The 115343-nt window shown below is 54.1% G+C and carries 69 protein-coding genes and 1 tRNA gene (1 of these 70 cut by a window edge); 42 read left to right on the forward strand and 28 right to left on the reverse strand.

From position 1 onward, the window contains the following. Positions 1-104 precede the first annotated feature (104 nt). The 8 genes from J2I46_RS16060 to J2I46_RS16095 all read right to left on the reverse strand — a co-directional run bounded on the left by J2I46_RS16060 (position 105) and on the right by J2I46_RS16095 (position 16156). Positions 105-1400 carry a metallophosphoesterase gene (locus tag J2I46_RS16060; protein WP_207330051.1) on the reverse strand — a complete coding sequence of 432 codons (1296 nt, stop codon included), beginning with the start codon at positions 1398-1400 and terminating at the stop codon, positions 105-107. 588 nt (positions 1401-1988) lie between these two features. After that, the gene (gene pbpC / locus J2I46_RS16065; RefSeq protein WP_310589044.1) at positions 1989-4379 is read right to left on the reverse strand and encodes a penicillin-binding protein 1C; all 2391 of its coding nucleotides are present in this window, start codon (positions 4377-4379) and stop codon (positions 1989-1991) included. Between the two features lie 33 nt (positions 4380-4412). Beyond that, positions 4413-9758, reverse strand: a complete 5346-nt coding sequence (locus tag J2I46_RS16070; RefSeq protein WP_207330053.1) for a non-ribosomal peptide synthetase — start codon at positions 9756-9758, stop codon at positions 4413-4415. 151 nt (positions 9759-9909) lie between these two features. Continuing rightward, positions 9910-12099 (reverse strand): GumC family protein, encoded by a 2190-nt coding sequence (locus J2I46_RS16075; RefSeq protein WP_207330054.1) that lies wholly within the window; start codon positions 12097-12099, stop codon positions 9910-9912. A 9-nt stretch (positions 12100-12108) separates the two neighbouring features. Beyond that, a complete protein-coding gene (locus J2I46_RS16080; RefSeq protein WP_229379788.1) occupies positions 12109-12858 on the reverse strand; it encodes a TolC family protein in 750 nt (249 codons plus the stop codon). 248 nt (positions 12859-13106) lie between these two features. Further along, a complete protein-coding gene (locus J2I46_RS16085) occupies positions 13107-14375 on the reverse strand; it encodes a glycosyltransferase family 2 protein (protein ID WP_207330055.1) in 1269 nt (422 codons plus the stop codon). A gap of 1 nt (position 14376) precedes the next feature. Beyond that, complete coding sequence (locus J2I46_RS16090; RefSeq protein WP_229379789.1) at positions 14377-15576, reverse strand: sugar transferase; 1200 nt, start codon at positions 15574-15576, stop codon at positions 14377-14379. 109 nt (positions 15577-15685) lie between these two features. Continuing rightward, a complete protein-coding gene (locus J2I46_RS16095) occupies positions 15686-16156 on the reverse strand; it encodes a response regulator (RefSeq protein WP_207330056.1) in 471 nt (156 codons plus the stop codon). An 851-nt stretch (positions 16157-17007) separates the two neighbouring features. On the opposite strand from J2I46_RS16095, the gene J2I46_RS16100 reads away from it, so the two are divergent. Next, positions 17008-23802 (forward strand): polyketide synthase, encoded by a 6795-nt coding sequence (locus tag J2I46_RS16100; RefSeq protein WP_207330057.1) that lies wholly within the window; start codon positions 17008-17010, stop codon positions 23800-23802. Positions 23803-23911: 109 nt separating this feature from the next. After that, positions 23912-26749 carry a M16 family metallopeptidase gene (locus tag J2I46_RS16105; RefSeq protein WP_207330058.1) on the forward strand — a complete coding sequence of 946 codons (2838 nt, stop codon included), beginning with the start codon at positions 23912-23914 and terminating at the stop codon, positions 26747-26749. 64 nt (positions 26750-26813) lie between these two features. On the opposite strand, the gene J2I46_RS16110 is transcribed toward J2I46_RS16105, so the two are convergent. Next, a complete protein-coding gene (locus J2I46_RS16110; RefSeq protein WP_207330059.1) occupies positions 26814-38855 on the reverse strand; it encodes a hypothetical protein in 12042 nt (4013 codons plus the stop codon). Between the two features lie 447 nt (positions 38856-39302). Between J2I46_RS16110 and J2I46_RS16115 the strand changes: the two genes are divergently transcribed. The 6 genes from J2I46_RS16115 to J2I46_RS16140 all read left to right on the forward strand — a co-directional run bounded on the left by J2I46_RS16115 (position 39303) and on the right by J2I46_RS16140 (position 47047). Beyond that, positions 39303-42497: a SusC/RagA family TonB-linked outer membrane protein gene (locus J2I46_RS16115; RefSeq protein ID WP_207330060.1), complete on the forward strand. Its 3195-nt coding sequence runs from the start codon at positions 39303-39305 to the stop codon at positions 42495-42497. A gap of 55 nt (positions 42498-42552) precedes the next feature. Next, positions 42553-43869 (forward strand): RagB/SusD family nutrient uptake outer membrane protein, encoded by a 1317-nt coding sequence (locus tag J2I46_RS16120; protein WP_207330061.1) that lies wholly within the window; start codon positions 42553-42555, stop codon positions 43867-43869. 222 nt (positions 43870-44091) lie between these two features. Further along, positions 44092-44730 carry an RNA polymerase sigma factor gene (locus tag J2I46_RS16125; protein WP_207330062.1) on the forward strand — a complete coding sequence of 213 codons (639 nt, stop codon included), beginning with the start codon at positions 44092-44094 and terminating at the stop codon, positions 44728-44730. Next, positions 44727-45302, forward strand: a complete 576-nt coding sequence (locus J2I46_RS16130; RefSeq protein WP_207330063.1) for a hypothetical protein — start codon at positions 44727-44729, stop codon at positions 45300-45302. Before J2I46_RS16125 ends, J2I46_RS16130 begins: the two co-directional genes overlap by 4 nt. 99 nt (positions 45303-45401) lie before the next feature. After that, entirely contained in the window at positions 45402-45854 is a 453-nt protein-coding gene (locus J2I46_RS16135; protein ID WP_207330064.1) for a hypothetical protein, read from the forward strand. Then, entirely contained in the window at positions 45854-47047 is a 1194-nt protein-coding gene (locus J2I46_RS16140) for a hypothetical protein (RefSeq protein WP_207330065.1), read from the forward strand. The genes J2I46_RS16135 and J2I46_RS16140 overlap by 1 nt, the downstream gene beginning before the upstream one ends. Positions 47048-47053: 6 nt before the next feature. Here J2I46_RS16140 and J2I46_RS16145 read toward each other — a convergent pair whose 3' ends face one another. Beyond that, positions 47054-49198 (reverse strand): caspase family protein, encoded by a 2145-nt coding sequence (locus J2I46_RS16145; RefSeq protein WP_207330066.1) that lies wholly within the window; start codon positions 49196-49198, stop codon positions 47054-47056. After that, the gene (locus J2I46_RS16150; protein WP_207330067.1) at positions 49195-50514 is read right to left on the reverse strand and encodes a hypothetical protein; all 1320 of its coding nucleotides are present in this window, start codon (positions 50512-50514) and stop codon (positions 49195-49197) included. The genes J2I46_RS16145 and J2I46_RS16150 overlap by 4 nt, the downstream gene beginning before the upstream one ends. 260 nt (positions 50515-50774) lie before the next feature. On the opposite strand from J2I46_RS16150, the gene rpiB reads away from it, so the two are divergent. The 3 genes from rpiB (at position 50775) to J2I46_RS16165 (ending at position 53809) form a co-directional block, all read left to right on the forward strand. Beyond that, positions 50775-51203 (forward strand): ribose 5-phosphate isomerase B, encoded by a 429-nt coding sequence (gene rpiB / locus J2I46_RS16155; protein WP_207330068.1) that lies wholly within the window; start codon positions 50775-50777, stop codon positions 51201-51203. Between the two features lie 102 nt (positions 51204-51305). Next, positions 51306-53087: an acyl-CoA dehydrogenase gene (locus J2I46_RS16160; RefSeq protein ID WP_207330069.1), complete on the forward strand. Its 1782-nt coding sequence runs from the start codon at positions 51306-51308 to the stop codon at positions 53085-53087. 119 nt (positions 53088-53206) lie between these two features. Next, on the forward strand, positions 53207-53809 hold the full coding sequence (locus tag J2I46_RS16165; protein WP_207330070.1) for a DedA family protein: 603 nt from the start codon (positions 53207-53209) through the stop codon (positions 53807-53809). A 114-nt stretch (positions 53810-53923) separates the two neighbouring features. On the opposite strand, the gene J2I46_RS16170 is transcribed toward J2I46_RS16165, so the two are convergent. Together J2I46_RS16170 and J2I46_RS16175 are read right to left on the reverse strand one after the other, a co-directional pair. Beyond that, complete coding sequence (locus J2I46_RS16170; protein WP_207330071.1) at positions 53924-55240, reverse strand: gluconate:H+ symporter; 1317 nt, start codon at positions 55238-55240, stop codon at positions 53924-53926. Between the two features lie 51 nt (positions 55241-55291). Then, positions 55292-56320 carry a helix-turn-helix transcriptional regulator gene (locus tag J2I46_RS16175; RefSeq protein WP_207330072.1) on the reverse strand — a complete coding sequence of 343 codons (1029 nt, stop codon included), beginning with the start codon at positions 56318-56320 and terminating at the stop codon, positions 55292-55294. Between the two features lie 96 nt (positions 56321-56416). Here J2I46_RS16175 and J2I46_RS16180 point away from each other — a divergent pair, with 96 nt between their 5' ends. From J2I46_RS16180 to J2I46_RS16200, 5 genes are all read left to right on the forward strand, one after another. Next, the gene (locus J2I46_RS16180) at positions 56417-58843 is read left to right on the forward strand and encodes a TonB-dependent receptor (RefSeq protein ID WP_207330073.1); all 2427 of its coding nucleotides are present in this window, start codon (positions 56417-56419) and stop codon (positions 58841-58843) included. A gap of 257 nt (positions 58844-59100) precedes the next feature. After that, a complete protein-coding gene (locus J2I46_RS16185; RefSeq protein WP_207330074.1) occupies positions 59101-60666 on the forward strand; it encodes an ankyrin repeat domain-containing protein in 1566 nt (521 codons plus the stop codon). A gap of 1 nt (position 60667) precedes the next feature. Beyond that, the gene (locus tag J2I46_RS16190; RefSeq protein ID WP_207330075.1) at positions 60668-61171 is read left to right on the forward strand and encodes a DUF2271 domain-containing protein; all 504 of its coding nucleotides are present in this window, start codon (positions 60668-60670) and stop codon (positions 61169-61171) included. 119 nt (positions 61172-61290) lie between these two features. Next, a complete protein-coding gene (locus J2I46_RS16195; protein ID WP_207330076.1) occupies positions 61291-63489 on the forward strand; it encodes a PepSY domain-containing protein in 2199 nt (732 codons plus the stop codon). A gap of 122 nt (positions 63490-63611) precedes the next feature. Continuing rightward, positions 63612-64145, forward strand: coding sequence for a DinB family protein (locus J2I46_RS16200; RefSeq protein WP_207330077.1), 534 nt, complete (start codon positions 63612-63614; stop codon positions 64143-64145). 105 nt (positions 64146-64250) lie between these two features. On the opposite strand, the gene J2I46_RS16205 is transcribed toward J2I46_RS16200, so the two are convergent. Together J2I46_RS16205 and J2I46_RS16210 are read right to left on the reverse strand one after the other, a co-directional pair. Next, positions 64251-67103, reverse strand: coding sequence for a M14 family metallopeptidase (locus J2I46_RS16205; RefSeq protein WP_207330078.1), 2853 nt, complete (start codon positions 67101-67103; stop codon positions 64251-64253). A gap of 241 nt (positions 67104-67344) precedes the next feature. Continuing rightward, a complete protein-coding gene (locus J2I46_RS16210; protein ID WP_229379790.1) occupies positions 67345-68331 on the reverse strand; it encodes an FAD:protein FMN transferase in 987 nt (328 codons plus the stop codon). Positions 68332-68535: 204 nt separating this feature from the next. Here J2I46_RS16210 and J2I46_RS16215 point away from each other — a divergent pair, with 204 nt between their 5' ends. The 4 genes from J2I46_RS16215 (at position 68536) to J2I46_RS16230 (ending at position 77335) form a co-directional block, all read left to right on the forward strand. Next, entirely contained in the window at positions 68536-69705 is a 1170-nt protein-coding gene (locus J2I46_RS16215; RefSeq protein WP_207330079.1) for a glycoside hydrolase family 43 protein, read from the forward strand. A gap of 94 nt (positions 69706-69799) precedes the next feature. After that, positions 69800-70981 carry a DUF819 family protein gene (locus J2I46_RS16220; RefSeq protein ID WP_207330080.1) on the forward strand — a complete coding sequence of 394 codons (1182 nt, stop codon included), beginning with the start codon at positions 69800-69802 and terminating at the stop codon, positions 70979-70981. Positions 70982-71491: 510 nt separating this feature from the next. Beyond that, on the forward strand, positions 71492-76171 hold the full coding sequence (locus J2I46_RS16225) for a cellulose binding domain-containing protein (RefSeq protein ID WP_207330081.1): 4680 nt from the start codon (positions 71492-71494) through the stop codon (positions 76169-76171). Between the two features lie 246 nt (positions 76172-76417). After that, positions 76418-77335, forward strand: coding sequence for a Kelch repeat-containing protein (locus J2I46_RS16230; RefSeq protein ID WP_207330082.1), 918 nt, complete (start codon positions 76418-76420; stop codon positions 77333-77335). 32 nt (positions 77336-77367) lie between these two features. On the opposite strand, the gene J2I46_RS16235 is transcribed toward J2I46_RS16230, so the two are convergent. From J2I46_RS16235 to J2I46_RS16245, 3 genes are all read right to left on the reverse strand, one after another. Next, positions 77368-77451: transfer RNA gene (locus J2I46_RS16235), tRNA-Leu, on the reverse strand. A gap of 372 nt (positions 77452-77823) precedes the next feature. After that, a complete protein-coding gene (locus J2I46_RS16240) occupies positions 77824-79233 on the reverse strand; it encodes an MBL fold metallo-hydrolase (RefSeq protein ID WP_207330083.1) in 1410 nt (469 codons plus the stop codon). Between the two features lie 180 nt (positions 79234-79413). Then, on the reverse strand, positions 79414-80433 hold the full coding sequence (locus J2I46_RS16245; RefSeq protein WP_207330084.1) for a helix-turn-helix transcriptional regulator: 1020 nt from the start codon (positions 80431-80433) through the stop codon (positions 79414-79416). A 242-nt stretch (positions 80434-80675) separates the two neighbouring features. Between J2I46_RS16245 and J2I46_RS16250 the strand changes: the two genes are divergently transcribed. The 4 genes from J2I46_RS16250 to J2I46_RS16265 all read left to right on the forward strand — a co-directional run bounded on the left by J2I46_RS16250 (position 80676) and on the right by J2I46_RS16265 (position 83378). Beyond that, positions 80676-81107, forward strand: coding sequence for a pPIWI_RE_Z domain-containing protein (locus J2I46_RS16250; RefSeq protein ID WP_207330085.1), 432 nt, complete (start codon positions 80676-80678; stop codon positions 81105-81107). A 28-nt stretch (positions 81108-81135) separates the two neighbouring features. Continuing rightward, a complete protein-coding gene (locus tag J2I46_RS16255; RefSeq protein WP_229379791.1) occupies positions 81136-81618 on the forward strand; it encodes a pPIWI_RE_Z domain-containing protein in 483 nt (160 codons plus the stop codon). Positions 81619-81689: 71 nt separating this feature from the next. Further along, positions 81690-83054: a WGR domain-containing protein gene (locus tag J2I46_RS16260; protein ID WP_207330086.1), complete on the forward strand. Its 1365-nt coding sequence runs from the start codon at positions 81690-81692 to the stop codon at positions 83052-83054. A gap of 21 nt (positions 83055-83075) precedes the next feature. Beyond that, positions 83076-83378, forward strand: a complete 303-nt coding sequence (locus J2I46_RS16265; protein ID WP_229379792.1) for a hypothetical protein — start codon at positions 83076-83078, stop codon at positions 83376-83378. 108 nt (positions 83379-83486) lie between these two features. Here J2I46_RS16265 and eutC read toward each other — a convergent pair whose 3' ends face one another. Genes eutC through J2I46_RS16280 form a run of 3 tightly spaced genes read right to left on the reverse strand, consistent with a single transcriptional unit; the run spans position 83487 to position 85961 of the window. Further along, entirely contained in the window at positions 83487-84230 is a 744-nt protein-coding gene (eutC, locus tag J2I46_RS16270) for an ethanolamine ammonia-lyase subunit EutC (RefSeq protein WP_207330087.1), read from the reverse strand. Between the two features lie 13 nt (positions 84231-84243). Then, positions 84244-84576: a DUF4377 domain-containing protein gene (locus J2I46_RS16275; protein WP_207330088.1), complete on the reverse strand. Its 333-nt coding sequence runs from the start codon at positions 84574-84576 to the stop codon at positions 84244-84246. A gap of 11 nt (positions 84577-84587) precedes the next feature. Next, a complete protein-coding gene (locus tag J2I46_RS16280) occupies positions 84588-85961 on the reverse strand; it encodes an ethanolamine ammonia-lyase subunit EutB (protein WP_207330089.1) in 1374 nt (457 codons plus the stop codon). A 263-nt stretch (positions 85962-86224) separates the two neighbouring features. Here J2I46_RS16280 and J2I46_RS16285 point away from each other — a divergent pair, with 263 nt between their 5' ends. The 3 genes from J2I46_RS16285 to J2I46_RS16295 all read left to right on the forward strand — a co-directional run bounded on the left by J2I46_RS16285 (position 86225) and on the right by J2I46_RS16295 (position 90354). Further along, positions 86225-87838, forward strand: a complete 1614-nt coding sequence (locus tag J2I46_RS16285; RefSeq protein ID WP_207330090.1) for an endo-1,4-beta-xylanase — start codon at positions 86225-86227, stop codon at positions 87836-87838. Positions 87839-88083: 245 nt separating this feature from the next. Next, on the forward strand, positions 88084-89364 hold the full coding sequence (locus J2I46_RS16290; protein ID WP_207330091.1) for an APC family permease: 1281 nt from the start codon (positions 88084-88086) through the stop codon (positions 89362-89364). Between the two features lie 231 nt (positions 89365-89595). Beyond that, entirely contained in the window at positions 89596-90354 is a 759-nt protein-coding gene (locus tag J2I46_RS16295) for a M48 family metallopeptidase (RefSeq protein WP_207330092.1), read from the forward strand. 136 nt (positions 90355-90490) lie between these two features. Here the strand turns inward: J2I46_RS16295 and J2I46_RS16300 are convergent, their stop codons facing one another. Further along, positions 90491-92290: an acyl-CoA dehydrogenase FadE gene (locus J2I46_RS16300; RefSeq protein WP_207330093.1), complete on the reverse strand. Its 1800-nt coding sequence runs from the start codon at positions 92288-92290 to the stop codon at positions 90491-90493. A 262-nt stretch (positions 92291-92552) separates the two neighbouring features. Between J2I46_RS16300 and J2I46_RS16305 the strand changes: the two genes are divergently transcribed. Next, complete coding sequence (locus J2I46_RS16305; RefSeq protein ID WP_207330094.1) at positions 92553-93101, forward strand: DUF2911 domain-containing protein; 549 nt, start codon at positions 92553-92555, stop codon at positions 93099-93101. Between the two features lie 220 nt (positions 93102-93321). On the opposite strand, the gene J2I46_RS16310 is transcribed toward J2I46_RS16305, so the two are convergent. Both J2I46_RS16310 and J2I46_RS16315 read right to left on the reverse strand, forming a co-directional pair. Next, on the reverse strand, positions 93322-93768 hold the full coding sequence (locus J2I46_RS16310; RefSeq protein ID WP_207330095.1) for an RrF2 family transcriptional regulator: 447 nt from the start codon (positions 93766-93768) through the stop codon (positions 93322-93324). Between the two features lie 120 nt (positions 93769-93888). Then, entirely contained in the window at positions 93889-94881 is a 993-nt protein-coding gene (locus J2I46_RS16315; protein ID WP_207330096.1) for a formylglycine-generating enzyme family protein, read from the reverse strand. A 167-nt stretch (positions 94882-95048) separates the two neighbouring features. On the opposite strand from J2I46_RS16315, the gene J2I46_RS16320 reads away from it, so the two are divergent. The 8 genes from J2I46_RS16320 to J2I46_RS16355 all read left to right on the forward strand — a co-directional run bounded on the left by J2I46_RS16320 (position 95049) and on the right by J2I46_RS16355 (position 105029). Beyond that, positions 95049-95567: a D-glycero-alpha-D-manno-heptose-1,7-bisphosphate 7-phosphatase gene (locus J2I46_RS16320; RefSeq protein ID WP_207330097.1), complete on the forward strand. Its 519-nt coding sequence runs from the start codon at positions 95049-95051 to the stop codon at positions 95565-95567. 260 nt (positions 95568-95827) lie between these two features. Continuing rightward, positions 95828-101389, forward strand: coding sequence for an alpha-2-macroglobulin family protein (locus tag J2I46_RS16325; protein WP_207330098.1), 5562 nt, complete (start codon positions 95828-95830; stop codon positions 101387-101389). A gap of 201 nt (positions 101390-101590) precedes the next feature. Then, positions 101591-101869 carry a type II toxin-antitoxin system RelE/ParE family toxin gene (locus J2I46_RS16330; protein ID WP_207330099.1) on the forward strand — a complete coding sequence of 93 codons (279 nt, stop codon included), beginning with the start codon at positions 101591-101593 and terminating at the stop codon, positions 101867-101869. Positions 101870-101881: 12 nt separating this feature from the next. Next, complete coding sequence (locus tag J2I46_RS16335; protein WP_207330100.1) at positions 101882-102193, forward strand: HigA family addiction module antitoxin; 312 nt, start codon at positions 101882-101884, stop codon at positions 102191-102193. A gap of 10 nt (positions 102194-102203) precedes the next feature. Beyond that, positions 102204-102404 carry an alpha-2-macroglobulin family protein gene (locus J2I46_RS16340; RefSeq protein ID WP_207330101.1) on the forward strand — a complete coding sequence of 67 codons (201 nt, stop codon included), beginning with the start codon at positions 102204-102206 and terminating at the stop codon, positions 102402-102404. Positions 102405-102470: 66 nt separating this feature from the next. Then, positions 102471-103454, forward strand: a complete 984-nt coding sequence (locus tag J2I46_RS16345; RefSeq protein ID WP_207330102.1) for a hypothetical protein — start codon at positions 102471-102473, stop codon at positions 103452-103454. Between the two features lie 515 nt (positions 103455-103969). Further along, entirely contained in the window at positions 103970-104371 is a 402-nt protein-coding gene (locus J2I46_RS16350) for a type II toxin-antitoxin system VapC family toxin (RefSeq protein WP_207330158.1), read from the forward strand. Positions 104372-104459: 88 nt separating this feature from the next. Further along, a complete protein-coding gene (locus J2I46_RS16355) occupies positions 104460-105029 on the forward strand; it encodes a DJ-1/PfpI family protein (RefSeq protein ID WP_207330103.1) in 570 nt (189 codons plus the stop codon). Positions 105030-105127: 98 nt separating this feature from the next. Here the strand turns inward: J2I46_RS16355 and J2I46_RS16360 are convergent, their stop codons facing one another. Next, the gene (locus tag J2I46_RS16360) at positions 105128-107677 is read right to left on the reverse strand and encodes an RICIN domain-containing protein (RefSeq protein ID WP_207330104.1); all 2550 of its coding nucleotides are present in this window, start codon (positions 107675-107677) and stop codon (positions 105128-105130) included. A gap of 432 nt (positions 107678-108109) precedes the next feature. On the opposite strand from J2I46_RS16360, the gene J2I46_RS16365 reads away from it, so the two are divergent. From J2I46_RS16365 to J2I46_RS16380, 4 genes are all read left to right on the forward strand, one after another. Further along, positions 108110-108415: a DUF1330 domain-containing protein gene (locus J2I46_RS16365; RefSeq protein ID WP_207330105.1), complete on the forward strand. Its 306-nt coding sequence runs from the start codon at positions 108110-108112 to the stop codon at positions 108413-108415. Positions 108416-108520: 105 nt separating this feature from the next. Continuing rightward, positions 108521-109264 carry a subclass B1 metallo-beta-lactamase gene (gene bla, locus J2I46_RS16370; protein WP_207330106.1) on the forward strand — a complete coding sequence of 248 codons (744 nt, stop codon included), beginning with the start codon at positions 108521-108523 and terminating at the stop codon, positions 109262-109264. 292 nt (positions 109265-109556) lie between these two features. Next, positions 109557-109889 carry a YegP family protein gene (locus tag J2I46_RS16375; RefSeq protein ID WP_207330107.1) on the forward strand — a complete coding sequence of 111 codons (333 nt, stop codon included), beginning with the start codon at positions 109557-109559 and terminating at the stop codon, positions 109887-109889. A gap of 162 nt (positions 109890-110051) precedes the next feature. After that, positions 110052-111521 carry a hypothetical protein gene (locus J2I46_RS16380; RefSeq protein WP_207330108.1) on the forward strand — a complete coding sequence of 490 codons (1470 nt, stop codon included), beginning with the start codon at positions 110052-110054 and terminating at the stop codon, positions 111519-111521. Positions 111522-111619: 98 nt separating this feature from the next. On the opposite strand, the gene J2I46_RS16385 is transcribed toward J2I46_RS16380, so the two are convergent. Beyond that, on the reverse strand, positions 111620-112609 hold the full coding sequence (locus J2I46_RS16385) for a hypothetical protein (protein WP_207330109.1): 990 nt from the start codon (positions 112607-112609) through the stop codon (positions 111620-111622). Positions 112610-112928: 319 nt separating this feature from the next. Here J2I46_RS16385 and J2I46_RS16390 point away from each other — a divergent pair, with 319 nt between their 5' ends. Beyond that, complete coding sequence (locus tag J2I46_RS16390) at positions 112929-113438, forward strand: gamma carbonic anhydrase family protein (protein WP_207330110.1); 510 nt, start codon at positions 112929-112931, stop codon at positions 113436-113438. Positions 113439-113457: 19 nt separating this feature from the next. Here J2I46_RS16390 and thiL read toward each other — a convergent pair whose 3' ends face one another. Beyond that, positions 113458-114480: a thiamine-phosphate kinase gene (gene thiL / locus J2I46_RS16395; RefSeq protein ID WP_207330111.1), complete on the reverse strand. Its 1023-nt coding sequence runs from the start codon at positions 114478-114480 to the stop codon at positions 113458-113460. Positions 114481-114539: 59 nt separating this feature from the next. Further along, on the reverse strand, positions 114540-114998 hold the full coding sequence (locus J2I46_RS16400) for a hypothetical protein (protein WP_229379794.1): 459 nt from the start codon (positions 114996-114998) through the stop codon (positions 114540-114542). Between the two features lie 106 nt (positions 114999-115104). Here J2I46_RS16400 and J2I46_RS16405 point away from each other — a divergent pair, with 106 nt between their 5' ends. Next, positions 115105-115343: the 5' portion of a cytochrome b5 domain-containing protein gene (locus tag J2I46_RS16405; RefSeq protein ID WP_207330112.1), read on the forward strand. The gene runs 10 nt beyond the window's last position; only the first 239 of its 249 coding nucleotides appear in the window; its start codon is at positions 115105-115107; its stop codon lies off the right edge, out of view.

Raw genomic sequence — 115343 nt, forward strand, 5'->3', positions numbered from 1 at the left:
TGTGTTGGTACATTTAACTAAACCAGAAAAGCCGACTAGTGGTTTTTCTAACGCCGCAGGATTTCGGATCGTTGATCGGTCCGCCGATCAACGATCCGAAATTATCATGCTTGTTTCAACGTAAAAATCGTGATTTCGGGCAGAATACCAACTCGGCCAGGGTAGCCAATGTAGCCATAACCCCGGTTCACATACAGCGTCTGCGGATTTGCAGTGGCCGTATCCTCGCGGTATAAGCCTGCCCACTGACGGTAGAAATACTTTACCGGACTCCATTTATAATCGCCAAACTCAACGCCAAACTGCGCGCCGTGTGTATGCCCACTAAACGTCACGTCGATATCCGGGTAATTGGGGCGTACCTCAGCGTCCCAGTGCGTGGGGTCGTGTGATAGCAGGAGCTTCACAGGATACGCTTCGGCTCCTTTATAGGCTTTTGCCAGATTTCCCGCTTTTAGCGCAGCCGGGCCAAAACCGAGGTTCTGCACACCGATGATGGCCAGTTTATCGCCGCCCTGCGTCAGAATGTGGTTTTCATCCATCAATGGGTTCCAGCCCATTAATTTATGCGCCTTCACCACGTCGAGCACGTTCTGGCGTTGCGCTTCGGCACTGGGCCATTTTACATACGCACCATAATCGTGGTTGCCCAGCGTTGAGAAAACCCCTAGCGGTGCTTTTACTTTATTGAAAATATCGATGTACTCATTCACTTCATCAGCGCGGCTGTTCACCAGATCGCCGGTGAAGAAGACCAGATCGGGCTTTTCGCGAAGCAGCATATCCACCCCGCCTTTCACCGCCGTTTTGTTAAAAAAGCTCCCCGAGTGGATATCCGACAGTTGAGCGATGGTCATACCGTCGAAGTTGCGGGGCAGGTTTTTCAGCGGCAGTGTTACACGTCGAATCCGGTAGTCGTGGGCTCCCGAAATGATGCCGTACGAAAAAGCCACCAACGGAATGGCCCCGGCAGCAACGGCCGTTTTTACCAGAAAATCATGACGCGTAATGGTCGTATCTGCAACGGGTGCTTCAACTCCGGGTACGTTGCTGACCTGGGCCGACGATTTTCCGGCAATCAGCGACCAGACCCACTGGAAGAAGCGAATAATATCATCGATAAACAGAAAAATAACCGTGATGAACTTCGAGAAGTAAGCAATAAAAACTGCGATCGTCAGCATGGTACGGGTTACGCGGCCAATCGAGTCGGCGGGAATTAGTTGCAGGGCAATATACGTACCCAGCGAAAGAGCCGTAAAGCCCCAGTAGCACCAGGCTACCGTACGCTGTGTGGCCTCGGTTGAATGTCGGGCGAAAAACTTAAACGCCTGATAAACATAGACATCGATCAATAAAAAAATCGCGACGACTAAAACGCTTGACAAATTACGGAGCATAGAGAACATATATGGCTAAGTACTGGTGTTGGCAGTGCTTACCCTCTAACGCCTTTTGCACAACTATGGTTACAACCATCTCAGGCTAGTTTACGGACACGACAAGCGGCTGATCGTCAAGTAAGATTATCACCTGGTTACCGGCCATTTGTGCTACCTGCAGCCTACAGGCAGTAGAGCTAGAGATAAACGGGTCAGGTTACTGTATCCTGGTAACGTACCTGACCCGTTTATCGGCTTCAGCCAGCCACGGTCGATCGGCGGCTGTTCCGGAGCGAATTGGGCGCTATCTGTTTCGTACAACTCATTCGAGTGGCAAATCACCACGTTGTAATTCGCTTTGGCCAGTACCGTCTGCGCGCCGGTGAACGCTTTCGGGTACTAATAAGCTCCCCAAGCGATATTGAGCTGGTCGAGGTGCTGACAGGTGTCTCGACCACCCAATGGAGACAGTGCTGATGACGCACCCGAAACGGCCTCGCCCTTCTACGTGCGCGCCTACGTGCAAGGCATGAATGGAGCCGTCCTCCCCGCGCTGATGGAGATCCGCTACTACATAAAGCTCAGATACGTTCAGACGTGTGGCGATCACTCCCGCTTTATGAGCACCCGCACCCGGCTGACGCGGCCTTTGTCGTCGGCGCAGGCGATGGTCAGCGTGCCGGGTGTGGGCGTAAAAAAGAGTGTTTCAGTCGGTTTGGCCGCCCGATACAGCTTCTCGTTCAGGTACCAGTATACCCGCCGTACATCGTTGGCCGCCTGGCAGGTCAGGGCCAGATCGGCCGGTTTTTGGGGGTTAATAAAGTACTCGCTGTTCTGATTCAGGCTCGTAATCAACGGGGCTACGCCAGTACCAAATACACGCTCACAAGCCGGATTGTGGGGTGGAATAGCCGCGTATGGTCGGTTACTGGCGGCGTACCAGGCCACCACCTCCGGTGCCAGGTTCGGGTACAACCGGGCTACCGGCCGCAACAGGCTGTCGCCTCCTGTTGGGCGACAGTGGGCACAATACGATAACGTACCTGCGGCGTTTGTCCAGACCATTGTCTGATGCTGGCACCGGCTGGCCCGCGACACACCCATGATGTAATAATCCACTGCCCTACCCTCGCAGGTACGCTCGGGCGCGTCACCGCTTTCGGGGCAAACCTGCCGAGAGGCCAGTTTCCCACCTGCCGGTGCCCTGAACCAGCCCGTCGGCGTGTTGTAGTCGATGGCGTTGAACACCTGAAACAGCAAGGGCGTAGCCGTATTGGCTCCGCTCAGGTCCGGTACGCCAACGCCCGAGAAATTACCGACCCACACGCCCACCGTATAATGCCGATTGTAGCCAATGCTCCAGGCATCGCGCCGCCCGTACGACGTACCTGTTTTCCAGGCAATGCGGGGCAATCGATAACTGTTATCGAAATTATTGGGCAGGTCGGGGCGGGTAATCTGGGTTAGCGTATTGGTAACGAGAAAAGCGGCTTCGGGAGAAAAAATGGCAGGTGATGTCGATTCATCAGCAGCAGATGGCGATCCTGTTTTCGTGGGTGCGTCAGCAACAAACCTGACCTCGCGAACTTTACCACCGTCAGCGAAGGCGGTGTAGGCCTGCGTCAGTTCTTCCAGCGTAACGCCGCAGCCGCCCAGAATCATGGATAGGCCAAGGTCGTCGGCCTGTTTCTGAACGGTTCGGAACCCGGCTTGCCGCAACGTACCTACGAAGCTGGGGGTCGATACGTCGCGCAGGAGCTTCACGGCGGGGATGTTCAGCGAGTTGGCCAGGGCAAATTCAGCCGTGACAGGACCATTGAAATGCCGGTCGTAGTTGTCGGGCTCATAACCACCAAAATTTGTAGGTACGTCGTTCAGTTTGGCTTTGGGGGTAATCAGTCCCTTATCGAACGCCAGCGCGTAGAGCAGGGGCTTCAACGCACTCCCCGGCGACCGTATCGCCTGCACGCCATCAACCTGCCCCCCATCGAAGGTGTTGGCAAAATCGGCCGATCCTACGTAGGCTTCAACCGCCCCCGTCTGGTTATTAATCACCAGCACCGCCGCGTTATGGATGTTCTGTCCCCGTACCCGATCCACGTATTGGCGAACCAGCCGTTCGGTAGCCGCCTGCACAGCGGGTTGCAGCGTACTGACGATGATGGGCTGGTCGGGCTGCTCCGTTCGAAGGCGCAGGCTCAGTTGCGGCGCCTGGTTGGGCGCGGGTCGGCGGCGGGCATCTAGCGGTTCGTTCAGTGCATCCTGTACCGCTTTTTCGTCAAATGTTCCTGCCTGCTCGAACCGACGAAGCCACGCATTCCGCGCCTGTACAATAGCAGCGTTGTTGTCGCCTAATCGCAGGCTCGACGGGCGGTTGGGAATAATGGCCAGCGTGGTGATCTCGGCCAGGCTGAGCAACTGCGGCGGTTTTCCGAAGAAGATCAACGACGCCGACTTGATGCCCTCTACGTTGCCGCCGTAAGGAATCAGGTTCAGGTAGAGTTGCAGAATTTCGTCTTTGCTCAGATGTGCCTCCAACTGCACCGCCCGCGCCGCTTCGATCAGCTTACTCAGGTACGTTCGCGGGCGCGGTTCGAGCAGGCGAACGACCTGCATGGTGATGGTGGATGCGCCTGAAGTGCGGCGGCCCGACAGCAGGTTCCGGCCTGCCGCCCGCGCCATCGCTACGGGATTCAGGCCGGGATGCCAGTAGAACCAGCGGTCTTCTTTGCGGAGAATAGCCTGCCGCAGCCGGGGCGTAATATCGTCGAGCGTAGCATACATGCGCCACTTATCATTCCGGTTCAGGAACGCGTGGAGCGTAGTTCCGTCGGCAGCGGTCACCAGCGTGGAATAGGCAACACGCGTTGGTGGCGGAAACAGGCGATCCAGCAAAAACAACCCCAGCAACGTACCCAGCAGTAGTTTGGGCCAGCGATGCGTTCGCAGGTAGCCGAGACTACGACGATAATCGGGAAGGCGGGCGCTGACGTTCACGGACAAAAATAGGCATGGGCCGCCAACAGGCATTTAGGGCTTCCTTGCGTCCAGAACGGCCTGTAGCTTCCGGGCAAACTCCTTATCGTTGGGTGGCGCGAAGATATAACTGTGTTCGCCGGGTACGTCGTATACGTGAACGCCTTTCATCGCAAAATCACGCCAGCCGTAGAAGTCATAATCGTCCATATAGAACGTCTGAATCGTGGCCCGGAACAGGTGTACTTCCAGATCAGCGGGAATTAGCTGGAATTGCTCGAGCGCCACGTCATTGATGGCTTCGATCTTGAACGTGGTGTCGAAAATGGCCTCCTGCTGCTGTTCCTGTCCGAATTTCATTTCCCAATAAGCCCGGATAATTCGTCGCAGCAACACATGATCGATCCGTTTGCTGGGTTTCAACCACCAGTAGTGCTTGATCAGCCGGCGATCAATCGATTCCATTTTATAGGAGACACCCTGTCCGCGCAGTTTTTTCAACAGGCTCAACGTATGCACCACTTTGTTGACGAAGAGGTTGAATCCCTGTGCTTTGCGCTGCCACCACGGATTACTGCGCCCCGCGTCGTAGGCGTAGGCATCGAACAGCGCCACCAGGCCAACATCCAGGCCTTTTTCTTTCATCTGACGGGCCATTTCGTAGGCCACAATGCCCCCAAATGAAAAACCACTCAGCGAATATGGTCCGGCTGGATTATGCTTCACGATGGTTTCCACGTAATGCGCGGCCATCTCTTCAATACTATAAAACGGCTCATCGATGCCATTTAACCCCCGTGCCTGTAAGCCATACACGGGCTGATCGGCGTGTAGATTCTGCGCTACGGCATTGAATAGCAACACATTTAGCCCCGCTCCGTGAACGATATACAGTGGTTGGCGCGTACCCGTGGGCTTAATCGGCACCAGCGACTTCCAGGAAACGGGTTTCGTATCTTCGTGTAGCAGCGTGGCCAGTTGCCGAATGGTAGGATACTCGAACAGGGAAGCAAGCGGTAACCGGCGACCGGTTTGTTTTTCCAGCCGGGTCATCACCTGTACGGCAATCATGGAGTGGCCACCCAGTTCGAAGAAATTATCATCTATACCAATGTCTTCTACGCCCAGTACCTCACTCCAAAGGGCGGATAACAGCACTTCTTCAGGCGTTGTAGGCTTATTTGACCGATCGGCCGTTTGCTCTGACACACTGGTTCTATCGGCCGACGGAGCGGGCAACGCTTTTCGGTCAATTTTACCGTTTGGCGTAATAGGGAAGCGCGGCACCACCACAAAATCAGTTGGCACCATGTAGTCGGGAAGCGTTTGAGCCGCCTGTTGCCGCCACTGCCGGAGCTGCTCTTTCGTGATGGTCGGTAACGGCGCGTAGGGCTCATTCACGAAATCGCGCGGGGCGGCATTGGTTAGGGCTATACCATCTGGCATGGGCGGTAATAGCTGGCCATGGCTGATAGGAATGAAAACAGCCTCGACCTGATTATCATGGCCGTTGGACGCCCAGCGCACGTAAGCCTTGAACCCAAGCCGAGCGGCCAGTGACCAGAACGCATCGGGATCAACCCCGCCAGGTACGTTGGTTAGCTGGCTTTTCAGGCCACTAACCAGATCGTCTCCGCTTGCCTGTTGCAACCCGTTCAGCAACGCAAAATCGGGCGCTGTGCGGGCGTTGGGTACGTTGGTAAGCCGCAGAATCTGGGCAGGCTGTTGCTGCAAATGCTGTTCCAGCGTTGCCAGCGAACCAACAGATAGCCAACTCATTGAGTCCGTCACGGTAGCTACAGCCGGTGCTTCGCCGATGTAGAGCCACACGTCGAAATGGTACTTCGTTGTTTCGTTGATCGCATGGCCTTCACGTAGCTGTACATCAACCGCTTTTATCGACGGGAACAGCGCTGGCAGCAGGTAGAAGAACGCAGGATCGGCCATCAGCTCATCATCCATCCGGATTCGGCGATCTACCGTCCGCCGGAAATCGGCCACGCGCTGCTCATCGGCGGTTCGTTGCAACTGGTCGAAGGTGTGGTGCTGGGCCTGCAACTGGCGAATCTGCATATCGCCAATAAATATGCAACCACCGGTAGCCGTAGCCTTCACGGCGCCTTCGATCACGGTCAGGAAATAGCGCAGATCAGGGAAATACTGCGCCACACTGTGAATCAGCACCAGATCGAGCGAGGCCGGGTCAACCATCGAATAATCATCGGCCATGGCAGCCTGGGCACGCACCTGCGTCCACTTATCCGGCTGAGCGGCTAACCGGTGATTCAGGTTGTCGATCGCCGTTTGGGCATAATCGGTCGCAATGTACAGATCAGCGTCGGGAGCCAGTTCAAACAACAGTTGCCCCGCACCAGAGCCTACTTCAAGTACCCGCTTTGCACCCAGTGCCTTCAACCGACGCACCGACTGGCCCAACCACTCGTCGGCCTGTTCACGGATGTTGGTTTGGTTGGAAAGCTGTTCGGCAATGACCACGTCGAGGTCGTCAACGTCGGTTTGCTCGCCATCCTTGTTTCGCATCCCGGCGTCATAGATCGTATCCCAGCGTTGTTGCCAACCGGCACCACCCTGTTCGAACTGGCTCAGATCGGGTACCACATAGGCAACCAGCCGCTGATCGCCGGGGCGGTCTTCGCGGGCCATAACCACCACTTCTTTAACCTGATCAATGGCAGTCAGGGCATGCTCTACCTCACCAAGTTCAATCCGGTAACCCCGGATCTTTACCTGCTGGTCGATACGCCCCATATACACGATATCAGCCGTTTCGGGAGTTCCTCCGTTCAGGTAGCGGCCCATATCACCCGTGCGGTACAACTTCTCCCGTACGTTGGAGAAAGGATTATCGATGAATTTTTCGGCTGTCAGTTCAGGCTGGTTCAGGTACACGCCCGATACCCCTTCGCCCGCAATACAGATTTCGCCAGGTTGGCCGGGCTCAGCCAGTTTGCCGTGCTCGTCTACAATGTAAATCCGCGTGTTGGCAATGGCGTGGCCAATCGTGATCCGCTCATCAGTGGGCAAAATCTGCTTTCCAGTGGCGTAAATGGTCGTTTCTGTTGGCCCGTAATAATTCCATAGTTCGCGGCACGAGGCCATCAGCGTCCGGGCCAGGTCCATGGGCAGGGCTTCGGCGCAGGAGATTACGCGCAGGTTTTTATGCCCGTGCCAGCCCACTTCCAGCAGCACCCGAAACAGCGCGGGGGTAGTCTGAACAAACGTGATCGATTCGTCGCGGAGGAGTTCGGCCATGGCTTCCCCGTTTCGAGCCGTGGCCGGATCGATCAGGAGCAGTTCGGCACCCACTATCAGCGGCGTGTAAATCTCAACCACCGACAAATCGAAGGCGATCGTAGCCAGGGCAATTGTCTTATCGTGTTCGGTCAGGCCCGGTTCGCGTGCTACGCTGAACAGCACGTTGGCTACACTGTGATGCCGGATCAGGGCACCTTTGGGTCGACCGGTAGTACCCGACGTATACAAAATGTAGGCAATATCCTGTCCGGTCGGTTGCTGATCGGGAGCCGCTTTCGGGTATTGATTCAGCGTTGGCCAAAGCGTTTCAACCACAATCTCACGCACATTATCAAGGCCGAACCGCCCTTCATGCGCGGCTGACGTCAACAGAGCAACGCAACCCGAATCGGTTAAAATATAGGCGATCCGGTCGGTTGGGTGCTGCGGGTCAACGGGAATATAGGCTGCTCCGGTTTTCAGGATACCAAACATACCCACCACCATCGGTAATGACCGATCAACAGCCAGACCGACCCGATCACCGGGACGCACGCCCTGAGCCCGTAACGCATGCGCGACCTGATTTGCCTGTTCATCTAACTCACTATAAGTCAGCGATTCTTGCCTGAATCGAATGGCAATTTTATCAGGAAAGCGTTGCGCCGTTTCGCCAAGTAACGTACCCAGTGCTTTCTCGCGGGGGTAAACCAAGGCATTCGGAGCATCGGCCCGTGCAGGTGCTGTGTCGGGCACGATAGACTCTTTTCCTAACCGGCCTAGCGGCTGGTCGGGCTTGTCGACCATCGCCCGGATCAGATCAACGAACGACTGATTGAAACCGGCAATGGTTTCGGGCTTGAACAGGTACGTATTGTACGACCATTCGAGCACCAGCGACTGCTCTGAGCCCGTAGCGTTGAGCGATAGCTCGAAATTTTCGTAGGCCCGCGGGTTGCTGATCAGTTGATGTTGCAGGCCAACGAAATCAACGCCTTCATCAAGCCCCATATCTACGTTGAACACCACCGGAACCAGCGCTACCCGAGACGGATCGCGCGGAATAGCCAGTTTGCGCAAGAGGCTCCCAAACGTAAGTTGCTGATGCTCGTAGGCATCCATCAACTCGTAGCGCCGCTTTTTCAGGTACGTTGTGAATGACTGAGTAGGGTCGCACTGACTGCGCAGGGGCAGCAGCGTGACGCAGTGCCCAACCAAGCCGTACTGATCAACCACCGGTTGTCCGGCTGTAGGTAGCCCCACCACCAGATCGTCCTGATGGGTAAGCTGATGAAGCCATGCTTCGAAAGCCGCCGTTAACGTACCCACGAAACTACTCCCCGACCGCACACCCAATTGTTTCAGGGCTGTCACCAGGGCGAAGTCAACTGAAAAATCGGCCCGCCGACTCGCGTAGGTACGTGGCGTAGGCCGCTGTACATCGGTGGGCAAATCGAGTCTGGGTACGTTGCTCTTAAACTGATTTAACCAATAGGCTTCGCTCTTCTGATAGGCGCTGCTTTTCGCAGCCAGTCGCTGATCTATTGCATACTGGCTAAGTTGCGGAGCAGCGGGCAGCATGGGCGATAATCCCTGCACGTAGGCCGTATACAGTTTCCCAAGGTCCTGAAGCAGAATTCCCGTCGACCAGCCATCGCAGATAATATGATGAGCCGTTAATGTAAAATGCCAGTCCGTTGCCGACAGCCTGATCAGCGTTGCCTTTACCAGCGGACCATTCAGCAGATCAAACAGGTATTGCGCATCCTGCGCTACACACTCAGCTATTGCCCGGGCTTGACCAGCTGCATCCTGATCTGACACATCCAGTTGGACCAGTTCAACAGACAAGCCATCGAATACGCATAATTGCTGCCCATCGGCGCTGGTAGCCGTTCGCAGGGCTTCGTGGCGCAACACCAGGTTATCCCATGCTTCGGTGAAAGCGGCGGTATCGAGCAGGCCAGTCAGCCGTAATGAGATCGATTCATTATAGGAACGACTTGCTTCGTCGCCACCTAATTGGCAGGCCGTCCATATTTCGGCCTGTGGCTCGGTTATAGGAACTACACGCGCTAATTGCGGCCCGGCAAACGGGTCGAAATTAAGGGGGGCAGAGTGGTTCGAAGTAGTTGTTTCACGCATCCGTACTCAGTTCAGGTAGACCAGTTGGTTTGTGCCGGGCTGATTCGGGATTTGGCAAAAACCGGTCGCCTCACCGTTGTGAAGCGGCCCGGCAGTTTTAGTAAGAAACACAAGCAACGTAAATATAGATTAAAAATCCATTAACCCTAAGTTACCGATCAGAGCGTTGTGGATGTAGAGCACGTTTAGGAGCGGGGGCTGAGTCGCCAACTTCGGCCCGACTTGTGTTTTCCAGATAATCACCACCAACCCGATTCAACACGGTTAATATGGGCTGTTGTGTTACTCGTTCAAACAAACCCAGCAATTGTTTTTCTGTTCGGCCCCAGGCAGCGTTGGCATCAATAACCAGCAAAGACAGGGCACTTTGCTTCATCATATACACCGGAATCTGGTGGTTGATCAGGGGCGGCAATTCAAGCAGTATCCGATCATATTGAGTGACGTCGAAATCGGCGTCGTGGTCGAGCAGGTATTCCAGACTCGTAACGTTCATAAAATCAGGGCGGGCCGTGTAGGGCAGGTACGTTACCCCCAGCTTGTCTTCGCGGCGCTCAGTACCGGTTTTACGCGGGTAACAGCAGGCAATTCGCAGATCAGCTTCGGCATATAACCGGATCAGCCCGTTGGAAACCCATGTTTTCCCCTGTTCGGGCCGGACGCTGAACAACGTGATAATGGGGGGGAACGGTTTGTTTGTAACCTGAGCAATCTCAATATTGATCGAATTCAGCAATTGCTCGAACATACTGCGCGAAGCCCGGGTCACCTTCGAATAAGCCATCGGATTTTTCACCGTTGGGAACATGGCCGTAACCGGGCGGCCAATCAGTTCTTCGGCCTGTTCCGGTGATTTAATGCGCTTATCAAGCCAGAACCGGAGAGCAGTCAGTAGAAGGGCAATGAATATGCCAACGCCAATGCTGACGATAACCAGCTGTTTCCGTTTCGAGGCCAGCGGTGCCAGCGGGAAATTTGGCGCATCCAGTATGTCCAGTTTGCCGCCAACCGAAACGTCTTTCTCACGCGTCCGCGACTGATCGACCTGATCCAGCAGATCGGTATATTCTTTCTCGGCCAGGGCCAGGTTCCGGTTCAACTGGCGAATCTGCGACCCCAGCGGGCTGTATTCGTTGGTCTTGGCCTCATATTCCTGAATGCGTTTCTCGTATACTTCCAACTTGGCCGATGATTCTTCGTACTCCAGCGATTTGGCCAGCCGGTCGGCGGCGATTGTTTGCTGGGGCAGCGCGTCAGAGTTGTCGCTAATGGCATCGTATTTCTGCGCACTGGCTTTTAAGTCTTCCGAGGCCTGGTTAACGGCCGCCTGTAATCTGACAATGGCGCTTTTGGGCTGGTTATACGCCCGGGCATTAGCCAATTGGTTTTCGGCCTCGCTCAGTTTGCGCTGTTTGGCATTCAGATCGGCGCTGGCCAACTGCACGCCACTCTGCTGTCCAGTGCGTTTGTTCAGGGCGTCTAATGCCGCTTTGGCACCATTACGGCGCATTTTCTCCTGATTGTATTCGCTGATCAGCGCCTCACGAGACGCGGCTACATTGCGGGCCTCTTCATCATAATCGAGCACCCGATGATTGGTACCAAAGGCGCGCAGGGCAGCATCAGCGGCGTCGAGCCGGTCTTTAGCCTGCTTCAGTTTTTCTTCGTAAAAACCAACTACCGACTTTGTTTCCGACGTCTTGAAATACGTATTGCGCTTGTTCAGGGCTTCAATCGCGTATGTCAAGGTGCGCTGGGCAACAGCCGGGTCATTGGCTTCATACTCCATCATCAGCACATCGTTGGTGTTTTTTCGGGGCGATGCTTTCAGCTTTTCCGTTATGTGCGAAATCGAATAATACGTATCGGAGTTCAGCAGCAAGCTTTTGATGGGATTGGCAGTAGGTAACTTAGCCAGACTATCCAGCGCCATACGCAAATCGGCATTACTCGCCAGGATGGGCAGTTCAGCCCTGACGTTCTCCGGAATTTCCTGCTGAAGCTTTTGAAAACCTTCGGCCCCAAGCACCAGACTATCGGGCTGTTCCAGCTGAAGATGGTCGGCCAGCAGCCCCACACTCACCTGAAGCATGGTTTCTTTTGAGCCGAGGGTTGAGAGCAGGTTATCAAACGCGCTCGTTGAGCGATCCATCGACGACGCCAGTTTATCGGTCAGTAGTGTATAACCCGATGCCAGACCCGTGTACAGCGTAGCTTCCGATTTATAGGTCTTTACCTCATTACGAGTCAGGTAAAAAGCCGTAGCTGCCGTAACAAGCGGAATCAGCACAAACCAGATGGCATGCTGTTTCAGGAGGCGCAGAAAAACGTCGAGCTTCATACGGAATCGTTATATGCGTTTCAGCCGCTGAATGGGTACGCCCATCAGGGCTTCAAAAAAGTGGACATTTTTAAGAAAATCACCTTTCACCTGCTCTGATATGGCCCGGGTTTGCACATACTGCGTTGTGATGCTGGCCATAGCTCCGGCCGTAATACGCCCTTTCTGCAAGTCCAGTTCAGCCAGTCGGTAAGCCGTCAGTGATGCCTGCTCATCAATCAGCCTGATCTTTAACATCTGCTGGGCAGTAATCATATCCTGATAAATGGTAATTAACTGCTGCTTAATCTGCAATTCAAGTACGTCGACCTGCAATTCGGCAGCACGCTGGGTAGCCTGTGCCTGCCGAATTTGGTGTTTCCGGCCAAACAAGTCGTATAACGAAATGCGGGCATCGATACCAACCCGGTAGCCATTGGCAATTTGCCCCAGCGGATTAGTCTGATCGGGTATGCCGGTGGTTACCAACGATTGATTTCCCCACGAATAATTACCGAACCCGTTCAGGTTCTGCATGATCTGCGATTTCGATACACTGGTACCAGCTTCGGCCACATTAACTAATGAACGCTGGTATTTGACGAGTGGCGAGTAGGCCATCGCCACTTTCAGCAACTGATCGAATGGTAGAAGTTGTGTAGCGATGTCCTGATTCACATCCAGATACAGTGTGTCGCCCGGAAGCCCGGCCGACCGGCCAAACGCGACCATTCCCCGGGCACCGGTATTTTGAGCAGTAGCCGACAGCGTGAAAAACAAGCTTATAACTAAACTGAGTAAACGTAATGAACGGGAAAGAACCACGAATCTAATGAACCGATTGAACTGTGAAACACGCGAACACATGACTAAAGTTACACAACCTTCAGTGCAGTTGCGTCACTCAGCCTTGTTTCCTTTTGACTGGATTTGACAAGTTATGTCACGTGATACCCTGGGAGGCTCGTTGTCGGGGCGTCCTCACGTCGGACGTACCCGCATAGGGCGTTGCCAATTGACTATACTAGTTAGCCGATATGTTGTGTAGATGTAGGTGATAATGAATCAGCTGGTTGCGTGACCCGGGCGGCTTTTTCCCAGATTCCTGAGATACCACCCTGCCAATAGCGTACCAAACCTAACAACACACATGTATTCATAAAAACAAAATAAAACGGAACAAAAGCCGGTTTCCAGCGCGTCTGTTTATCTTCATTTCGGTAGCCCACATAAGCTAACCCGTAAAAAAACACTTGCCCAACCAGTAACAGGCTCCAGAAAGCCAGCATCAGCGAAGAAGCGTCTGATAAAAGTAGTTGCATTACAATCAGCCCATTCACGAAAACGAGCAGCGGCAGGCAAAATGGTGTAACAGCCCAGCGTAATACCCGGTGCGACACGTACTGGAAGCTAAGCCAGCCATAGCGAACGATATTCAGCAGTGCGGCCAGCCGTTTTATTGATTGAAAGCCCCCCGTAGCAATGCGCACTTTTCGCTTTTGTTCTTCCCGAATAGACGGAGAAGGTCGCTCCAGGGCATATGCCTCCGGTTCATATTCAACGCGGAATCCACGAGCGGCGATGCGGAGGGAAATCATAAAATCGTCGAGAAGCGTATCGGCCTCAACAGGTTCATACAGGGCTGTTCGAATGGCAAATAGCTCACCTGCTGCCCCAACAATCGTATGCAGTTCAGCGTCCAGCCGTTTTAAAAACGATTCATATTTCCAATAAAGCCCTTCACCACTGCCGGTTGCAGCCTCGGCCAATTCCATCTGAATTCGTTTCTCGCCGGTAACGGCCCCCACGTTTGGCCCGTCGAACTTCCTGACCAGGCGGCTTACCGCCTCCAGGTTCAGGGTTGTGTTGGCATCAGTGAAGATCACAAGCGGAGTACGTACCTGCTGCATGGCGTTGTTCATGGCCTCAATCTTGCCTAGACGTCGTGTACCCGACAACATGGTTAGATTAGGTACGTTCGCTTTCTGTGCCTCCAGCCACTCGGCCGAACCGTCGGTGGAGCCCTCAATAACAAAGAGAAGGTGCAGGCGATCAGCAGGGTAGTTTTGGGCTAAACAGTTCTGCAGTTTCGCGGGCAGACAGTCGATCTCGTTATAGGCTGGCACTACTATTGTGACCTCGGCAGCTTCTCCGGCAGGCGGCATTGTTCGCTGTCCAATGTTCAGAATCCGTCGCAGTTTCACCAGGGTATAGAGCACCAGCCCATAGCCAAGGTAGGTGTAGACAACGAGTGCCATCAGCACCCAGAACAATATGATTATAACGGAGAGCAGCATATTATACGTTTTCCTGTTGCCACAGGCTGAAGAACGTTTTGTAGATAATCTTCATGTCTTTCATAAACGAGAAGGTTTCTACGTATTCTATGTCCAGATTGATTCGCTCCTGCTCGTCCATTCGACTTTCGCCCCGGGCGCGCTTCTGCACCTGCCATAGGCCGGTTAAGCCTGATGGGCCGGCAAAGCGTTTTACGGCCTGATCAGTGGTGAGTTTTTCGGCCTCATATACGGGCAGCGGCCGATTGCCAACAATAGACATATCACCGACGAGAATATTGATCAGCTGCGGCAGTTCATCTATACTACTGTTACGCAGAAAATTACCAAGGCGGGTGATGCGGGGATCATTACGGAATTTCACAAACGCGGCTCCTTTCTCGCCCCGCCGCAGGTAATCGCGCTCGCACACGAACCGGTCCTGATCAAATAACTTGCGCTGGCACGATGAGGCAATCAGAGCACATTGTTCGCATAAACCCTGACTAGGTGCCAGATCACCTATGTTGTCAGACTCCTGACTATACATATTATTTTCAGAAGCCATCTGTTTGAGCAGCTGATCTGCTTCAACGCGCATCGTGCGAAACTTGATCATACCAAACACCCGATAATTGGCTCCTACCCGCTTGGATCTGTAAAAGACGGGGCCTTTCGAATCGAGTTTTATCAACATTGCGACCAGCAACATCAACGGACTGAACACAATCAGCGCCTGAAGGGAAGCAGCAATATCAATGGCTCGTTTCCATGTTGGCAGGGTAAACCGGAAGTTGCTATTCTGAATCTGATCATCGGGCTGGGCGGATACCCGCCGCATCAGAGTCAGGAAAAACTGAATACGCTTTTCAAGTTGAGCGGTATCGGCAAGAGTTAATAGATCAGTAACACCAGCACGCAGTGCCAGTTGCCTGGCTTCATTTGTTGATTTACTGCATAGCAACAGGATGGGGACACTCTGATTAAGGGTGGTAGCCCGTAGGGCTGCCAGTGATTCAACGCTGCTTTGATTCTCGTTCACGATAATGAGCGCTGCCGACTGCCGATCACGCATCCAGGCGATTGCGTCATCTATTCGCTGATACCAGCGAATAAGGTATGACGAATCGATTAAAGCAGATATCTGGCTAAATACGGCTTCTTCTTTTTCAACCAACACCAGACATGTTGCCGTTTGCCGGTTTATTTCCGCACGTATCATAATCGAGTAAATATATCAGTGACGTTGAATGTACTTTTCGTAAAGAGAAAGGCAGAATGCGAATAGTTTTGGCACACATTTTGCTAGACCCGAAAACTCCGGTTATCTACTACAGGTTCAGCGAGTTAGGCGACCAGAAACGCTTTAGCAACGATGAGTGCATTGGTATTACCGGCGTTTCATTTGTCTCTGCTACTACTGCATAGCGATTATGTAATGTTCGCAGTGTCACGCTCACTTCGAGTGGATTAAAAGGCTTGGCAATGTGCGCATCGGCACCAGCTTCAAGGCAGGCAATGCGGGTATCACTGTCAGCCGCATCTGACAGAACGAGCACTGGAGTTCTTTCAGATAACTTACTCATTCTCACCAATTTAATCAGCTCTAGTCCGTCAAAAAACTGCAAATCCAATTCCGTAACAATACAGTCAAATTGCCGACCCTGCACCAATAAACGGACCGCATCGCGGCTGTTTGTGGCAACAGTAATCGCATAATCTGTACGTAACGTTTGTGTCAGCACGGTAGCAATGTGGGGGTTCTCTTCAATTAATAAAAGTTGGCGATTCGTTTTTTTCATGATTATTTTCAGGGTAGTCACTCTTCAGTTCGATGATGGCACGGTTGTTGTTTAATTTCTGTCAGACACAAACTACATTTTTAAAAAATTTCGTTTGTTCATTAGTAGACCCTGCATGTTTCCCGAAACTGGCAACGCCAGCGGGGTAACTATGTAGGTAATATGCATGCCTGTGTAGACAGTTAATGCTTTAGACTAGGCTACTATATGCATAGTCACAGGAATAATCATGTTTTAAATTATTCCATGTTCATAGCCACATTGTTTACCTACGGCTATGATAGATAAGAAAGTAATTTGTTGCCCTAAACTTGTTACTTGCGCCGCTTCCTGTCTCTCCGCGCGCGGCCCTTCACTTCACTTACTTTTAGTTTCGTAACCGGCAAGCTAAATCTAAATTTAGTTTTTCGAGCATTTTAAAGAATCAAAAAACAAGTTCACTTTTTATCAATACCAAATCTTTGTTTTATACAAACATTGTAGTATATTATACCTATCTTATTTGTTTCTATACGCTTTATATAAAGCTGTTGACGCACTCCTTCTCAGTTGGTTAGCTTGTATCCGATCAAAATAATTAAGTGATTTTACGTTCAAAATCACTTAACGCCATATGTATATAGTATACTTATATCAAGATTCATTCCTGGTTAATCCTGTCGCCAGACGTGTACTCTTTACAGCTAGCTAATCACTATATATTTAGTAGACGGTCAGTGGCGCAACAACAGGCGCTTAGTCTAAATGACAAGACGCACATCGACACGCGCTCGTAGCTAAAGTTGTTGGCCTGCTAATTTGTATTAATCTTAGAACATGTTCGTTCAGGTTTGCCGAAACTACTCTTTCTTATGCCTATTGATCCGTTGCTGTTACCTATCGACTCATTCAACGGTTCAGCAGATACAATACATCAGCTTGTAGCGCGTGCGGCCCGGCAGTTCGGCGATTCTTCAGCAGTCGTATTCGGCCCCGATTCGCAGACATACACGCAACTAAACGCTGAAGCTGACCAGGTAGCACAGCACCTGTTGCGTGCAGCACCCGATGCCACCATTATCGGCATTAGCACGAGCAAACGCCTGAATCTGGTTAGCCACTTGCTGGGAATCCTGAAAGCAGGGAAAGCTTACCTGCCGCTCGACCCAACCTATCCGACCGCCCGGCTTCAACAGATTGTCGACATCGCCCAGCTAACGTACTGCCTGGCCGACGAAAGCGAATCCGCTCTTTTTCAGCAACTTGGCCTTGCCATTTCTACCAACCTGTCTGGTACATTACCATTTTTGCCCGTTACACAGCAGAACCCGGTTGCCTGTATACTATATACGTCAGGGTCTACAGGTACGCCAAAAGGCGTTTGCCTGGGTCACGCTGGGCTCATCGACTTGTTGCACTGGCAGGCGCGGCATGGAACGGCGCAGCCAGGTACAAGGTCTCTTCAGTTTTGTCATTTAAGCTTCGATGCATCGTTTCAGGAGATTTTTCTGCCTCTAACCACCGGCGGAACCGTTTACCTGATCGACGATTCGTACCGGCTCGATGCGGCCCGCCTGCTCCGCTTCATTGCGGATAACGCCATTAACCGCGTATTTCTGCCCTATGTGGTGGTGCAATACCTGACCGAAGCCGCTCAAACAATTGGCTTATTTCCGGCCACCTTGCAGGAAGTGATCACGGGCGGCGAGCGCCTGCGAATTACGCCGCAGATACGTCAATTTTTCGGCGAATTGCCCGATTGCACGCTGATGAACGTGTATGGCCCCACCGAGGCCAGCGTTTGGGTGACTGAGCATAAGCTGAAAGGCGATGCGCAAAATTGGCCTGCCCTGCCTTCTATCGGCGCACCCATTGCCCGCGCCAACGTTCTGATTCTTTCCGATGCGTTAATCCTGGTCGAGAACGGACAGGTTGGCGAACTGTATATCAGTGGCCCCTGCGTGGCGTTGGGTTACCTGAACCGACCTGATCTTACCGCCGAACGGTTTATCCGCTGGAATCACCCGACGGAGGGCGAGATGATCATTTACCGCACCGGCGATCTGGCTAGATACGTTACGGAAGGTCCCGAAGCGGGTAGTCTCGATTTTCTGGGCCGGGGCGACGACCAGGTGAAGATTCGGGGTAACCGGGTTGAACTGGGCGAAATCGAAGTAGCGCTCGCTCATTTGCCGGGCGTGCAGCAGGCGGTGGCCGTGGCCCACGAGAGCCAGTCGGGCCAGAAAACGCTGCTTGCCTATGTGATTGTGCATACCGGCATGGAGGCCGATGGGCCAGCGTTTCGGAACCAACTGGCCGATTCGCTGCCCGATTTCATGCTGCCCGCCCAGGTAATTGTGGTTGACACATTCCCGCGAACGACGAGCGGCAAAGTCGATAAACTGGCGTTACCCAGGCCCGAGCCTACCCGCCCCAGTCTGCCCACGCTTTTCCGGGAGCCAGGTACGTTGCTGGAGCGACAACTAACCGATTTCTGGGCCAGCCTGCTGGAGATATCTCCCGTTGGCATCGACGATAACTTCTTCGATCTGGGGGGCAATTCGCTGCTCGCGCAGAAAACCGTAGCGGGATTAGCCGCCATGGGCTATACACTACCCATCACGAAACTATACCAATACCCGACAGCGGCCGGATTAGCCGCTTTCCTGCAACCAGCCGAACCAATAAGCACATTGACCCAACGCGAAACGCCGACCCGTGGCCGCAATGCCTCGGGCGACATTGCGGTAATTGGGATGGCAGGCCGTTTTCCGGGGGCCAATACGATCGATGAACTCTGGCAGGTGCTAGTTGAGGGGCGCGAAACGACGCGCTTTTTTACGCCTGACGAACTAGACCCATCTATTCCGGCTCAGGTACGTGCCAATGCGTCTTATGTGCGGGCGCGGGGGGTACTTGACCAGGCCGATCAGTTTGATCCGGCGTTTTTCGGCCTTACACCTGCCCTGGCCGAGCTCATGGACCCTCAACAACGCGTGTTTCTGGAAATTGCCTACGAGGTACTGGAGCAGACGGGTTATTTGCCGCAGCGAGCCGGATCGGCCCGTTCCGAAGTCGTTGGCGTTTGGGCTGGCTGTGGCAACAATACGTATTTCCTGAATAACGTATTACCCAACCCGGCGGCCGTAGAGCGGGTTGGGGCATTTCAGGCGATGACGGTCAATGAAAAAGATTACATCGCCTCGCGAACGGCGTATCAACTGAATTTAAAAGGTCCCGCCGTCAGCGTATATTCGGCTTGCTCTACGTCATTACTGGCCATTACGCAGGCGGTTGAGAGTTTACGAAATGGCCAATGTACCGTAGCGCTGGCAGGTGGTGCGGCTATTACAGCACCGATCAACAGCGGTCATTTCTACGAAGAAGGGGCCATGCTAAGTCGTACAGGCCAATGTCGGTCGTTCGATGCGGAGGCCAGCGGTACTGTTTTTAGTGATGGTGCGGGTGTGGTGCTCCTGAAAACGCTGGACGACGCCCGCCGCGATGGCGACCCGATTTTTGCGGTGATCAAAGGCGTGGGTGTCAGCAATGACGGGGGCGGAAAGGGGAGTTTCACGGCCCCAAACGCCGAAGGACAGGCGGCGGCCATCCGGCAGGCACACGCCGACGCGCAGGTTGATCCGGCGACGATCAGTTACGTAGAAGCCCACGGCACCGCTACGCCCCTAGGCGACCCAATCGAGTTCGATGGGTTGACGATGGCGTTTGGCCCACTAGCCGACAGGCAGTTTTGCGCCCTTGGTTCTATCAAGAGCAACATGGGGCACCTTACGCAGGCGGCGGGTGTGGCTGCATTGATCAAGACGGTGTTGGCCCTGCATCATCAGAAACTGCCTGCTTCGCTGCACTTCGACCGGTCAAACCCCGCCATCGACTTTACAAACAGCCCGTTTTACGTCAATACAACCCTTTCTGATTGGCAAATGGCCGACCAGCAGCCACGCCGGGCGGGGGTCAGCTCATTCGGCGTAGGTGGAACAAACGTGCATGTGGTGTTGGAAGAAGCACCCGGACTTTCGGAAACAACCGATTTCCATTCCGCTTCAGATCGTCCTTATCAGTTATTGACCTGGTCGGCCCGTTCGGCGAAAAGCCGCGAGTCCTATGCAACAAAGCTGGGTACGTACCTGCACCAGGCCGGAGCAGCCTCGCTGGCCGATGTGGCTTATACCCTGCAAATAACCCGCCCGGCCATGGGTCAACGGCGGTTCGTGGTGGCGGCTACGGCATCACAGGCACAGGAAGCGCTTGCTGAGCCCGACACCAACACACACACGCTCAATGGCCGTCCCGGCGAGGTCGTGTTTATGTTTCCCGGCCAAGGCGCGCAATACCTGGGCATGGGGCAAGATCTGTATCTGCACGAGCCCGTTTACCGCACCGCCGTTGATGTCTGCGCTGATTTACTGACGCCTTATCTGGACGTAGACATTCGGTCGGTGATGTATCCGGAAACGGCTGATCTGGGGGCTAAAGAGTTACTTAAAAATACCCGATACACCCAGCCAGCCCTGTTTGTAACGAGCTACGCCCTGGCTAAACTCTGGCAAAGCTGGGGCATTGAGCCGACGATTTTGTGCGGCCATAGTCTTGGCGAATTTGTAGCAGCTCATCTGGCGGGCGTTTTCTCCCTGCCCGACGCACTGTTATTAATTGCCAAACGGGGACAACTCGTGGGGTCTTGTCTGCGGGGGAGTATGTTGTCGGTGCGTCGGCCGGTATCAGACGTTGTGGCGCTTTTGCCCGATACATTGTCGGTAGCGGCGGTCAATAGCCATAGCCTGTGTGTGGTGGCAGGCTCCGACGAAGACATTGCGGCCTTTGCCCAGTTGCTTGATCAGAAAAATATACCCAACCGGGTACTCGAGACGAGCCACGCCTTTCATTCGGCCATGATGGACCCGGTTGTAACGACCTTTGCCGAAGTGGCCCGGCAGGTTGCGCTTTCGCGCCCGCAAAAGCCGATCGTATCGACCGTTACAGGTACGTGGCTCACCGACCAGCAGGCAACCGACCCGGCCTACTGGGCGGCTCACCTACGCCAAACGGTTCAATTCGCCGACGCACTGAACACGATTTTTGCCCTTCGGAATCCACTTTTATTGGAAGTTGGCCCCGGCACCAGCAGTACGTTACTGGCCCGCCAACAAGCCGGAACCCGGCCAATGACAGCCGTTGCCAGCCTACACCGCCGTGATGAGCAAACCGACTACCAGGCACTGATAACTGCCCTTGGCACGGTATGGCTGCGGGGCCTGGAACCGAACTGGACCGCTTTTTACGCCAGTCAGACGCGCAAACGGGTGCAGTTACCCACCTATGCGTTTGATCGGAAACGGTGCTGGGTCGACCCGCCCGCTGGTGCTGTACCCTTGATTCCTACGCAGGGCAGTCAGGGAACGGCTATGCCGAACGAAGAAGCGGCAGGCATATCAAATGAGCAACAATATCTCACGCAGATTGCTGATCATCAATATACTTATCTATCAGAAAACAGTACCCACCCGACGCCATCCATACCTATGCGAAGCGAACATCTTCTAACTCAAATCAATACACTACTCGAAGACGCATCGGGCATTGATCTGGCAGGTACGTCGCCCACCACATCGTTTTTGGAAATTGGGCTCGACTCGCTCCTGTTAACCCAGGTCTCTATCAGCCTGCGCCGCACATTTGGCGTACCCATCACGTTCCGGCAGCTCAGCGGCGAGTTCGATACACCGCAGAAACTGGCCACGTACCTGGATGCCCAATTGCCCGCCGAGGCGCATCAGCCAGCAGCGGCCGTTGCCGCGCCGGTGCCAATGACCACGCAGCCTTCGCATGCCCCGCAACCCGGTTCGTATCCATCTCTTTCCAGCCAGCCCGGCGGCGATTCGGCACTTGGCCTGATTGCCCAGCAGTTGCAGATTCTGGCCAAACAGGTAGCCCTGATGCAGGGCGGTACAGCTGGAGCCGTTCCTGTTCAGGCAGTTCCACAACCCGTAGCCCCATTGCCCGTAACGCCACCGAACCTACCTGTAGCCCATTCGGCACCGAAGATGTCGGTCTCTTTACCCGCTGACATTACGCCGGAAGAAGCCATTGAGCTGAAAAAACCGTTTGGTGCCACCGCCCGTATCGACCGGCAGGTAACCGGTCTGAGCGAGCCGCAGCAAACATTTCTGGCCGAATTGACCACCCGCTACAACCAGAAAACGGCGAAGAGCAAAGCCTACACGCAACAACACCGGGCCCAAATGGCCGACCCACGCGTGGTATCGGGATTCCGGCCGTTGACCAAAGAGATCGTGTATCCGCTGGTGATCAACAAATCGAAAGGAAGCCGCCTTTGGGACCTGGACGGGAACGAATACATCGATGCACTGAACGGGTTTGGGGCCACCATGTTTGGCCACCAGCCCGATTTCATCAAGGAGGCGCTGCACGAGCAGGTCGAAAACGGGTATGAGGTTGGCCCCCAACATGAATTGGCTGGCGAGGTTTGCCAGCTGGTCTGCGAGTTCACCAAGTTTGATCGGGCGGCGTTGTGCAGCACCGGTTCAGAGGCCGTACTGGGCACCATGCGCGTAGCCCGCACCGTAACGGGCCGGTCGTTGATCGTAGCTTTCACAGGGTCGTATCACGGCATTGTTGATGAAGTGCTGGTTCGGGGAACGAAGAAACTGAAGACGTTCCCGGCAGCAGCGGGTATCATGCCCGAAGCGGTGCAGAACATGCTTATTCTCGACTATGGCACCGACGAAAGCCTCCGCATCATCCGCGAACGGGCGCATGAACTGGCGGCCGTTCTGGTGGAGCCCGTACAAAGTCGTCGGCCGGAGTTTCGCCCCATTGAATTTTTGAAAGAAGTGCGGGCCATCACCGAAGCATCGGGAACGGCCCTGATCTTCGACGAAGTGATTACCGGTTTCCGCATGCACCTGGGCGGCGCACAGGCTCTGTTCGGTATTCAGGCCGACTTGGCTTCTTACGGAAAAGTGATCGGCGGCGGGTTGCCCATCGGCGTCATTGCGGGCAAAAAAGCGTTTATGGATGCGCTCGACGGCGGTTTCTGGCAATACGGTGACGACTCATTTCCTGAAGTGGGCGTGACGTATTTTGCAGGTACGTTCGTTCGGCATCCGCTGGCGCTGGCGTCGGCAAAAGCGTCTTTGCTGCATCTACAGGCCGAAAGCCCATCGCTACAAAAACGGCTGACGCGTTATGCCGAGCAACTGGCAATCGCCTTCAACGCCCGCTTCGACCGGCAGAAGTTGCCCATCGTGGCCACGCAGTTTGGTTCACTCTGGCGGTTAAAATGGACCGAAGACGTGGCCTATGGTGAACTTCTTTTCACGATGATGCGCGAAAAAGGCATTCATATCTGGGATGGTTTCCCCTGTTTCATTACCGAAGCCCATACCGACGCCGATATCACCGCCATCCGCGAGGCCTGCCTGAGCAGCATCGACGCCATGATCTCGGCCGGTTTCCTGATTCCGGGTGTAACAGAGGGCAGCAACGTACCCGGCGTTTGGTCGGCCGATCATCCGCCCGTACCGGGAGCCCGCCTGGGCCGCGATCAGCAGGGTAACCCCGCCTGGTTCATCGCCGATCCCGATCAGCCCGGTTCGTACCGGCAACTGGAGGTTGGGGTGTAAGCTATTCCCAGCGTGGTCAGCCGTGGGGGCAAGACAATTTTGAGGGCAACGAATCTGTTTTATACAGCAATTTGTTACACCTTTATACATACTGTTTTGCCCCTACCCTATGATTTCTTTGCGTAACTGGCCGTTGATCCTGACGGTCACGCTCGGCTTATCGATGCCCGCGCTGGCTCAATCAAAAAAAGCCGCTACTTCTGCTCCTCTCCGTTTCAATCCTGCTGCTCCCATTCCCTTCGATGCGGCCGTAAAAGTGGGCAAGCTACCGAACGGGCTCACCTATTACATCCGCAAGAATGCCGAGCCAGCCAACCGGGCCGAACTTCGGCTGGTGGTTCGGGCGGGGTCGGTGCTGGAAAACGATGCCCAGCAGGGGCTGGCTCACTTCATGGAGCACATGGCCTTTAACGGCACCAGGAATTTCCCTAAAAATGAGCTGGTCAATTTCCTGCAATCGTCGGGCATCCGGTTTGGGGCCGACCTGAACGCCTATACCAGTTTCGACGAAACGGTGTATGAACTGCCCGTTCCGACCGATTCGGCGAAGGTGTTCGAACGGTCGATGCAGATTCTGGAAGACTGGGCACATAATGTCAGCCTCGACACCACCGAAATCAACAAAGAGCGCGGCGTGGTGCTGGAAGAATGGCGGCTGGGGCGCGGAGCACAGCAACGGATGCGCGACAAGTATTTTCCGTACATCCTCAACAATTCGCGCTACGCCAACCGGTTGCCTATCGGGAAAGACAGCATCATCCGTACGTTCCGGCCCGAGGTGCTACGATCGTTCTACAAAACCTGGTACCGCCCCGATCTGATGGCCGTGATTGCCGTGGGCGATTTTGACGTGAACAAAGTGGAAGCCATGATCCGGCAGAAGTTCGGGCGGATTCCGAAAGCCACCTCGCCCACCCCGCGACCAACGTACCTGATCGATTCACACAAAGACACGAAGGTGGTGATCGTGACAGATAACGAGCAGCCCAACACGGTCATCCAGATCATTTATAAACGCCCCGAGTTGAAAGACCGCACCCTCGGCGACCTGAAAGCCGACATCACGCGCGAGCTCTTCAACGCCATGCTGGGCAATCGCATTCAGGAACTGACGCAGCAGGCAGACCCGCCCTTTCTGTACGGAGCCAGCAATTACGGTTCGTTTCTGGGCAACCTCGACGCCTTTACTGCCTACGCCGTGGCCAAGGAAGGCAACATTCAACGGTCAATTCAGGCGCTGCTCAACGAGACATCGCGCGTGAAACAGTTCGGATTTACGGCGACCGAAATGGCCCGCGCCAAAACAGAATTGCTGCGCGGTGCTGAACAGGCCTACGCCGAACGCAACAAAACACGTTCGGCCAATTACGTGGGCCAGTACGTCGGCAATTTCACCGATCAGGAACCCGTGATCAGCGTTGATTACTACTACAATTTTGTACGGCAAAACCTCGCCAGCATTGCCCTGCCTGAGATAAACAGCCTGGTTGATCAGTTCATCCGGCCCGAAAACCGGGCAGTGGTGATCATGGCTCCGGAGTCTGACAAGGCCAAATTGCCCAGCGTGGAGACCGTGATCAGCTACATCGATGCCGCTGGCAAAGACCTGACCGCCTACGATGATAAAGTGCTCGACAAACCGCTGCTGGCCACGCCACCAACGCCCGGCCCGGTGGTGAGCGAAACGAAGATCGATAAGATTGGTGTGACGGAACTGCGCCTGAAAAACGGCGTGCGGGTTGTTCTGAAACCAACGACGTTCAAGAATGACCAGGTGCTGTTTACCGGCAATAGCCTCGGCGGCACCTCGCTCTACGAATTACCCGATTATCAGTCGGCCCGTTTTGCCTCAACGCTGGTTAACCTAGGCGGAACGGGTGAATTCAGCCAGGTGCAGCTCGGAAAATTCCTGGCCGGCAAAGCCCTGAACGTGTCGCCCTACATCTCGGAACTGGGCGAAGGTATCAGCGGCAGCGCGGCTCCGAAAGATCTTGAAACGGCACTTCAGCTCCTGAACAGCTACTTCACCCAGCCCCGCCGCGACCCCGATGTGGTGGCGGGTTTCCTGTCGAACCAGAAAAGTGCGCTGGCCAATCAACTGGCTACGCCTACCCCACAAAAGGTATTTCAGGATACCATCGCCGTTACGCTGGGCAACAATAACCCTCGTCGCCAGCCCCTAACCCCAGCCGACCTCGACCGCGTGAACCTCGATCGGTCTATTCAGATTTACAAGGACCGCTTTGCGGATGCCAGCAACTTCACCTTCGTGTTCGTCGGCAATTTCGATGTGGCCAAGATACGTCCGCTACTGGAAACGTACCTGGGCAGCCTGCCGACCACCACCGGGAAAGAAACTTTCCGTGACCTGGGCATCCGGGCTCCACAGGGTCAGCTGAGTAAAACCGTTCGGCGCGGCGTTGACCCGAAGGCGAGCGTGCAACTGGTTTATACCGGCAATTTCGACTGGTCGCCCGAAAACGCTACGCAGGTAGATGCGCTGGGCGAGGTGCTGGAGATCAAACTGGTTGAGCAATTACGCGAGGCCGAAAGTGGCGTGTATGGTGTATCGGCGAGTGGCGTGTATGGCCGGTATCCGGTGCCGCGCTACACGTTCCGCATCAACTTCGGCTGCGCCCCCGACAATGTGGATAAGCTCATCGCGCTGGTAAACAAGGAGATTGCCAAGCTAAAAACCAGCGGCGCCGACCCTACCGACATTGCCAAGTTCAAAGCCGAAACGCAACGCGAACAGGAGGTTCAGCGCAAAGACAACAGCTTCTGGTTAAGCTATTTATCGAACCAGTATTATAACGGCGACGACCCAACCGAACTTCTCCGCGAACCGGAACTGATGAAGCAGGTAACGGTAGAAAGCACCAAGGCCGCCGCCAATCGCTACCTCGGCGACAACCTGATCCGGTTCGTCCTGCTTCCGAAAGAATAAGTTGCCAGTGAAGGGTACAAACACAGGTTTTCATAGTCCCCTGTGCTTGTATCCTTCATTGCATTTATCGCCCCTTCGTTTTCTGAATGCGAACGGGGGCACAGATGTCGGGTTTGCAAACGCAATCTGCTGGGGGTAAGATCACTGTCAGGTCTTTGCTACAACCGTCGGGCGTGTAGATGCGCACAGTGTACGGTTGCCCTGTAACCCTGCCGGGATTAGGCAGATCTCGTCGCAACACACCATCGGCAGGAACAACCGGCAACGTACCTGGATCGGCAATAACGGCGGTAAACCGTTCTCCTTCCGAAATGGCAAAGCGCCAGGTTGAATCAAAATTCGTGAGCAACAGCTGCCCGTCCTGCCGGGGCGTTGGTCCGCTGCAATTCGGGGCGCTTGCCTGTGCGGTGAGGGTCAGGTCATCGGCCTGTGTCAGCGTAAAACTGACAACCTCGCGGCATTCGTTGGCATCAGTAACAGTCAGTGAATACGTACCTGCTGCCAGATTAGCCAGGTCTTCTGTTACAACACCCGTACTCCACGAATAGCTGTACGGCTGAGCCGCTGGTCCTGGAGTGGCACCTTCAAGGGTCACATTGATACTGCCCGTGGCCGATCCATTGCAGATAACCGGTTTCACAATAGCATTCACGCCAAACGGTGGCGGTTGTACTACCGAAATAGCCGCACTGGCGGTACACCCGTTGGTGTCGGTCACAGTCAGCGAGTACGTACCTGCGGTCAGGCTCACGACCGTAGCGGTGGTTGTGCCATTACTCCACGAATAGCTATAAGGCCCTGCGCCACCGCGCACTTCGGTTGTAACCGTAGCCGGTTGCCCCGCGCAGGAAACAGACGTGGGCAACCCCGAAACGGTAAGCAGATCGGGCTGCTCAATCACGAACCGATCGGTCTGGTTACAGCCGTTGGCATCGGTGACCGTAACAGAATAAGCCCCCGCCGCCAGGCCCGAAACCATAGATGTTGAGGCCATGAAGCTGGCATCATCATTGACCCAGGCATAAGTATAGGGGAACGTACCTGACGAGGAAGTACCTCCGGAAATAGTCAGGCTGATGGTGCCATCGGCACTACCCGAACAGTTTACGTTGGTTTGGCGACCTATCAGCGAAAGGGCAGCAGGCTGGCTCACCGTCAGCGCACTCACCATTGAACAGCCATTCCCATCCACGACCATAACGCTATACAGGCCCGCCGAAAGTCCGCTAAGCAGGGACGTTGACTGACCGTTGCTCCACGAATAGCTGTAGGGCAACGTACCTCCGCTCACCGTCAGACTTGCCGTACCATCCGTACCGGAGAAGCAACGAACATCTGTTACGCTGGCGGCCAGGCTTAAGGCAACAGGTTCTGTAACTGTCAGTGCCCTGGCGAGCGTACAGCCATTTCCGTCTGTTACCGTAACCGAATACGTACCTGCACTAAGCCCGCTAACGCCCGAAACAGACTGGCCGTTACTCCAGGCGTAGGTATACGGTTCGTTGGGGGCATTCACTCCTCCGACAACCGTCAGACTGGCGCTTCCATCGTGGCCATCAGCGCAGGAAACGGGTAGTATCGTGGCCGACATGCTTAACGCCATGGGCTGCGATACGCTGAATGACGTTTGAATTGAACAACCATTCCCATCAGAAATGCTGACTGAATATACCCCGGCAGTCAGCCCATCGATGGCAGACGTGGAAGCGCCTGTACTCCACAAGTATAAATAAGGCAGGGTGCCCCCCGTGGTTGTCAGACTCACGCGCCCATCTGTACCTGAAAAACAGTGTGCATCCGTTATGATATTAACAACCGACAATGATGTTGCCTGACCAACGGTAAACGAGCTGGTTGTGCTACAGGAAGTACCGTCTGTTACCGTGACAGAATACGCGCCTGCGGTTAGACCGGCCAGCGTAGAGGCAGACTGGCCGTTGCTCCAGGCGTATGTGTACGGCTGACTCGTCGGGCCGGGTATGCCTCCCGCCACGGTCAGGCCGATGGTACCATCGGCACCAGAAAAACAGGCAACCTGGTTGCTAGTGCCGGTGATGCTCATGGCCGGTGGTTCCGTAACCGTATACGACTGGATCAGTGAACAGTCATTGGCATCGATCAAGGTTACGCTGTATATGTCGGCCACCAACCCGCTGGGAATCGATGTCGATGCAACCTGTGTACCTGTGGTGTTTTGCCATACGTACCTGTACGGTTCTTTTCCACCCGACGCCGTTACACGAATAGCGCCGTCGGCGGTACCAAAGCAGCGAGCCGGGCTAACCTGCCCGGTCATACTCAGGGCATCAGGCTGACCAATACTGACAACAAATTCAGCGGGGCAATTATTGGCATCGGTCACCCGAAGCACATAAGCGTCTGCCGATAATCCCTGCTGGGTTGGCGTAGTGGGCAAAATGCCCAGCGAACTGGTTTTCCAGGTATAATTATACGGTTGACTTGTGGAGCCGGGGGTGCCGCCTGTAAGCGTTGACCTGATTGCGCCATCGGCACCGCCAAAACAGCTGACGTGGGTCAAACTGGTTTCGACCGCTATTCGAAGGGGTTGCGTCAGCGTGATTGTGATCGTATCGCGACAGGCATTGGCATCAGCCACGAATAGTGTGTAGGAGCCTGCCACTACGTTTTGAAGCACATTAGTTGTGCTCAAGGCCGTGGTCGATTCGCCGCCAGTCCAGGTGTAGCTGTAAGGGCCTGTACCGCCCGTCACAGTGGCCTCAGCCCGGCCGGTGGTATCGCCGTTACACCGGTTATTCTGCATTGCCATCGCGATTGTCAACTGCGGCGGTTCTGTAACGGACAGCGACAGTTGGGCCGAGCATCCATTCTTATCGATAGCCGTTACCGAATACAGCCCCGCCACCAAACTGCTTTGGTCAGGCGTTGTTACGCCATTACCCGATGGGCCAGCCCACGCATAGCCATATAACGGAGTGCCCCCCATAACTGTCAGGCTGAGGGCTCCATCGTGCCCGCCCGCGCAGGAGGCTGGTGTGGCGGTACCCGTAACCGACATGGCCGAAGGCTGACCGATGGTTGCGCTGATGATCTGACTACACTGGCTCGCGTTGGTAACCGTGACCATATAGGTGCCCGCCACCAAACCAGTTACCGACGAGGTCGACGTACCGATAACGCCCGTCGGACCGGTCCACAGATACGTATAGGGTTGGTTAGTCGACAGGGGTGTTTCGCCGCCAGTAACAACAACCGATAAGGCTCCATCTGACCCGCCAAAGCAGCTAACGTCGGCCATATTGATTTGTAGTCGTAGCAAATCCGGCTGGGTCAGGGTTCGGGCAAGGGCAATCTGACAGCCGTTGGCATCGGTCACTACCCCCTGATATAAACCGGCGCTCAAACTGCTGCGATCAGCTTCGGTCGCCCCATCGGTCCAGCTATAACTAAATGGCTGCGTACCACCGGCCACTGTTAGGCTGATGGCCCCATCGGCACCGGAAAAGCAGGTAATATTGGTCGCTGCCGCGTTGATCGATAAGGCCAGCGGCTGGGTTACCGTTACGCTGGTAGTAGCCGTACACTGGTTGGCATCAGTCACCGTAACCGAATACACGCCCGCCGGAAGAGCAGTCAGGTCAGCGGTTCGTGCGCCGGTATTCCAGACAAACTCATAGGCTTCGGAGCCCCCGGCCGGAGCACCACCCACCGCCGTCAGGCTGACCGTTCCGGCTGAACCGTTGAAGCAGGCGACGTTTTGAGTATTGGTAACCAACGATAATACCGGAGGTTCCGTTAGGGTAAAGGAGCGCACCAGCGCACAGTCATTGGCGTCTGTCACGGTTAAGGAATACACACCGGCCGGTAAATTCGTTAGAGTCGGGGTAAACGCGCCGCTGCTGGCCGGGCCAGCCCAGGCATACGAGTAAGGCAACGTACCCCCGGCTAGATCAATGTTTATCTGGCCGTTCTTTCCACCGAAACACAGGATATCTACGGTCGTAGCGGTCAGGGTCAGGCTCGCGGGCTCGTCAACCAGCGCCGAAACGGTTGCCGTACACCCGTTAGCGTCGGTAGCCGTTACTGCATATGTCCCTGCCTGTAACGACGAAAGTGTCTGCGCGTCAATGCCAGTATCCCAGCTATATCTGTAGGCGGCTGTACCCACGGCCGGGGTTCCTCCCAGCGCCGTAGCCGATACAATCCCATCGGCACTCCCGTTACAACGGGGAGGCACAACGTGCATCATAAGCACAACGCCTATGGGCTGGGTTAATGATTCAATCAGCGTGAGGCGACAGCCCTGCGCGTCCGTGACATTCACCGCGTAGGTATTGCTGGCCAGTCCCATCCGATTGGGGCTACTCAACCCAACATCCATCCAGCTATATGCGTATGGACTGGTACCTCCGCCTACAATTGCGGCAAGCTGACCGTCTGACCCGCCGTAGCAACTAATCGGCAGGCCGTTGAGGCGTCCTGTCAGGGCATCGGGCTGGGTTAAGGTCAGGCTTGTCTGGGCTGAACACTGGTTGGCATCTGTCACCGTGACCGAATACACGCCCGCCCGCAATACACTGATTTCCGGCGCCGCATATCGTGCACCGGATGGGCTGATCCATTGATACGTGTATGGCCCAACGCCCCCGCTGGCGGTCAGACTGGCCGTACCGTTTGTGCCGCCAAAACAACTGATGTTCGTACCCGATACAGCTACCGACAACGCCGGCGGCTGCGTCAGCGTAAACGAATTGACCTGCACACAGCCATTGGCATCGGTCACTGTAACGGTGTAAACACCCGCAGGTACGTTGTCGATGGCTGAGGTCATGGCGCCGGTCGTCCACAGATACACATACGGGCCGGTACCGCCCGAAGCGGTGATGTTGGCTTGCCCGTTGGTGCCTCCGTTACAGAGAATGTTTGTTTGAGCACCAGTGATCGTCAGGGCCGTTGGCTGCAGTACAGTAGCCAGGGCCTGAGCCGTACAACTGTTTGCGTCTGTTACTGTCACGCTATACGTACCTGCAATGAGGGTGGTGATCAACGATGCCGTTGCGCCGGTAGCCCAGACGTAGGTATAGGCTGGTGCTCCTCCCTGTACGTTGGCGCTTACACTTCCATCGGCGCTCCCAAAGCAGCGGGCGGGTACTGGCGTCAGAGCAACCACAAGCGGTGTTGGCTGAGTCAGCGTAACGTTGTTACTTGTCTGACAGCCGTTGGCGTCGGTCACCACAACGAGGTAGTTCCCGGCAGCCACCCCGGCCCGGTTCCGGAGCGTTGAGCCATCATTCCAGCTGTACGAATAAGGTGCAGTACCGCCCGTAGCTGTCAGGTTAATACTACCGGTCGTTCCCGCAAAACAGGCAACGCTCAGGCTACTCGCGGCCGAGGTCAGCGCCGGTGGTTGTGTGATCGTGAACGACTGACTGGCTACGCACTGGTTGGCGTCAGTTACGGAGACTGAATACGCACCCGCTATCAAGCCTGACCGGTCTTTTGTCGTTCCGCCATCGCTCCAGGCAAAGGAGGGCTGGCCGGTACCGCCCGAAACGGTGAGGCTGATACTGCCGGTTGCATTGCCGAAACAAACAACCGGTTGCGTTGTGCTGGTGAGCGTCAGTAAAGCGGGCTCGGTTAGGGTTACCGATCTGATTTCCGAACAACCATGCCCGTCGGTAACCGTTACGGAATAGATGCCGGCCGCCAGACCCGACCTGTTTTGGGTCGATGCGCCGTTACCTGTTGGTCCGGCCCACGAATAAGCATAGGGCAACGTGCCACCAGCAACCGCCAGCTCAATCTTTCCCGACGCGTTCTGGAAACAGGTCAGATTGTCGGCAAAAACCGCCACAGACAAAGCCGAGGGCTGGGCGATGGTGACGCGCAGCTCATCGGAGCAACCATTGGCATCGGTCACCGTAACCGAATACACGCCCGCAATCAGGTTACTATGCGTTGCTGTTGTCTGATTGTTTCCCACCGGACCCGTCCAGGAATACGAATAGGGCAACGTACCTCCCGCTGGTGAAACCGTGATTTGTCCGTCATTGCCGCCAAAACAGGTCACGTCGTCATAACTGGCGCCCAGGGTCAGCAGGGGCGGCTGGGTTACGCTTCGGGTGGTGGTGGCGGTACAGCCATTGGCATCGGTCACCACCACACTATAGCTGCCGGCCGACAGGTTGGTCAGGTTTTGTGTGGTAGCGTTTCCCATTGGGCCAGCCCAGGCAAACGCAAAGGGCATTCGCCCCCCCGTAGCCGTCAGGCTAATAACGCCCTGCTGATCGCCGTAGCAAAGTACATCGGTTGCCAGCGCCGCCAGCGTCAGTTCGGGGGGCTCGGTAATGGCGATGGTGGTACTTTGTACGCAACTATTACTGTCAACCACTTTAATAATGTATGAACCGGCCGGCAACCCCGTGGTCAGTGTGCTATTACTCACTACCGTGTTGGCGGCGTTGGTCATCGTGAGCGCGTAAGGCGGCGTGGCTCCTTCGATTTTCAGCGAAATAACCCCGGTCGACTGGTTATTACAGGCTACGGCTGTTACGCTGGCCGCAACACCAAACGGCGGTGGCTCCACAATCGTAGCCGACGTGGTGGCCGTACAGCCGTTCACATCCGTTACCACTACCGAATACGACCCGGCAGACAGCCCGTAGACCGATGCTGTTGTGGCACCCGTATTCCATCGGTAACTATACGGCGACGTGCCGCCGCGGGTATCAGTAACAACGCTGGCGGGTTGTGCATTACACAGCACCAGCGACGGATCTGGCTGGATCGTGAGCGGAATAGGCTGAGTAATGGGCACAGAAGCAGCTAGTTGGCAGCCGTTGGCGTCGGTAATGGTAACGGTGTAGGTATTCGATGTCAGTCCGGAAAGAGCCTGAGTGGTAGCCCCGGTGCTCCATAAGTACGTATATGGCGCTACTCCCCCGCCGGGTGTGAGATCAATGGCACCATTGCCACCATTTGTGCAGCTCACATTGGTATGGCTTTGCGTTGCCGTCAGGCCCGGGGGCTGGGTCAGCGACCGGCTGATCGTAACGGAACAGGCATTAGCATCGGTGACGGTCAGCGAATACGTACCGGCGGTCAGTCCCAACACGTCTTCGGCAGAACTACCATCTGACCAACTGAATGAATACGGCGCAGTACCACCCGACGGGGTTGCATTGATAACCCCATTCACACCGCCGAAGCAACTCACCTGCTGAGTCGTGGCCGTCAGAGAAAGGGCCGTTGGCTGAGTAACGGTTGTGGTAGCCGTGCCCGTGCAGCCGTTGGCATCGGTGACCGTCAGCGAGTATGTTCCGGCCGTAATACCCGCTAACAGTGATGTTGAACTGCCATTGCTCCATCGGTACGAATACGCGCCCGTTCCACCCTGCACCAGCTGACCAACGCCGCCATCGGCTCCGCCAAAGCAGGAAACCGGCCGCAGAAGCAACGATACCGTCAGCGCGGGTGGTTGCCCTAACGTTGCCTGCGCCTGCGCTACGCACCCGTTGGCATCAGCCACCGTAACGGAATAGGCTCCCGCCGCTACGGCTGCCAGCAACTGATTGGTTGACCCGTTACTCCAGCGGTAGGTATACGTACCTGTTCCGCCCGTGGTTGTGAGGCTGACCAGCCCGGTGGCAGCTCCGTTACAGGCTACCGACACCGGTGCCAGCGCCAGCGTCAACGCCGGCGGATTGGTCAGGGTGGTGGTCAGCGTCTGGCTACAGCCACTGGCATCGGTCACCGTTACCTGATACGTCCCTGCCGGGATAGTAGTCAGGTTTTTCGTCGTTGCGCCGTTGCTGGCCGGGCCTGTCCACAGGTACGTATATGTGCCCGTTCCACCCGCCGGAGCCAGGGTAATACTACCGGTAGCCGTACCGAAGCATACTGGATTCTGTTTTGTTGCCGTTAGCGTCAGGGCAGGCGGATTCGTCAGCGTAACTGACCGCACGAGCGAACAGGAATTGGCGTCACTTACCGTCACCGAATAGGTGCCAGCCACCAGCCCGGATATGCTGGCGGTTGTACCACCCGTATTCCACCGATATGTATAGGCCCTCGTTCCCCCAGCGACTGTTAGGCCTATACTCCCTGTTGATGCGCCAAAACAGGCCGGATTCTGACCCGCCGTAACGACGCTAAGCGCGGGTGGGTTCGTGAGTGTCGTGCTCAAAACGGCCCGACAGGCATTGGCATCCGTCACGGTTACCGAATACGCACCAGCCACCAGCGCCGACAGATTCTGCGTTGTTTGTCCGCCGGCCCATAGGTAGGAATACGCCGATGTTCCACCCGATACAGTTAAATCAATACCGCCATTGTCGGCTCCGAAACAGGCGGGATTCTGGCCCGCCGCTGTCAGCGTAATTGCCGTTGGCTGGGTCAGTATCGCCGAAGCCGTGGCCGTACAACCAGTGAAATCCGTGACAACCACTGAATACGTGCCAGCAACGAGGCCGGTCAGGTTTTGCGTGGTGGCTCCGTTACTGACCGGCCCCATCCACAGGTACGTGTATGCGCCGGTGCCCCCCGTTGGGGCCAGGGTAATGCTGCCAGTGGCGGCTCCGTTACAGGCCACGTTTTGTTTAGCCAGAGCAGGTAGTATAATGGATGGCTGCGTCAGGCTAAAGGTCTGGGTAACCACACAGTTGTTGGCATCGGTCACCACAACGGAGTAGCTACCGGCCGGTAATGTCATAATATCCTGCGTGGTAGCACCGTTGCTCCAGGCGTACAGGAAAGGGCTTTTCCCTCCAGACACCGTAAGGTCAATATTGCCCGAAGAGGCTCCGTTACAGGCAATCTGCTGCCTGACAGCCGTCAACGAAAGAGCCGCAGGTTGGGTAATCGAGTAGGATTGCACTACGCTACACTGGTTGGCATCCGTCACGGTCACTGAATACGCACCAGCCACCAGCGAGGCGAGATTCCGGGTTGCAGCGCCAGCACCCACCGGGCCAGCCCATGCGTAGGTGAATGGGGCTGTCGCGCCCACCGGAGACAGACTTAGGCTACCGTTATTTCCGCCAAAACAACTAACATCCTGTTGAGTAACACTGACCGATACGGCCAATGGTTGCGTTAACGTTACCGCCGTTACACTCTGGCAACCGCTGGCGTCCGTCACCGTGACAGAGTATGTGCCCGCCACCAGCGCCGACAAATCCTGTGTGGTTGGCCCGGTACCCAGCGGACCAACCCAGCGGTAGACGTACCCAGCCGTTCCTCCCGATACGCTCAGGTCGATGCTACCGGTACCGGCTCCATTACAGACCGGGTTTACGCGGGTGGTTGAAAGCGCCAGTACAAGTGGTTGCTGTATGGTGGCCGAGGTAGTTGCGGTACAGCCGTTGGCATCGGTTACCGTGACGGAATAGGTGCCTGCCACCAGGCCCGACAGATCTTTGGTAGTGGTGCCGATACCTGTTGGTCCAGTCCATTTATACGTGAATGCGCCTGTGCCTCCGGTAGCCGTCAGGCTGATGCTGCCCGTTGCTGCCCCCGTACAGGCTACATCCTGCTGGGTCAGGGCCAGGGTAATGGCCGGAGGCTGCGTTACCACCACCGTCAGACTACCCACGCAGCCATTGGCATCCGTTACTGTTGCTCCATACGTACCTGCCGTAATACCCGTCATAGCAGGCGTTGTCGCAGCCAGCGTACTGCCACCGTTAGTCCAGGAATAGCGATATGACGGTGCACCACCCGACACCGACAGGCTGATTGCCCCTGTATTCCGGCTGTTACACAACACGCCTGTGACACTCGACGCAATGCTGATCGTTGTGGATTGACCAACCGTGGCACTGCCCGACGCAATACACCCCCCCCGGTCGGTTACCGTTACGGAGTAGGCCCCCGATGTAACGCTGGTAAGGTCTTCGCTCGTCGTTCCGTTGCTCCAGCGGTAGGTGTATGGCGTAGTACCGCCGCTGGGCGTTAGATTGACCAAGCCCGTTGCCTGACCGAAACAGGCGGCATTTTGTACAGAAAATGATAAGACCGGCGCGGCCTGAAGAGCCACCGTCTGCGTTACGGCTGCCGTACAGCCATTGGCACTCGTTACCACAGCCCGCAATGTACCCGTTCCGGCCGAGCCCCAGCGTACCGTAGCCGTTTGGCTGGTCGGCGCGCCACCCGACGTGATCGTTCCGTTCGTAGCGCTCCAGGTATACGTACCTGCGCTGGCCGACAGCGTGTATGGCACCGACGTACCCGCGCAAAATGACGTACTACCAGCCGACGTACCTGTAAATTTCACCGTGGGCGTATCGGCCTTCACAACAATCGAGGTTGTATCGGTACAAGTATTACCATCGCTGACGCTGACCAGATAACGCCCCGGCACTGCGCCCTGAAGGATCTTTGTTGTCAGTACCTGCTTATCCGGCGTGATCCATTCATACCGAAAATTTCCGCCCGAACTGATAGGCACAACAGTCAGCGAGACACTCCCTGTTGGCTGGCAGACAATCGATGAACTAGACAGTATACTGACTATCAGATCGTTGTTATTATTGACATATTCCAGACAAACCTGTCCTTCGCGCCCTAACTCGTTCTGCACAATCACCCGGATAGTATCACGGGCGCAAATTGGGGCCGTTGTGCTCATTGTATAGGTGATGCACTGCCGGCCGTTGAACGTCGCTGATTTGGTGTACTTGCCCGGTAAGATACTCTTGATCGTATTGGTATTTCCGCAGCTGGTCAATGTCAGGCAATAATCAACGGGGCTACCTACCGTCACCTGAGCTACAGTAATAAAATCGTCGGGCTGGCCAGATTGGCCGTTGATGACATCGACACGGGCTTCGTAATTGGAGTAATACCCGTAATTTCCTGTAGAAGCACCACCCGTGTTGGAAACCACACCGACATGGAAACGCTCGGTCGACGTCAACGTGTTGACGTTATCAACCGACGCAATAGAACTGTTTGGGAAGCTAATGATACTTTGCTGAACTCCGTTGACCGTAATGCGGTCGATGACGGTTCCGTAAGCGGAAAATGGCTGCCCCCGGAATGTTAAACTAGCCGTACCCGACGACGGAATCGTGACCAGAGCCTGATCGTTGGAAACGGCTGTTGTCCGGAAAAAATCAATGCGTTTGCTGCCATTACAGGGGTTGATGGCCGGTAGCAGGCCCATTCCGAATTCGTTCTGGGCATACGACGATACGTGGTATGTGTACGCCTTCTTGCCAGTCTTTATGTAGAACGCGCGGTTCTGGGCAGCATTGGGCAGGTTGTAGGTGTATACCTGGCCCGCCTGCAAAGTTGTTGTTGCCAATACCGACGACGTACCCGCCACGGTTGTTGGGCCGGAAATAGTAACGGTCGTGTTATTTTCAATGGCCACCACGAACACATAATCCGAGTTTGCGGCGGTATTCAGGCTATGCACGGCCACGTAATCGGTACCTACCGTACGGGCGGGCACCAGCTGATCAATACCGGCATCGCGGTTACTGCTATACGGCTGGGCGGTGTGTTGAGAGCCCGAATTAACAACAATCGGATGATCGGGGTCAGACGTAACGAGTGTACCTGCTACCGATTTGTTTTCGGTGCTGGCGCCGTTGTTGATCACTTTCGACGTGACCATATACGTCTGGCCCGCATTCAATGTGATGGTGAACGGAACATTGGCCGGGTGGCCTTCAAGGTCGATCGGGCTGTTGAAGGTAACGGAGGTTCCATCAAGCGTGGCCATAACCGATACGAAATGGCGCTCATTGACGATATTGTTGCCGCTCAATCTGGTTTGGCTGCCAGCATAAAAAGCGTATCCAAGCGCAGCACGGCATTTCAGTGGTACGATATCCTGGTTGAGGTTCGGCGTTAGCCGATAGGTAACCTGTACCGGTTCGCCAGAAGTAATAATCAACCCTTTATTCAGTTCCTTCGTATTTACCTGATCGGACATCACTACCGACAGGGGTAACGACACTATCGTTGCTCCGGTAGAGGTTACGGCTACTGTTTTGGTGTATGAACCGTCGGCGCTTCGAATGGTGACGGTTGTATACGGGGCAGATGTTGACAAGACCAGATCCTGCGATCCGTACACATCGGCCCCACCGCCATTGGGCACCCCCCAGATAGGCGGCATGTAGCAGGTGTTGGGCTGCACACAGCTTTGGAACCGATCGCACTCCGGGCAATCAGGGTCCTGACAATCAATTAGTTTGTCACCATCATCATCTATGCCATTGTTGCATATCTCTATTGTCTGTGCCTGAGCCAAGTACGGACCCGTAATGAGTAACGCACTGATAGCCAGTCGTATAATTATAAAAATAATCTGTATCAGATAACCGTATTTACGCATAAAAGCTGGATAAAAAGCGCGTATCGATATATACGCTCCAACTACTATGCCAGCTACTTTTTTGTAAGTGTATTACTACGCTGTTTAACTAATCAACAGGATGATTTACAGCAGAGTATATCTACCAACCTAGCAAAAGCCTTCTATGCACTTTAAACAAGTATCTGTCAGCAATTGCCTCTTTACGCGTATTTTGGTATCAATACTTACCTCTTATTTCATTATTCAATGGACAAACTATACAGAACATACAGACCGTCAATTGTACGGGGTCTGTTCGGTTTGCTGTGCCTGACGTTGGTTAGCCTCAACGCACTGGCTCAGTCAGCCACTCGCTACACCATCAAAGGCCGTATCACGGAAGATGACGGTCAGCCGCTTCCTGGCGCCACGTTACTGATTGCCGGCACAACCATAGGTACGTCGTCAGATTCGGAGGGTAATTATACGCTGGCAGCTACGGTAAAACCCGGCCCGGCTACACTGGTCATTTCGGCCATTGGCTACGAAACCCTTCGGCAAGCCATCACCTTCGGTTCCACCGAGCAGATCACGCTGAACCTCACAGTAAAAGCCGCGCCCACGAACCTCGATGAAGTGGTGGTGACCGGCTCAACATTGTCGGCCCCCAAACGAGAACTGGGGAATGCCATCAGCACCGTTCGGGCATCAGACCTGGTGCAGTCGGGATCGGGCAACCTGATCAACTCCTTGCAGGGAAAAGTACCCGGCGCGCAGATCACCCAAAACTCGGGCGATCCGGCCGGTGGCATCACCATTCGCCTGCGTGGTATCAAGTCACTGTCGGGTTCGTCTGATCCGCTGTACATTGTGGATGGCGTAATTGTCAGCAATGCCAGTACGAACGTATCGCAGCTGGCGCTGGCCAACGACGTGGGTACGTCGAACGTAGGGCAAAACCGCCTGTCTGACATTAACCCCGACGATATTGCTACACTGAACGTGATCAACGGGGCCGCCGCCGCTGCTCAGTACGGTTCGCGGGCCGCCAATGGCGTGGTGATCATCACCACCAAACGTGGCGCGAGCGGCAAACCACAGGTGAGTTTCTCCACGTCGTTCAACGTCAATGAGTTGCGCAAGATGGTGCCGGTAAACACCTACGGCAAGCAATTTGGTTTTGCGGGTCTTCGCCTCTACACTATCGGCGGCATTTCGGCCGCACAGATAGCCGCTAACCCCGGCACCACTACGACCAACATCTTCCGCGACGGCACGCTCACCCCGCTGGCCACCAACCTGGTCGACGTAACGCGCTACAACTATTTCGACCAGATTTTCCGGACGGGAACGGGCACCGATAACAACATTTCGGTTAACGGCGGTACCGATAACACACAGTACTACGTGTCGCTGGGGTATTTGCAGAACCAGGGCATCATCAAAGGCACCGATTTCTCACGCTACAGCCTGCGCGCCCGCGTCGATCAGCGCCTGACCAACTGGGCCAAAGTGACCGTGGGCCTCAGCTACGCCAATAGCCTTTCGAACGAGAAAGCAAACGGCAACGTGTTCTACAGCCCCATCAACGCGGTGAACATCACCAACAACATCTACGACATCACCCAGCGCGACGCCGCCGGTAACCTGCTGGCTGTTGAACCTACCCGCGTCAACCCCCTGTCGACGATCGAAGACATGAAGTTTTCGCAGCAGGTGAGCCGCACCATCGGCAGTTTCCAGCTGAATCTGACCCCGTTCAAAGGCCTTGCTGTCGACTATATTGCCGGGGTTGATGCCTACTCGCAATTTGGTAAGAACTACATCCGGCCGTATCCCTATCAGGCGGTGGCGGGTTTGCCCGCTGCTCGCTATCCGCAGGGTTTCGCTGCTAACGCCACGAATCAGGTCATGCAGTTCAACAACGACCTCAATGTATCGTACCAGACATTCTTCGGTGAAAACATCAAGCTGAACGCCGTTGCCGGGTACAGCTACCAATACTACCAGTCGGACTACACGGCTCAAAGTGGTCAGAACCTGTCGCCTTTCATCGAAACGGTTAGCGGTGCCAGCAACACGACCTACAGCCTGAACTACGGCCTGGACCGTTACGCGCTGAGTGGCTTGTTCGGGCAGGCAACGCTTGGCTACAAGAATCTGGCGTTCATCACCGGCGCTATCCGTCGCGACCAGTCGAGCAAGTTCTCACCCACGCAGACCAACCAGTTTTACCCAAAAGTGAGCGGCTCGCTGATTGTGTCGGACCTGGATTTCTGGAAGAGTGCGGGCATTGGCAAGTCGGTGAACAGCGTGAAACTTCGGGCCAGCTATGGCGAAGCCGGTAACCTGTCGGGCATTGGCTCCTACGCGCGTTTCTACCAGTTCAACCCGGTTGGGTTCCTCGGAAAGAATACCGTTACGCCCGGCACCCAACTCGCCAACCCCGAAGTGCAGCCCGAACGCATGGCTGAACTGGAAGGTGGTATCGACGTGGGCCTTCTGGGCGGAAAGATCAATCTGGGTGTTACGGCTTACCAGCAGAAGATCAGCAACCTGATCGTGAACCGCACGCTGGCTCCCTCAACGGGCGGTACCAGCATCGTGAACAACGTAGGGGCCATGCAGAATACTGGCTTCGAGATCATGCTGGATGTGAATCCGATCAAAACCAAAGATTTCAACTGGGATTTCACCATCCTCTACAACCAGAACCGTAACAAAGTCACCGACCTCGGCGGCCTGACCGTGGTCGACGTAGGTGCTGAAGGCACATCGGGCGCCCCCGTACGGCTGCTGTTGAATCAGCCCGTGGGCGTCTTCTTCGGTACGGGTTATGCGCGCAACACAGACGGTTCACTCATTTTGACCTCGTCCGGCTTCCCGCAGTCGGAGCGGGCATCGCAGCAGGCTACCGGCTCAGTCGACTTTACTCCGGCGCGTAACACAGATGGCTCGTTCGACGTAACAAAGCCTTTGGCCAACCTGATTATCGGCAATCCGAACCCGAAATGGACAGGCTCATTCAGCACCAACCTGAGCTATAAAAAGCTGACGCTGCACGTGTTGCTCGACGCCGTTCAGGGCCTGAATGTATTCAACGCCGACAAACGTACCCGGCAGGGCGTTGGCCTGGGCGACTATGCCGAGCAGGAGTTGCGGGGTACGTTGCCACGCGGCTATATCTTCGGTATCTACAACACCCAGGAATTCCGGGTAGATGATGGCTCCTACACCAAGCTGCGCGAACTGTCGCTGAGCTATTCACTGCCTACGTTCACCAAAGCAATTCGCTCATTGAACCTCGCCTTGATTGGCCGTAACCTGTATTCGTGGGATAAATACACGGGCTTCGATCCTGAAACGAACGCGGGTGGTAACAACGATCTGATCCGCGGCGTCGACTTCGGCAACGTACCTATCCCACGTACCTACCAACTCAAACTGACGGCATCATTCTAAAAATGTTTACAGTTTACCGTTTGCCGTTTACAGTAAACAGTAAACTCCTTAAATCATGAAACGATACATCATCCTTCCCACCATACTGGCGGTGGCGCTGTCGCAGACAAGCTGTAAATCGCCTGAATACCTGAACCCCAGTTCGATCAGCCAGTCGCAGGCGGTTAGCTCAGCCGATGGGTTGATCACACTGTCCAACGGGCTTCAATACCGCTATACAACCGGCGGTGCCCTGAGTGTTCTGTATAATGCAACCGCTGGCGGTGGGCTAACCACCCGCGAGCTGAGCGTGTTGAACGTCGGGAACATCGAAGAGGCTAACCTGGCTACGGGCGGTGGCACCGTGAACAACGGCAATGCGGTAGTACGGAACCTCTGGACGCAATCGCACCTGGTCAGGGCCAACGCTGAACTGATCCTGGCCAATACAACGGTGGTCGACAACGACCCCGGCACCAAGAGCGGTATCGTTGGGTATGCGTCGATTTTTCGGGCGCTCTCGCTGGGTACGTTAGCTCAATTCTTCGAGCAGTCACCCATCACGACGGGCACCAATGCCCCCTTTGTGGCTCGGGCACAGGTGTTGCAGGAGGCCATCAAAACGCTGGAAACAGCCGCTACGCAGGTAACAACCACGCCCGTGTCGGCCAACTTCACGGGCAAGGTGGTGCCGGGCATCGATATCCCGAATACCATTCAGGCGTTAATTGCCCGCTATGCGCTGTTTGCTGGTGACTACGACAAAGCCCTGGCTGCAGCGGCCAAAGTCAACCTCAGCAGCAAGTCGGTCTTTAACTTCGACGATAACACCCGCAACCCGTTATTCGATTACACCTTTGGCAACCTGAACGTGTTTCAGCCCACCAACGCGAACCTCGGCCTCACAGGTACGTTAGCTCCCGACCCGGCCGACAAACGCCTTACCTTCCTGACCAAAACGAGCAGCAACACGGCCGTAACGCCGGTGGTGGCCACGGCGTATTATACCGCCAACAGCGCGGCCATTCCGGTCTACGTACCTGGTGAAATGATCCTGATTCAGGCCGAAGCCTATGCACGCAAAAACGACCTGACCAACGCCGTGACGCAGTTGAACCGGGTACGTACCAAAGTTGCTACCGCCGATGTGTTTGGATTGGGCGCGGCGTTACCGGCTTATTCAGGCGCGAACACCGCAGCGGATATTCTACTGGATATTTATAAGAATCGCCTCGTGGAACTGGCTTTTCAGGGTTTCCGGCTCGAAGATAGCCGACGGTTTGGCCGACCTGCGGCGGGTGCTACGGGTGCCGAACGAAACCGGAATTATTTCCCGTACCCGCGCACCGAACGCGACAACAACACCAGCACCCCAGCCGACCCGGCGCTGTAGGTTTTTAGAGGTTACATGTATGCGTTCTGCCACTTTGCCTAAAGCTCCGGTAGCTTCAGGCAAAGTGGCAGAACGCTTTTTTGTAGGCGATTTTAACGCGCCAGGGCTTTTTTTACTATTTTTTCACATAAGCCGGTAATGCCGGGCCCCTTCCCTGCATATAGTATAGATAGGGTCGTATAGTTCACCTAACTACCTCACGAACAGTCGCGCCAACTTGTTATGAAACCCCTGCTACCATACGACGAAATCCTGAAAAAACTTCGTCAGCGCGATACCAGCGTATTGGCCGCGTTGCTGGAGCAATACGGGGGAAAGATGGTCGGGTATGCACAACGGCAATGGCAATTTTCAGCAGAGGAATCCTCTGAACTGATTTACCAAACATTCGATGTGTTGTTGCGTCGGACCGACCCAACGATTCCGTCGGCCAGTACGCTTTCGTTCGAAGCACAACCACAGTTCGATGCGTTCGTTTTTGGGATATTTATCAACAAGCTACGCGAAGCGCACCGGCAACGGAACCGTGAGGCGCAGCGATACATTCCCATCGATCAGCTTGAGCCGGTCAACAGTGACGACGCTGACGAAGGCGATGAACGCACAGAACCGCTCGACATCTGGTTCGAGTCAGACGATTCGTCGGATGACCATAAACGACTTGCACAGATGGACGAAGCGCTGGCCACCCTTCCGCCCGAGGACAGGTCCTTATTATTGCTTTGGGCGCAAGGCTTTTCGTATTCCGACATTGGCGGAAAACTGGGGCTAAACCCACAGCATTTGAATGTGCGCTGTTTCCGGGCCAAGCAGCGCGTTATTAAATGGTTTTCAGAACATGCTAAGCAAACACAACTATGAAAATGCACAATGAATCACTGGCTTTTGCGCTCCGGCAGGTCTGGGTCAACCAACCCGACCATCAGGCCGACACGCCCGCAACAGCTTATCTGCTGGACACCGAACCCGCTGTTAACCTGCCCGATACGGTCAGACAACGCACCCTCGACCGCCTTCAGATTCGACTTACTACCCCTTCGCTCGGGCAGTTACTCCAGCAGCAAACCCAGGCGAAAGACGTAATCTGGCAACAGGAACAGACTGGTTTTTCGGCCGAAACGCTGAACGACCTGTGCAACGACGCCATTCACCCCACGTCGGTGCCGGTCATGCGGATGAAACGATTGATCCATTTTTTACGACTCTCGACCGAGCAGGCGTTTGCTGCGCTTCAGAAAACAGCCGACCAGTACAACTGGCAGGCTGGCCCCTCTACCTTCAGTTACGCACAAATGGGTCGGCTCTCGCATCCAGACCGGCCCGCCTCAACTACAACCTCAACGGGTCGGCATTTCCTTTTTGAGAGCGATGAAGCCTTACAACTGTACCTGAATCGGCTTGGCGATGTGTTGGCTAGCGAATCTACTACTTAACCATCTTCCTAGACCTCTCATCTCTCCGTTGCAGAACGTATCAACCGGCGCCTTCTGGGCCGCAGTATACGTTCGGCGATGGCGTTTCCCTTTCTTGCCATGCAACAATCATCAACCTGGGCCAACCAGTATGAACAACTGGCGTCTGCAACTGACCTAATCAATGAATCGGTCAATATTATTATCAAAGAAAAGCACGTGCATCAGTACCCGCAACTGTCGACCCGTCCAAGCTTTTATCTATCTGAACAGCAGATTAACCAGGCCCGAACTACCGTTGCCGACCTGGTTAGCGCATTGATCGACGAGAACATCGACGAGCCAACTGGCGATGAATCACACGTTCACCTACCCGACAATCTGCTCGATGATTACCGAACCCGGCTGGATAATAACCCCAATGCCCGCGAACGATTTGAACAACTGCGTGATACGCTGCAATCAGACCAACCTGTCGATGACTCCGGTAAAGCGGCCTTAGACGACCTGGTCCTTACATTAAACAATAGCCGCAAACAGATTTTTCGAAAACTTAGACAATACGGCAGCTGATGAGACAGTTTCTCAACGGGTTATTTTGGGACCAACGGGGGCGGGCCATGCGCATGCGCGACGAATTAAGTCGGCTGGCGCGGTTACCCACTCTCCCCGTTGTCTTTGTGGAAGACACCTGTATGAAACTTGATTTTCTAAGCGAGAAACTAGACAAAATACTGAACGATCACCTTCAGCTTTTCAACGACCTAACCAGCATTTCGCCTGCTGATGCCGAACGGCTCTACGACGATTATAACGTTGGGCAGGTGGTTGATTACACCAAGTTCAGCGAGGCGCTGGAGAAGGCCGAGTTCAATTATACCGTTATCCGGCGCTATGGAGAAGCCGAAGCCGAATTTAGCCGGTTCCTGGCTCGTATTTACGACGAAATAAACCTGACCAAGCCCCTGCCAGTAGTATCGTTTATCAGTAACGCGCACGATTATTACTGGGCTTACTGCCCGCAGGGAGTGATTGGGGCTCCCATCGAAGAAGAACACCACCTGCTGAACTGGCCCGATCTGTATCACGAAATCGGGCACTTCATCTTTGAAAGGCACGAACGTTTCCTGCTGGGTGACGGGCAGATGACCCGCCTGGTAAACGATCATTTTGCGCCCTACATTGCCAATGCAACCACCCCTGAAGCAGTTACCCAATGGACCGACCGGCGGGCGCACTGGCTGGAACACTGGCTTATGGAGTTTTCATGCGACCTGATTGCTACGTACCTGACCGGCCAGGCCTATGCCTGGAGCAACTTTCGCCTGTCATCAATCATTCCAGACGATAATTCGCGGCATATCTACACCAGCCAGATCACCCACCCACCGAATGAATCGCGCATGCGGGCTATTCTGACGATGCTCGACCGGTGTGGTTGGCCCGAAAACGACCTGATGCCTCTGAAAAAAGCATGGGAGAAGCACAAGCTATTGAGCCTCAATGTAGAACCTGCCGATTATACCGCTATTGCACCCAACGCACTCATTGACGCTCTGGCCGACTTTGTTTATAACGAATGTTGCCATGAAATTGGGCTTCATGGTTACCACGACCAGCTAAAAAAAGCCGCTATCAACGTGCCGGTTTCTCATCTGCTCAATGTAGCCTGGAACCAGTTGCTGACCAACCCTACCGGCTATGCCGCCTGGGAAGCCGACCAGATTCGACAACTCCGCAACGATGGGTCAGACGCCCCTGCCTGACCCACATCAGACGTATCCCAGCGTTGCCGGGGTAAACGAACCAGGTTTGCCTGCATAAACAGCCAATAACCCACCCGGCCGAAAATACCGCAGGGCCTCGCGCAGTTGCCCGTGCACTCGTTTAAGTGCCCTCTGCTGGCGGGCATCAGGTACGTCTGATTCGAGTAGGCGGTCGAGCTGCAATACAGCCAGACTGAATGCCTCGCCGGTGTAGGGTATTCCCCGGCCGTGCAGCAGCAACACATTGGCAATCTGCTCATCCCTTGAATCTGAAGCACTGGTCTGCGCCAGCCATTGATTGCGTACTACCAAACCGTCGGGCAGTTCAGGAAACCAGTTGGCCAGGTTTCGTAGCCAATCACCTTCGGCCAGGTCGTAGCGTCGGGCTTGCAACAGCACCGTTGCCCCCACTAACGCGGCGAAGGGTGAAGCCATTTTTTGCTGGAGCGCGCCGTGTAAGAAGTCCATATCGACCATATCGGCCGCCGATGATACGTCGACAGTCTGGTATTTCTCCCATAGATCGGCTATTCGGGAAAGGCTTCCTCCACTCCCGTGCGCCAGATTGGCCTGCAGATCAGGAACATGCCCGTCGGCAGTGACAGTAAAATCGAGCCGGTAGCTGGGTACGTTCCCAGCCTGAAACATAGTCATTGGCGGCAGAGGAATGCCATAGGTTGTTTCGCCGTCGCTGAGTTGAAGCCAGTAGCGGTTCCCCGGCAGATTCAGCTGGAACGTAAGCCGGTAGCCGGTAGAGACCGCCGAATAGGTTGTCTGTTCAACCAGGCTTAGTGGTAATTCTTTATTCTTCAGCCACCTTTTGGTATCTAATGAATAAAGTCGGGATTCGCTCCAAAATGCCGTAACCGACTCTCGCCCCAGTATGCGGTGTAGGCTCGCTCCTGATTCAGGAAGGCTTATTGGGTAGCCTGAATCAGCCTCATTACCAACCTCGTGGTATGACGGAGGGGCCATTGGCATAGGTTCATTGGTCAGTGGGTTTGTGGTGTCTGCGTAATGCGTATACTGTTCACGATTAATTCGGTAGGAAGGGCCACTATACGTATTTCCCCGTTCCAGGCTTATATCCAGTCGTTTAGTGAAATTGATCAGCTCCAGCTCCCTGACAGAGGGGAGCGTCGGTGCTGGCACGGTAGGTGACGTTACCTGTGTAACGACCGAGTATAGATCGAGCGGTTCGCTACCCAGTTTGATGTATTGTTTCGTATTCCACCCCGACGCTGTCAGCAACTGGTTATACCGCTGCCCGATGAAGCGCTGCAACGGAGCCAATTGCACCGAACAGGGAGCTGGCATACATTCGGGCACAAAGCCCTCCTTCGACTGTAAGCCGTCGAGCAGCGCTTGCCCAAATAGTGAGTAGCCATTACCAGGGCTATTGTGCTGGTGAGCCGGCATACCCGTGGCCGTGGCATAGAGAATAGCCGAGTTACAGGCCGAATTAACCAGTTCAGTTGAGGAGATAGTCAGAAAGCCGGTTCCCTGCACGTTGAGTACCGCCAGATCAGGATGCGTATTGCGGCAGGCATCCACAAAGAAAAACTGATCGCATACGGCCAGTTTGGTCATGGCATCGGCTAGTTTACGCACGTTCAGGGCACGGTTATGCGTATTGGGCAGGCCCAGGTAATCGGCCGGCAGCAGTATCTGTTCGCGAAGATGAATTTCCAGGCCGTGGCCACTAAAGAAAAACAGCGACCGGCTTGCCGCAGCAGCTCCCTTAGGCAACCTACTCATCGCGTCGTTCCAGAATGAAATCGCTATCTCCTGGTTCGCAAACGAAGGCAATAAATTGTGCGCTAACACATCTGGCCCATTTCCACTGGTTACTGCCTGCGCAATTTTAGTGGCTTCATCGGCAGTTGGAGCCATTAGCAACCAGCAATGAGCTAGTGGGGCCGGGCCATACTGATACGAGGTACGGAGCCAGTTAAAGAGCGCGTAGGCAGTCCAAGCCGACACGGCCAGTTGCCCCAGTCCGTAACTGTTTTCAGTTTTTTTACCTGCTCCACCTGTCAGGTGATCATAGGTACTTACCCCGATCAGCAGCGCAAAGGTACCGGGCGTACCGGGTGTCCAGTCAGGATTTATCCACAAACCGGGCTGGGTGGCATTGGGAGTGAGTGTCATGGCCTGTACCAGTTAGCGGCTAGGTGATCACGCAGTTTTTCGGCGAATTTCCGGTAGAAGCTGGGTTGTTGCAGATAGCCGCCATGCGCCTGAACTACCGACATCCCGCTGCTATACGGTTCGTCGTCGATGTCGACAAAGATTGGTTTGGCGGTGTAGCTCAGGTAATCGTTAGGGTCCCAGACGTTCCACCAGTGGCCCAGATGCGCCGCCGGGGGCAACGGCACCTTGTTTCCCAACGCCAGGCTATAGGCGGGGCTACTTTCGGCAAAGAGCTTCATTTCCTCGAAAACACCTACCTGCGAGGCCGTCGCACACCAGAAATCGACCTTCACATCCTGAAAAGCGGGCATGTTAGGCAGAAAATGCGTCAATGCATCGTAAACGATCTGTCCGCCCATACTGTGGCTGAGCAACACAATCGGTTCGCCGTCCCGGTGTTGTTGCAGGGTACGGGCTTCCAGTAATGCGTCCAATAGCCGTTGCATGATTGGGCCGGGCTGCTTGGGAGTACCCCGCCCTTCCAGGTACGTGAACACATCGCCGAAGAACAGCATCACCCCCCGATTCAATTTGGGACGTACCTGATTCAGTACCCGCGTGAGGGCATAGCCTGGCGACTGGTCGGCCCGGGTCAGCGCTTCTTTAACCCGGTCTTTCAGATCGCCTAACCAACCCGGCCCCTGGAGGATAAGGCCCGTACGGGTCTGTTCAAGGAATGTGTAGCGGTCTTCTATTAACTGTTGCAGCAACGCCAGTTCGGCGTCCAGATCGGATTGGGCGGCCAGCTCGATGAACGTATCCCTGTCACGAGCGACGTCGTCGGCAGCCATAATGGCCAGCGTTTCCTGCCAATTGCCGGTTTCCTTGGCCAGCACCGTTGCAACGGCCAGTTCACTAAGCTGATCGGGGAGCAGGTCTTTGAGCCGGGTACGTGGTTCGGTTGACACAGAGCCTGTTGTTGACCCCGCTATGATCAGGTTCGAACCGGTGGCAACCGGGCCAGCGAGCACAACTGGTGGCACTTCCCCAGGCAGGTTTTTCAGTTCGGTGTTGAACTCGGCCAGCATTGGTGCCTGCTCGGCTGGTGGTGGCGTTACATTAGCGCCCATTGTCCAGAGTGGAGTTGGGCAGGCCCGCAGATCCCAGGCAAACGAAGCGCCCAGATCACCCCAGAATACGCGGCGTACAGGTACGTCGCCCGGCACATTGTCCTGTTTTAGCTCGTCGGTAATATAGCGCCGGAGCATGGCTTCGCGTTGCTCCAGATCGGTTGGGTTTCGGGTAGCAACGCCGTGAATATGAACAACGGGCATGGGCGAACAGAGTTAGGGTAGCACACAAGAAAACAACTGCCAAACCTGTAACTTGCTACTCGTCAGCGCGGAGACACACGCTAACGGGTTAATGATAGCCCACGTAAAATAGCCATTGTCTGACTTTCCACGAATCGAATTGAGTAAGCGGTTTGTATCGGGAAGTTCCCGCAGAATTAACTACGTCAGAAATAACAGGCGGTTGCCAAATTGATGCCGATATTTGAACGTTTTTCGTTCGCTATTCTTCGTTGCGTCTTATGATCATTGCACTTGGCACCGACCACGCTGGTTTTACTTACAAAGAATTGGTTAAAGACCACCTCACGCAGGCTGGCCACACCGTCATCGACAAAGGCACGTTCTCGCCCGATCCGGTCGATTATCCTGATTTTATCCGTCCTGCGGCTCAGGCCGTACTGGATGGCGAAGCTGAACGCGCTATCGTTTTCGGCGGTTCGGGCAATGGCGAGGCCATGACCGCCAACCGCCTTAAAGGCATTCGCTGCGGCCTGTGCTGGAGCGAAGAAACCGCCCGCCTCACGCGCCAGCATAACGACGCCAACGTACTCTCGATGGGTGCCCGCCAGATTTCTGAAGACCTCGCCCTCCGCATCGTCGATATATTCCTCGAAACCCCCTTCGAAGGCGGCCGCCATCTGGCAAGGATTGCGAAACTCGATATCTAAAGAGTCCTCAGTCTTCCGTCTTCAGTCCTCTGCTTCTTCGCCAGTATGAAGATGTAGCGAAGCAACAGAGGACTAATGACGGAAGACTGAAGACAGTAAAACATGTTTTTCTCTCCCCGCGACCTGCGTTTTCACCTGTATGAAGTCATGCAGGCCGAAAAGCTGACTCAACTGCCCTATTTCGCCGAGCACGATCGAACCTCGTTCGATATGGTTCTGGATGCCGCCGCGCAAATCAGCGAAACGCTGCTGCGACCGTTACTGACGGTCATGGATCGGGACGAACCAAAACTGGTAGACGGGCAGATCCGGGTGCATCCGCAACTGGGGGCAATCATCAGACGTTTCGGCGATGACGGCTGGATCAACGCGCCGTTTACCTACGACGAAGGCGGTCAGCAGCTGCCGGCGACGATCATGAACGCGGCGACATTCATTTTTGGTGCCGCCAATTACTCGTCGAGCGTGTTCCCGTTTCTGACCACCGGTGCGACCAATCTGCTGCGATCATTCGGCTCAAAAGAACTCGTCGACCGGTTTACGCCCATGATGTACGCCGGTCGCTGGCAGGGAACCATGGCCCTGACCGAACCAGACGCGGGTTCATCACTGTCTGATATCACCACCTCTGCCGAACCCACCGACGTACCAGGCGAATACCGCATTCGGGGGCAGAAAATCTATATTTCGGCGGGCGACCACGACGCCTGCGAAAACGTAGTGCACCTGATGCTGGCCAAGATCAAAGGGGGCCCCGCTGGAGCAAAAGGCATTTCGCTCTTTGCGGTGCCCCAGAAACGTTTCGAATCTGGCACGTTGGTTGGTAACGACGTGCAGACGGCGGGCATTTACCACAAAATGGGTTACAAAGGTGCTCCAATCGCCCACCTCATGGTAGGCTCGGGCGCGGGGGCCATTGGGTACCTGGTCGGCGAACCGCATCAGGGCCTGCGCTACATGTTCCAGATGATGAACGAAGCGCGGGTCGGGGTGGGCATGAACGCCGTCTCTATCGGCACCGCTGCTTATTACGCCTCGCTGGAATACGCCCGCGAACGGCCACAGGGCCGCCCCATTTCCGAGAAAGACCCAGCTCGGCCGCAAGTGCCGATCATACGCCATGCCGATGTTCGCCGACTGCTGCTGTTTCAGAAAGCCGTGTTGGAAGGCTCGCTGGGGCTATTGTTGCAATGCAGCTACTACGCCGATCTGGCCCATGCAGGCGATGGCGAAGTGGCCCAAAACGCGGCCCTATTACTCGATCTGCTCACGCCCATCGCCAAATCATACCCGTCGGAAATGGGTTGCCTGACAACCAGTGCAGCCGTGCAAGTGCTGGGTGGGGCGGGCTACACCACCGATTTTCCGGTGGAACAATTTTACCGCGAAGCCCGTATCCACCCCATCCACGAAGGCACCACGGGCATCCACGGCCTCGACCTGTTAGGCCGGAAAGTGACGTTACACGGTGGAAAAGGCGTGCAATTGCTGGTTGCCGACATGCAGAAAGCCATCGCCGACGCCAAAACGCACCCGGAACTAACGTACCTGGCCAGCCAGTTAGGCGAAGCGATCAGCCACCTGACAACGGTGACAACGTACCTGCTTGGCCTCGCCGCCGACCCAACCGTTTTTCTGGCCGATGCCACACTCTACCTCGAATTCTTTGGCATCGTTACGCTGGCCTGGCAATGGCTTCGGCAGGCAACCATAGCGCAGGCCGCGCTGCCCACCGCCCAGGGCGACGATCAGGCCTTTTATCAGGGCAAGCTCATGGCTGCCCGCTATTTCTACGAATACGAACTGGTGAAAACGCTTTCCCTGGTCCACCGCCTCCAATCTACGGATCATGTAACGCTGGAAATGCATAGCGATTGGTTTTGAGGAAGTTGATGTGGTTTTATCGCTCAATCTAAGCTGTGTCAACTCCCACTGAGTAGGTAACTGAACACTGATCGCCATAGCCTGTTCAGACATATACGTTATGTTTAACTCGTCCGGCTATGTCTTTTCAGGAATTAATGCTGACCTACGGCTACCCGATTCTTTTTATAGGAGTGATGCTTGAGAGCGAAGCATTCCTGATCGTAGCCGCTTATCTGGCCCATCGTGGCTATTTTTCGCTGCCAATCGTCATTGCGGTAGCCGCCCTTTCGTCATTTACCATCGCCCAGTTTTGCTTCTACATCGGGCATCGATACGGCTCAACTTTCATTGCGAAACGTCCGAAATGGCAACAGCGGTTTCTCCGCGTGCAGACGCTGCTTCAACGTTACGGATCTGGTTTGGTAGTTGGCTACCGGGCCATGTATGGGCTGCGGGGCGTTATTCCGGCGTCATTGGGGTTGGCGGGCTATTCCCGCCCGCGCTTTCTGGCAATCAACGCGTTAAGCGCGATCATCTGGGCGGTGGTGGTCGCATTGGCCGGGAATAGCGTTGCCCACGCCGCCGAGCAGGTGTATGTTCAAATTCGTCAGCACGACAAACTGGTCATTCTGATCTTACTGGGGCTGGGTACGTTGTGGGGTCTCTACCGACTGTATCGCCAGCCCGAGATTAAGAAAGTGAATACGCCAACGAACCTGGTTGATATCAATCAGGGATAAAGAGCGATCGAACTCGGAATTGCGGATGTCGGCTTGGCTCCTGATCGGGGCGCTCTTTGCCTGAATGCGCTTGCGCCAGCACTTCGCGTCCGGAAGCTAAAATCCACTATTTTTCTACCTTACAAACAGGCTCAGCACCATGACCCCGGCCAAGCCGCAGACCGATACCAGCGTTTCCATCACCGACCAGGTTTTGAGCGTGTCGGCCATCGAGAGTTGAAAGTATTCGCGGAACAGCCAGAAGCCCGTGTCGTTGACGTGCGAAAACATCATACTGCCTGCACCGATGCTCAGTACCATCAAATTAGGCTCCACGCCTGTCGATTTCAACAGGGGCAGCATAATCCCCGCTGTGGTAATGCCCGACACCGTTGACGAACCTACACAAACCCGGATAATGGCAGCAATACCCCACCCAATGACGTATGGATGCAACGACGAACCCTGCATGATATCGGCAATCGACTGGCTCACACCTACATCGGTCAATACCTGTTTCAGCGCACCGGCACCGCCGAAAATCAGAAAGAGCATAGCCACTTCCTTCACCGAATCGACCAGCAAGTCGGTTACGGCAACCAGCGACTTACCCCGCTGAACGCCAAGCGTATACATGGCCACTAACACAGAAACCAGCATGCTCACTACGGGCTCGCTCAGGAAGAGTAGTGCCTGTTTGGTGAATGACCCATCGATCAGAAACGGGTTGAGCAACGTACCCAGACTGATCAGGAAAATGGGCAGCAACACCGTCAGGAAGCTTACCGTCGTTGATGGCATCTGCTCGTTGGTGAGTGCCGGCGCAATCAGGGCCTGATTCGGTAGCGTAGAGTAGCGTTTCAGCGTTGACCCGAACAAAATACCCGATACCAGAATGGCCGGAATGGCAACCAGTATCCCATAGAACAGCGTCAGGCCCATATCGGCGTTGAACTGCTTTAAAATTGCCAGCGGAGCCGGGTGCGGCGGCAGGTAGCCCTGCGTGACCGACAGTGACGCCAGCATCGGAATACCCACATACACCGCCGGAAGCCTGTACCGCTGCGCCACCGTAATCACCAGCGGAGCCAGCAGCAGAAAACCCACCGAGTAAAACAGCGGCAGCCCCACCAAAAAGCCCGTCAGCATAAACGCCCATCGAATACGGCCGGTTCCGGCCAACCCAATCATACTTGCCGCAATCCGCTGTGCAGCACCGCTTTGCGCCACCAGTTTCCCGAGCATAGCCCCCAAGGCAATAATGCCCAGGATGGAGCCAAGTGTACTTCCAATTCCCTTTTGAATTGACTCGACCAGCTCAACCGGCGACATACCCAATACCAGCCCCACCCCCAGCGAAACCAGCAAAAAAGCCAGAAAAGCGTGTAACCGAACGTATGAGATCAGCAACACAAGCAGGATAATACTCAGAATGGTAACGAGTAGCGACATGGCGGGCAACAGATGGCAGCGGTACCGTCATAACCAGCCACCTACGGTAACCTACTGATTGATCGGCATCAGAGCCGGGCTACCAGCGCCCCCCTGTATCCGAAAAGCACTGGGTAACGCACCGAAATACTGCTTGAAGGCCACCGTGAAATGAGCCGGATTTTTGTAACCTACCCAGTATGCTACCTCACTTATGGTCTCGTCGCTCTCCAGCAGCAGTCGTTTAGCATCTTCCATCCGGCGCTGGGTAATGTAGCCCAGAATCGTTGTGCCAAACTGCTCTTTGAATCCTCGCTTAAGGGTAAATTCATTCAGACCGACCAGTTTCGCTAACTCAATGATTGTTGGCGGATTGACGTAGCTGGCATCAAGTACCTCACGTGCTTCCTGTATTTTACGATCAGCTACCTGTTTCGACGTACGATCAACGGGTTGTACGCCCTGCATCTGTTCGAGTTGAAGCATCAGCAGTTCCAGAACTCGGGCTTCCAGAAACAGCCGTTGCAACGTACCTGTGCGTTGACTTGACCAGATATCCCGAATTAACCGGTCCATCGCCGAGGTGACAGGTGCGTTTTTCGCCATACCGAAACCGGCTTTCTGCTGCCTTATCAGCGCATCAACTGGTTGAGTTGACCCGCCCTCAACGGGCACCAACCGCCGGTAAACGTCTATCGGAATAAGCACCGCGCTGTAATCCAGAGGCAGGCCAGCTGCCTGATAGGTATACAGGCTTTTTGATTGGGGCAGGTAACAGCTATTGTGCTGGCCCGTTGAGAAGCGTTGCCGGGGTGTCTTGCCACCCGGCTGAACCAGACAGTCGCCCTGCAACGCAAAGTCCAGTTGAATAACCTCCTGCTCCACCTCTTTAAGCAGCTGAATAGGCTGATTCAGCTGAAAAACGGAATGAGACAGGAAGAAATCGCCCGTTGTGATCTGGGTATCTACAAGGCTCCCGAATGGAGCCTCCTGCACCTTCACCTGTCGCTCCCAAAAGGGTACGGGCTGCCCATCAATCCCTTTCAGTGCCTCCTGCCGCAAGCATGTATCGACCCCATTAGCGCGTAGTATTATTTCCATGTTAGCCCGATTACAATACGAATACTCCCGATTACGATACCCACTCTACCGATTCACACCACAAATTTGCATCAAATTAGAATTGATCTAAATAAAATGAAGCTTTTTTATTCGTCTCTCTTCCTGTGCCTAAGTCTGGTAACGCTGTGCACTGAACATAGTCAGGCTCAGTCAACGGGGTCTATTTCAGGTAGCGTAAAAACCAGCGATGGTAACGCTGCTTCTTTCGTGAACGTCAGTCTGAAGGAAACTCGTAAAGCAACGACCACGGCCGAAGACGGCACATACCAACTGAAAGGAGTTAGCCCAGGTACGTATACGATACAGGTAACTTTCGTGGGTCTACGCACGCAGGAGAAAATCGTGCTTGTAGAGGCCGGCCGGGCAACGACCACCGATTTTTCGCTGTCGGAAAGTGCCATTCAACTGACCGAGGTAGAGGTAACGGGCAACAATAAAGCCGTTACCCTGGGTAAAGCAACCCTGGCCCCTCTAGACCTGCCCCAGATGTCGGGGGTAGTGAGCAGTGTAGTCATCGCCAATCAGCAGGCATCTCGCTTGGGCGATGTGCTGAAAAACGTAAGCGGGGTTTCGCTTACGCAGCAGCGCGGCGGTGTGGCCGAAACATTCTCAGCGCGGGGCTACAGCATTGGTATTGCCGGTGCGGGGGGCAGCATTTTCAAGAATGGGGTTATCTCCAACACCATGGGCTTCCCCGAAGCCAGTACGCTGGAGTCGGTGGAAGTGCTGAAAGGTAGTTCGGCGCTGCTGTACGGCAACGTGTCGGGCGGGCTGATCATCAACATGGTCACCAAGAAACCCAAGTTCGAGCGCGGGGGCGAAGTGTCGATGCGGTTTGGCAGTTTCGGCCTTATCAAGCCCATCGTTGATCTGTACGGACCGCTGGCCAAAAACCTGGCGTTCCGGGTAGTAGGTACGTATGAAACAGCCAACAGCTACCGGGATGTGGTGAAAACTAACCGGGTGTACGTCAATCCGTCGCTGTTGTACAAACTAGGTCAGAAAACCACCATTCTGCTTCAGGGCGATTACCTGAAATCGGATCTGACTCCCGATAACGGTATTGGTTCGCTGAACCAGAATCAGGATGCCATCATACCCAACGTACCCCGGTCGCGATTCATCAACACGCCCTGGGCCTACAACAAAGTGGATCAGACCTCGGGCTCAATCAACATTGACCATGCGTTTAGTAATACCTGGAAGCTAACCGCCATTGCCTCAGCGCAGGGAACCGGCGTAAGCGCGTACGGGGCGGGTGTACCCAATAATAACGTATCGGCAACCGGCGACTGGACGCGCACTCTCAGCCGGACCATGACCCGCGAAAACAACGCCACCGGGCAGGTAAACCTCAACGGACGATTCAGCACAGGTTCTATCGGCCATCAGGTATTGGTCGGCAGCGATCTGGTCGGTATTGTGAGTCAGAGTACGGCCTACACGGTCAACTACGGAGTCGGCAAGACATCGTACGACAAAATCAACATTCTGAACCCAGGCCTGTACGAAGCACGCACCGATATTCCCGATGCCACCGCAACAACTCGGACTACGTCGCCATCTACCCGCCTGGGTGTCTACGCGCAGGATTTGATCAGCCTGACCGATAAGATTAAAGTGCTGGCCGGTATCCGGTGGTCGCAGCAACGGACGGTGCAGACAACCATTCTGAATATGATAACCCAGGCTGAAACGCGGGGTACGGCAGAGACCAAGCTAGACGCCGCCTTCTCGCCCAAAGTGGCCCTGATGTATCAGCCAACCAGGATGACCTCGTTTTTCGGCAGTTATTCAAACAACTTCACCATCAACACGGGCGTCGATATTTACGGGCAGATCCTGAAGCCGTCTATTGTTGACCAATTTGAGGCGGGCGTTAAAAACGAATTGTTCAACGGACGAATCACGGCCAACCTCGGCGTATACCGCATTGTCAACAGCAACTTCGCCCAGATGGCCCCGCTTAAAGCCGATGGTACTGCCAACGCCGACGCCAATGTGAAGGAATTCACCGGTCAAACAACAAGCGACGGACTGGAAGTAGACCTGACGGGTAATTTTTCGAAGAACTTCTTCTTCATCACCGGCTATGGCTACAACTACATGCGGTACACCAGAACATCGCTGATAAAAGGATCACCGATCGAAGGCGAACGGCTAACCAACAATCCGGCCCACACGGCAAACGCCACCATTTTCTACACATTTGACCTTCCGCAACTACGGGGCTTGAAACTGGGTGCCTCTGCTTTCTACACGGGCAACCGGTTTGGTGGAAACAACAATACGTATGGCCAAACGCCGGAATTCAGCCGCCTGATTCCATTGGCCGGTTTCACAACAGTCGATGTGTCGGCGGGCTATACCTACCGGAAAGTGTCGATCCTCGCTAAAGTATCGAACCTCACCAACACGTTGAATTACCTGATTCACGACCGCTACAGCATTATGCCAATTCCGCCCCGGCAATTTGTGACTACCCTGTCTTACCGGTTTTAACCAGCCTTAGTTCTACTTCGAATACCTTCCTCTTTCTTCCATTCCCTGCACTCATATCAACGGGTGCAGGGATTTTTTTTGGCAAACGTATTTTCAACCATCCCCCAACAGCCAGCCAGTCCCTGATTTTCTATTTGTTACCAAGTTTAACAGTGATACAAAGTCTTATTTAGACTAAATACCATTAACTTGCAGGCCATTTGATGCGTTCATCCGTTTAGCCGTATCGCATCAGCATGTCAACTCAGTATATCCGCATGAAACAAGTCATTATCGCGCTTCTGGCAGGAATCACCTTCTCAGCCCAGGCTCAGAAAAATGTGCTGCTGGAGCAATCGTTCTGGCAGGGTAAGCCAGACGTAAACCAGGTGAAGGCCGAGGTTGAAAAAGGTAATAGTCCATCGCAGTTCAACCCGAACAGTTTCGATCCCGTTGTGATGGCGATCAATGCGCAGGCGCCCAACGAGTCGATAAAATACCTGTTGTCGCAGCCAGGCAATGACGTAAACAAGATTACCCACGACAGCCGCACGTACCTGCACTGGGCCGCCAACCGGGGGAATCTGGAGGTAGTAGACTATTTGATCGGAAAAGGTGCCAAAACAAGCGTGGAAGATAGCCACGGCAGCACTCCGCTGAACTTCGCGGCCAGTGCCGGTGTACCCGACACCCAACTGTATGATTTGCTGATCAAAGGCGGCGCTAATCTGAAAAAAGACGTCAACCACGACGGTGCCAACGCCCTGCTACTGGCCATCGCCAGCGATAAAGACCTTAAACTGACCGATTATTTCGTCTCGAAAGGATTGGATCTGAAAAGCACCGACGCGGCAGGTAACAACGCATTCGCATACGCAGCCCGGGGTGGTAACCTCACCGTGTTGAAAGCCCTTCAACAACGAAGTGTACCGGTAAACCCCAATGCTATGATTATGGCCGCACAGGGTTCGCGCCGGGGACCTGCTCCTATTGAGGTATTTCAGTATCTGGAAAGCGCGGGGGTGAAACCGGCGGCCGTGAATAAAAATGGCGAAAATGCACTGCACTCGTTAGTGCGTCGGCCGGGACAAACGGCACTGATTGAGTATTTCCTGGGCAAAGGTGCCGATGTCAATCAGGCCGATGAAGATGGCAATACGCCATTCATGAATGCCGCCGCCAGCAACCGCGACCTGGGTACGTTAGCCCTGTTGATGCAAAATGTGAAAAACATCAATCAGAGCAACCGGAAAGGTGCCACAGCGCTGGCCATGGCTGTGCAGGGCAACTCGGCGGAGGTTGTCACGTACCTGCTCAACAAAGGCGCTGATAGCAAAGTAACTGATAAGGCAGGCGATAACCTGGCGGCCTACCTGGTGCAGGGCTACCGTCCGGCTGGTCCAGGTCCGGGTGGTATGGGCGGCGCTCCTCGTCCGGAAGGAGCCGGTTCACCCCAGGCGGCCAACGCTCCCCGGCCTGACGGTGCTCCCCGCCCTGATGATTTCACGGCAAAGCTGAATTTGCTTCAGGAGAAAGGACTCGACGTAAAGGCACCGCAAAAGAATGGCAATACCCTTTATCACCTGGCGGTTGCCAAAAACGACCTGTCGCTGGTGAAACGGCTGGAACCCCTTCAGATCGACGTAAACAGTAAGAATAACGAGGGAATCACCGCGTTACACAAAGCAGCGATGATTTCGAAAGACGATACCCTAATGAAATACCTGCTGTCGATTGGGGCGAAAAAAGACATCGCTACCAACTTTAAAGAAACTGCTTTCGATTTGGCCAGTGAAAATGAGTCGCTGTCGAAAAACAATGTGTCTGTTAACTTCCTGAAATAGTATGTCTCGTTTGCCAAAAATAGGCCTGTTGTTGCTGGCTCTGATATATGTCGGCACATCCGCTTCAATTGCCCAACAACCCGGAACATCCCAGTACAAGTGTATGATTCAGATGACCAACTACATGGGCGAAAAAGCGTATGTGGTTGTTTCGCTGATCAACAGTAAAGGAGCTTACGAGAAAACACTGTACGTGCTCGGTTCCGACAAAAAATGGTATCCGGATGTGAAAGAGTGGCACAAGGCGTTGGGCAGGAAAAAACCCAACATCAGCGCTATTACGGGGGCATCAGTGGCTGGTGGCGACCGTAGTGTAACCGTGCTGGAGATTGATAATGCCAAGATCAACAAGGAGTATAAACTGCGGTTCGAGAGTGCGGTCGAAGACAAGCCGTACTACGTAAAAGACCTGGAAATCCCGCTCACGACGGAAGCCCTTTCCGCCAAGAACGAGGGTACCGGCTACATCCGTTACGTCCGTTTCAGCCCCACCACCAGCAATTAGTTGGATGTCGGATTTGGGATTTCGGATTGGGGATTGTTGCTGACGCAAGAGTTTGCGCTTGCGTCAGCAACAATCCCCAATCCGAAATCCCAAATCCAACATCTCATAGGCCAACGTTTATGACCATTTCTGTTTGGAGATATAGCCATTTAGCCTTGGCTGTATCTTCCTTTCTTCTGCTGACTCTGGCCTCGGTAACGGGAATTATTCTGGCGTTTGAACCCGTATCGCAAAAGCTTCAGCCATATCGGGCCGATAATGTTGGTCAACTTACGCTGGCTCAGACGTTACCCGTTCTTAAGAAGGGTTATGAAGAACTTACGGAGTTGAGTGTCGATGCCAATCAGTTTGTCCAGCTCAGGGGAACCGATGCCAACGGAAAGAATCTGACCGCCTACGTTGACCCCCGAACAGGCAGCATTCTGGGCACGCCTACGCCACAAAGCGAGTTTTTCCAGTGGGTCACGGCCCTGCACCGGTCGCTGTTTCTGCACGAGGCAGGCCGGTTTTTTGTTGGCCTCACCGCCTTTCTGCTGTTACTGATCACCGTTTCCGGCACCATGCTGATCATTCAGCGGCAGCGGGGCGTGAAGCGTTTTTTTACCCGTATCGTACGCGACAACTTCGCTCAATATTACCATGTGGTGCTGGGGCGGCTGTCGCTCATCCCGATCATCGTTATTGCCCTGTCAGGTACGTACCTGTCGCTGGCCCGGTTCAATCTGGTAGGCGAAGCAACCATCGTTTCGCCTACCATTGACCTCGACGCCCTTCAGTCGAAGCCGGAACGAAAGCCCGCCGATTTTGCGGTGTTTCAGAATACGCGTCTGGTCGATGTACAGAGCATCGAATTTCCTTTTTCGGACGATGTTGAGGACTATTATACGCTGAAACTTAAAGACCGCGAGCTAACAATCAATCAGCTTACGGGGGAGATCCTGAGCGAGAAGCCGTACCCAACCGCCGTACTACTAACCAGCCTGAGTCTGGATTTGCATACCGGTCGGGGCAGCCTCATCTGGGCGCTTATTCTGGCGGTGGCTTCGGGAAATATTCTTTTCTTCATTTACTCCGGTTTTGCCATTACCTGGAAACGGCTGGCCAACCGCGCCAAAAACAAGTACACGGCCACCGAAAGCCGGTTTATTATCTTGGTCGGTTCCGAGAACGGCAGCACCTTTCGGTTTGCCCAGCTTGTTCATCAGCACTTGCTCAAACAAGGCAAAAAAGCCTACCTGACAGACCTGAACAATTACGGCGTTTTTCCGGAAGCGGAACACCTGCTCGTGCTGACAGCGACCTACGGGCTTGGCGAGGCCCCCACCAACGCCCGGCGTTTCGCCGCGTTGGTTGAAAAATACCCGCAGCCACAGTCTGTCCGCTACTCGGTGGTTGGCTTTGGCTCGCACGCCTATCCCGACTTTTGCCAGTTTGCGTTTGACGTCAATCAGCTGCTGGCCAAACAAGCCTGGGCAGCACCGCTGGTTGATATCCACACCGTCAATGACCGGTCGCCGGAAGAGTTTAGCCTGTGGGCCGACGCCTGGTCGCAGCAAGCTAACCTGCCTATACCTATTTCGGCAGACCTGCTACAGGCACCGAAACGCCGTTTCGACAAGCTGACCGTTACTGGTAATACCCGCACAGCACTACCCGATGGTACCTTTCTGATTCGGATGAGAGGCTCACGTCGGCGGAACGTTGCGTCGGGTGATTGGCTGGCTATTTATCCGGCCAACGATCATCGCGAGCGGCTATACTCGATTGGGGTGCTGGAGAACGAACTTCAGCTTAGTGTTCGGCTGCATCCGGGCGGGCTAGGTTCCGGCTTTTTACATGAGCTGACACCCGGCGAAGCCATTCGCGCGCGGATTGTGAGCAACGCCAGTTTTCACTTTCCGAAAAAAGCGCCTGTCGTTATTATGATCGCCAACGGCACTGGCATTGCTCCATTTCTGGGTATGATTAGCCAGAATAGACAGCAAACGCCCTGCCATTTGTACTGCGGTTTCCGGCAACGTACCTCGTTGGCGATGTACGGGGATTTTCTGGAAGAAAGCCGGGCGGCTAAAAAGCTGACAAACCTCCACATAGCTTATTCGCGGGAAGGTGATAAGCAGTATGTCAGCGATTTGCTCATCCGCGACGCCGATTTCATCACCAACGTATTGATGATGAACGGGGTAGTGATGATCTGCGGCTCGCTAGCCATGCAGAAAGATGTGCTTGATATACTGGATTCCCTTTGCCAGAACAAACTGGGCAACGCTGTTAGCTATTACCAGGCCCACGGCCAACTTCTGATGGATTGTTACTAAACCTGGGTACGTTACCTGCTTCCCAGGAGGCTATTTATGTTTGTACAGGCAAAAATAGCCTGGTATGTTGTAGTCATGCGCATTCCTCACCAGCTTTACAGAGCATTTAACCAAGCTGAACGATGAAACGAATTAATTTACTAATGGTGCTGTGCCTTGTATTGGGCATCAGCCAGATGGCGCAAGCGCAGGCATCTATTGACGAAACGGTGAAGGAATGGGAACGGGCTAAAGCCTATACCAAAGAGTATCTGGATGCGATGCCTGAGTCGGGTTACGCTTTGAAGCCCACACCAGAAATGCGCTCGTTTGCTGAGCAGATGCTGCACCTGACCGACGGCAGCTATGGCTTTGCCTCAGCAGCAACAGGCGAGAAAAAACCAGACAGCGTGAACGAACTGGAGAAGTCAACGACAGATAAGTCGAAAGCCAACATCACTAAACTCGTGCTGGACGGCTACGATTTTGTGATTGCCGGGGTAAAAAAACTGACGCCTGCCCAACTAAACGAGCAAGTGAAGTTATTTGGGCGTTTCGACATGAGCCGGGGCATGGCACTGGCTAAAGCCTTCGAGCACCAGACGCACCACCGTGGCCAAACCACCGTCTACATCCGCCTTGCCGGTGCCAAACCACCGCAGGAGAAGCTGTTTTAGCTGGTGGCTGGTTGATTGGATAACTGGTTGAGTGGGTAATTGGTTAACTGGTTGACTGCAATGAACCAGCCAACCAATCAACCAATTATCCAACCAACCAGTCAACTACTCACCCAAGCCATACAACTGGTTAAAAAGCAATTTGAATGTCCCCTGTGCCTGAGCGCGGAATGTGATTTCGGGGCCAAATGCGTAGAGTTTGCCCGCTCCGATGGGCGCCATAAAGGCCGTTACACCATCGCGGAGATACGCCTGTCCCCAGGCCCAGCCGCTACGGAGCGGTTTGTCGGTTGGGAACCACATCAGCGGCTTAACCGTCCCTTTGGCAATGGCTTCCGGTGCTATTTTGAATACCGGGCTCGAATCGAAATACACATCGGTTTGCGTAGGCATTCCCCAGGTGGCTTGTTGGGTTGAATCGAGGGCCACGCGCAGAATACTGCCGGGAATGAAATATTTCTCATTGCTCAATGGCCGTTCTTGGCCGTTCGGGCCCATCTCGACCAGGGCGTTACGCACTGGCAAGCCGAGATGGTAGGCTAGGTTGGTGCTGGTACCAATGGTAACGACCTGTCCGCCTGCTTCCATAAAGGCTTTGAGCTGCGGTACCGATTTGTCGGCCGTGATTCGCCCCATCGAGGGATGGTATTCGGCAGGAATTTCTTCGGCTTTGGGCTCGCGGAAGCCGCCCGTTTCGCCTTCGCCCCGCGCTGGTGCATTACCATTACCCACGGCCGGAATAGCGCGGGTGACGAAAACGATCACGTCGTATTTACTTTTCAGATTACCCGCGTCGATGTCTTTCGCGTAAACGAGCTGCATGGGGTAATGATATTGCTCCATCAGCCAACGTACCCAGCCCGAGGGCATCGAGCCGCCGTAGGTATCCCACAGGCCAATGCGCATGGGCGTCACTTTTTTCATGGTCGTTGGCCGCTTCGCTATACTCGTCACTGTCATACCCGACGCGTCGAGGATCGATTTGGCTTTGGCCGACGCAGGTACGTAGAACGATCCGGGCGCTACAGCAGCAGAACTAGTCGGCATCCGGTATACCTCAACACCTGCTTTGATCAGATCATTGACCGCCAGAAACGCGTTGTTGACCTGGCTGTTCAGCACATATCCGGCACCCGATCCGCTGATTTTGGCAGTGGGCGCTTGCAATTCGCCGTAGGGCAGTTTCTTGAATGGGCCGTCGAACCCGGTGAGCAGGCGGTCAAATTGCACGTTCATTTGGTAAGCTAGTGTCCAGCCAGCGGCATCGTAGGGGCGAACGGGCGGGCCACCGGGATACTGGAAATCGTTGGGGTGATCCTGCGGTTCGAACATATCCAGAACGTGAGGGCGGAATGCCTGATCGAGTTTCACAACATACGAACCCGCTGGGTAGGTCTTGCCCGCTACACTGAAATCTGCCGTAGCCTGCAGTACCTGAATACCCGTTTTGATGAGCGCGTTCACGAATTTCACCGCTGTAGGCCAGTCGGTCTGGCTCGATGGAATGATATAGCCACGCGGGTCGCGCAGGGTGGTATCCCGAAGCACAGCGGTAAAATATTTCATCGGAACCCCTTCGCCACGCGGGGCCGATCCGGCATCTGTTACGGCCGTGGTGCTACCGAGGGCCGTGGCGCTTGCCGGGACGGTGGCTGTTCTGCTGGCAGCACTAGTAACCGTAGCGTTGGCAGGCGCTGCCACGCCGGGAGCCGTCTTTTTCAAGTCGGCCTGATACAGCTCATTGATGGTCTCTACCCGTTTGGGTGAAAGCGTCCAGTAGTTTTCGCTACCCCGATCAATTGAGTTTTTACCCATTTTGTAAATATTGTACAGCAACTGATCGCGCTGCCGGGCTGCATAATCCAGTACGGCGTAGTTGAGCGACACCGAGTAATCGATCGACTGCCGGAACCGCCACCGCTGCGGCGTTACCGGGTTTGGCGTGTTGCCGTTCGGAATCAGCCTCGACGGAATCAGGGGTACGTTCTCGGGTGTTGGGCCGCCGATGATCTCCGTCAGCAGGCCAATCATGTTGTGGAAGTGCGTTGTGGTCCGCAGACCGCCATTATACCAGGTCGAGAAAACCGAGCCGCCCAACCGGGTAAAACCGGGTTTATTTTCGGCATTCAGACGATTATACATAGCAGCTCCCAGGGCGTCGATCCCCGTTATCATCAACGGATCAAACACGTAATTGAACGGATCACGGTAGGGCGGGCCAGCCAGCACCGACCCGGCCGGGCCGCGCTGGTGGTGGTTGTACATGATCTGCGGAATCCAGTCGACGAACAGCTGACGCCCGATATTCTGCGATTCTTTCAGGTTCATGATGTAGAAGTCGCGGTTGTTATCGTGACCGGCGTATTTCTCATACAGGCGCGGCAGGTTATCCAGCGACCGTTTTTCGGGAGCCGGATTCCGCATGTACCAGTTTGAGACGATCTCTTGCCCGTCAGGGTTGGCGTGGGTCAGCAGAATGACCACGTTATCGAGAATGCGCATCGTTTCGGGGTCGGTGCGGCTCACAAGCTGGTAGGCCGTTTCAATCAGCTGGTGCGTACCTACGGTTTCGGTCGCGTGCAGCCCGCCATCGATCCAGACAACGGCCTTACCTTCTTCAGCCATGGCCCGCGCTTGCTGTTCGGTTAACCCCTCGGCCCGCGCCATTTTAGTTGAAATTTCCTGGTAGCGGGCTAGTTTTTTGTGGTTTTCGGGCGAGGTGACGATCATCATAAACTGATCGCGGCCTTCCTCCGTTTTGCCAATGCTGGTCAGCTTGGTACGGGGCGAAGCGGCCAGTTTCTTGAAATACGCTTCGGTTTGGGTGTAGGTGGCGAGCTGATAGTCGTCTCCAATGTTGAAGCCGAAGTGATCTTTCGGCGTCGGTACGGTTTGCGCCTGCGCTGATACACACAGGAACAGCGCTGTACTTAAAAGAAGTAAAGTTGTACGGAACATAGAATGAGCTAGAGCCTGCGGGGCTGTTGATGGATCAACCGTCAAGTACGCCATTTTCTACGGCTTCCAGGCCCAAACATGGTATAAAATTTGGCCTTACTAATGATATACCACGCCTGCTCACGGCGTCTGGCTGGGTACGTTCGGCCAGAGTGCTTTTGCATGTGCTGCTTCGCGCTCGGGCTTTTAGGCGCCAAACAGCACACGCAAATGAAATTCTATCGCTGGCAAGCAACACCACTCACAACCTGCGTTTCTTCAGTTTCAAACTCGGAGAAGACGTAATGTTGCCCTTGTCGGTAATCAAAATGTACTGATACTCGGGGTATTGCCGGATCAGTTTCAGCCCGGCCTCTTTACCCAGAACCATGATGGATGTGCTGAACCCATTAGCCTTTTCTGTACTGGGGCCGAATACGGTAACGCTGCTCAGCCCGGTGGCCGGATAGCCCGTGCGGGGGTTGATGATGTGCGCGTACCGCTTGCCGTTGAAAACCACAAATTTCTCATAACTGCCAGACGTCACTACGGCAGGCTGGCGAAGCGGCACGATGGCAAAAATCGTGTCGTTGTGCAGCGGATTCGTGATGCCGATTGTCCAGTCGCTACCATCGGGCTGCTTGCCCCAGGCACTCATATCGCCCGACCCGTTGACAATGCCGGCGTTGATGCCCTTAGCCAGCATCATGGCGCGGCAGCGATCGGCGGCGTAGCCTTCGCCCAATGCTCCGAAGCCAATCTTCATCCCCTTGCGTTTCAGGAAAATAGTCGACTGGTTTGGGTCGAGCTCGATGTGTTGATACCCCACTTTCTCCACCGATTTCCGGATCGCTTCAGGCTTAGGCATTTCCGTCATCGACCCGTCGAATTTCCAGATACGGTCCATCGCGGCAAAGCTGATATCGAACGCGCCGTTGGTGAGCCTGGAGAGCTGCAGCGCCCGTTCAGTCAGCGTGAACACTTCCGGATCGACGCGAACAGGAGCGATACCGGCGTTTTTGTTGACCTGCGAAATCTGCGTATCGGGGCGCCAGTCTGAAATTAAATTCTCGATCCGGCTCACTTCGGCAATTACCAGATCAATGTTTTGTTCAGCCTGCGCTGAGTCATTGGCTACAAGGGTGATGTCGAATCGGCTACCCATCAGCTTCACCGTTCTGTGGCGCAGTGCCTGAGCATTACCACAAGATGCTGTCAGTGCCAACACGAAAACCAAGACCTGTTTCATTCCGCAAAAATAAGCTTGAACAGGCTAAGGGATTGGCATTTTGGTGCGCATACGTAGTAAAAGAGAAACCATCTTACGTTATAGAGTAGGCTTCCTCAACGTTGACGTCGAGTTATACGAATTTCTGCGGTCTGCACTGGCCTACTCATCGCAGAAGACATCTTGCTGGCTTTTTGGCAGTACCAAGACTTAAAAAGTAGTACAATGAAAAAATCAATCTTCCTGTTTTTCTTTTTCGTTACACAGGCTTCTCATTTTTCGATAGCGCAGCTGGTTCAATCTGTTGCTGCGCCAACAGCCACCTATACAAACCCATTGCCTGTGCAATTCGGCGACCCCTACATTCTACATACTAAGGGTATGTACTACATGTATGGCACGGGTGGCGGTGCCGACAAGGGCTTTTCGGCCTATTCATCCAGCGATCTGGTCACCTGGAAGTCGGAAGGGCAGGTTTATTTTCACGACAACAAAAATGGCTGGAGCGACCCAAAAGCGAATTGGGGCGGTGCGTACTGGGCGCCTGAAGTGTATGAAATGAAGGGTAAATACTATTTGTTCTACAGCGCACAATGGAAGGTGAACCCTACGAAGGAGGCCGAGAATTTCCGGATTGGCGTAGCGGTGGCCGATAAGCCCACCGGTCCTTTTATAGACCTCACCAACAAGCCCATCTTCGACCCGGGTTACCCCATCATCGATGCGAATGTGTTTACCGACACCAACGGCAAATCGTATCTGTACTATTCCCGTTGCTGCTACAAACACCCGGTCAAGAGCGATGTGGCTGATTTGGCGAAGGAAAAAGGCTGGTTCAACGAGATTGAAGAAAGTTGGGTATACGGTGTCGAACTTAAGCCCGACTTTTCCGGCGTAGTTGGTGAACCCGTTTTGTTGCTGAGACCACCCGTCAGCCTCAGCGACAAGCAGGCCGAATGGGAAAGCCGGTCGGTCACCGCCCGCGAAGTAAACCGCCGCTGGACAGAAGGGTCAGTTATGTTCAAGAAAGACGATACGTATTACATTATGTATTCGGCGAATCATTTCGGTGGGCAGTTCTACGCCATCGGCTATGCCACCGCCAAATCGCCATTGGGCCCCTTCAAGAAAGCGGCTAATAACCCTGTGTTGCAGCGCAATACCGACAAGGGCGGCTCCGTAACGGGAACGGGGCATAACAGTATCACCTATTCGCCCGATGGTAAAGAAATGTTCTGCGTGTATCATGGCAGAACTGCCAAAACCGGCGACGAACGAGTCGTTTTTATCGACCGCATGCAAGCCAAAAACGGACAAATCACGATTTCGGGACCAACAACAACGCCGCAAAAACGCCCTTCGAGTACAACAACGGCAGCGACGAACAATAGGTAGCCTATTGGCAGTTGACCAGTGCCTATACTTTACGGTCCGCCCGTGTGGTTCTGTTCCGAATAAAACGCATATTGCCTGCTGACCGCTCTGCTGTATGCCCTTTCTACAGGACCCACTGGCCATTCTGGCCGTATTGATGCTTAACATTATCATCTCCGAACAGCTCGCGAAACTGCCCTACTTCAAGGCGCTGGGTACATCGCTGATCGTGATCATCATCACCGCCATCACAGCTAATCTGGGGTTGATTCCAGCCTCAACGGATCCGCCACCACTCTATGATGGCATTTTTACGTACCTGGCACCAATCTCTATTTTCTACCTGCTGCTGGCCGTCAACCTGAAAGGACTTCGGCGGGCGGGTGCACCAATGGTCATTAATTTCCTGATTGGTGCGGCAGGTACGATGGTTGGTGTTATTGTGGCGATGAAGGTAGTAGGCGGGCCCAAGGGCCTCGGGCCACTGTTCTACGCCGTAGGCGGTATGTTTGCGGGCACGCATACCGGCGGAAGCAGTAACCTCAATGCCATCGCGTTGCACTACGGCGTCAACAAAGCGGGGAACGTGTATGCGGCCACCATTGCCACCGACAACATCGTTACGGCCCTCTGGATGGGAGTCCCCCTCCTATTGCCGCCGCTGCTGAACCGCTATTTCCCTCGCCGACTGGCCACCACAATGAGCGCCGACGAAACGCTTCGTTACGAACAGGAAGCCAACGACCAGATCAGCGACGTCGAGACGATCAATCCGCAGGATTTAGCCATTCTGATTGGCCTGGGTGTGCTTGCGTTGTATGCCGCTCAACTCGTGGCTGGGTACGTTCCGGCTATTCCTAAGATTCTGGTCTTGACGACCCTTGCCCTTATTCTGGCGCAACTCCCACAAGTGCAACAGTTACGTGGCGTACGCGTTGTCGGCATTTTCTGCATCTACCTGTTTCTAGCCGTTATCGGTGCTTTCTGCGACCTGGCTGTATTGGCTAAAGACGGTCAACTGGCGCTGACCATGCTCCTGTTCGTGAGCATCTCCGTGCCGATTCATGCACTTTTCCAGTTCGGCATTGGCGGCTTGCTGAAGCAGGATTGGGACGTGCTGGGTATTGCATCGCAAGCAAATATTGGTGGTTCGGCGTCGTGTCTGGCCCTCAGCAAAAGCCTGAATCGCCCCGATCTGCACTTACCCGGCATTCTGGCCGGGGCCCTGGGCAACGCCATCGGCACCTACTGCGGTCTGCTCGTCGCTGAATACTTACGAACAGCGACGTTCGGCTAGGCATTCGCCTTAAGTCTGATTATGCTTTGCGCGAACAGTGTACATGCCTGTAACAGTGTACATGCCTGTATAAACTGGCTGGAAGTCCGCCTTTTGCCCGGACATATATCAGAAGCCTTATCAACTCAGCAGCAGCAGTGATGGGAAGCACCGGCCTATACGTACACAAGCCATTGATTGTCAATGCATAGACTGCATAAAACGAGCCAGTCCTGCTGGTAGCCTGGTCCTTGCCCTAGTTATTTAAGGCACGATTATAGCCGACATTTACCGTTTAATAAATAACCATTTTTACCGCCTAGTAAACATATACTTATTCTTACTGATCCGTTTCGCGATGGCAGTACCTTCGATTAATTAATTAATATATGATTATGTGTATATGTTATTTGCCAGATAACAGATACGCCTCTCCATGACGGCCCAATCTCCCGCTATCGATCCAGATCATAGTATAGAAAGTACGTACGAATTGTGTCCGCTTGTTTTCAATAATTAACAGATCAACATATGTTAAACTTTACTTTATCCCCCAATATCCATCTCTTTCCGGCCAGCCGGTGGTTGGGTGTACGAAACGCCTGGGTGGCGAGCCTCCTCTTGCTCGCTATGGTCATACTGCCTTTTTCGTCAGCGAAAGCGCAGATTTCCACTTTTACGACGGCTCAGATCGAGACAGGTACGGGCTGCGACTGGCCCTTCAGTTCGCTGGCCGTTAATCCCGTCGACGGAAAGGTATATGGATTCTGGCGCAAAGGGTCTGGGCTGGAGGCCATCTACAAACTGATCCGGTTTGATGGCACTGGCTGGACAACCGTCAGCACGTTCGCCCCAACGGGCAACAGCGGCTCGCCAATCAACATCCCCAACTTTGATAATGCCACGGATGACGTCGATATCGCCATTGATGCGCTGGGCAGGTTTCACGTCACCTTCAGAGGCTCACGGGGCGGGGGGTTTGACAGCGTTCGGGGCGTTTGGTACGGCTTGAGCACGAACGGCACCAGCTGGTCCTTTACCGAGGTCCAGACCTTCTCTGATCCCAGTGGCTTCAAAGGCACCAATGATCCGGTTATTGAGGTGGATGCCAATAATCGACCACACGTTGCTTTCATTACATCTGACGTAAACAGCCCCCGGACGTACGGCATCCGGTATTATCGTTACACGGGCACGGAATGGGTTGGCGAAACGGCTTTGAGCATAAATGGTGGCGTGCCAGCCAATGAAGTCAACAATTTCGACATGGCCATTGATGGCGCAGGAAAAGCACACCTGGCCATTCAGCGGGAGACAAACAATATGGGCCGAAATGGAGGCCTGGTCTATATGACCAACAGTTCAGGTAGCTGGTCACCACTCACCGTGGTTGCCGAGGGCGCTCAGGACCAGACACAGGGCAATACGCTGGGTATCGATACTGATGCCAACAACAAAGTATACATCGTTTACTCCAACTATCTCGACCAGATTTATATTTCCGACAATACCTCGGGTAGTTTCTCGGCACCCCAGCAGGTTAACAGTAACCTATCGGGCGATCTTATCGACGGCTCGTTTCATATAAACAGTAATGGCAGTAAATCCTTTGGCTATTATTCCAGAGATTTACGGGTAGGCTTTGCTTATCAGCCCGGCGGTACCGGTACCTGGGCAACGGCGCTGGCCTACACCGCTCCGGCTGAAGCCAGAGCCGGCAATTTTCCATCTGCTATTTTATCCAACAGCGGCCGGGTCATTATCCTGTTCGATAATCTGACCACGGGCAACAATGCTTGCAGCGCTCAAAATACACGTAAGCTGTGGTATGCTACCGCCACGGTACAAGCGCCGACAACGCCAGCGCCCAGCTTCACACAAGCCCCTGCATCAACGGCCGTTTGTACGGGCAATACGGCCACCTTCACTGTTACAACTACGGGCGCTACCAATATTCAATGGCAGCAGGATGACAACGCAGGATTTAGCTCACCAACTACGATCGCTAGCGGGAACATCTCCCCCGGGTCAGCGTCGGGTGTCACCAGTACGCTGAGTATTGCCGCGAATGCCTCGGTAAATGGGCAATATTTCCGGGCGGTGGCCACCAACAGTACGGGTTCAACCAATTCAAGCGGGGCTTTATTGACGGTGAATGCCCTTCCAACGCCTTCTATTACCGGCCTGGCCAGCGCTTACTGTAAAAATGCGGCGGCCGTCACGCTGACGGGCTCCCCTTCGGGTGGCACCTTCACCGTAGATGGGACAACAGCGACCAGTTTTAATCCAGCCGCGCTCGCGACGGGTTCGCACGCTGTCGTTTACCGCTATACGAATGGCAGTGGCTGCACCAACACGGCTAGTCAGAACGTAACCGTAAATCCACTGCCAACGGTATCAATCACGGGACTGGCCAGCGCTTACTGTAAGGATGCGGCGGCTGTCACCCTGACGGGCTCACCAACAGGTGGCAGTTTCACCGTTGATGGCACATCGGCCACCAGTTTCAATCCGGCCACGCTTGCCACAGGTTCACACGGCGTAGCCTATACCTTCACGAACGGCAACGGATGCACTAACACGGCCACCCAAAATGTAACGATCAACGACCTTCCCACGGTCTCGATCACCGGTTTAGCCAGCGCTTACTGCAAAAGTGCATCAGCCGTGACGCTGGCGGGTTCGCCTACAGGCGGTAGCTTTACGATTGATGGAAACTCGGCAACCAGTTTCAATCCGTCTACGCTTGCCACAGGCAGCCACACGGTAGTTTACCGATACACCAACAGCAATGGATGCACCAATACGGCTACCCAGTCCGTAACGGTGAACCCTCTGCCGGTGGTAGCCATTACGGGTCTGGCCAGCGCTTACTGCAAAGATGCGGCGGCCGTTACGCTAACGGCTACACCTGCGGGCGGCAGCTTCTACATCGATGCAGCCACGTTGGCGACGCAGTTTAACCCGGCTGCGCTCGCCGATGGCTCTCATACGGTATACTACACCTATACGGATGGGAACGGCTGCACAAACAGTACCATACAGAACGTGATTGTCAATCCGCTTCCGGTGGTATCGATCACCAACTTAGCCAGTGCCTATTGCAAAGACGCTTCGGCCGTCACGCTGACAGGGTCGCCCGTCGGCGGTAGATTCACCATCGATGGTAACCCGGCCACGAGCTTCAACCCGGCCAACCTGACAGCGGGTGCTCATTCGGTACTGTACAGCTACACGAATAACAATGGTTGCACCAATACCACTACCCAATCGGTAGCAGTTAACGCCTTGCCAGTGGTGTCAATCACAGGCCTGGCCAGTGCCTACTGCCGGGATGCCGCCACCGTTACCCTAACGGGCACACCGGCGGGCGGTAGCTTCACCGTGGATGGCACGTCGGCTACCCAGTTTGCGCCGGGAACCATCGCCCTCGGATCGCATACGGTACGCTATGTGTACACGGATGGGAACGGCTGTACCAACGCCACTACGCAGAACGTAACGGTCAACCCGCTGCCGTTCCTGTCGATCACGGGGCTGGCCACTGCCTATTGTCAGGATGCGGGCACCGTTACGCTGACAGCTACACCAACAGGGGGCAGCTTCGCCATCGATGGCACCCCGGCGACTCAGTTCAACCCCGCTATATTGGCGGTGGGCAACCGCACTGTCGATTATCGTTATACCGATGCCAACGGCTGCTCAAACACGGCCACCCAGATCGTTCGGGTGAAAGCCACGCCGCCTACGCCTACCCTATTGACGCAGAGCGGAGGGGCTTATCCGGCCAGCCAGTCAGCCGTGACGGTGGATGTTAATTCGGGTAACGTTAACCTGGTGGTAGGCGGCTGTGCGGGCACTATCAGCTGGAGCGGCCCCAACAACAGTTCGGGAGCGGGTAGTACTATTATGGTGGCCACCAACCAGCCAGGTACGTTCACTTATCGGGCCAGCTGCCAGGTAGATGGCTGCACCAGCCCACTGGCTACGGCTGTGGTGACCGTGGGTGGTCGCCTGACGGTGTTGCACCGCGATGTAGATAACTACGCCGACAACAATGCCATTCAGCCGCTTATTGTGTTGCAAAACCAAGGGTTAGGTGCCCTACCCCTCTCGGGCTTGACGGTCCGTTACTACCTAACGGTGGAAGGCGCTTCGGCGTTGAGCAATCTATCGGTCAATTACGCGCAGATAGGCAACCAGAATGTACGGCTGCGTTATGTGCCGCTCTCACCGGTACAGCAAGGAGCAGCGGGTTACGTCGAGTATAGCTTTACGTCAGGAGCCGGCAGCCTGGCCCCGGGGGCAAGCTCAGGCGCTATCCAGACTTACTTTGCCAAAGGCGATTATTCGGGCCTCAACGAGCGGGACGATTATTCATACGCCACGGTACGCGACCAGTTGGTGAGCAACCTGCGAATCACGGCCTACTACAACGGCGTACTGATCGCCGGCATAGAACCAGGTACCACGACCCAGATTCGGGCGCTACGGGCCTTGACGGAAAGCAAGAATGGCCCTTCGGCCACGCAGATCAGCACGTATCTGGACGTGCGCAATGAAGGCAACGTACCTGTGAATTACAGCGATATCAAAGCGCGCTACTACTTCACTTCAGACGGCAATGAGCGGCTACAGGTGGAGGTAGACGAGGGAAATGTGCAAACGCAATTGGTGGCGCTCAACCCAGCCGTAGGTGGGGCTAATTATTACCTCGAAATTCGCTACAACCAGGGTGGTCAACTGGCTCCAGGAGCCAGCACAGGCCGGGTGCGTTACCGCATCAGCAAACCCGATGGTGGCCGTTTCGATCAGACCAACGATTACTCGTATCAGGAGCAACCCGCCGAGTCGAGCTCGAATAGCAAGGTGGTGGTTTACGCCGGAGCTGATCGGCTGTGGGGCCGGGAGCCGGGAGCTGCGTTCCGTATGGCGGTAGCCGAGCCCAATACGGGGCTACAGGTAACGGTATTGGGTAACCCAGTGCGGGATGATGCCGTGTTGGTGCAAATTACAGGTGCCGGGGCTCAACCGCTACAGTTACAACTGATCAGCGCGCAGGGTAAACTGGTAGATCAGAAGCAGGTGCTCAGCCCACAACCTACCGAGCAGCAACAGCTCTCGCTTCAGGGTCAGGGTGCCGGTATCTTCCTCTTGCAGGTAAGCACACCCACTGAGCGTCAGACCATTAAGGTGCTGAAAGCTGAGTAAGTCTGGTTATTGACTTGTTTCAGGGCTTAAACAGTTGACCCCCGCTAATGTTGTTAGCGGGGGTCAACTGTTTAAGCCTGTGCAGGCAGGCTACTCGTCTGGATCAAGAATAAACTGACTTATAGCTCTTTACGTGATTTCACGGCCACTTTTCAGTAATTATACGCTACTATCGATTGAGCGGAAGATGGACATTTGTTTTGGCCAATAATGGCGTAAACACACCACTTATCGATCTACTCAGCCATGAAACCTGTACTGATCTGCCTGTTTTTACTGTTTGCCCTGAGCTGCAAAAGAACGGATGCTTCGTTGAAAACGGTGAATGATGTCGTGTTAACAGCTAAGGCCTTGAATGTGCCCATCACAACATATGATGCGGGCGCTTACCCGATCCAGTCTGTTCTGGTAGGAAACGCCATTTATTTCGGCAACTGGTCGAACACGGCAAAGACTCAATTTTTTGTTCGGTATGACCTTATATCTAATGCGTTTTCATCGGCGTTGGCTAAATCGTCAAACGTATGCGGATGTGGATATAGCAGCCATCTGGTCAGCGATGGGACTAATGTCTTTTACATAGCCAACGATGCCACGAAGTTCACCGCCTCATCAAATACCTGGTCTACCCTAACTTATCCAACCACCGCGAAAGACAATGCTGGCGAAGCTGGCGTGGTCTACTACAATGGTAATTTATACTTCGTAGGTGGTCGCACACCCAGCACGCTGTTTAAATATTATTCCATCGGTCAGGATAAATGGTTTACGGTGCCCAATTATCTGTATGCCACAACAAGCAGCGAAATGGCTGTTTATAAAGACCGAATTTATGTGCTGGGAGGCCAGGGGGCTAAGCAGAAAATGGCTTACTTTTCAACATCTGCCAATACCTGGACGATTGTAAAAGACATTCCCTTTGAGGTATCCAGCAATTATGGCAATGTTTTCTCGGCAGTTCTGGGCGATTACCTCTATCTGTTACAGGGACAGTCTGTGTATGTATACGATATCGCCAACGATGTCTGGGCGGTAAACCCCATTACATTTACCGATCTACCCGCCTATGGTAATCTTTTTTCCAACGGGCAAAAGCTGTACGTAAGTGGCAAGAACACGGCGAACATCCCCGTCGTGACTGAATTGGTTATATCGACCAAATAAAAAAGCCTGCAAACCGATGATTTGCAGGCTAGTGCCGAAGGCGAGACTCGAACTCGCATGTCCGTAAAGACACACGCCCCTGAAACGTGCGTGTCTACCAATTTCACCACTTCGGCAGGTACGCTTTCCCTTGTTGGGACTGCAAAGATAAGGGGCGATACACACGTTTTGCAAACGTTTATTGAAAAAAAGCGTGGGTCATTCAGCTTGTCGCGATTTTTTGTACAGCAGGGAGATGGTGTAGCAGGCGGCCACTGCGTGTCCGAGAGCGGGCAGGCACGACCGATTCGGCGAGGGCTCGCCCCTACACATCCTGACCCCGGCAGTGAATTTTCATCTGGATAGTTGATATGTAGGGGCGATCCCTCGCCGAATCGGTCGTGCCTGCCCGCCATGCGTCAGCAATACGCTCGCGTAAGCAAATCTGTCTAAATCCAACTCTTCTACCTACGATTGAAATCCACCTCAATCCGCGTATCCCTTTCGGTCTACAGCTCCACCTTCTCGTACATGTCGGGGATGGCAACGTTGGGGAAACCGGCGGCCAGTAGTTTTTCGCGCCAGACTTGCTGCGCGTCGTAGTCGCCGTGAACGAGGAACAGCGTTTTGACGGCGGCGGGGTTCTGGCAGCTTAAAAACTGGAGCATCTCCACCGAATCGCCGTGGGCCGAGAGCGAATCCATGATCTCGATCGTAGCGTTGACGTCGTAACGCTCACCGAAGATGTTTACCTGTTTGTCGCCGCGCTTCAGTATGCCGCCCAGGCTGTTGGGCGAGGCGTAGCCCACAAACAGGATCGTGGTGCTGGGGTCTTCGATGTTGTTCTTGATATGGTGTTTGATTCGTCCCGCCTCAGCCATGCCCGACGGCGCGATGATGATGCAGGGTCCCGGTCGACCATTGATGGCTTTCGACTGCTCCACATCGGAGATATAGTGCAGGTTCGGGAAGTCGAAGGCGTCGCCGTCTTTTTTGATGTAGGCCAGAATCTCGGGGTTGAAATCCTCTTCGTGGTGACGCATCACGGTAGTAGCGCTGACCGACATGGGCGAGTCGATATAAACGGGCAGGGTGGGTAGTTTGCCTTCGCTGGCCAGCTGGTCGAGGGCGTAGATCAGTTCCTGGGTACGGTCAACGGCGAAGGCGGGGATAAGGAGTTTACCTTTCTTCTGTACGCAGGTTTCTTCTACGATGCGCAGCAAATGCGCTTTCATGTCAGGCTCATTTTCGTGCACTTTATCGCCGTAGGTCGACTCGCAGAGGATATAATCGGCTTGGGGGAAGGTCTCGAACGTGCGCAGTATCTTATCGTCGGGACGGCCGATATCGCCGCTAAAAAACAGCTTTTTATCGACCTTCTTCCCATCGGCACCCGTTTCGCTCAGGGTCAGGCTAATGGCCGCGCTGCCCAGCAGGTGGCCGGTGTCGGTGTAGAGGAAACTGGCATTGGGGTTCAGGTACGTCCGTTTACCGTATTCAACAGCCTTCATCTGGCTCAGCGCCTGCTTCACGTCGTCTTCTTCATAGAGTACCTCCAACTCCGGTTCGTTCCGGTTGCGGCGGCGCTTGTTCACCCGCTCCAGGTCTTTCACCTGAATGCGCGCGCTGTCCATGAGCATGATCTGACACAGATCGAGCGTAGATGGGGTGCAAAGAATCGGCCCTGTGAACCCCTGACGAACCAGGCGAGGCACCAGTCCCGTATGATCGATATGCGCGTGCGACAGGATAAGCACGTCGACGTCGGCGGGGTTGAAGCGGAAATCCTGGTTCAGTTCGTCGGTGTTGATGCCCTGGAACAGGCCGCAGTCGAGCAGGATACGAAAGCCATCGGCGGTGGTAATAAGGTGTTTACTGCCCGTCACGGTGCGGGCGGCACCCATAAACTGAATGGTCATTGAAAAAGGGTTTAGGAACTTGGGGTAGTACTGTAATAACTGGCTGGTGAGGTTGATGTTTTTGGGCTGGCCTCGGCTTATCCCTAAATCCCCTGAAGGGGACTCTGCGCTGCTTATTAACGAATGGTGAGCCAGCGAAGCAAAGTCCCCTTCAGGGGATTTAGGGGTAAACCCAAAACATCAATACTGCGACAGTGTGGCTTTCAGGGAGGAAACCATAGCTTCGGCGAGGCTGGCGGGAGCGAGTACGCGCAGGTGTTCACCGTACGAGCGCAGGTGCATGAGCAGGTCGCGGTTGGGGGCAAGTCTGAGTTTCACCACACATTCGGTATCGGTATCGGAAATGACTTCCTGCGTCTGGTGGATTGGTTTTGCTTTTACGTAGCGGCCAAACAACGGGCTGAACGATAGTCGGATCTCTTCGACCGGACCGCTGCTGTCGGTAATGCCGTAGATGTGCTCGAAGAGCTCGCTGACGTTGGTCAGGATTTCTTCAGGTACGTAGCAGGGCTCGTCGAGGATAGACAGGTCGCTCATACGGTCGAGGGCGAAGGTGCGTTCTTTCCGGGTACGTTCATCATAGCCAATTACGTACCAACTGTCCCACACTTCACGGAGCAGAATGGGGTGCAGGGTGCGCAACACGGGGACCACGCCGGGCTCTGCGGCTTCATGTTTGGTGTATCGAAACATGATCTGCCGGTTCTGGTTCACCGCCCGAATCAGTACGGGTACGTACTGCCGGTTACCGCCCAGAATTTTCTCTTCCACATACACCACACGCCGACCAATACCTTCGGGGCCATCACCGGGTTTCACTTCGCGGATGATGTCGAGGCTTTGCCGCACTTTCTGCAACGCGCTGGTCAGCTCATCGGCTACCGATGCACCCTGCGTGGCGGCCAGCACCTCGCGGGCGTAGTCGAGCGCCTCCATATCATCGGGCGTGAGCATCAGCTTCAATAGCCTGAACTGCGGGTTGGTATAGTAATAGCCATTGGCGCGCTTGTCGTAGGCGATAGGCGCGTCATGGTCTTCGCGCAGGCGCTGAATGTCTTTTTCCAACGACGAGATCGACCGGATACCGCAGGTTTCCTGACACAGTTCGAACAGGCGTTCCTTGGAGTACTGACGTGGATACCGGCTAATGACCTCGTCGATCAGGCGGTAACGTTGAAAAGCAGAGCGGGTGATGGGCATAGGGGGATGTTGGGGTTTACCCTCACCCCCAGCCCCTCTCCCACGCTGGGAGAGGGGAGCCGCTTTGGCGTAGCTAGCCGACGAATGGGCCGAGCACCCCCCTCTCCTTGTGAAGGAGAGGGGCCGGGGGTGAGGTGAGTGGGGTAAAGCTCCCGAAAAAAAATTTCAGAAAAAAAGATCAACGTAAAAAGGTTACGTCTTGCTAGTTAAATATTTGTAACGGACATACAGAAACGATAATCATGAACCTTACGCAACGTCCGAGACCGAACGCAACTTACCCCGCCGCACTGGCCGATTCGCCAGTAGCCGCACCCAGACTGAGAGCCAGCCTGTCGGCCCGCCAGCTGTTTGATGTTGAACTGGGGCTCGTGCTCCTGAGCCAGCTCATGCCCACAGCCTCGCCCGACCACCTGCCTGCCCTGCTCAACGACGACACGCTGGCACATAATGGCGGCTGGACAGCCAAACAGCGCCGCTGCCTGAACCGCGGCCGCGACCTGCTCCGGCCTTTTCAACAAAGCACACTCTGGAACGATCTGCTTGACCGATACAGCCGCCTGACTGACCAGATGCAGGCCTTCGACATCAGTAACGACCGCAGCCACTTCAACCAGAAGTCGGTTGGTTTTTTCCGCAACCGCGTCTTTACCCTTCGCCAGCTGCTGGCCTAGGTCCCTTGCTCGAACAACAACAAAGAAGATGAACATGACTGCTTTCACCCTAGCTTCCAACCCACTGCCTTCGCTGCCCATTCCGGGTACGCGTTTCAGCTGGCAGGAACCCCTGGCTACGCGCCTGAAGCATCAGTACAACCTGGCGGGCCAATCGGCTAATCGCCTTCTGAATATTGAATTAGGTCTTTTTCTACTCACGGAACTCCTACCCGACGCACCACCCGAAGCCCTGCCCGATCTGTTGTCGGGTAACGGCCTGATCTACCTGCGTCGGCCTGTATGGTCGCCGAAGCAGCACCGTCTGCTGAGCCGTGGCCGCACGTTGCTGGCTCCGTATCAGGATCGGGCTACGTGGTTCCAGGCGCTGGTCAAGTATGCGTCGTTACCCGCCCAGGCCCGTATGTATAGCCTGAGCCAGTACGGCAGCATCTCGGAAAGTGAGAACGCCCAAACAGGCAGCTACACCCAACGCGAACGCCTGACCCTGTTCTGGCGGGCAATGATCTAGAAAAGACCCCACCCCTAGCCCCTACCCTTGGTTAAGGGGAGGGGCTAGGGGTGGGGTAAAACCCCTTCTTTATGCTCTCCCAATTCATCCAACATATCACCGGCGCGGCGAATCCGGCGGCGGCACTTAAAACGGTTACGGCCCCTGTACTAACGACAACGTCGACATCCGCACCCGCGCCCTTATCAACGACTGATTCGACGGCACCAGCGTTACGCACGGTAAAGCTGATCATGGTAACGGCGGCCAACAACAACAAGTATTACGAAATGCACGAAACCGCCTCAGGTACGTTCACCGTCAGCTATGGCCGCGTGGGTGGTTCAGTCAGTACGGCAACGTACCCAATGGATCAGTGGGACAAGAAGTTTCGCGAGAAAGTGGCGAAAGGCTATGTTGACCAGACGCATCTATACGCCGATAAACCCGCTATGACCAGCACCGATTCCATCGAGAACGATCAGGTACGTGCCCTGATGGCCAAACTGATGGAATACGCCAACCAGTCGATCTTTCAGAATTACGTGGTATCGGCGCAACAGGTGACCAAACAGCAGGTCGACGCGGCGCAGCAATTGCTAAACGAACTGGCCACGCTGATCGACGCGAGACTTGACGTGAGCCGGTATAATGATAAGCTGCTCAGTCTGTTCAAAACAATTCCACGAAAAATGGGGAAGGTAAGTCAACACCTTGTCCCACAAAGTCCACAAGCACCGGGTGATCTGCAAACCCTCCGCGACCGACTCGCCGCCGAGCAAGACACCCTCGATGTGATGCGGAGTCAGGTTGAGTTGAACCAGCCAAAGTCCGATGCCAACAGCCCCGAGCAAGCCCCACCTTCACTGCTCAACTCACTGGGTCTGACTATGGAACCCGTTACTGATGATCGCGTACTGACCCTGATCAAGCGGATGATGGGCGACGATGCCGCCAAGTTCGATGCAGCGTTTGCTGTGCAACAGGCTCGTACACAGGCTGCTTTCGTGAAACACATGTCGACGGCTAAAACGCCGAAGACGCAATTGCTCTGGCATGGGAGTCGCTCTGAAAACTGGCTCTCTATTTTGAAAAGTGGGTTAGTGCTTCGCCCGACCAACGCAATCATTACCGGAAAAATGTTTGGCTACGGCATCTACTTCGCCGATCAATTCAGCAAATCGCTCAACTACACCTCGCTGAGCGGCTCATTCTGGGCGGGTGGACAGCAGCGCGAAGCGTATTTAGCTATCTATGAAGTACATGTTGGCAAGCAGTTTGTAGTACGCCAACATGAGGGCTGGCATTGTACCCTGACGGGCGATGTGCTGGCAAAACGCAACCCAAGTCTCGACTCGGTCTATGCTCAACGTGGCAAAAGCCTGTTAAAGAACGAATTCATTGTCTATAATCAGGATCAGAGTACAATCCGGTATCTGGTCCGCGTGAAACTGTAACAACCTAAACAGCTGAGAATCATGAAACTGAAAACACTGAACCGGCAGTCTGTACGCATGGCAGCCACGCTATTAATGCTGGCGGAAGGAAGCACGACGACCCTAAACGTCAAGTTATATCTCCGCGACCGGGGTTTCCGGGCGGGTCAATCTGAAGTATCGTCGTGGCTGTTTCGCATCGCCACCCGCGAACGCTGGACCATTAATGATAACGGCACGTTTCGTGTGTATTATTTTCCAAACTTCATGGGTTTGCCTCTGTCGGGTGGTAGCACCATCGACCGCGTTGCATCACACCGCAGCAGCGGACCTGCACTTAGCTAAAATAGAGCCACTAAAAAGCTTCGCGCTACGTGCCCTTCGACCGCAGCGCGAAGCTTTTTTAGTGGCTCTATTCTATGAGAAATCCCTGCTCTGTCTTCTCCTCTGTATTTAACTCTCTATTATGCCGCCCATCTCGTCTTTCAGCTCTACGCCGGAGAGTTTGCGGGTTTTCATCTCGGTGAGCAGATATAGTAGCTTTTGTGTCGCAAACTCGTAGGGCATACCTTCGGGGCGGATGTTTGACACACAGTTGCGCGATTCATCCGTCAGGCCGGGGCGGGGGGCGTAGGTGAGATAAGCCCCCATACTGTCGGGAGACGTCAGGCCGGGGCGTTCGCCAATGAGCATCAGGGTAACGCTGGCTTTCAGGGCGTGGGCTACCTCATCGGCAATGGCCACGCGGCCCTGCTGCACCAGACAGATCGGCGCCAGTGACCAGCCCTGCGCCACTAATTCCGGCACCAATTGGGTTAATAGCGGTATCACGTGCGTGTTGATCGCTGTGGCAGATAACCCATCGGCAATAACAATAGAAAGATCAGCGGGGCGTGTGCTTAGGGTTTTTAGCCGAAGCCACGAATCGGCCTCCAGTCGTCGGCCCTGATCGGGGCGTTGCAGGTACGTTTTGCGATCCATTGCCTGACTCTGCAGCAATACGGGCCGGGGCTGAATGCGATCTATATCAGCCAGAAGCCGTCCCGTTTCCAGTGTCGAATACACTGCATCGCGCGCACGGGCATGATCGAGCTGGAAATCGAGCAGGGCGCGCGTTGGCAGGCTATGCCCGGTACGCCCGCGTGCGATTCGGGCAGCGGTATAGGTTTGCAGAAAATCCCACGGGTCGGTTTGCATTATATACTACGTGTTATGGCTTACGCTTACTGATCTCTTTAACCAGCCAGTAGTCATAGCCAGGCCCATCCATTGGTGGATTTTCTATCTGTTTACGAATTACCAGTACCTCATACTCGTGGCCTTCTTGATATACAAACCCTTGAATGTAACCGTAGAAGTATTGCCAGTTGGGTGAGTCATTTTCCTGAACCTGCAGGCATTTCCGGGGAAAGGGCCCGTTGCAGTCTTTCGTCGAGCTGGCGATTTTCAGCGTAATAAACTCTGGATTGACTGGCTCCTTTCCACATGAAAAAACGGTTATCAGAAGAAGCCATAAAGTAGACAAGCCTATAGCGCGTTTCATAAACGAGTAGGTCAGGAAGTTGATAACAGTTTGACGACCTGATGACCCAATTGAACTGGTTGTAGTTGTAGCCGTTCGTTCATAATTCCCATTTTCTGTAACCACAACTCGAACTCTGGCGCAGGCCGCAGTTGAAGCACTTGCCGAACGTACTGCGCATCGTGAAAACTGGTGCTTTGGTAGTGTAGCATCACGTCGTCGGCACCGGGCAGGCCCATTACGAAGGTGACGCCCGCCGCACCGAGCAACGTCAGGAGCGTATCCATATCATCCTGATCGGCTTCGGCGTGGTTGGTGTAGCATACATCGACACCCATGGGCAAGCCAAGCAGTTTTCCGCAGAAGTGATCTTCCAGGCCCGCCCTGATGATCTGCTTGCCATCGTAGAGATATTCGGGACCGATGAACCCAACCACCGAATTGACCAGCAGCGGATCGAACGCCCGCGCTACGGCGTAGGCCCGAACCTCGCAGGTTTGCTGATCGACACCGTGATGGGCATTGGCCGATAGGGCACTCCCCTGCCCCGTTTCAAAATACATCACGTTTTGTCCCACGGTACCCCGCCCCAACGCCAAGGTGGCTTCGTAGCCTTCGCGTAAAAGGGCTAGATCGACGCCGAATGACCGGTTCACGGCTTCGGTACCGCCGATACTCTGAAACGCCAGATCGACCGGTGCGCCTTGCTCAATGGCGCGAATGGTAGTGGTCAGGTGGCTCAGTACGCAGGTTTGGGTAGGAATGGCCAGCCGCTCACGTACCTGATCGAGCATACGAAGCAGGTTGATCGTGGCAGGTACGTTGTCGGTAGCCGGGTTCACGCCAATTACTGCGTCGCCCGACCCGTAGCAGAGACCGTCGATGAGGCTGGCCGTGATGCCACGCAGATCGTCGGTTGGGTGGTTGGGCTGAAGGCGCGTGTGAAAATGACCGGGACCACCCAGCGTATTTCGAAACCGGGTAACGACATGGCAGTTTCGGGCCACACTGATCATGTCCTGATTGCGCATCAGTTTCGATACGGCAGCGACCATTTCGGGGGTTAAGCCCCAATGCAGGCTCGTCAAGTGAGCTGGTTCGGCCGCCAGCAGATGATCGCGCAGATCGCCAACGGTGAGGTGACGGATCGGCGCAAAAGCGGCGGTATCGTGCGTATCGATGATCAGGCGGGTCACTTCATCCTGTTCGTAGGGAATGACGTCTTCGTTGAGGAACGTACCCAGCGGCAAGTCGGCCAGGGCCATTTGCGCCGCCACCCGCTCTTCGGCCGACGACGCCACCAGGCCAGCCAGTTCATCGCCCGCCCGCCGGGGCGACGCGCGCGCCAGCAGCGTTTTCAGATCAGCGAAAGTGTAGGTACGTTGCCCAACGGTGTGGCGATACATGCAGTTTAGTTGCGAGTAGTTTTGATACTGATTTTTCAGTCGAACGACCAATTGAACGCCTGTAATTTAAACCAATCACTTCAATTAGGCAGGTGCTTTTCCCTCAGCCACGATATAACCGCCAGCTTTACTTACGTAGCCCCGGTACGGCAAAGTGACCATTCTTAACTAGTCATTACATTATTCGAGTAATTTCTATAAAAAATCACAGCACTATGCCTCGAATAGGTTAAACTGCTATCAATAAATCAAACACTTAAGTTATGAAAAGAAGAATATTAGGATTCGTATTGCTACTGGCAGTCATGTCTGCATGTATGGACCACAGAGATGTGGGTGACCCCCCCACACCGACTGTGGATGGTTCAGTGTCGTTGAAATCGGTTGCTACATTTCCCATTGCCTTAGCGGCTAATAATGGGACTTTCTTAACCGATGTCACCTCATCTTCAATAATAAAGAGGGACTTCAATGGCATGACGTTTGAGAATGAAATGAAAAACAGTTCCCTCGTCAGCAGTTCCGGGAGGTATAATTTCACAACGGCCGATGCCATGTTAGCTGCAGCGCAAGCAGCTAACATTCAAGTTCATGCGCACGTGTTGGCCTGGCACTCGCAGACACAGGGCACATACTACAGAAGCATTCTGAGTGCTGCCCGTCCAAGCGATATAAACCTGGTTCAAAATCCTGGTTTTGAAAACAAAGTTGCGGCTGGCTTTGCTAATTTCACCATCCTGAATACCGGTAATCCTGCCGGAACGGCTACAATAACGGCAGGTTCGGGCGCAGCAGAAGTACACTCCGGTACCAGCTCCATGAAAGTAGTCAATCCTACTGCTTACACGACAGAGCAATGGCGGGTGCAGGTGGCTACTGATCCTATTCCGCTTACGGTGGGTAAACAATACCAGATAAGCTATTGGGTAAAAGCCGCCTCTGCCAATGGTTCCATAAGGCTCTCAACTCAACCAACCGCCCAGTATCAGTCAGATCAGACGATAGGTACTGCCTGGCAGCAGGTAACCTGGCTCATCACCGCCAACGATGCGCAAACCCGTATTGTGTTTGACATGGGACGCAACATCAATACCTATTATATCGATGATGTAAGTGTCAATGAATTGATTACTCCCACTGGCTCCACCAACAATTATGCAAAAGTGGATAGTCTGCTCAAAACAACGATACAACAGATCGCCGGGCATTTTAAAGGAAAAGTGCGCAGCTGGGATGTGATCAATGAAATGTTTTCTGACGGCCCTGCCGGGGCTATTAGAAACAACACGAATACCGCCAATGCTACCGCCGGTGATGTTTTTGTATGGAGCAACTACTTAGGCCGTGATTTTGGGGTAAAAGCGTTCAAGTATGCCGCCGAAGCTGATCCGGGAGCTAAGTTGTTTATCAACGATTACAACCTCGAGTCTTCTACTGCCAAGCTGGACTCACTGCTTGCCTACGTGGCAGAAATCAGAAGTAAGGGCGCCAAAGTGGACGGTATAGGCACTCAGATGCACATCAGCATCAATACCAATAAGGCTCAGATAGATACCCATTTCAGGAAAATGGCGGCTACTGGTTTATTGGTTCATATTTCTGAACTGGATATAGGCGTTAATACCACCAATGCGACGAGCCTGGTGTTGACGGATGCATTAGAAACTACTCAGGCTGAAATGTACAATTATGTCGTCATGTCCTACATGCGCAATGTACCTAAATCACAGCGTCACGGCATAACTATTTGGGGGTTGTTGGATAACCAAAGCTGGCGATATAGAAATGGAGCAGATTACCCACTTCTGTATAAGTCGACCGGCGTAAAAAAGAAAGCATATCAGGCCGTACTGACTGCCTTGCAATCTGGATTATAGTCAGGCGATGTCGGGTTTATGGTGACGGATCAGTGTTGGGTCCATAACCGTAAAGAAGTCCTCGAAGAATCATAAAAGTACACAGGTCTGGTCAGTCATGCGGGTACGTTTGGGAGCCTCTCACGCTCTAAAACGTATCCGCATGACTGACCAGACCTGTTTATATGCCTTTGGCCTGCGCCCGAAACAAAGAATCCTGCTAATCTTGTACATCTGAAACATCGTAGCGCTGTCAAAAAAAACTGATGAAGATTTCCTGGCGAACGGCCTGTGCGTTAGTTATCTCCAATATGGTGGGCACGGGCGTCTTTACCAGCCTGGGCTTTCAGCTGGCCGTGGTGCAAAACACCTGGTCGATCGTGCTGCTGTGGGTACTGGGCGGCGTATTGGCCCTGATTGGTGCCTTCACCTTTGCCGAACTGGGCACGCATTACGCCCACGAAAATGGCGGCGACTACGTATTCATATCCAAAGGCCTACATCCCTTTCTGGGTTATCTGTCGGCCTGGGTGTCGCTGGTGGGCGGGTTTGCAGCGCCGGTGGCTATTGCGGGGAAAGCCATGGAATCGTACCTCGCCCCGTTCGGAATCCCGAATTTGCGACTCCTGACGGTCGTGTTAGTGTTGTTAATCGGGCTACTGCACTCGTTCAGCCTGCGACAGAGCAGTGTATTCCAAAACGTAACTACGCTGGTCAAAATTGGCTTTATCGCGGCCATTCTGGCGATTGGTGTGTTCGTCGCAGCTATTCCCGGCAATGCATTGCGGTGGGATACCAGCTACCAGGCCGAAGTCTTTACGTCGCCCTTCGCGGTGTCGCTGCTGTATGTTACTTACGCTTACACGGGCTGGAATGCGGCGGCTTACATCGTGGCCGAGATTCGTGATCCGCGCCGGAATCTGCCCCGTGCGTTGCTGCTGGGTACGTTGGGCGTAGCGGTTATCTATGTTAGCCTGCAGTTGGTGCTGCTCAAATTTGCGTCTGTAGCGCAGTTACAGGGGCAGGTCGATGTGGCGGTTATTTCGCTGGGCGGCACCCCGCTGGCAAACGTGTTAGGTACGTCGGGCGGGCGGTGGGTCAGCGCGGGCATTGCCTTTCAGCTGATTGCTACCATGAGTTCATACGTCTGGATAGGCGGACGGGTGACGCAACGCATGGCGCAGGATTTTCCGCTCTGGCACTTTTTCGGGAAGCAGTCGGCGCAGCAGATCCCGGTGCGGGCTATCTGGCTACAAGTGGGCATTACGCTGCTGCTGCTGTTCTCGGGTACGTTGGAACAGGTCTTGCTCTGCACCTCGTTTGTGCTGCAACTGATGGGTACATTGGCGGTGGCCAGTCTGCTACGTACCCCCCGCCAACCCGGCGATTTCCCAAGTCCATGGCGGCCGTGGCTGCAATGGGCCTACATCACATTCAGCCTGTTTGTGCTGGGATTCATCCTGACCGACCGCCCCCGCGAAAGCCTGATCGGACTGGCGGTGGTGGCGGTGGGTGGTGCAACGTATTGGCTCAGGCCGGGTCGATGAAGTCCTATTTTAAGTCCTCATCCTTCAGTCCTCTGTTGCTTCGCTTCTCAACGAGGATGGTGATCTAGCAGCGCCACAGAGGGCCGAAGACAGAAGACTGAGGACACAGGCTGAAGACAGTCTTTTATCCATTCGTTAAGATTCTCTGCCTAAACCATAAGGTCTATAGTTTGTCAATAGGTATATGCCTGCGTAGTAAATCGCGGCTCTGTTCACTAAATAGACTCAACCATGAATCGTTTTTCAATCATACTGTCGGGGTTATTGATAACTACTTCGACGTTGACTCAAGCCCAGACCACGGGTAGTCTTCCACAAGCTCTGCTTGAGCTTATTGGTTCTGTTACACTCTCAGACGCGCAGGTAGTCGAGGCGTCGAAACAGGCCGTGCAACAGATGGACGCCCAAAACCCGGTGGCTGGCCCCAGCGACCCCTATACCGTTCGTCTGAATAAGATTGTTGCTCGTCATCATACCATTAGCGGCATTCCGGTCAACTACAAAGTGTACCTGACCAAAGACGTGAATGCCTTTGCTACAGCCGATGGCAGCGTTCGGGTGTTCAAAGGCCTCATGGATATCATGACTGATCAGGAAGTGCTGGCGGTCATGGGGCACGAGATGGGGCACGTGGTCAATAAAGACTCGCGCGATGGTATGAAAGCCGCCCTCCGCCGGTCGGCCGTTCGTGATGGACTAGCTTCCCGTTCGGGAGCCGTTGGTCAGGTAGCCCGGTCGCAGTTCGGTGCGGCAGCTGATTACCTGCTCGGTGCCAAATTCAGTCGGCAACAGGAAACGGAAGCCGACGATTTCAGCTACCAGTTTCTGAAGAAAAACGGGTACAACGTACTGTCACTGGCCACTTCATTCGAGAAACTCGCCAAGCTTGGCGGCAGTGGTGGCCCCGAATTTATTTCCGACCACCCCGACAGCGCCAAACGCGCCAAACGCGTTCGTGACCGCGCCCGCCAGGATGGGCTCGCGAGGTAAAAGCTGGCTATGTATCAGGGCATTGCGGTACAATTACCGTTCACCCCCCGGCACACAAAAAAGCCGTTCCTGAACCAGGAACGGCTTTTTGATTCTTCAGTTGTTGTAAAAAGCGTAATTAGCGACGTGCAGCCACTTAGAAAATGTATTTGTTCTCGGCGATCATAGCATCGGCCACGCGGCGGCGAGCATCTTTCAGATTGATCGGCTCGATCTTGGTGAACCGTTTCAGGCCCATCAGCATCACGCGCAGTTCATCACCTTCGGCAAAGCTAGTGATGGCCGACCGACCCGCCGCACTGATTTTCTCAACGGCTTCGTGCAGGTACGTGATCGCGATGTCTTTTTGCAACGCCAGCGCCGCTTCGCCTTTCAGGCCAATCGACTTCTCAACGCGCAACAGCACCGACTCCGCTACGTATACTTCGATTGCCATATCGGCCAGATTCATCAGGATCTCCTGTTCGTGCGAGAGTTTGCCCATGAATTTCTGAACAGCCGCGCCGGCAATCATCAGCACCGATTTCTTTAGGTTTTTCAATACTTTCTTTTCGGCAGCAAACATCGACTCGTCTTCGTCGCTGCTGAAATCAGGAATCGACATGATCTCTTTGGCAATGGCCATGGCGGGTGTCATCAGGTCGAGTTCGCCTTTCATAGCGCGCTTCAACAGCATATCCACCACCAGCATCCGGTTGATCTCGTTGGTACCTTCAAAAATCCGGTTGATCCGGGCATCACGGTAGGCACGTTCCATGGGCGCGTCGGCTGAGTAACCCATGCCGCCATACACCTGAACACCTTCGTCGACTACGTAGTCGAGCGCTTCTGAACCGTGTACTTTCATGATGGCACACTCAATGGCGAACTGCTCCAGGGCTTTCAGCTTGGCCGTTGCATCATCCATACCGCCTGCTTTCAGGTCTTCAATGGCATCGTCGATGTTCTGTCCGGCCCGGTAGCTGGCCGATTCAGAGGCGTACACTTTAATCGCCATTTCGCCCAGCTTATGCTTGATGGCACCGAACCGGGAAATGTTGATACCGAACTGCTTGCGCTCATTCGAGTAGCGAACCGCGTCGTTGATCGCCTGCTTGGCACCACCTACTACGGCAATACCCAGTTTAATCCGACCAATGTTCAGGATGTTCACGGCAATTTTGAAACCGTTACCGCGCTCCGACAGCAGGTTCTCAACGGGTACTTTCACATCAGTAAAAAACACCTGACGTGTATCTGACCCCTTGATACCCAGCTTATGTTCCGGTTCGTTCATCGTGATGCCTTCATACGAACGCTCTACGATGAATGCGCTCAAGTTTTTGTCGTCGTCGATTTTAGCGAAGACGATGTATAAGTCTGCGAAACCACCGTTGGTGATCCACATTTTCTGACCGGTGATGGTGTAGAACGTACCATCCTCCGACAGTTTGGCTTTCGTTTTACCTGAGTTGGCATCTGAACCCGAATCGGGCTCAGTAAGGCAATAAGCCGCTTTCCACTCGCCCGTAGCCAGTTTAGGCAGGTATTTCGCTTTTTGCTCGTCGTTACCGTAATACACGATCGGCAACGTACCGATACCCGTGTGCGCCGACAGGGCTACCGAAAACGAATGACCGGCACCGGTAGCTTCGGCCACCAGCATCGACGTGTTGAAGTTCATGCCGAAACCGCCGTATTCTTCAGGAACCGACGTACCCAGCAAACCCAGTTCACCCGCTTTGTCCATCAACGACGACATCAAATCCGGCGATTTGGCGGCATCGATTTCGTCCAGACGAGGCCAGATTTCTTTGGCCAGAAACTCACGGCAGGTAGCCGCAATCATCTGTTGCTCTTCGGTAAACTCTTCAGGAATGAACACCTGCGAGGCGTCCGTGTCTTTAATCAAAAACTCGCCGCCTTTAATCGAAGCTTTATTGTCGGTCGCAATCATTGTTCAGGAATTGTTATGCGTGCATACTATTTACGTGCAAAGATGGGAATTAATTCCATAGGTAGTATGCATGCATACTATTATTTTACACGAACGGATTCCGGCTTAATCCAGTAACTTTCAGCGGGGAATTGGTTGATTGGTTGGCTGGTTAACTGGTTGGCTGGTTCATTGGTTGACTTCGTCTGCCAACGCAATCCTACCAATCAACGAATTGCCCAGCCAACCAATCAACCAATCCCCAATTACCAACAACCTGACAATGGAATTTCTTTCAACAATTGACACCTCTACCTGGCTCATCATCGGAGGCATACTCCTGTTCATCTTTGGCGTTGCCCTTTATCTACGTGCATCGGCGAAGAGAAGCCCGAAGGCAGTGGCGCAGGCTACGCAGAATGGCATTACGGTGAAAGTGCTGTATTGCCAGCCCAGCCGAAAAGACCGCACCATTTTCGGCGGCGTCGTGAAATACGATAAAGTATGGCGTACGGGAGCCAACGCGGCCACAATCGTCGAGTTGTCGCAGGATGTGCGTGTCAACGGCAACCGGCTGGCGAAAGGGCGTTACTCGCTGTACACGATTCCCACCCCGAACGACTGGACAATCATCATTAACCGCCGGACGGGTCAGTGGGGGGTGAGCTATAAGGAAGCGGCTGACGTTATGCGTTTTCCCGCCAGTACCCGGCCTTACAGCCCAACGGCCGAGCAGTTCTTCATTAGTTTCGAACCGCAACCCGGCGGCATTAACATGCTGCTAACCTGGGAAGATGTTCAGGTGGTGGTACCGTTCCAGAAGGCAGCTTAAGTAGCTGGTGGGGGTGATTTGAATTCGCGCTGTAGTGAATTGCTGACGCATGGCCCTTCGACAGGCTCAGGGTGACAATCTCACCCAAGTTCGTCATTCACATTCTTGAGTGTCCTGTCACCCTGAGCCTGTCGAAGGGCCATGCGTCAGCAATTCACTAAAATATAGCAACATACAGCCTAACCCAAGCATCGCCCGGTCTATCCCAGCCTGGGCGATGTTATTTTATGACATCAATAAGGTGCGCGGGTTGGGCTCTGTCGACCAGCATTTGCATCGTGGTTGTTTCGTAAACGGCCAGGTTCGCATCACGTACCTGGAGCATGATTGGCCGGATGGCGCAGGTTTCTTCATCTTCACAGTCGTCGCAGCGAACGTAGAAGTTAAGCGACACGCAGGGCGTGGGGGCGATTGGTCCGTCGATAATGCGGATTACCTGCGCCAATGTGATGCGTTCGGGATCGACCCGTAGCGAATAACCACCCCCTTTTCCTTTCTGGCTTTGGAGCATTCCCTGATTACGCAGTTCGAGTAAAATTGCTTCCAGAAATTTCTGCGGAATCGATTCGCGCGCCGCGATCTGGGAGATCAGAACCGGGCCTTCCCCATACAACTCGGTGAGGGCCTTCAACGCCTTGATGGCGTATTTAGCTTTTTTTGAGATCATACGTCAAATCCAGTTTATGTGTGAATGGGGCCGTACTCTATAACACTACTTTTGATCGATAAATTTTGTATAGTATTTCGATAAATAAAAATAGCGCCCGGTATGGGGCGCTAACTGTGCTTAATAATCTTTGATCGGCTTGATATCATAATACGCCCTGATCTCTTCGATAGGCGGTGTTTTCTGCGGACGCACGATCCGGAAGCCACAGAAGGAAGCCGACGTCATCCACCAGTCTGATTTGGGGCTTTGCGGGTCAATGACTTTCCAGGCAGGGTCTGATGGGGTGCGGGCGGCCGAACGGGCCACCGTGGCGTCATCATCCCACGAACCACCCCGAACACTGTTCGGATAGAGTGTTTTTCGGGGCGCGTAGGGTTCTTTCACCGTTCCCTTGACCACCTGCGCGTAATAATCGGCAATGTACTGATCCTGCGTCCATTCCATCACATTTCCGTGCATGTCGTACAGGCCAAACGCGTTGGGTTTTTTGGTGCCGATCTTCTTATAGCCGCCACCGCTGTTGTCTTTATACACGGCATACGTACCCAGCAACTTCGGGTCGGCGCCAAACGAGAACGGTGTGGTCGTTCCGGCGCGGCAGGCATATTCCCATTCGGCCTCGGTAGGCAATCGGTAAAAAACACCCGTTTTGTCGTAAAGCCAGGCACAGAATTTGACTGCCGCATACTGTGTCATGTTAATCGCCGGATACCCTGTTCGGCCCATACCAAACGACATATCAACATACGACGGACTGGGCCGGGTGGTGGCATCGGTCTTACTCAGATCAGCCCCTTCCGGATAGCGGGCGGCCATCTCCTTTTCGATGTTTTTGGTGGTGAACAGATCGTAGATGTCCCAGGTGATCTCATATTTACCCATCCAGAACGGCTCGATGGTGACCTTATGCTGCGGGCCCTCATCTGGTTTGCGGCCTTTTTCAGTGGCAGGGCTGCCCATCAGGTACGTTCCACCCGGAATAGCCTGCATCGGATAAGTCTGATTACTACCCGTAATAACCTGCGTATAGGAGGCAAATTCGGTGTTCTGGGCTACCAAAAGCCCATTAAGAGAAAGCAAAAGGATCAGTAAACTTGTTAAACGAACCATAGAAAACGTTGTCTATCACGTACAGGCAAAAAGGAATGTTGTAAGCAAACTACCTTATTAGACAACTTCGGCCGAATTTTTGCTTGATTAATTACAATTGATTAACGAAATAGTGTAATTACTTACGTATATTGCCCGCAACTTCTGACTACGCAACCAACTCAACCATGAACAAGTGTATCTTCCTTGACCGTGACGGCGTATTGAACGAAGACCGAACCGACTATGTCTACCGGGTCGAAGACTTCATCATTCCCGATGGCGTAGTTGAAGGTCTCCGTCGGCTCAAGGAAGCTGGTTACATGCTGATTGTGATCACCAATCAGGCGGGCATTGCCAAAGGACTATATACCCGCGACGATGTCATGCGTTGTCATTCGTACCTACAGGAACAGTGCGGCAACCTGATCGACGATATCTACTACAGTCCACACCACCCCGACTACACCACGCGTTCGCTGACGCGCAAGCCGGAATCATTGATGCTCGAAAAAGCCATTGCTAAATACAACATCGACGTCACTAAATCGTGGATGATCGGCGATGCCCTGCGCGACATGATTGCCGGTCGCCGCGTGGGCGTGAAAACGGTTCACGTTACCCACGCCCCCACCGAGCCTACTGCCGGCGACTGTAGCGCTGATAACCTCCTGAAGGCATCTGAACGCGTACTGGCTTATCATTGAAAGTAGAGGCTGGCGGGCTCCCCGGTAGAATTGGGGGTAGGTTTTTGTCATCCCGACGGAAGGAGGGATCGTGGCGTTCCTTCACATAGAGCCCGGCACTTTCGATAAGAGCGACACGATCCCTCCTTCCGTCGGGATGACAAAAGCGCTGCTTGGTAACGACCAGGCATTTTGATTTACCGCATAAAATACAATCGCCTTCCCACATATAAAAGGCACCGGAATTCTGCGTTTATTAGCGGCGTAAACCCTTGCCATTCATGTCTTTCTCTGCCCCCGCCCGCCTGTGGCTGGCACTCCTCACCGTCACGCTGACGCTGTCGCACTGCGCCCGTTTATCGAATACTGTTTCGGTGGTTGGCCGGAACTTCGACGACGAGATTCAGCAGTCGCAAAACCTGGTTTTTTCCTTCAACAAAAACGTCGGGCCGGATGGCACAGGCGCACAGGCCGATGTATGGGAATCAACGCCGTATATCACCTTCAAGCCTGCCGTGAAAGGGCAATTCAAATGGACATCGCCGAGCGAGCTGGTGTTTTCGCCCGCCACCGCCTTCGACCCCGCTACGAATTACCGCGCTGAGCTGTCGAAAGAATTACTTCGGAATGCGACGGATAAAGGCCTGAGCGTATCGGGCGATGAGATCGAGTTCCACACGCCCTACCTGCAACTCGTTGGCACCGAAACCTGGTGGACACGCGCGGCGGGCAACACTGCCGGTACGTCGGGACAGCCGGTGGCCAAAACGCGGCTTCGGTTCAACTACCCAGTGTCGGCGGCGGAGGTGGCTTCGCGGCTGGGAATCAAAGCGGACGAGGCGACCGTGACGGCAGGACCCATTCAAGCACAGGGAGATGCACTGTCGGGCGGCGGATTGATCGTGACGCTGACCGACGCGCCCAATGCCGACAATGAACAGCCGTTGACACTGACCGTCGATAAAGGCGTGAAGGTGCCCAACACGGCGTACACGAGCACCGAAACCATTCAGCAAACCGCCACGCTGCCTACCCGCTCGAAACTAGAGGTGGTAGACGTACAGTCGGGCTTCACCAATCAACAGGGCACGGTGCGCGTGGTGACAACCCAAACGCTGCAACCCAATCAGAACCTGGGGCTATACTACACCATTCAGCCCGTCGTTAAGACCACCGCCGAACTGACCGACAATGGCCTGCTGATCAAAGGCGATTTCAACGAAACCGACACCTACGTCATCACCTTCACCGACCAGATGCGCGGCGTGCTGAACACCAAACTCGACGAGCCTGTTTCACGTGATGTGTTCTTCGGGAAAATGCCCGCCGGTCTGCAGTTCGCCACCCGAAATGCGCTCTATCTGTCGTCGAAAGGGTCGCGGAATGTGGGGCTGAGCATTACGAACGTAGACAAGGTGCAGGTAAAAATTGCGCGGTTGTACGAAAACAACCTGCTCCACTACCTGAAAAACAACCGTTACGAAGACTACGCGCAGCAAGGCACCGGCGAAGAGGCCACCTGGGGGCCGTCGGGTACCTATTCGTACGGCAATGATGAGGAAGGCGACCTGAGCAGCGTGCTGGTCGATAAGACGGTGCAGACGAGCGATCTGCCGAAAGTACGCGGCGTGTCGGCGCTGAACCTGGCCATTCCCGATCAGGCAACGGGCGACCGGGAACGGCCCCTGCGCGGCGCGTACCTGGTATCGGTGCAGTCGAAAGACGAGGCCTACGTGTCGGCCACGCAGCTGGTGTCGATCTCGGATATCGGCCTGATTGCCCGACAAACGGATACCGACTTGCTGGTCTGGGCCAATTCCATCCAAAGCGCCGAGCCGCTCGATGGGGTGGAGATTTCGCTGATCAGCAGCAATAACCAGTCGGTGTATACGCTGAAGACGGACGGCAAAGGCTTTGTCAAATTCGAGAAAATCCAGGAAAAAGCGCCGGGTTTCACCATCGCCATGCTCACGGCCCGCACGGGCGACGACTTCAACTTCCTGCACCTGACCGACACGCAGGTTGAAACGTCGCGCTTCGAGGTGGATGGCAAACGCACGAACGCAACGGGCCTGAACGCTTTCGTCTATGGCGACCGCAACATTTACCGCCCAGGCGAGACCATCCACCTGAACACCGTTATCCGCCCTGAAGCGGGCAGCAAAACCACCGTGGCCGAGGTTCCGCTGTCGGTGCGGGTGCTGATGCCCAACGGCAGCGAGTACCGCGTGTTCCGCAAGGTGACCGACGAGCAGGGCTCCGCGCCAGTGGACGTACCGGTAGACCCCGCCGCCGTTACGGGCAGCTACACCGTGGAGGTGCTGAACGCCAGCAATACGCTGCTGACCTCGCAGGCCATCAGCATCGAAGAGTTTATTCCCGACCGGATCAAAGTGGATGTAAAAACGGCGCAGGAGAGCTATAAAGCCGGGCAAACCATTGTGCTATCAGCCACGGCGCAAAACCTGTTCGGGCCACCCGCGTCTGATCGCGCTTACGAAGTGGAATTGCAGTTGAAACGCCGCGTTTTTGCGCCTAAAGGCTACGGAGCCTACACGTTCAGCATTCCCGCCGAGGCGACGGGCGTACCCACGTCGTTCGAGAAAACGCTGCGCCAGGGCCGCACCGACGCCGCCGGACAAGCTACCGAAAGCTTCCCCATCCCCGCCGATTACCGCGATATTGGGCTGCTCGAAGCCAAGCTGTTCGTGACCGTATTCGACGAAAATGGCCGACCCGTAAACCGCCTCCGCCGCCTCGACGTGCAAACGCAGGACGTGTTCTACGGCATCCGGCTGGCCGATACGTACCTGACCACCAACACACCGCTGGCCGTTGAGGTCGTGGGCCTGAACGCAGCCGGTCAACCGCAGTCGGCGAAGGCGCAGGTCGACGTGGTGCGGTTCGATTACCAGACCGTGACCGAAAAGCAGGCCGACGGGCAGATCAAGTACAGCAGCAAACGCCGCGAAAAGATCGTATACACCAACACGCTTAGTCTCGGCGCTAAACCCACGCCGTTCAGGTACGTGCCTACGGTGTCGGGCGAGTATGAGGTGCGGGTACGTCGGCCTGGTGCTGTTGGCTACACGGCGGCTGATTTCTACGCCTATGGTTGGGGCAGCACGTCGGCCTCGTCGTTTGAAGTGAGCACCGAAGGCGAGGTGTTGATGGAGTTCGACAAGCCGACTTATGAAACCGGAGATAAAGTGAAGGTTCTGTTCAAAGCACCGTTCGAGGGGAAAATTCTGGTAACGGTAGAGCGCAGCGGTGTGCTGACCCACAGCTGGCTGACGACCGAGAACAAAGCCGCCGAATGGACTTTTTCCGTCGATGAGGAGCATCTGCCCAACGCCTATGTCACGGCCACGCTCATCCGCGCCATGGACGGCACCGACCTGCCGCTGACCGTGGCCCACGGCTTCGCGTCGGTAGCCGTAACCGACCCCGACACGAAGCTGCCGGTAGCGATTGAGGCCGTGGCGAAGTCGTTTTCCAAGACGAAACAAACCATCCGCGTGAAAACGAAGGCCAACGCCTCGGTGACGGTGGCAGTGGTCGACGAAGGGATTTTGCAGTTGAAAAACTTCAAGACACCCGATCCGCACGGCTATTTTTTCCAGAAACGGGCACTGGAAGTGATCCCGTCCGATGGCTACGCACTGTTGTATCCCGAACTATCGCTCCGCAGCCGGTCGAGCAGTGGCGGTGACGGTTATGACCTGGAACGGCGCGTGAATCCGCTGAGCAACAAGCGCGTCCAACTGGTGGCGCTCTGGAGCGGCGTGCTTAAAGCCAACAGCGCGGGCGAGGCCGAATACACCATCGACATTCCGCAGTTCTCAGGTACGTTGCGCGTGATGGCCGTAGCCTACAAAGACAACGCCTTCGGGTCGGGCGAGCAGGGCATGACCGTATCGGACCCGATCGTGATCAGCCCCGGCATTCCGCGTTTCCTCTCGCCCGGCGATGAACTGAACATGCCCGTTAACCTGAGCAATACGACCAGCAAAGCCGCCGGGGTGGTGGCCAAAGTTACCGTCAGCGGACCGCTTCAGGTGGTGGCCGATTCGGGGCGCAGCGTGTCGCAGTCGCTGACCGTTCAGCCGGGGCGCGAAAGCCGCACGACCTTCCGCATCCGGGCTACGGGCGGCGTTGGACCGGGCGATATTACGGTGACGGTGAATGCGATGGGCAAAACCTACGTCGAGAAAACCGATATCACCGTACGCCCTGCCGCGCCGTTGCAGAAAACCACGGTAGCAGGCGTTGTGGCGGGTGGACGTACCCAAGCCCTGACGCTGGCGGGTAATTTCCTGCCGGGCACCACGCGCAGCAGCCTCACCATCAGCCGGTCACCGGTGGTGCAGTACGCCAAAACGCTGAGCTACCTGCTGGGCTACCCGCACGGCTGCACGGAACAGACCATCTCGAAAGCGTTTCCGCAGCTTTACTTCGCCGACCTGACCAAAACGGTTCGGCAGGGCACGGTCTATTTCGTCCGCAATGGCGAGTCGGACTATAACCCGGCGACGAACATTCAGCAGGCGTTGCAGCAGATCGAAAACCGGCAACTCTTCAACGGTGGCGTCACGCTCTGGCCGGGCTACAACGTGGAAGATCCATGGGCCACGGCCTACGCGCTGCATTTCATGGTCGAAGCCGAAAAGGCAGGTTTTGAGGCCAACGCCACGGTGAAGAGCAAACTCATCGACCGCCTCACGACGCTGACGGGGAACAACCGCATCGAAACGGTATCGGTGATGAACGAAGACGGGTCACGCACCGACCGCACCGTGGCCAGCCGGACGAACCTCTACGGCCTGTACGTGCTGGCGCTGGCCGACAAACCCAACCGCGCCGCCATGAGCGTCTACAAAGAATCGGCCGGTACGTTGCTCACCACCGACGGACGGTACCTGCTGGCAACGACCTACGCCCGCCTCGGCGATCAGGCCAGCAGCGCCTCCCTCCTGCCGAAGCAGTTTGCCGATGGCACGATGGGCCGCGAAACCGGCGACAGTTACGCCTCGCCGATCCGCAACGTGGCGCTGGTGCTGAGCAACCTGGTCGACACCGATCCCGACAATTTGCAGATTCCGACGCTGGCCCGACAACTGTCTGGCGCGGTGCAACAGGCCGATTACCTGAACACGCAGGAAGCCGCCTTCGCGTTTCTGGCCCTCGGCAAGCTGGCCAAACAGAACGCCAACAGCACCGCCACCGCCACACTGACCGGCGCAGGCAAGGCCCTGGGTACGTTCACCGGCACCGACATTACCCTCCGCCGACTACCCACCGGCCAACCGCTGACGCTGACCGCCAAAGGCAGCGGAAACCTGTATTATTTCGGCCAAAGCGAAGGCGTACCGACATCAGGCAACGTACCTGACGAAGACCGTGGCCTGATCGTGCGCCGGACGTACCTGAACCGCGACGGGGCCGTGCAGACGCGCTTCAAGCAAAACGACCTGATTGTGGTGAAGCTGACCCTGAGCAGCCAATCGGGCTTACCGGTGAAGAACGTGGTGCTGACCGACCTGCTCCCCGCCGGTTTCGAGGTAGAGAACCCACGTCTCAGCGGTGCTACCGCCCAGAACGGCACAGCCGAACAGCGCACCCTCGACTGGATCAAAAACGCCTCGCCGGTCGATTATTTCGACATCCGCGACGACCGGGTCAACTACTACCTCTCGGTGGGCGGCTTAGAAACCAAAACCGTCTACTACATGGTCCGCGCCGTCTCGAAAGGCCGTTTCATCGTAGGCCCCGCCGCCGCCGACGCCATGTACAACCCCGAACTCCGCAGTTACAACGGCGCTGGCCGGGTTGTGGTGGAGTAATCCGAATCACCTTTTTTGTCATCCCGACGAAGGAAGGATCTTGGCGTTCTTTCTGATAGTGCCCGGCACTTTTGAGTAAAACGCCATGATCCCTGCTCTCGTCGGGATGACAAAAAAACAGCAGCAAATACCTGAACAGCTTTAAGCTCTAATCTTGCCTTTTCCAGTTGTAATGTGTAGTATTACACGATACACACCGATATGCTTGTAAACTTCCGTCATAAGGGCTTGCAGCAGTATTACGAGGAGGGTAACGGTGCTAAGTTGCCCGCTCAATACCTGCGAAAGATCAACCGGATTCTTGACCAGTTGGACGCTGTAACATCGACCAGCGATATTCAGCAGATGGGTTCAGGCATTCATAAACTGACGGGCGACTTAGCCGACTTCTGGGCGATTACTATCACACCAAACTATCGGGTAATTTTCCGATTTGACAACGGGGACGTCTATGATGTAGACTACGTTGATTACCATTAACATACACAACTTATGAAACGCAATCTGGCACCTGTACACCCCGGCGAAATCCTGCGGGAAGATTATATTAAAGAGCGCGGCTTAACGGTCACCGAAGTAGCGAAAGGCATTGGTATTGCCCGCGCCAACCTGTCCGCCGTAGTGAACGAGAGGGCGGGCATCAGTCCTGAACTTGCGGTAAAACTGTCAGAGGCATTCGGTAACACCGCCCAATTTTGGGTAAACCTCCAGAAAAACTACGAGCTGTGGCACGCCGAAAAGAAGGTGAACCGCGCCCTCATTCAGCACTTCACTATGCCTGACAGAGGCCTACAACCCGCATAATCAAAATTCCTTGCCGGTCGATTACTTCTACATCCGCGACGACCGGGTCAACTACTATCTCTCGGTAGGCGGCTCCGAAACCAAAACCGTCTACTACATGGTCCGCGCCGTCTCAAAAGGCCGCTTCATCGTAGGCCCCGCCTCCGCCGACGCCATGTACAACCCCGAACTCCGAAGCTACAACGGCGCTGGGAAGGTTGTGGTGGAGTAAATAATTTAGCTTAAAATTAAACAGGATATAAACCCTTCAACACAAGAAGAGTTTTACGCAACTATTATGAGCAGTAAAAGTCTCTTCAATCAACTTAAATTGGCTTATGCGCCTTTGACTGCATACGAGTTTGCAGTTGTAAAAGATGATATATTAATTGAAAGATCGCTTTGCGACGCAAGCCTCTATTTACTTGCACAAAGACCTGTTATCACATTTGAAAATGTAATACCTGACAAATCTTTGTATCAATTAAATTTTGAAATACATCAAAGAGGCAACCCAAATATCATAAAATGCACATTGCCATTTGACCAAGAGGTATTTGAATTGAACGATGCTAGCGCTGTTTATGTGGCATTTAATTTTCTCAACAAATCCACCGAACAAGAACACCCTCCTCTTTATAATATTCATGGATTTTCTTTAGCAAGGCACAATCCTGATAGAAAGGAGTTCATTATCTGGTTCTCGCCAGAAAAGCTTTTACAGAACTGGTGGACGGGAAGTATAAACTGCACGATTGAAGGAGATTGGAAATCGCTCACTCGGTATACTGTGCATTATGTTGGTAAGGCAACAAAGCAGAGTATACTAAAGCGATTGAAAGGGCATTCTACGTTACAGGACATTCTTTCATTGGAGTCTCCTGTAACAGATAAACAACTTCCTGCAAATGAAATAGTTGTATTGCCCTTTAAATTTCAGGACAATTTACAAATGCAAACGTTTGGACTTGAGTCTGATACTGACAGCATGGTAGCTGCGTTGAAAGGAGAAAATTACCCTAATCAAGACACAGTCTTTCTTGATGCTGAAAAAGCTCTAATTAAAGCGATGCAACCAAAATATAACAAAGAATTATTTAAGAATTATCCAGTTAGCAAAGATGGGCTATACGATCATAAATATAATGCGATCGCATATACGTTTATGGACCCAATTACCTTAATATATACTGAAGGCGAAATCCGTGGTGGATTGACAGCTATGGGGGGCGATTCAATATTTATTTTAGAAAATCAAGAGTTTAAAATGTCTAAGTATTAATAAACTTTATGGAATATAAGAGTTCCAAAAGACGAACGTAGAATAAAATTTATACGTAAAGACGTCTCGCGGTGAATTCAGGGCTTCTCATCAGGTTATGCATAGAAACTGCTGACGCATAACGTAATTAAGCGACCAACCATTTTTATAGGAAAGCTATAACGGTGCAGTAAAGCGTGGCAGTTGCGTACCTACGGCACGCCAACGGGTTTTGCCACGATACCCGTTGGCTACCGACGCTGCGCTGTTTTGCCCCTAACGGGGCGAAATTTGTTGTATACTTGTATCATAGCATAAAGACCAACGAAGACCTTACTCGTCAGCGACAATGATTTCGCCAAAGCCCTTAAGTTATTGGGCGAGAATGGTATAGAAGCTCAGGTAGAGACGCCAATTCCATTTCTGCGTACTGGTAATGCCATCCCTACCGAAACCCCTGCTTCGTTCGGCGGGATATGGGCGAAGGATGAGCGTACAATGGAGTCTATTCGTAAGGCAGCATGGCCTAAAAGAAGATAGTTCTCTGTGATTCAAACGTCCTGTTTGAGTATTTTCGAGGTACGCCCGTTATGCTGCAAGAACTTGATGAACTCGGCTTTTCCCGGCTGGCTCCCAGCGTGATTTCAGAGGCGGAGATGTACGTCGGTATGAGGCGAACGGAGCGGCGAAAGACTACTGAGACCATTAGCAAGTTCAATATCATTGGCCTTGACGCAGAAATCTCCCGCACCCTTCTTCGGTTGACTTGGGAACACCACACAAAACGCCCTGGCATTGCCGATATGCTGATTGCTGCAATGGCACTGACCTACCCTGTCGAGTTGTTTACATTCAACAAGAAAGATTTCGACTTCATTGAGGGCATTACATTCTATTGGCCCAAATACCAGCATCAGTTTGGCCCAAAGCAAGAATAGCGATCAGATGACAGTCAGGCTACATCTGGTGGACCATTGTTCGGGATAATGCTTATCTTTCAAGACCTATTCCCAATATCTGCTTTCTATGAATCGCAACATTTTGATCGTTACCGGTGATGGTGGCGAAAGTTACGAAACCCTCTACGCCGTTCACCGTTTTCAGGAGGAGGGCGACACAACCCACATTGCCGCGCCCAGTAAACGGCGGCTCAACCTGGTTATGCACGATTTTGAACCGGGCTGGGACACCTACATTGAGCGGCCCGGCTATTGTCTGGCTTCCGACCTGGCTATAGAGGATGTGGTCGTCGAGAACTACGATGCGATTCTGCTGCTGGGTGGCCGCGCTCCCGAATACCTGCGTAACCATGCCGTTCTGCTGGAGATTGTCCGCGAATTTGACCGGCAGAGTAAATGGGTCTTTGCCATCTGCCACGGGATTCAGATTTTGGTCACGGCTGGTTTAGCCGCCAACCGAACGCTCACGGCTTATGAACATGTACGCACTGAAATCGAGATGGGGGGTGGCACGTATTCGACCCAGCAAGCCGTACGTGACCAGAACATAGTTACGGGCCAGACCTGGCAATCACACCCCGAATTTTATCGGGAGGTATTTGTCTGCCTCAACGAAGCGCAACCGGTGGAAAAGTAGCGACGGATGTCGCAGATCGGTTTCCTTGTTGACCAAATTAGTTCACCACATTGTGTAAGCCCCGCCCTCAGATAACTACTGAAGGCGGGGCTTGTGCATTACCGCTGAATCAACAGCCGTAGTGTCGTTGGCGATTGGCCGGAAGGCGCCACCTGAAGCAGGTACAAACCGTTGGGTAACTGGCCCGTGTTGACGCGGTACGGCTCCGTGGGGGCACTATCCAGTTGCGTTTGCTGGAGCGGCCGGCCGAGCAGATCATTCAGTTGCAAACCTACCGACTGGCCACGAGCGGGGCTGAGGTCGATCATTACGTGGTCGCGGGCCGGGTTGGGCCACAGGCTGAATGTGGTGCCAGGTTCAGCAACCGCAATTCGCCCGCCTGTTGGGCAGGTTGTCTCGGTGAGGCCCCATTGCTGTATCTGTCCTGTCGACAGCGTTTGCTGACTGATCTCGGCCCCTTCTACCGCACTGGCATTGCGCACCGTAATGGCTTTGCCCGAATTACGGCTAATGAAGCTGTAGTAGCCTTCGGCGTTACGCTGGGCTGTCCACTGCTGGTAATTGCCGCCCCAATACGTCCACTGTTCCAATAGCGCGTCATCAGCCGTAGAGCCGTTTCGCACCTGAATGCCTTTCTGGTTGTGCTGCACCGAGATGCGGTAATAACTTCCGTCGGCGGTGAACTGCCATTTCTGCCAGGGCTGCCCGGCGTCGGTGTTCAGTTGTAGTTTGGTTCCGTCGCTACCCGATCCGGCAGGTACGTTCAACGCCAACCCGCTGCCCCGTGGCTGAATGCGGTAACATTTACCGGGTTCGATCGCAGCAGAAGGACTACTCAACGAGACCAGCAAAATCGGACTTATCGCAATGCCGCCCCTATCGTCGGATACCGTCAGCCTGACGCTGTAGCTCGATTGGGGAATACCCTGTGCACCCGGCCTGATGGTAAAGACCTTCACCGGATTGGCTTCGGTGGAGAAGCTACCATCGCCAAAATCCCACTGGTAGGTGATGGGGTTACCATCGGGGTCCGATGATTTGTTTCCCGTGAAGGTCACGCTCAGTGGCGACGTACCTGTCAGCGACGTAGAGGTGGCTACCACAACGGGCGGGCGGTTGGCGGCCGTCGGAACGATGCTCACCTCAACGCCCCCGCTCCAGCCACGGCCTTTGCGGGCATAGACCCGGAAATAGTAGCGTTGTCCCGCCGTCAGTTCGGTCACTAGTAACGAAGTCCCCGTACCCTGATAGAGCACCTTGCCGCCATACAGGTCTGACCCGTTGCCGGTGAAGCTGGCGTTGGCCACATAGTTGATATCGAGCGGAATTTCCGTGAAACCCGACCCTACTTTTCCGACCACCAGTACATCATCGAAGCTGACAGTGGGGTTTGTCCACCGGAGCAGCACGCGGCTACTGTTGCCGCTGGAGGCGGTGGTGGCCGTCAGGCCGGTGACCGTTAATTTGGGCGAAGTACAATCGGGGTAAATTTTGACAGAATCCTGAGCAGTTGCGCCAGTGGCATCGGTCACTTTGAGTCCGACCAGGTAATAATAGGTGTCCCCATCGCAACCTGCCGGCGAAATCTCGACAACGGGATTGGCTCCTGACGTGGTCGACACCAGTTGCTCACTGTTGTTATGGCGCAGCTTCACCTGCCAGAGGTACGTCAGGCTGCTCGAGGCGTTGGTAACGGTAGCGGCGAAGGTGTAACTGGTGGCCTTGTCCAGCGCGTACTTGGCGTTGTTGACGGGGTTGGTGATCTGAACCGTTGGCGCCGTACTATTCAGCGAAACCACGAAAGTCTGACTGGTCGCAATGCCACCTCTGTTATCAGAAACCGTCAGTTTAACGCTGTAGCTCCGTTGAGGAACGCCCTGTGCACCCGGCCTGATGGTGAAGACCTTCACCGGATTGGCTTCGGTGGAGAAGGTGCCATCACCAAAATCCCATTGGTAGGTGATGGGATCGCCGTCCGGGTCCGACGATTTGTTGCCCGTAAAGGTTACGCTCAGCGGCGACGTACCTGTCAATGGCGTAGATGAGGCCACTACAACAGGCGGGCGGTTGGCAGGGGCAGCCGTGCAGCTACGTTCTTCGACGCTCCACTGCTGCTGTTGACCTGTACCCACGGTCTGCTGGCTGATCTCGCCCCCTTCGGCCATACTGGCGTTGCGCACCGTGATGGCCTTGCCCGAATTGCGGTTCACGAAACTGTAGTAGCCTTCGGCGTTACGCTGAACGGTCCACTGCTGATAACTTCCGCCCCAATACGTCCACTGTTCGAGCAGCGCATCATCGGCCGTGGCGGAACTACGTACCTGAATGCCTTTCTGGTTATGCAACACCGAAATGCGGTAGTAACTCCCGTCGGCGGTGAACTGCCAGCCCTGGGCTAATTGATTAGCATCGGTAGTCTGGCGAAGCTGGGCACCATCATTTGGCGAGTTGTTCTCTACGCTCAACACTTTACCACTCAGCCGCGACACCAGCCGGTAGCACTTGTTCGGTTCAATGGTGGAGACAGAGCCGGGCTGCGACAGGTTAGCTGCGAGGCTGGTTGTGGCGGTCAGGCCACCCAAGCAAAGCAGAAGGCCGCTGAAAAGGGTGTAATAAGCGGCATGCCGCCTCAGAATGTACGTAAACATGTGTGAATAGATAGACGGGGTTGAGTTTGAAAATGGTAGTTACCAACACGGAATAGCATACGCATTCCGGCAGACTCGGAGCGAAGCAGAGTAGCCACATACATAGCGCAATCGGGTAGCCGACGACCCATGATAGTACCAGTATCGTTAGGACAGTGAGCTACTTATGCGGTCACCAACATATATGATACTTTATTTGTATTTCGATGTGTTTAACAGGTACGTCTCAGAGGCAACTGAGTTGCCTGATATCGAAATGGTTTTAGTTTATCAACGTACCTTCAATTAATTCATACTGTGGGTCCACTAACAACCTCTGCCTGTTGCGTACCTTGCTGATTACCTTGCCTATACGTTTCTACAGGCACTAAGCCGCTGGGCAACGGAATTGTACGATTGGCTGGTTAACTTGCCCATAATCTCTCCACAGCTATGATCTATTTCACGCAGTTGATTTTTGTCAATGAAGGGCAGGAGTCTGTGTTTCACGAGTTTGAGAACATAGCCATTCCGCTTATTGCGAAGTACAATGGGCAGCTTCTGCTCCGGGTACGTCCCACCGACGAGGCATATATTGATGAGCAGTTGATGGAGAAGCCGTACGAAATTCATTTCGTGAGTTTTGAGACCGAGCAGGATTTCAGGGCCTTTTCGCAGGATGAGAGCCGCAAGCAGTTTTTGCACCTGAAAGAACAATCTGTTCGGGCGGCCATCCTGATCCAGGGCGTACGGTTGTAGCAGAGCGCATGGTGGGAGTACAAAAGCAGGCGGCACCAGCAAAACCAAAGCCATTTTATTCCGTTCTTCGCAAACAATACGATCCTTCAGCTACCACTTTTCAGTATGCGTATTCTGGCAGCTCTTTCTTTCGCTCTCTTTTACGTTGGTTTCGCGCACGCACAATCGAAACCCAAACTCGCCGTTACGCCCCTGACCGACCGGGTATACGTACACGTTACCTATGGTGAATACCAGAAAGACTTTGTTCCGTCAAATGGCCTCATCATCCGGACGGACGACGGCGTGGTGCTGGTCGATACGGGCTGGGACACCAGAGAGAACACCGACAACACGCGGCAATTGCTGCAATGGGTAGCCGACAGTCTGCATCAGCCCGTGCGGTTATGTATTGTCACCCACGCCCACGGCGACCGCGTTGGCGGCACGGGCGCGCTGCAAAAAGCGGGTATCCGGGTCATCAGTACGCCTCGAACAGCTCAGTTGGCAAGTAAAGATGGGTACGTGTCGCCCGAGGGTATTTTGCCAGCTGATACGACCTTCATCATTGGCAACGTACCTATTCGGTGTTATTTCCCGGGCGAAGGCCACACCAGCGATAATATCGTGGTCTGGTTACCAAAGCAGCAGATTCTGCACGGCGGCTGTTTCGTGAAAAGCGTCGCCGCATTCGGGATGGGTTTCGTAGGCGATGCGAACCTGAAAGCGTGGGGTACGTCGATGCGGCGGGTGATGGCTCAGTTCGGTACGGCCAAGATTGTGGTTCCGGGGCATGAGGAATGGGGCGATACCAAATCGCTGACACATACACTGCACCTGCTGGAAAAGCATGCTGCCCCTAAACGCTGACCGTGCCCCTGGCTTCGTGCTGTTTCCATTGCGACCTATACCGCCCGGTAAGCGCATGGTGACAATACGTACCGAGGCTCGTCATACACCTGCTCGACTGAACAGCACGCCGCCTGGTAACACCCTGAGTTTACCGGTGATACTGACGGCGAACCAGCCCGGCCGAAGCCTGCACATCGGCACTAAAAGGTTGTTGGTCATCAACTTAACGAATAACTTTAACGCCTATATTCAGCGAAAAAAGTCATTTCTTTTCTACTCATTCCTCCGTTAGACCCTTAACTAAAAAACAATGGGAAAATTCGTAATCACCGCCCGTACCAATGGCGAGTTCCAGTTTAGCCTGAAAGCCGGTAACGGGCAAACAATTCTAAGCAGCGAGGGCTACTCCTCGAAAGCAGGCTGCGAAAACGGCATCGAGTCCGTAAAGCGCAATTCGCAGGATGATGACCGGTTCGATCGTAAGGAATCGTCGAGCGGGAAGCCCTATTTCAATCTCAAAGCCACCAATGGGCAAATCATTGGCTCCAGCGAGATGTACGAAAGCGTATCGGCCCGCGACAACGGTATTGAGTCGGTGAAGAAGAACGCATTCGACGCAACAATCGACGATCAGACGCTCTAATACCTTACTTACCAGGTGGTACCCTAAACCGGGAAATAGGTAATATATTCTACAGTTTTTGTAGAATACTTCTACACCACCTATCGGTAAAAATGCCCTTAGCGGCCCAAAATTGGCATTGGCACCAATTTTGGGCCGTTTTTTCGTGAAAATCTCAACGTTATGAAAAAGAAGGTGTGGGTAGTAGGCGCCATGTTGGCGGCCATTACCAGTTTATCATCCTGCGCCACTGTAGAAGGGTGGCTTTACAAAGACTCTAATTCTGTCAATCGGGCTCCTGCTTCGGCACGTCGCTCAGATCGCGATGACGACCGTAGACGTGATGATGACCGCAACGGCCTGTTTTCACGCAATGAACGCAATTCAGATCGTGATCGGCGGAACAATGGCAACGATCGGGACGATGATACCAAAACGCGGAAAGGCTTGTTCTCAAATCGCGATAGTGACCGTGATCGGGACGACGACCGCATGACGAGCCGCGATCGGTCAGGTTCATACAATAACCGGTATCGGTCAGATTCGAATAGCAGCAACCGCTGGAATTCTGACTCCTATAATAACCGATATAGGTCTGACTCAAATTCGGATCGTAACGACTCAGATGATCGATATAGCCGCGACAATGACCGCTACAGTTCTGACTACTCGTCGAATGACCGGTATAGCCGCTCTGATTCCGACCGTGATGGCCGTTACTCATACAACTCAGACCGGTACAGCGACAACCGGAATTCATACGATGACCGGAATGATAACCGGAACGGTTCGGACATGAACGGCCGGTCGAACCGGAACGACGATCGCTACGACAGCCGCAACTCAAATAATGACCGCTTAAACAGCCGCGATTCATACAATAGCGGCTATGACAATCGGAACGGATATATTGACCGGAATGATAATCGGAACTCATATTCAGACCGAAACGATAACCGGAATTCATACGATGACCGAAACCAGTCGCGCCAGGATATGAACCCTAGCTCGCAGGGCAACGATCGGTACAACAACGAGCGGATGAATAACGATAGCCGGATGGGGTCTAACCAGCAGAACGGCAACGATTCATACAATAGCCGGTCAAACAATGGCAACGATAGCTACGGCAATTATTCGCGAAACCAGCAAGGTCAGGGTTCGGATAACCGGAACATGAACGGATCGAGTAACGATTCGTCAATGATGGACAATCAGAACCGGAACAACATGGATCGCTCGTATTCGCAGACAGACCGCTCGTACAACCAGAACGATCCGAACCGCAGCCAGAGCATGAACAGCGGTCAGCGTAGCGACTCGAACTCAGGTGGCCGGACCGGAAACAACGATCGGTTCAGCAATGATCGTCAGGATCTGATTGAGCAGCTCGATGAGCAGATTGCTAACATTGATAAGCAAATGGATGGCATGAAAGGTGACGGGTCTAATGAAAACCGGTCGGCTCGCAAAGCACGGGAAGATGCTCAGAAGGACCTTCAGGATAAACGCCGCCAGTTGACTGACCAAGTATATAAAGTGCAGCACACGTCGGAAAACGATTTCCGTCAGGTACGTCGCGAAACAAATCGGATGGTCGATGATGTGAGCGATTCGCTGGAGAAGATGATGAAGAAAGCGGATAAGAAATAGATCAGCAGTCATCACATACAAAAAGAGGCCAACATGATTGTTGGCCTCTTTTTGTATGTGATGACTGGAATAACCTGGATTGTTCTGGTTTCCGACGATTAGTATGGACTAGGATACAGCAGCGTTGTAATGATTATTGCCGTTAGCATCCAGAACAGATCTCGTTGGCTGATCTCGCGGCTAACCAGAGCCAGCGCTATAAACAGAATAGGAAAACCGTAGGCTATTGTACGAATGTAGTCGCCCTGCATCAGTACGGTAAAGGTTGTTACGCCCGTCAGGCCACCTACAATAAGCAACAGCAGATATTTTTGACGCTGCCACAGTAAGAAAAGCATGGCCAAAATCAAAAGCCAAAAACCCTCATACCCTGACCATAATCGGAAACCGGCTGTTTTTATAGCGCCAAATACGGCGAAGAATACGCTTTCGCCGCCGGTTGGCGATGATAGATTAAATCTATAAATGAAGTACAATCGGATGGCCAGGTACGTTGAACAACCAACCAAGGCCGCTATCACCTGCTTGTTTAGCCGTAGATCGGTAAGCGTAGTCAGGCTTATTGGTCGCTCTGTTTTATAAGGGGCCAGCAGATGGTACGCAAGTATCAGGGTGACGTTGAACACAGCTCGCTCGTCGACCCAGGACGCCAGAAATACGCATAAACCAATCAGTAGCGGGTTTCTAAAATAAATGGCGCCCATCATAAATGTAAAGGCAAACGCGTCGCCAAAACCTGATACATCCAGGATGAAAGCCGCCCCGGCATATAGGCCCACGAAACCCGCCGCAAACAGCAAGGCGAGTTGCCGATCCTTGAGCAGTTTGTAAGCTTCACCAAGCACCATGTATAAATAGCCTATCCCCAGCACTACCTGCACTGAGTACATGGCTAGTGGCGACCTAAAGACGGTGTAGAGAACCGGCTGGAAAAGCCGAAAGCGCATACTGGCAATATGGAAATGACTATACACCTGCAGCCTTTCCATCAACCAGTCGGTTGTCTGGTAAGCAATATCAGCCCAATAATAACAGCAGTAATCTGGATTAGGCTGACCTATAGCGATCCAGTAGAATCCGATGAACATACGAAACTTATCGAGGTTCAATCCTACGGGGAATACAAGTACTAACAGTAACAGAAGACAGACTGATTTTACGCGCCAATGGCGGCCAAAAAGACCTTGATTATCTACAATGTTGTGAGTAAAATTACCAACCATAGTACTATAGAGTATGTATTATGCTACAGACTAAATAAACTTATTCTTTGTAATGAGACAAAAACGGTGTAGTTTAATCCATTAAGCGGTACATCGGGTAACCCATGCCCTTCGTTTACTCATATTCAGTAACGCTATTGTTACACAATTACCTGACGTTAACTCAGCTTATTTGCTTACCATAATGGCCTTAATTCGACCTGTGCGGGGCATTTTGCCTCAATTCGATGATTCATGCTGGTTTGCCGATAACGCCACAGTTGTGGGAGAAGTCACAATGGGCCGCGACTGTACCGTCTGGTTCAACGCCGTAGTGCGGGGCGATGTGAACCGGATCACCCTGGGTGATCGCTGTAACGTGCAGGATGGGGCCGTTATTCACTGCACCTACCAGAAAACGGCCACCACTATCGGCAATTATGTGTCAATTGCGCACAATGCCGTTGTACATGGCTGTACGATCGAAGATCAGGTACTGGTTGGGATGGGGGCAATTATTATGGATGGGGCCGTGATCGGCACAGGGTCAATCATTGCAGCCGGAGCCATTGTTACGCAGAATACCATTGTACCGCCGGGCAGCATCTATGCGGGCAACCCTGCCCGCCTGCTCAAAGCCGTATCGCCCGAGCAGGCAGAGGTGTTCATGCGCACCGCAAACAACTACGTTATGTATGCTGGATGGTTCAGGTAACCGGCTGATTGGTCACCAATCAACGAACCCAACCCTGGGCCTTGATCTGTGTTTGCTGACCGGCTTTGGTAGCCAGTACAATCCGGTCGGGAGTGCTGGTCATGTAGCCAACGGCAGTGATTCGGCTGTGATTCTGTAATTTTTCGAACTCCTGTGGCTTCACGGTGAACAGCAGCTCATAATCTTCGCCCCCATTCAGCGCTGCCGTTATCGGGCTGATCTTGAACTCCTCGGCCGCCAGATACGTCTGGTCATCGACCGGTATATTCTCGTCTAAGATGACCGCTCCCGTACCCGATTGTGTACACAGATGAAGCAGCTCAGATGCCAGTCCATCCGAAATATCGATCATGGCCGTGGGTACCACATCGAGGTCACGCAGTTCGTGGATAATATCTGTGCGGCCATCCGGGCGTAACTGCCGCTGAATCAGGTACGCCCGCTCTTCCGACAGTGACGGCTGCATGTCAGGGTTAGCCAGATACTCCTGCTTCTCGCGTTCAAGCAGTTGCAGACCCAAATAGGCCGCTCCCAGATCGCCTGTTACGCAGATCACATCATTAGGCTGGGCCGTGTTGCGGTAGGTAATGCGGTCTTTATCTACCTTCCCGAGCACAGACACCGAAATAACGAGTCCCGAGCGCGACGAGGTAGTATCGCCCCCAACAAGATCAACATTATAGGCTTCGCAGGCCGCTCGAATACCCGCGTAGAGTTCATCAACCGCTTCAACCGTAAATCGGCTACTGAGGCCCACACTAACAGTGATTTGCGTGGGTAAGCCATTCATAGCCGCAATATCTGACACATTCACGGCTACGGCTTTGAAGCCCAAATGCCGAAGCGGCATATAGGTCAGATCAAAATGAATACCCTCCAGCAGCATATCCGTCGATAACAGGCCGAATTCAGAATCTGACAGGGCGAAAACGGCGGCGTCATCACCAATGCCCCGAATAGTGCCGGGGTGTATAGCAGCGGGGGTTTCTTTCCGAATGCGATCGATCAAACCGAGTTCGCCAAGTGTATCGAGTGTAGTCATAACAAAAAAGCCGTTCCAGTTTAACGGAACGGCTTCTGTATTGAATAAGTTGCGAACGCCTAGCCCTTCTTGAGGTTATAAACGTTTGTTGTATTGCCTGTCTTAGGGTCGGGCGTAGTGCGGGTTAATGTCACTGTGCCATCGGCCAGGTTAGTAATGTTAAAGGTGATCGTGGTACCGCCTGTCAATGGACCCGCCGAACTCGTTAATCCGCTCAATACAATTTGGGTGTCACCTACTAAGGCATACGTTCCGGTAAACACAGTACCATCTACGGCTGTATACGTAACAGCTGGAGGACTCGCCAGGTTGAGGCGGAACTGTGAATAGCCAGGCTTTGTGTTTGACGTACCACCAGCCGTATAAACGGTTGTACCACCTTCAGTTACTGATTGGGCTACGTACGCGTTTTTAATTTGGTCAGAAACAGGAACGGCAGGGGCCGGCGACTTACAGCCCGTCAGGACGTAAGCAAACACGCTAAGCGCAAGTAGGAGTGTGTATTGGGTCTTTTTCATAAGCCTTTTTTGCATCTGACTCGAAGGTTAAAGGTACATGTATAATTGTTAAATAGACAACGCCGGTTCCTGTTATTTTTGCGTGAGTGACTAAACGGCCAATTCTGTGACACCCCCACCCAATTTACCTACTTATTCGCGAGCCCAGCTTGCCCTTCGAAACGGTAATGACCGCGACGAAATCTGGTGCGCTTACCAGGGTCTGATCTACGATGTAGGTACGTCCCGTTTATGGCGCAACGGTACCCATTACGAACACTGGGCCGGGCAGGACCTTACCGATGAACTGGCCGATGCTCCCCATACCGAACTTGTTTTTCAGCGGTTTATAGCCGTAGGTATTCT

The sequence above is a fragment of the Fibrella forsythiae genome (genome assembly GCF_017353175.1).
Lineage (GTDB): Bacteria > Bacteroidota > Bacteroidia > Cytophagales > Spirosomataceae > Fibrella > Fibrella forsythiae.

Excerpts from the sequence above, each read along its gene's own strand:
- J2I46_RS16345 (WP_207330102.1), top strand. The coding sequence starts at position 102,471 with ATGAGCAGTAAAAGTCTCTTCAATCAACTTAAATTGGCTTATGCGCCT.
- J2I46_RS16375 (WP_207330107.1), top strand. The coding sequence starts at position 109,557 with ATGGGAAAATTCGTAATCACCGCCCGTACCAATGGCGAGTTCCAGTTT.
- J2I46_RS16150 (WP_207330067.1), bottom strand. The coding sequence starts at position 50,514 with ATGCCCGTTGTTCATATTCACGGCGTTGCTACCCGAAACCCAACCGAT.
- J2I46_RS16355 (WP_207330103.1), top strand. The coding sequence starts at position 104,460 with ATGAATCGCAACATTTTGATCGTTACCGGTGATGGTGGCGAAAGTTAC.
- J2I46_RS16390 (WP_207330110.1), top strand. The coding sequence starts at position 112,929 with ATGGCCTTAATTCGACCTGTGCGGGGCATTTTGCCTCAATTCGATGAT.
- J2I46_RS16315 (WP_207330096.1), bottom strand. The coding sequence starts at position 94,881 with ATGGTTCGTTTAACAAGTTTACTGATCCTTTTGCTTTCTCTTAATGGG.
- thiL (WP_207330111.1), bottom strand. The coding sequence starts at position 114,480 with ATGACTACACTCGATACACTTGGCGAACTCGGTTTGATCGATCGCATT.
- J2I46_RS16125 (WP_207330062.1), top strand. The coding sequence starts at position 44,092 with ATGAAACCCCTGCTACCATACGACGAAATCCTGAAAAAACTTCGTCAG.
- J2I46_RS16285 (WP_207330090.1), top strand. The coding sequence starts at position 86,225 with ATGAAAAGAAGAATATTAGGATTCGTATTGCTACTGGCAGTCATGTCT.
- J2I46_RS16260 (WP_207330086.1), top strand. The coding sequence starts at position 81,690 with ATGCTCTCCCAATTCATCCAACATATCACCGGCGCGGCGAATCCGGCG.
- J2I46_RS16310 (WP_207330095.1), bottom strand. The coding sequence starts at position 93,768 with ATGATCTCAAAAAAAGCTAAATACGCCATCAAGGCGTTGAAGGCCCTC.
- J2I46_RS16360 (WP_207330104.1), bottom strand. The coding sequence starts at position 107,677 with ATGTTTACGTACATTCTGAGGCGGCATGCCGCTTATTACACCCTTTTC.
- J2I46_RS16290 (WP_207330091.1), top strand. The coding sequence starts at position 88,084 with ATGAAGATTTCCTGGCGAACGGCCTGTGCGTTAGTTATCTCCAATATG.
- J2I46_RS16070 (WP_207330053.1), bottom strand. The coding sequence starts at position 9,758 with ATGCGTGAAACAACTACTTCGAACCACTCTGCCCCCCTTAATTTCGAC.
- J2I46_RS16165 (WP_207330070.1), top strand. The coding sequence starts at position 53,207 with ATGTCTTTTCAGGAATTAATGCTGACCTACGGCTACCCGATTCTTTTT.
- J2I46_RS16110 (WP_207330059.1), bottom strand. The coding sequence starts at position 38,855 with ATGCCGCCTATCTGGGGGGTGCCCAATGGCGGTGGGGCCGATGTGTAC.
- J2I46_RS16305 (WP_207330094.1), top strand. The coding sequence starts at position 92,553 with ATGGAATTTCTTTCAACAATTGACACCTCTACCTGGCTCATCATCGGA.
- J2I46_RS16085 (WP_207330055.1), bottom strand. The coding sequence starts at position 14,375 with ATGCTGCTCTCCGTTATAATCATATTGTTCTGGGTGCTGATGGCACTC.
- J2I46_RS16400 (WP_229379794.1), bottom strand. The coding sequence starts at position 114,998 with ATGAAAAAGACCCAATACACACTCCTACTTGCGCTTAGCGTGTTTGCT.
- J2I46_RS16100 (WP_207330057.1), top strand. The coding sequence starts at position 17,008 with ATGCCTATTGATCCGTTGCTGTTACCTATCGACTCATTCAACGGTTCA.
- J2I46_RS16245 (WP_207330084.1), bottom strand. The coding sequence starts at position 80,433 with ATGCCCATCACCCGCTCTGCTTTTCAACGTTACCGCCTGATCGACGAG.
- J2I46_RS16130 (WP_207330063.1), top strand. The coding sequence starts at position 44,727 with ATGAAAATGCACAATGAATCACTGGCTTTTGCGCTCCGGCAGGTCTGG.
- J2I46_RS16320 (WP_207330097.1), top strand. The coding sequence starts at position 95,049 with ATGAACAAGTGTATCTTCCTTGACCGTGACGGCGTATTGAACGAAGAC.
- J2I46_RS16280 (WP_207330089.1), bottom strand. The coding sequence starts at position 85,961 with ATGTATCGCCACACCGTTGGGCAACGTACCTACACTTTCGCTGATCTG.
- J2I46_RS16325 (WP_207330098.1), top strand. The coding sequence starts at position 95,828 with ATGTCTTTCTCTGCCCCCGCCCGCCTGTGGCTGGCACTCCTCACCGTC.
- J2I46_RS16075 (WP_207330054.1), bottom strand. The coding sequence starts at position 12,099 with ATGAAGCTCGACGTTTTTCTGCGCCTCCTGAAACAGCATGCCATCTGG.
- J2I46_RS16335 (WP_207330100.1), top strand. The coding sequence starts at position 101,882 with ATGAAACGCAATCTGGCACCTGTACACCCCGGCGAAATCCTGCGGGAA.
- J2I46_RS16365 (WP_207330105.1), top strand. The coding sequence starts at position 108,110 with ATGATCTATTTCACGCAGTTGATTTTTGTCAATGAAGGGCAGGAGTCT.
- J2I46_RS16295 (WP_207330092.1), top strand. The coding sequence starts at position 89,596 with ATGAATCGTTTTTCAATCATACTGTCGGGGTTATTGATAACTACTTCG.
- bla (WP_207330106.1), top strand. The coding sequence starts at position 108,521 with ATGCGTATTCTGGCAGCTCTTTCTTTCGCTCTCTTTTACGTTGGTTTC.
- J2I46_RS16145 (WP_207330066.1), bottom strand. The coding sequence starts at position 49,198 with ATGACACTCACTCCCAATGCCACCCAGCCCGGTTTGTGGATAAATCCT.
- J2I46_RS16120 (WP_207330061.1), top strand. The coding sequence starts at position 42,553 with ATGAAACGATACATCATCCTTCCCACCATACTGGCGGTGGCGCTGTCG.
- J2I46_RS16195 (WP_207330076.1), top strand. The coding sequence starts at position 61,291 with ATGACCATTTCTGTTTGGAGATATAGCCATTTAGCCTTGGCTGTATCT.
- J2I46_RS16115 (WP_207330060.1), top strand. The coding sequence starts at position 39,303 with ATGGACAAACTATACAGAACATACAGACCGTCAATTGTACGGGGTCTG.
- J2I46_RS16060 (WP_207330051.1), bottom strand. The coding sequence starts at position 1,400 with ATGCTCCGTAATTTGTCAAGCGTTTTAGTCGTCGCGATTTTTTTATTG.
- J2I46_RS16090 (WP_229379789.1), bottom strand. The coding sequence starts at position 15,576 with ATGATACGTGCGGAAATAAACCGGCAAACGGCAACATGTCTGGTGTTG.
- J2I46_RS16265 (WP_229379792.1), top strand. The coding sequence starts at position 83,076 with ATGAAACTGAAAACACTGAACCGGCAGTCTGTACGCATGGCAGCCACG.
- J2I46_RS16210 (WP_229379790.1), bottom strand. The coding sequence starts at position 68,331 with ATGAAACAGGTCTTGGTTTTCGTGTTGGCACTGACAGCATCTTGTGGT.
- J2I46_RS16215 (WP_207330079.1), top strand. The coding sequence starts at position 68,536 with ATGAAAAAATCAATCTTCCTGTTTTTCTTTTTCGTTACACAGGCTTCT.
- eutC (WP_207330087.1), bottom strand. The coding sequence starts at position 84,230 with ATGCAAACCGACCCGTGGGATTTTCTGCAAACCTATACCGCTGCCCGA.
- J2I46_RS16250 (WP_207330085.1), top strand. The coding sequence starts at position 80,676 with ATGAACCTTACGCAACGTCCGAGACCGAACGCAACTTACCCCGCCGCA.
- J2I46_RS16200 (WP_207330077.1), top strand. The coding sequence starts at position 63,612 with ATGAAACGAATTAATTTACTAATGGTGCTGTGCCTTGTATTGGGCATC.
- rpiB (WP_207330068.1), top strand. The coding sequence starts at position 50,775 with ATGATCATTGCACTTGGCACCGACCACGCTGGTTTTACTTACAAAGAA.
- J2I46_RS16255 (WP_229379791.1), top strand. The coding sequence starts at position 81,136 with ATGAACATGACTGCTTTCACCCTAGCTTCCAACCCACTGCCTTCGCTG.
- J2I46_RS16385 (WP_207330109.1), bottom strand. The coding sequence starts at position 112,609 with ATGTTCATCGGATTCTACTGGATCGCTATAGGTCAGCCTAATCCAGAT.
- J2I46_RS16330 (WP_207330099.1), top strand. The coding sequence starts at position 101,591 with ATGCTTGTAAACTTCCGTCATAAGGGCTTGCAGCAGTATTACGAGGAG.
- J2I46_RS16230 (WP_207330082.1), top strand. The coding sequence starts at position 76,418 with ATGAAACCTGTACTGATCTGCCTGTTTTTACTGTTTGCCCTGAGCTGC.
- J2I46_RS16225 (WP_207330081.1), top strand. The coding sequence starts at position 71,492 with ATGTTAAACTTTACTTTATCCCCCAATATCCATCTCTTTCCGGCCAGC.
- J2I46_RS16135 (WP_207330064.1), top strand. The coding sequence starts at position 45,402 with ATGCAACAATCATCAACCTGGGCCAACCAGTATGAACAACTGGCGTCT.
- J2I46_RS16185 (WP_207330074.1), top strand. The coding sequence starts at position 59,101 with ATGAAACAAGTCATTATCGCGCTTCTGGCAGGAATCACCTTCTCAGCC.
- J2I46_RS16180 (WP_207330073.1), top strand. The coding sequence starts at position 56,417 with ATGAAGCTTTTTTATTCGTCTCTCTTCCTGTGCCTAAGTCTGGTAACG.
- J2I46_RS16095 (WP_207330056.1), bottom strand. The coding sequence starts at position 16,156 with ATGAAAAAAACGAATCGCCAACTTTTATTAATTGAAGAGAACCCCCAC.
- J2I46_RS16105 (WP_207330058.1), top strand. The coding sequence starts at position 23,912 with ATGATTTCTTTGCGTAACTGGCCGTTGATCCTGACGGTCACGCTCGGC.
- J2I46_RS16300 (WP_207330093.1), bottom strand. The coding sequence starts at position 92,290 with ATGATTGCGACCGACAATAAAGCTTCGATTAAAGGCGGCGAGTTTTTG.
- J2I46_RS16175 (WP_207330072.1), bottom strand. The coding sequence starts at position 56,320 with ATGGAAATAATACTACGCGCTAATGGGGTCGATACATGCTTGCGGCAG.
- J2I46_RS16170 (WP_207330071.1), bottom strand. The coding sequence starts at position 55,240 with ATGTCGCTACTCGTTACCATTCTGAGTATTATCCTGCTTGTGTTGCTG.
- J2I46_RS16240 (WP_207330083.1), bottom strand. The coding sequence starts at position 79,233 with ATGACCATTCAGTTTATGGGTGCCGCCCGCACCGTGACGGGCAGTAAA.
- J2I46_RS16275 (WP_207330088.1), bottom strand. The coding sequence starts at position 84,576 with ATGAAACGCGCTATAGGCTTGTCTACTTTATGGCTTCTTCTGATAACC.
- J2I46_RS16140 (WP_207330065.1), top strand. The coding sequence starts at position 45,854 with ATGAGACAGTTTCTCAACGGGTTATTTTGGGACCAACGGGGGCGGGCC.
- J2I46_RS16380 (WP_207330108.1), top strand. The coding sequence starts at position 110,052 with ATGAAAAAGAAGGTGTGGGTAGTAGGCGCCATGTTGGCGGCCATTACC.
- J2I46_RS16190 (WP_207330075.1), top strand. The coding sequence starts at position 60,668 with ATGTCTCGTTTGCCAAAAATAGGCCTGTTGTTGCTGGCTCTGATATAT.
- J2I46_RS16205 (WP_207330078.1), bottom strand. The coding sequence starts at position 67,103 with ATGTTCCGTACAACTTTACTTCTTTTAAGTACAGCGCTGTTCCTGTGT.
- J2I46_RS16160 (WP_207330069.1), top strand. The coding sequence starts at position 51,306 with ATGTTTTTCTCTCCCCGCGACCTGCGTTTTCACCTGTATGAAGTCATG.
- J2I46_RS16220 (WP_207330080.1), top strand. The coding sequence starts at position 69,800 with ATGCCCTTTCTACAGGACCCACTGGCCATTCTGGCCGTATTGATGCTT.